General features: G+C 57.7%; 107 protein-coding genes, 5 tRNA genes and 1 pseudogene (2 of these 113 running past the window's edge). 30 read left to right on the plus strand and 83 right to left on the minus strand.

The genetic code is table 11. The features are described from left to right. Positions 1-37, minus strand: partial view of a glycosyltransferase family 9 protein gene (locus KF767_05850; protein MBX3017393.1) — the 5' portion only. Its footprint begins 1,118 nt before the window's first position; 37 of the gene's 1,155 nt are visible here — the first part of the coding sequence; it begins with the start codon at positions 35-37; the stop codon falls past the left edge of the window. Between the two features lie 52 nt (positions 38-89). Between KF767_05850 and KF767_05855 the strand changes: the two genes are divergently transcribed. From KF767_05855 to KF767_05880, 6 genes are all read left to right on the plus strand, one after another. After that, a complete protein-coding gene (locus KF767_05855) occupies positions 90-1,088 on the plus strand; it encodes a flippase-like domain-containing protein (GenBank protein ID MBX3017394.1) in 999 nt (332 codons plus the stop codon). Between the two features lie 85 nt (positions 1,089-1,173). Further along, on the plus strand, positions 1,174-2,118 hold the full coding sequence (locus KF767_05860) for a methylenetetrahydrofolate reductase (protein ID MBX3017395.1): 945 nt from the start codon (positions 1,174-1,176) through the stop codon (positions 2,116-2,118). Next, positions 2,115-5,750 (plus strand): methionine synthase, encoded by a 3,636-nt coding sequence (gene metH, locus KF767_05865; protein ID MBX3017396.1) that lies wholly within the window; start codon positions 2,115-2,117, stop codon positions 5,748-5,750. Before KF767_05860 ends, metH begins: the two co-directional genes overlap by 4 nt. A gap of 111 nt (positions 5,751-5,861) precedes the next feature. Continuing rightward, complete coding sequence (locus KF767_05870) at positions 5,862-6,386, plus strand: TIGR03546 family protein (protein ID MBX3017397.1); 525 nt, start codon at positions 5,862-5,864, stop codon at positions 6,384-6,386. Between the two features lie 64 nt (positions 6,387-6,450). Further along, positions 6,451-8,466, plus strand: a complete 2,016-nt coding sequence (locus tag KF767_05875) for a TIGR03545 family protein (GenBank protein ID MBX3017398.1) — start codon at positions 6,451-6,453, stop codon at positions 8,464-8,466. A gap of 5 nt (positions 8,467-8,471) precedes the next feature. Next, entirely contained in the window at positions 8,472-9,092 is a 621-nt protein-coding gene (locus KF767_05880; GenBank protein MBX3017399.1) for a response regulator transcription factor, read from the plus strand. On the opposite strand, the gene KF767_05885 is transcribed toward KF767_05880, so the two are convergent. After that, positions 9,039-10,778, minus strand: coding sequence for a hypothetical protein (locus tag KF767_05885; protein MBX3017400.1), 1,740 nt, complete (start codon positions 10,776-10,778; stop codon positions 9,039-9,041). The genes KF767_05880 and KF767_05885 overlap by 54 nt on opposite strands. A gap of 166 nt (positions 10,779-10,944) precedes the next feature. Here KF767_05885 and KF767_05890 point away from each other — a divergent pair, with 166 nt between their 5' ends. Both KF767_05890 and KF767_05895 read left to right on the plus strand, forming a co-directional pair. Next, positions 10,945-11,430 (plus strand): hypothetical protein, encoded by a 486-nt coding sequence (locus KF767_05890; GenBank protein MBX3017401.1) that lies wholly within the window; start codon positions 10,945-10,947, stop codon positions 11,428-11,430. Positions 11,431-11,516: 86 nt separating this feature from the next. Continuing rightward, a complete protein-coding gene (locus tag KF767_05895; protein ID MBX3017402.1) occupies positions 11,517-12,854 on the plus strand; it encodes a hypothetical protein in 1,338 nt (445 codons plus the stop codon). On the opposite strand, the gene KF767_05900 is transcribed toward KF767_05895, so the two are convergent. The 3 genes from KF767_05900 to KF767_05910 all read right to left on the minus strand — a co-directional run bounded on the left by KF767_05900 (position 12,855) and on the right by KF767_05910 (position 16,857). Continuing rightward, complete coding sequence (locus tag KF767_05900; protein ID MBX3017403.1) at positions 12,855-13,502, minus strand: hypothetical protein; 648 nt, start codon at positions 13,500-13,502, stop codon at positions 12,855-12,857. It lies immediately after the preceding gene. Positions 13,503-13,597: 95 nt separating this feature from the next. Next, the gene (locus tag KF767_05905) at positions 13,598-15,124 is read right to left on the minus strand and encodes a DUF1552 domain-containing protein (protein MBX3017404.1); all 1,527 of its coding nucleotides are present in this window, start codon (positions 15,122-15,124) and stop codon (positions 13,598-13,600) included. Continuing rightward, positions 15,121-16,857, minus strand: coding sequence for a DUF1588 domain-containing protein (locus KF767_05910; GenBank protein MBX3017405.1), 1,737 nt, complete (start codon positions 16,855-16,857; stop codon positions 15,121-15,123). Before KF767_05910 ends, KF767_05905 begins: the two co-directional genes overlap by 4 nt. Positions 16,858-17,110: 253 nt before the next feature. Between KF767_05910 and KF767_05915 the strand changes: the two genes are divergently transcribed. Then, complete coding sequence (locus KF767_05915) at positions 17,111-18,733, plus strand: L,D-transpeptidase family protein (protein MBX3017406.1); 1,623 nt, start codon at positions 17,111-17,113, stop codon at positions 18,731-18,733. Between the two features lie 204 nt (positions 18,734-18,937). On the opposite strand, the gene KF767_05920 is transcribed toward KF767_05915, so the two are convergent. The 39 genes and pseudogenes from KF767_05920 to rplK all read right to left on the minus strand — a co-directional run bounded on the left by KF767_05920 (position 18,938) and on the right by rplK (position 49,776). After that, positions 18,938-19,330: a hypothetical protein gene (locus tag KF767_05920; GenBank protein ID MBX3017407.1), complete on the minus strand. Its 393-nt coding sequence runs from the start codon at positions 19,328-19,330 to the stop codon at positions 18,938-18,940. Positions 19,331-19,409: 79 nt separating this feature from the next. Next, complete coding sequence (locus KF767_05925) at positions 19,410-19,979, minus strand: TlpA family protein disulfide reductase (protein MBX3017408.1); 570 nt, start codon at positions 19,977-19,979, stop codon at positions 19,410-19,412. A 120-nt stretch (positions 19,980-20,099) separates the two neighbouring features. Continuing rightward, complete coding sequence (gene rplQ, locus KF767_05930; protein MBX3017409.1) at positions 20,100-20,663, minus strand: 50S ribosomal protein L17; 564 nt, start codon at positions 20,661-20,663, stop codon at positions 20,100-20,102. A 19-nt stretch (positions 20,664-20,682) separates the two neighbouring features. Then, the gene (locus tag KF767_05935) at positions 20,683-21,708 is read right to left on the minus strand and encodes a DNA-directed RNA polymerase subunit alpha (protein MBX3017410.1); all 1,026 of its coding nucleotides are present in this window, start codon (positions 21,706-21,708) and stop codon (positions 20,683-20,685) included. A 195-nt stretch (positions 21,709-21,903) separates the two neighbouring features. Continuing rightward, complete coding sequence (rpsK, locus tag KF767_05940; protein MBX3017411.1) at positions 21,904-22,308, minus strand: 30S ribosomal protein S11; 405 nt, start codon at positions 22,306-22,308, stop codon at positions 21,904-21,906. Positions 22,309-22,324: 16 nt separating this feature from the next. Then, on the minus strand, positions 22,325-22,699 hold the full coding sequence (gene rpsM / locus KF767_05945) for a 30S ribosomal protein S13 (GenBank protein MBX3017412.1): 375 nt from the start codon (positions 22,697-22,699) through the stop codon (positions 22,325-22,327). A 3-nt stretch (positions 22,700-22,702) separates the two neighbouring features. Continuing rightward, positions 22,703-22,816 (minus strand): 50S ribosomal protein L36, encoded by a 114-nt coding sequence (gene rpmJ / locus KF767_05950; protein MBX3017413.1) that lies wholly within the window; start codon positions 22,814-22,816, stop codon positions 22,703-22,705. Between the two features lie 123 nt (positions 22,817-22,939). Continuing rightward, positions 22,940-23,578, minus strand: a complete 639-nt coding sequence (locus KF767_05955; GenBank protein ID MBX3017414.1) for an adenylate kinase — start codon at positions 23,576-23,578, stop codon at positions 22,940-22,942. Beyond that, positions 23,579-24,901 (minus strand): preprotein translocase subunit SecY, encoded by a 1,323-nt coding sequence (secY, locus tag KF767_05960; protein MBX3017415.1) that lies wholly within the window; start codon positions 24,899-24,901, stop codon positions 23,579-23,581. Continuing rightward, on the minus strand, positions 24,901-25,335 hold the full coding sequence (gene rplO, locus KF767_05965; GenBank protein MBX3017416.1) for a 50S ribosomal protein L15: 435 nt from the start codon (positions 25,333-25,335) through the stop codon (positions 24,901-24,903). The genes secY and rplO overlap by 1 nt, the downstream gene beginning before the upstream one ends. A gap of 2 nt (positions 25,336-25,337) precedes the next feature. Beyond that, a complete protein-coding gene (gene rpmD, locus KF767_05970; protein ID MBX3017417.1) occupies positions 25,338-25,523 on the minus strand; it encodes a 50S ribosomal protein L30 in 186 nt (61 codons plus the stop codon). An 11-nt stretch (positions 25,524-25,534) separates the two neighbouring features. After that, entirely contained in the window at positions 25,535-25,987 is a 453-nt protein-coding gene (gene rpsE, locus KF767_05975) for a 30S ribosomal protein S5 (GenBank protein MBX3017418.1), read from the minus strand. Between the two features lie 30 nt (positions 25,988-26,017). Further along, positions 26,018-26,383, minus strand: a complete 366-nt coding sequence (gene rplR, locus KF767_05980) for a 50S ribosomal protein L18 (GenBank protein ID MBX3017419.1) — start codon at positions 26,381-26,383, stop codon at positions 26,018-26,020. 35 nt (positions 26,384-26,418) lie between these two features. Then, positions 26,419-26,961, minus strand: coding sequence for a 50S ribosomal protein L6 (gene rplF / locus KF767_05985; GenBank protein ID MBX3017420.1), 543 nt, complete (start codon positions 26,959-26,961; stop codon positions 26,419-26,421). 6 nt (positions 26,962-26,967) lie between these two features. Further along, positions 26,968-27,357, minus strand: coding sequence for a 30S ribosomal protein S8 (gene rpsH / locus KF767_05990; protein MBX3017421.1), 390 nt, complete (start codon positions 27,355-27,357; stop codon positions 26,968-26,970). Between the two features lie 8 nt (positions 27,358-27,365). Continuing rightward, complete coding sequence (rpsN, locus tag KF767_05995; protein ID MBX3017422.1) at positions 27,366-27,671, minus strand: 30S ribosomal protein S14; 306 nt, start codon at positions 27,669-27,671, stop codon at positions 27,366-27,368. Positions 27,672-27,688: 17 nt separating this feature from the next. Then, the gene (gene rplE, locus KF767_06000; GenBank protein MBX3017423.1) at positions 27,689-28,228 is read right to left on the minus strand and encodes a 50S ribosomal protein L5; all 540 of its coding nucleotides are present in this window, start codon (positions 28,226-28,228) and stop codon (positions 27,689-27,691) included. Positions 28,229-28,238: 10 nt separating this feature from the next. Next, positions 28,239-28,607 carry a 50S ribosomal protein L14 gene (gene rplN / locus KF767_06005; protein ID MBX3017424.1) on the minus strand — a complete coding sequence of 123 codons (369 nt, stop codon included), beginning with the start codon at positions 28,605-28,607 and terminating at the stop codon, positions 28,239-28,241. Between the two features lie 8 nt (positions 28,608-28,615). Further along, positions 28,616-28,918 carry a 30S ribosomal protein S17 gene (rpsQ, locus tag KF767_06010; protein MBX3017425.1) on the minus strand — a complete coding sequence of 101 codons (303 nt, stop codon included), beginning with the start codon at positions 28,916-28,918 and terminating at the stop codon, positions 28,616-28,618. A 3-nt stretch (positions 28,919-28,921) separates the two neighbouring features. After that, entirely contained in the window at positions 28,922-29,110 is a 189-nt protein-coding gene (gene rpmC, locus KF767_06015; protein ID MBX3017426.1) for a 50S ribosomal protein L29, read from the minus strand. A 3-nt stretch (positions 29,111-29,113) separates the two neighbouring features. Further along, positions 29,114-29,521 carry a 50S ribosomal protein L16 gene (gene rplP / locus KF767_06020; protein MBX3017427.1) on the minus strand — a complete coding sequence of 136 codons (408 nt, stop codon included), beginning with the start codon at positions 29,519-29,521 and terminating at the stop codon, positions 29,114-29,116. After that, complete coding sequence (gene rpsC / locus KF767_06025) at positions 29,508-30,173, minus strand: 30S ribosomal protein S3 (GenBank protein MBX3017428.1); 666 nt, start codon at positions 30,171-30,173, stop codon at positions 29,508-29,510. The genes rplP and rpsC overlap by 14 nt, the downstream gene beginning before the upstream one ends. A gap of 2 nt (positions 30,174-30,175) precedes the next feature. Beyond that, entirely contained in the window at positions 30,176-30,508 is a 333-nt protein-coding gene (rplV, locus tag KF767_06030; GenBank protein MBX3017429.1) for a 50S ribosomal protein L22, read from the minus strand. Between the two features lie 8 nt (positions 30,509-30,516). Then, positions 30,517-30,807 (minus strand): 30S ribosomal protein S19, encoded by a 291-nt coding sequence (rpsS, locus tag KF767_06035; GenBank protein MBX3017430.1) that lies wholly within the window; start codon positions 30,805-30,807, stop codon positions 30,517-30,519. A gap of 7 nt (positions 30,808-30,814) precedes the next feature. Beyond that, positions 30,815-31,633: a 50S ribosomal protein L2 gene (gene rplB / locus KF767_06040; GenBank protein ID MBX3017431.1), complete on the minus strand. Its 819-nt coding sequence runs from the start codon at positions 31,631-31,633 to the stop codon at positions 30,815-30,817. Positions 31,634-31,636: 3 nt separating this feature from the next. Beyond that, positions 31,637-31,915 (minus strand): 50S ribosomal protein L23, encoded by a 279-nt coding sequence (gene rplW, locus KF767_06045; GenBank protein ID MBX3017432.1) that lies wholly within the window; start codon positions 31,913-31,915, stop codon positions 31,637-31,639. Between the two features lies 1 nt (position 31,916). Next, positions 31,917-32,537, minus strand: a complete 621-nt coding sequence (gene rplD / locus KF767_06050) for a 50S ribosomal protein L4 (GenBank protein MBX3017433.1) — start codon at positions 32,535-32,537, stop codon at positions 31,917-31,919. Then, positions 32,537-33,130: a 50S ribosomal protein L3 gene (gene rplC / locus KF767_06055; protein ID MBX3017434.1), complete on the minus strand. Its 594-nt coding sequence runs from the start codon at positions 33,128-33,130 to the stop codon at positions 32,537-32,539. The genes rplD and rplC overlap by 1 nt, the downstream gene beginning before the upstream one ends. Positions 33,131-33,239: 109 nt before the next feature. After that, complete coding sequence (gene rpsJ / locus KF767_06060) at positions 33,240-33,557, minus strand: 30S ribosomal protein S10 (protein MBX3017435.1); 318 nt, start codon at positions 33,555-33,557, stop codon at positions 33,240-33,242. A 538-nt stretch (positions 33,558-34,095) separates the two neighbouring features. Then, the gene (locus KF767_06065; protein MBX3017436.1) at positions 34,096-34,431 is read right to left on the minus strand and encodes a hypothetical protein; all 336 of its coding nucleotides are present in this window, start codon (positions 34,429-34,431) and stop codon (positions 34,096-34,098) included. 181 nt (positions 34,432-34,612) lie between these two features. Then, positions 34,613-36,730 carry an elongation factor G gene (fusA, locus tag KF767_06070; GenBank protein MBX3017437.1) on the minus strand — a complete coding sequence of 706 codons (2,118 nt, stop codon included), beginning with the start codon at positions 36,728-36,730 and terminating at the stop codon, positions 34,613-34,615. Between the two features lie 419 nt (positions 36,731-37,149). Then, entirely contained in the window at positions 37,150-37,623 is a 474-nt protein-coding gene (rpsG, locus tag KF767_06075; GenBank protein ID MBX3017438.1) for a 30S ribosomal protein S7, read from the minus strand. 96 nt (positions 37,624-37,719) lie between these two features. Further along, the gene (gene rpsL, locus KF767_06080) at positions 37,720-38,094 is read right to left on the minus strand and encodes a 30S ribosomal protein S12 (protein MBX3017439.1); all 375 of its coding nucleotides are present in this window, start codon (positions 38,092-38,094) and stop codon (positions 37,720-37,722) included. A 283-nt stretch (positions 38,095-38,377) separates the two neighbouring features. Continuing rightward, positions 38,378-42,502 carry a DNA-directed RNA polymerase subunit beta' gene (gene rpoC, locus KF767_06085; protein ID MBX3017440.1) on the minus strand — a complete coding sequence of 1,375 codons (4,125 nt, stop codon included), beginning with the start codon at positions 42,500-42,502 and terminating at the stop codon, positions 38,378-38,380. A gap of 313 nt (positions 42,503-42,815) precedes the next feature. After that, positions 42,816-46,931, minus strand: a pseudogene (gene rpoB / locus KF767_06090) (DNA-directed RNA polymerase subunit beta). A 409-nt stretch (positions 46,932-47,340) separates the two neighbouring features. Further along, a complete protein-coding gene (rplL, locus tag KF767_06095; GenBank protein ID MBX3017441.1) occupies positions 47,341-47,715 on the minus strand; it encodes a 50S ribosomal protein L7/L12 in 375 nt (124 codons plus the stop codon). 62 nt (positions 47,716-47,777) lie between these two features. Continuing rightward, entirely contained in the window at positions 47,778-48,290 is a 513-nt protein-coding gene (gene rplJ, locus KF767_06100) for a 50S ribosomal protein L10 (protein MBX3017442.1), read from the minus strand. A gap of 340 nt (positions 48,291-48,630) precedes the next feature. Beyond that, positions 48,631-49,338: a 50S ribosomal protein L1 gene (gene rplA / locus KF767_06105; protein ID MBX3017443.1), complete on the minus strand. Its 708-nt coding sequence runs from the start codon at positions 49,336-49,338 to the stop codon at positions 48,631-48,633. 12 nt (positions 49,339-49,350) lie between these two features. Next, positions 49,351-49,776: a 50S ribosomal protein L11 gene (rplK, locus tag KF767_06110; protein ID MBX3017444.1), complete on the minus strand. Its 426-nt coding sequence runs from the start codon at positions 49,774-49,776 to the stop codon at positions 49,351-49,353. A gap of 329 nt (positions 49,777-50,105) precedes the next feature. On the opposite strand from rplK, the gene KF767_06115 reads away from it, so the two are divergent. Both KF767_06115 and KF767_06120 read left to right on the plus strand, forming a co-directional pair. Continuing rightward, on the plus strand, positions 50,106-50,609 hold the full coding sequence (locus KF767_06115) for a hypothetical protein (protein MBX3017445.1): 504 nt from the start codon (positions 50,106-50,108) through the stop codon (positions 50,607-50,609). Between the two features lie 102 nt (positions 50,610-50,711). Continuing rightward, the gene (locus KF767_06120; GenBank protein ID MBX3017446.1) at positions 50,712-52,193 is read left to right on the plus strand and encodes a hypothetical protein; all 1,482 of its coding nucleotides are present in this window, start codon (positions 50,712-50,714) and stop codon (positions 52,191-52,193) included. 90 nt (positions 52,194-52,283) lie between these two features. On the opposite strand, the gene nusG is transcribed toward KF767_06120, so the two are convergent. From nusG to rlmB, 9 genes are all read right to left on the minus strand, one after another. Continuing rightward, positions 52,284-52,817 (minus strand): transcription termination/antitermination protein NusG, encoded by a 534-nt coding sequence (nusG, locus tag KF767_06125; GenBank protein ID MBX3017447.1) that lies wholly within the window; start codon positions 52,815-52,817, stop codon positions 52,284-52,286. Between the two features lie 46 nt (positions 52,818-52,863). After that, complete coding sequence (gene secE / locus KF767_06130) at positions 52,864-53,244, minus strand: preprotein translocase subunit SecE (GenBank protein MBX3017448.1); 381 nt, start codon at positions 53,242-53,244, stop codon at positions 52,864-52,866. A 65-nt stretch (positions 53,245-53,309) separates the two neighbouring features. Next, positions 53,310-53,385: transfer RNA gene (locus tag KF767_06135), tRNA-Trp, on the minus strand. A gap of 161 nt (positions 53,386-53,546) precedes the next feature. Beyond that, the gene (gene tuf, locus KF767_06140; protein MBX3017449.1) at positions 53,547-54,737 is read right to left on the minus strand and encodes an elongation factor Tu; all 1,191 of its coding nucleotides are present in this window, start codon (positions 54,735-54,737) and stop codon (positions 53,547-53,549) included. Between the two features lie 79 nt (positions 54,738-54,816). After that, a tRNA-Thr gene (locus KF767_06145) sits at positions 54,817-54,891 on the minus strand. Between the two features lie 30 nt (positions 54,892-54,921). Beyond that, positions 54,922-54,998: transfer RNA gene (locus tag KF767_06150), tRNA-Gly, on the minus strand. 81 nt (positions 54,999-55,079) lie between these two features. Further along, positions 55,080-55,165: transfer RNA gene (locus KF767_06155), tRNA-Tyr, on the minus strand. A 27-nt stretch (positions 55,166-55,192) separates the two neighbouring features. Continuing rightward, a tRNA-Thr gene (locus KF767_06160) sits at positions 55,193-55,268 on the minus strand. 194 nt (positions 55,269-55,462) lie between these two features. Further along, a complete protein-coding gene (gene rlmB, locus KF767_06165) occupies positions 55,463-56,392 on the minus strand; it encodes a 23S rRNA (guanosine(2251)-2'-O)-methyltransferase RlmB (protein MBX3017450.1) in 930 nt (309 codons plus the stop codon). A gap of 145 nt (positions 56,393-56,537) precedes the next feature. On the opposite strand from rlmB, the gene KF767_06170 reads away from it, so the two are divergent. Further along, positions 56,538-57,704 (plus strand): hypothetical protein, encoded by a 1,167-nt coding sequence (locus KF767_06170; GenBank protein MBX3017451.1) that lies wholly within the window; start codon positions 56,538-56,540, stop codon positions 57,702-57,704. A gap of 154 nt (positions 57,705-57,858) precedes the next feature. On the opposite strand, the gene KF767_06175 is transcribed toward KF767_06170, so the two are convergent. Further along, entirely contained in the window at positions 57,859-58,035 is a 177-nt protein-coding gene (locus KF767_06175) for a hypothetical protein (GenBank protein ID MBX3017452.1), read from the minus strand. Between the two features lie 154 nt (positions 58,036-58,189). Here KF767_06175 and KF767_06180 point away from each other — a divergent pair, with 154 nt between their 5' ends. Continuing rightward, on the plus strand, positions 58,190-58,861 hold the full coding sequence (locus KF767_06180) for a response regulator transcription factor (GenBank protein ID MBX3017453.1): 672 nt from the start codon (positions 58,190-58,192) through the stop codon (positions 58,859-58,861). After that, on the plus strand, positions 58,836-60,182 hold the full coding sequence (locus tag KF767_06185; protein ID MBX3017454.1) for a HAMP domain-containing histidine kinase: 1,347 nt from the start codon (positions 58,836-58,838) through the stop codon (positions 60,180-60,182). The genes KF767_06180 and KF767_06185 overlap by 26 nt, the downstream gene beginning before the upstream one ends. Here the strand turns inward: KF767_06185 and KF767_06190 are convergent. From KF767_06190 to KF767_06200, 3 genes are all read right to left on the minus strand, one after another. Then, the gene (locus tag KF767_06190) at positions 60,179-61,465 is read right to left on the minus strand and encodes an MFS transporter (protein MBX3017455.1); all 1,287 of its coding nucleotides are present in this window, start codon (positions 61,463-61,465) and stop codon (positions 60,179-60,181) included. The genes KF767_06185 and KF767_06190 overlap by 4 nt on opposite strands. Then, positions 61,462-62,130, minus strand: a complete 669-nt coding sequence (gene pyrF / locus KF767_06195; protein ID MBX3017456.1) for an orotidine-5'-phosphate decarboxylase — start codon at positions 62,128-62,130, stop codon at positions 61,462-61,464. Before pyrF ends, KF767_06190 begins: the two co-directional genes overlap by 4 nt. Positions 62,131-62,221: 91 nt before the next feature. Further along, positions 62,222-63,496: a DUF3943 domain-containing protein gene (locus KF767_06200; protein MBX3017457.1), complete on the minus strand. Its 1,275-nt coding sequence runs from the start codon at positions 63,494-63,496 to the stop codon at positions 62,222-62,224. Positions 63,497-63,666: 170 nt separating this feature from the next. On the opposite strand from KF767_06200, the gene KF767_06205 reads away from it, so the two are divergent. Beyond that, positions 63,667-64,731: a hypothetical protein gene (locus KF767_06205; protein MBX3017458.1), complete on the plus strand. Its 1,065-nt coding sequence runs from the start codon at positions 63,667-63,669 to the stop codon at positions 64,729-64,731. A gap of 18 nt (positions 64,732-64,749) precedes the next feature. Here KF767_06205 and KF767_06210 read toward each other — a convergent pair whose 3' ends face one another. The 10 genes from KF767_06210 to clpB all read right to left on the minus strand — a co-directional run bounded on the left by KF767_06210 (position 64,750) and on the right by clpB (position 78,461). Beyond that, positions 64,750-66,498 (minus strand): proline--tRNA ligase, encoded by a 1,749-nt coding sequence (locus tag KF767_06210; protein MBX3017459.1) that lies wholly within the window; start codon positions 66,496-66,498, stop codon positions 64,750-64,752. A gap of 9 nt (positions 66,499-66,507) precedes the next feature. Next, on the minus strand, positions 66,508-67,908 hold the full coding sequence (locus tag KF767_06215; GenBank protein MBX3017460.1) for a sigma-54-dependent Fis family transcriptional regulator: 1,401 nt from the start codon (positions 67,906-67,908) through the stop codon (positions 66,508-66,510). A gap of 135 nt (positions 67,909-68,043) precedes the next feature. After that, a complete protein-coding gene (locus KF767_06220; protein ID MBX3017461.1) occupies positions 68,044-70,314 on the minus strand; it encodes a PAS domain-containing protein in 2,271 nt (756 codons plus the stop codon). A gap of 67 nt (positions 70,315-70,381) precedes the next feature. Further along, positions 70,382-70,975 (minus strand): 6,7-dimethyl-8-ribityllumazine synthase, encoded by a 594-nt coding sequence (ribH, locus tag KF767_06225; GenBank protein MBX3017462.1) that lies wholly within the window; start codon positions 70,973-70,975, stop codon positions 70,382-70,384. Positions 70,976-70,986: 11 nt separating this feature from the next. Then, on the minus strand, positions 70,987-72,084 hold the full coding sequence (ribB, locus tag KF767_06230) for a 3,4-dihydroxy-2-butanone-4-phosphate synthase (protein ID MBX3017463.1): 1,098 nt from the start codon (positions 72,082-72,084) through the stop codon (positions 70,987-70,989). Beyond that, positions 72,081-72,692 (minus strand): riboflavin synthase, encoded by a 612-nt coding sequence (locus tag KF767_06235; protein MBX3017464.1) that lies wholly within the window; start codon positions 72,690-72,692, stop codon positions 72,081-72,083. The genes ribB and KF767_06235 overlap by 4 nt, the downstream gene beginning before the upstream one ends. A 50-nt stretch (positions 72,693-72,742) precedes the next feature. Beyond that, complete coding sequence (locus KF767_06240) at positions 72,743-73,867, minus strand: hypothetical protein (GenBank protein ID MBX3017465.1); 1,125 nt, start codon at positions 73,865-73,867, stop codon at positions 72,743-72,745. Positions 73,868-74,275: 408 nt separating this feature from the next. Beyond that, positions 74,276-74,689 carry a hypothetical protein gene (locus tag KF767_06245; GenBank protein ID MBX3017466.1) on the minus strand — a complete coding sequence of 138 codons (414 nt, stop codon included), beginning with the start codon at positions 74,687-74,689 and terminating at the stop codon, positions 74,276-74,278. Positions 74,690-74,767: 78 nt separating this feature from the next. After that, positions 74,768-75,736, minus strand: coding sequence for a D-glycerate dehydrogenase (locus KF767_06250; GenBank protein MBX3017467.1), 969 nt, complete (start codon positions 75,734-75,736; stop codon positions 74,768-74,770). Between the two features lie 154 nt (positions 75,737-75,890). Beyond that, complete coding sequence (gene clpB, locus KF767_06255; protein ID MBX3017468.1) at positions 75,891-78,461, minus strand: ATP-dependent chaperone ClpB; 2,571 nt, start codon at positions 78,459-78,461, stop codon at positions 75,891-75,893. Between the two features lie 201 nt (positions 78,462-78,662). On the opposite strand from clpB, the gene KF767_06260 reads away from it, so the two are divergent. After that, a complete protein-coding gene (locus KF767_06260; GenBank protein ID MBX3017469.1) occupies positions 78,663-79,841 on the plus strand; it encodes a murein L,D-transpeptidase catalytic domain family protein in 1,179 nt (392 codons plus the stop codon). Here the strand turns inward: KF767_06260 and KF767_06265 are convergent. Continuing rightward, a complete protein-coding gene (locus tag KF767_06265) occupies positions 79,838-80,272 on the minus strand; it encodes a DUF962 domain-containing protein (protein MBX3017470.1) in 435 nt (144 codons plus the stop codon). The genes KF767_06260 and KF767_06265 overlap by 4 nt on opposite strands. A gap of 78 nt (positions 80,273-80,350) precedes the next feature. On the opposite strand from KF767_06265, the gene KF767_06270 reads away from it, so the two are divergent. From KF767_06270 to KF767_06285, 4 genes are all read left to right on the plus strand, one after another. After that, entirely contained in the window at positions 80,351-80,602 is a 252-nt protein-coding gene (locus KF767_06270) for a hypothetical protein (protein MBX3017471.1), read from the plus strand. A 558-nt stretch (positions 80,603-81,160) separates the two neighbouring features. Next, positions 81,161-81,994 carry a flagellin FliC gene (locus KF767_06275; protein ID MBX3017472.1) on the plus strand — a complete coding sequence of 278 codons (834 nt, stop codon included), beginning with the start codon at positions 81,161-81,163 and terminating at the stop codon, positions 81,992-81,994. A 254-nt stretch (positions 81,995-82,248) separates the two neighbouring features. Further along, positions 82,249-83,049, plus strand: a complete 801-nt coding sequence (locus KF767_06280) for a hypothetical protein (GenBank protein ID MBX3017473.1) — start codon at positions 82,249-82,251, stop codon at positions 83,047-83,049. A gap of 190 nt (positions 83,050-83,239) precedes the next feature. Beyond that, positions 83,240-83,767, plus strand: a complete 528-nt coding sequence (locus KF767_06285; protein MBX3017474.1) for a hypothetical protein — start codon at positions 83,240-83,242, stop codon at positions 83,765-83,767. 188 nt (positions 83,768-83,955) lie between these two features. On the opposite strand, the gene KF767_06290 is transcribed toward KF767_06285, so the two are convergent. Then, positions 83,956-84,957, minus strand: a complete 1,002-nt coding sequence (locus KF767_06290) for a sigma-54-dependent Fis family transcriptional regulator (GenBank protein ID MBX3017475.1) — start codon at positions 84,955-84,957, stop codon at positions 83,956-83,958. 227 nt (positions 84,958-85,184) lie between these two features. Here KF767_06290 and KF767_06295 point away from each other — a divergent pair, with 227 nt between their 5' ends. The 3 genes from KF767_06295 to KF767_06305 all read left to right on the plus strand — a co-directional run bounded on the left by KF767_06295 (position 85,185) and on the right by KF767_06305 (position 89,541). Then, positions 85,185-86,078 (plus strand): tyrosine-type recombinase/integrase, encoded by an 894-nt coding sequence (locus KF767_06295; GenBank protein MBX3017476.1) that lies wholly within the window; start codon positions 85,185-85,187, stop codon positions 86,076-86,078. A 147-nt stretch (positions 86,079-86,225) separates the two neighbouring features. Then, a complete protein-coding gene (locus tag KF767_06300) occupies positions 86,226-87,368 on the plus strand; it encodes a FecR domain-containing protein (GenBank protein MBX3017477.1) in 1,143 nt (380 codons plus the stop codon). Positions 87,369-87,465: 97 nt separating this feature from the next. Then, a complete protein-coding gene (locus KF767_06305) occupies positions 87,466-89,541 on the plus strand; it encodes a hypothetical protein (protein ID MBX3017478.1) in 2,076 nt (691 codons plus the stop codon). On the opposite strand, the gene recO is transcribed toward KF767_06305, so the two are convergent. Beyond that, the gene (gene recO / locus KF767_06310) at positions 89,538-90,128 is read right to left on the minus strand and encodes a DNA repair protein RecO (protein ID MBX3017479.1); all 591 of its coding nucleotides are present in this window, start codon (positions 90,126-90,128) and stop codon (positions 89,538-89,540) included. The two genes, KF767_06305 and recO, sit on opposite strands and share 4 nt — an antisense overlap. Next, positions 90,125-91,111, minus strand: coding sequence for a hypothetical protein (locus KF767_06315; GenBank protein ID MBX3017480.1), 987 nt, complete (start codon positions 91,109-91,111; stop codon positions 90,125-90,127). The genes recO and KF767_06315 overlap by 4 nt, the downstream gene beginning before the upstream one ends. 191 nt (positions 91,112-91,302) lie before the next feature. Here KF767_06315 and KF767_06320 point away from each other — a divergent pair, with 191 nt between their 5' ends. Further along, on the plus strand, positions 91,303-92,898 hold the full coding sequence (locus KF767_06320; protein MBX3017481.1) for a transglycosylase SLT domain-containing protein: 1,596 nt from the start codon (positions 91,303-91,305) through the stop codon (positions 92,896-92,898). Continuing rightward, positions 92,895-93,302 (plus strand): hypothetical protein, encoded by a 408-nt coding sequence (locus KF767_06325; GenBank protein MBX3017482.1) that lies wholly within the window; start codon positions 92,895-92,897, stop codon positions 93,300-93,302. Before KF767_06320 ends, KF767_06325 begins: the two co-directional genes overlap by 4 nt. A 289-nt stretch (positions 93,303-93,591) precedes the next feature. Here the strand turns inward: KF767_06325 and KF767_06330 are convergent, their stop codons facing one another. Genes KF767_06330 through KF767_06355 form a run of 6 tightly spaced genes read right to left on the minus strand, consistent with a single transcriptional unit; the run spans position 93,592 to position 99,724 of the window. Beyond that, positions 93,592-94,116 carry an NADH-quinone oxidoreductase subunit I gene (locus KF767_06330; protein MBX3017483.1) on the minus strand — a complete coding sequence of 175 codons (525 nt, stop codon included), beginning with the start codon at positions 94,114-94,116 and terminating at the stop codon, positions 93,592-93,594. Beyond that, positions 94,113-95,693, minus strand: coding sequence for a (2Fe-2S)-binding protein (locus KF767_06335; GenBank protein ID MBX3017484.1), 1,581 nt, complete (start codon positions 95,691-95,693; stop codon positions 94,113-94,115). Before KF767_06335 ends, KF767_06330 begins: the two co-directional genes overlap by 4 nt. Next, positions 95,674-96,993: an NADH-quinone oxidoreductase subunit NuoF gene (gene nuoF / locus KF767_06340; protein ID MBX3017485.1), complete on the minus strand. Its 1,320-nt coding sequence runs from the start codon at positions 96,991-96,993 to the stop codon at positions 95,674-95,676. The genes KF767_06335 and nuoF overlap by 20 nt, the downstream gene beginning before the upstream one ends. Then, positions 96,990-97,463: an NADH-quinone oxidoreductase subunit NuoE gene (gene nuoE, locus KF767_06345; GenBank protein MBX3017486.1), complete on the minus strand. Its 474-nt coding sequence runs from the start codon at positions 97,461-97,463 to the stop codon at positions 96,990-96,992. Before nuoE ends, nuoF begins: the two co-directional genes overlap by 4 nt. A gap of 13 nt (positions 97,464-97,476) precedes the next feature. After that, positions 97,477-99,159 carry an NADH-quinone oxidoreductase subunit D gene (locus KF767_06350; protein MBX3017487.1) on the minus strand — a complete coding sequence of 561 codons (1,683 nt, stop codon included), beginning with the start codon at positions 99,157-99,159 and terminating at the stop codon, positions 97,477-97,479. Beyond that, complete coding sequence (locus KF767_06355; GenBank protein MBX3017488.1) at positions 99,152-99,724, minus strand: NADH-quinone oxidoreductase subunit B; 573 nt, start codon at positions 99,722-99,724, stop codon at positions 99,152-99,154. The genes KF767_06350 and KF767_06355 overlap by 8 nt, the downstream gene beginning before the upstream one ends. A gap of 403 nt (positions 99,725-100,127) precedes the next feature. Between KF767_06355 and KF767_06360 the strand changes: the two genes are divergently transcribed. From KF767_06360 to KF767_06370, 3 genes are all read left to right on the plus strand, one after another. Beyond that, positions 100,128-101,453 (plus strand): S8 family serine peptidase, encoded by a 1,326-nt coding sequence (locus KF767_06360; protein MBX3017489.1) that lies wholly within the window; start codon positions 100,128-100,130, stop codon positions 101,451-101,453. 151 nt (positions 101,454-101,604) lie between these two features. Continuing rightward, complete coding sequence (locus tag KF767_06365) at positions 101,605-103,392, plus strand: ABC transporter ATP-binding protein (protein MBX3017490.1); 1,788 nt, start codon at positions 101,605-101,607, stop codon at positions 103,390-103,392. Next, positions 103,389-105,170, plus strand: a complete 1,782-nt coding sequence (locus KF767_06370) for an ABC transporter ATP-binding protein (protein ID MBX3017491.1) — start codon at positions 103,389-103,391, stop codon at positions 105,168-105,170. Before KF767_06365 ends, KF767_06370 begins: the two co-directional genes overlap by 4 nt. 2 nt (positions 105,171-105,172) lie before the next feature. On the opposite strand, the gene KF767_06375 is transcribed toward KF767_06370, so the two are convergent. From KF767_06375 to KF767_06395, 5 genes are all read right to left on the minus strand, one after another. Further along, entirely contained in the window at positions 105,173-107,398 is a 2,226-nt protein-coding gene (locus tag KF767_06375; protein ID MBX3017492.1) for a S8 family peptidase, read from the minus strand. Positions 107,399-107,644: 246 nt separating this feature from the next. After that, entirely contained in the window at positions 107,645-108,628 is a 984-nt protein-coding gene (locus KF767_06380) for an ATP-binding protein (protein MBX3017493.1), read from the minus strand. Positions 108,629-108,777: 149 nt separating this feature from the next. Then, positions 108,778-109,755 carry a VWA domain-containing protein gene (locus KF767_06385; protein ID MBX3017494.1) on the minus strand — a complete coding sequence of 326 codons (978 nt, stop codon included), beginning with the start codon at positions 109,753-109,755 and terminating at the stop codon, positions 108,778-108,780. Between the two features lie 224 nt (positions 109,756-109,979). Next, positions 109,980-110,756 carry a DUF4339 domain-containing protein gene (locus tag KF767_06390; GenBank protein ID MBX3017495.1) on the minus strand — a complete coding sequence of 259 codons (777 nt, stop codon included), beginning with the start codon at positions 110,754-110,756 and terminating at the stop codon, positions 109,980-109,982. Positions 110,757-111,058: 302 nt separating this feature from the next. After that, positions 111,059-112,825 carry a hypothetical protein gene (locus KF767_06395; protein MBX3017496.1) on the minus strand — a complete coding sequence of 589 codons (1,767 nt, stop codon included), beginning with the start codon at positions 112,823-112,825 and terminating at the stop codon, positions 111,059-111,061. Positions 112,826-112,974: 149 nt separating this feature from the next. Here KF767_06395 and KF767_06400 point away from each other — a divergent pair, with 149 nt between their 5' ends. Next, positions 112,975-113,280 carry a terminase small subunit gene (locus KF767_06400; protein MBX3017497.1) on the plus strand — a complete coding sequence of 102 codons (306 nt, stop codon included), beginning with the start codon at positions 112,975-112,977 and terminating at the stop codon, positions 113,278-113,280. Positions 113,281-113,379: 99 nt separating this feature from the next. Here the strand turns inward: KF767_06400 and KF767_06405 are convergent, their stop codons facing one another. Continuing rightward, on the minus strand, positions 113,380-114,840 hold the full coding sequence (locus KF767_06405) for an MFS transporter (protein ID MBX3017498.1): 1,461 nt from the start codon (positions 114,838-114,840) through the stop codon (positions 113,380-113,382). Between the two features lie 172 nt (positions 114,841-115,012). On the opposite strand from KF767_06405, the gene KF767_06410 reads away from it, so the two are divergent. Further along, a protein-coding gene (locus KF767_06410) for an FUSC family protein (GenBank protein MBX3017499.1) crosses the window boundary here: on the plus strand, positions 115,013-115,343 show its 5' end (the start). It continues 710 nt past the right edge of the window; 331 of the gene's 1,041 nt are visible here — the first part of the coding sequence; it begins with the start codon at positions 115,013-115,015; the stop codon falls past the right edge of the window.

The raw sequence follows: 115,343 nt of genomic DNA on the forward strand, positions 1-115,343 counted from the left end.
GATCAAGTGTGCGCAGTAAGGGATTGCCGCGGTCCAAATTCTTCTCTTTCCTTTGACTTCAAAGCCGATTCCAAGCTTCATCTCATTCGATGCCCAGCCTCAAATCCAGCCTGATCACCGCGCTTAAACTCGCCTTCAGCTTCGGTCTGATCGCGTGGATGATCATGACTGATAAGCTGCCGCTCGCCGAATTGAAATCCCTTTTTGAGCCCGGGGTTTTGTTTTTTGGTTTGGCCTCCGTCGCCATGGCGCTCCTGATCGCCGCCGAACGCTGGCGCGCGCTTTTGCTCTCACAAGGCTTTCAAGTCGAACGCGCCGCCACTTACCGCATGACCCTCGTCGGCACCTTTTTCAGCTACTTCCTGCCCGGAGGCGTGGGCGGCGACGTCGTGAAAGCCTATTATGTCGTCAAAAACTTGGGTGAACGCCGCGCCCAAGCCGTGGGCACCGTGGTCTTCGACCGACTCATCGGTCTTTTCACGATGATCCTCTTCGCCCTGATCACGAGTCTCGTGGAGTATGAGATCTTGCTGCAGCATCCCGCGCTCAAGAGCTTCATCCTTCTTCTCGGAGGGCTCTTCGTCGCCTTCCTCGCCGTCTTCTGGCTCATGTGGTCACGCCGGACCTCTCAGCTGCGGGACGCCTGGTTGAAACGTCTCGAACGGATCAACTTCGTTCACCAAGCCCTCTTTCGTCTGAACCAATTTCAATTGCGCAAGATGGCCTTCGTCAGAATTGTGGCCCTCAGTCTGCTCTCGCAGAGCTTCAGCCTGTTGTTTTTTATCACCATCGCTCCCTTTATGGGCGAAAGCGCGATCCCGCTGAGCGTCTTTCTGTTCTGCGTCCCTTTGGGCTTTATGGCCACCGCCATTCCGATCTCGCCCGGAGGCATCGGCGTGGGGCAGGCGGCGTTCCTGTTCCTGTTTAACCTGGTCTTAGCGCGCGAAACCCAAATCGGCCCCCTCCTCATCACGGCCTACCAGCTCTTTACGCTGGCCTTCGGCCTGATCGGCGCGGGCCTCTACGTGATGCAAAAGACCTCGCCTCCCCCCGCCTCGCTCTTCCGCGAGGAGAGCTCCTCTCTTTGAGTTTTTACTCGACCTGAAGCCGTTGAAAACCGCCGCCCGGGCGGAAAGCGTTGCTGCCCTCCGCGAGTTCAGTTAAGTTCACCCGATGCACGTCATTGAACATATCCAGAAGGCGAACTCGCCGATCTTTAGTTTTGAAATCGTCCCCCCGCCCCGCGGAACTTCTTTGCGCTCCATCATCGACGTGGTCGAGACCCTGCGGCCGATGAATCCGCCGTGGATCGACGTGACCTCGCACTCGTCGCAGTCCTTCTTGCGCGAACGTCCCGATGGCGCCCTTGAGCGCAAGACCTTCCGTAAACGTCCCGGCACGCTCGGAATCTGCGGCATCATCCAGAACCGTTTCCAGATTGATACCGTCGCGCACGTTTTGTGCCTCGGGTTCACGCGCGAAGAAACCGAAGACGCGCTCATCGAGCTCAACTTCCTCGGCATCCACAACGTGATCGCGCTGCGCGGGGATCGCCCGAACTTCGACAAGATCATTCCCCGCGACCGCTCGACCAATGCCTACGCCCTGGATCTCGTTTCGCAGATCGAAGATCTGAAAAAGGGAAAGTACCTGGAAGACCTCGACGCGACCCAACCGCTCGACTACTGCGTCGGCGTCGCGGGCTATCCCGAAAAACATTTCGAGTGTCCCAGCCTGAAGGTCGACATCCAGAACCTGAAACGTAAAGTCGATGCGGGCGCGCAGTACATCGTGACCCAGATGTTCTTCGACAATAAAAAATTCTTCGCCTTCGTGGACCAGTGCCGCGAAGCGGGCATCACGGTACCGATCGTGCCGGGCCTGAAGATCCTGCGTTCGGCCGCGCAGCTGAAAACCCTGCCGAAGACCTTCCACATCGATCTGCCGGATGAGCTCGTCGACGAAGTCCTTTCGAACGAGAAGCACGCCGCCGAGATCGGTCAGCGCTGGGCCTTCAAACAGTCCGAAGAACTGTTGAACGCCGGCATCAAAACTTTGCACTATTACGTCTTGAACGATTCGAACCTGGTCGTGGACCTGGTGAAAAAACTGAAGTGAGTCCGATGAAGAAATCCGCGCTCCTGCTTGAACTTGAAAGCCGTCTGCAAACCGAGATCCTGTTCCTGGACGGAGCGATGGGCACGATGATCCAGCGCTACAACCTGACCGAGCAGGACTACCGCGGCGATCGTTATCCGAATTCGAAGATCGACCTTAAAGGCAACGCCGAGACGCTCAACTTCACGCGCCCCGAGATCATCAAAGAGATCCACACCCAGTATCTCGAGGCCGGCGCGGATATCATCGAGACCAACACCTTCAACGCGAACCGGATTTCGCAAAAAGACTTCGAGCTCGAAGACGAATCCTTCGCATTCAACCAACAGGCCGCGAAAATCGCCATCGAGGCCGCCAACGCCTTCATGGCGAAAAACCCGAACCGCAAATGTTATGTCGCGGGCTCCATCGGACCGACGAACCGCACGGCCTCCCTGTCGCCGGACGTGAATCGTCCCGGCTACCGCGCGGTCACCTTCGACGATTTGGTCGCCGCCTACAAAGAGCAGGTCGAAGGCCTCATCGCCGGTGGCTGCGAGCTCTTCCTGCCGGAAACGGCTTTCGATACGCTCAACATGAAGGCCTGCCTGTTCGCGATCCGTCAGGTCGAGATCGAACGCGGCGTGAAGTACCCGGTCATGATCTCGGTCACGATCACGGACGCCTCGGGAAGAACGCTGTCGGGACAGACCGTCGAAGCCTTCTGGAACTCGGTCCGTCACTTCGAGCCCATGAGCGTGGGACTCAACTGCGCCCTCGGCGCGCGCGAAATGCGCCCGTTCCTGGTCGAGCTCGCCCGGGTCGCCGACACCTACATCAGCTGCTATCCGAACGCGGGTCTGCCCAATCCCTTGAGCGCGACCGGTTACGACGAAACGCCCGTGATGACCGGCATGCAGCTGCGCTCGTTCAGCCAAGACAAGCTCGTCAACATCGTGGGCGGCTGCTGCGGCACGACCCCCGACCACATCCGCGAGGTCGTGAAGACCATCCGCGAAGGCGCGCCCCGCGCGGTGCCCGCGCCCCCGCCCCGCTTGCGGTTGTCGGGTCTGGAGCCTTTGAATCTCTCCAGCAACGTGAACGAGCGCCCGTTCGTCATGGTCGGCGAACGCACGAACGTCACCGGCTCGCCCCAATTCGCCAAGATGATCCGCGAAAACCGCCTGGGCGACGCGGTCGAAGTCGCGCGCCAACAGGTCGCCAACGGCGCGAACATCCTGGACGTCAACTTCGACGAGGGGATGCTCGACGGCGCGAAACTCATGACCGAGTTCTTGAATCTGCTCGGCGCCGAACCGGACATCACGAAAATCCCGTTCATGATCGACTCTTCCAAATGGGAGATTCTCGAAGCGGGCCTGAAGTGCGTGCAGGGCAAAGCCATCGTGAACTCGATCTCGCTGAAAGATGGCGAAGAAGAGTTCCTGAAGAAAGCCCGCACCATTCGTCAGTACGGCGCCGCCACGGTCGTCATGGCCTTTGACGAAAACGGTCAGGCCGCGACCAAAGAAGAAAAAGTCCGCATCTGCGAACGCGCCTACAAACTGCTACGCGAGAAAATCGACTTCCCGGCCGAAGACATCATCTTCGATCCGAACGTATTGACGGTCGCGACGGGCATGGAAGAGCACAACTCTTACGGCAAAGACTTCATCGACGCCGTCAAAGAGATCAAACAGAAATGCCCCGGCGCGCTCACCTCGGGCGGAATTTCGAATCTCAGCTTCTCGTTCCGCGGCCAAAACAAAGTCCGCGAAGCGATGCACTCCGTTTTCCTGTTCCACGCGATCAAAAACGGTCTGGACATGGGGATCGTGAACGCGGGCATGCTCGAAGTTTACGAAGAAATCGATCCCGTCCTTCGCGAAAAAGTCGAAGACGTGATTTTGAACCGCTCGCCCGAAGCGGCGGAAGCCCTCATCAAACTCGCGGAAAAACTGAAGTCCGAATCCGCCGGCGGCAAAGCGGCGGTCAAATCGGAGGAGTGGCGGAACGCCGACCTGCAATCGCGCGTGACCCATTCGCTGGTCCACGGCATCGACTCTTACATCGAACGCGACGTCGCCGAGGCGCTGACCAAAATGCCGCGGCCCCTGGACATCATCGAAGGCCCCCTCATGACCGGCATGAAAGTCGTCGGCGAGCTGTTCGGCGCCGGTAAGATGTTCCTGCCCCAGGTCGTGAAAAGCGCGCGCGTGATGAAACGTGCGGTGGCTTACCTGGAACCCATGATGGAAGCCGAAAAGGCCAAGTCGACCTCGAAATCCCAAGGCGTGATCGTCATGGCGACGGTCAAAGGCGATGTCCACGATATCGGTAAAAATATCGTGGGCGTGGTGCTCGCGTGCAACGGCTACCGCGTCGTCGATCTCGGCGTCATGGTCAACGTCGCGCAGATCATGAAAGCCATCGAAGTCCACCAAGCCGATATGATCGGCCTCAGCGGTCTGATCACGCCGTCGCTGGATGAGATGGCGTTCAACCTGTCCGAATTCGAAAAGGCGGGACTGAAGCTTCCCATCCTGATCGGTGGCGCGACGACCTCGAAAGTCCACACCTCGGTCAAACTCGATCCGAAGTATTCATTCCCCGTGGTGCACGTCCCCGACGCGTCCCAGGTCATCGAGCACTGCCAAAAGCTGCTCCTCTCGACCGAAAAAGAGAAGGTCTACACGGCCTACAAAGACGACGCACGCCTGATTCGCGAAGCCTTCGAAAAGAAAAAAGCGAACGAAGTGCCGCCGATGTCCATCGAAGAGGCGCGCCAATACAAACTCCAAACCGATTGGGCGAACGCCGACATCGCGGTTCCGGAACGCCTGGGCGTTTTCGAACTCTACCCCAAGGTCGAAGAGCTCACCGAGTACATCGACTGGAGCCCCTTCTTCTGGACCTGGGGTCTGAAGGGCGTTTTCCCCGCGATCCTCGAACATCCGAAGTACGGCGAAGAGGCCACCAAACTTTACCGCGACGCCACCGCGATGATCCAAAAGATCCGCGAAGGCCTCTGGATGAAACCCCGTTCGCTCGTGGGCCTTTACCCCGCGAACTCCAAAGACGAAGTCATCGAGGTCTACGCCGACGCGCAAAACCGGACCCAAGCGCTGGCCAGCTTCCCCATGCTCCGTCAACGTTCGCAGCAGGTCTTCAACGGTAAAACCGCCTATTGCCTCTCGGACTTCATCGCACCGGCGGACAGTGGACGCGTCGACTACCTCGGCATGTTCGCCGTCACTTCGGGCGCGGAAATCGAAGCCCGCGCGCGCAAATTCGAAGAAGCGAAGGACGACTACTCGTCCCTGATGGTCAAAGCCCTCGCCGACCGTTTCGCCGAAGCCAACGCCGAATGGACGCACAAAAAAGTGCGGGATCTGTTCGGTTACGGCATTCACGAGAACTTAAAACGCGAAGAGATGATCGCCGAGAAGTACCGGGGCATTCGTCCCGCCCCCGGCTATCCCGCCTGCCCCCGTCACGAAGACAAACGCACCTTCTGGAGCCTGATGCAGGTGAAAGAACGGGTCGGCATCGACTTGACCGAAAGCATGGCCATGACCCCGGCGAGCTCCGTCTCGGGATTCTATTTCCAGCACCCCGAGGCGCGCTACTTCACCGTTGGCCCTCAGGAGTAGAAGCTCCTCAAGAGTAAAAAATCGGGATGCGTTGACGCCCCTCAAAAGGGTCGCCTTTCGGCTTCGCATTTGGAACAATGGCTCTATCGAAATTCACGTTCGGGAGAGACCATGACCTTACTGCTCAAGCAGATCTTCGCGTTCTTCAAGCTCCTCAACTCCGACACCGGCACGAACCAGCTCGCCGCGGGGTTGGCGATGGGACTCGTCCTCGGCTTCTCGCCGATCCTATCGCTGCAAACCTTGATCGCTTTCGTGATCATCTTTTTCTTCCGCGTGCAGATCGGGGCGGCCTTCGTTGCGGCCTTCTTCTTCAAATTCACGGCCTTCCTGCTCGACCCGGTTTGCGATCAGCTGGGTCGCGCGGTCCTCGAGGCCGAGGGCCTGCGCCCCGTCTTCGTCAGCCTGTACAATATGCCGCTCGTGCCGCTGACCCGCTTCAATAACTCGATCGTCATGGGTTCGGGGGTTATCGCCTTCGTCCTCGCGATTCCGGCGTTCTTCATATTCAAAGCCTTGATCATCAAATACCGCGCGACCGTCGTTGCGCGCTTCCGCGAAACCAAGATCTGGAAAGCTTGGGCCGGCACCACGCTCTACAAGTGGTACTCGACCTACGACAACCTTTACGGCTGATCGAGATTCACGCCGAGACCTCCGCGCGGGCCCTTCCATTTTTCTATTTTAAGGAATTTTGAATATGACAACGAAACAAGACACTCCGAAAACTCCGAAGACGCCGAAGAAGAAAGGCCCCATCCGCTGGGAAGCCATCATCCCCTTCGCGATCGTCGTGGGCCTGACCTGGGCTTACTTCTTCTTCCTGTTCGACTCGCATTTGCGTTGGGCCATGGAAACCGGCGGCTACCAAGTCCTGGGCGCGGAGGTGAACGTCGGCAAAGTCGAAACCAGCTTCTGGAACGCGTCGCTGCGGATCCAAAACGTGCAGTGCACCGACCCCGAAAAACCGGCCTTCAACATGATCGAGGTCGGTGACATCCGCTTCGGTATGTTGTGGGACGCACTCCTTCGGGCGAAGGTGGTCGTGAACGAAATGGCCGTGGAAGGCATCAAGGTGGGAACGCCCCGCCGTCACCCCGGCCGCGTGAAGCCGCCGGAACCGGTGGACCCCAAGGCGCCCGGCGAACCCTCCGCCATGGAGAAAGAGGCCGACAAACTGAAGAAGCAAGCGATCCAGAAGGCTCAAGAAGAGTATTCGGAAAACGTCCTCGGCGATATCGCGGCCATGCTCTCGGGCACCTCCAGCCAAGACCAGCTGAAGAACATCGAAGGCACCTTGCTGTCGAAACAGCAGATGGCCGACTTTCAGAAAAACCTCGAGGAAAAGAACAAGGCCTGGCAAGAGCGTCTGAAGACCCTCCCTAAACCCGCCGAGGTTCAAGCGCTGCAGGACCGCTTGAACAAAGTCAAAACCAGCGACTTCAAAACGCCGCAAGAGCTCGCGGACAGCGTGAAGCAATTCGAAGAGATCTTCAAAGAGGCCGACGCCAAAGCGAAAAGCGTTCAGTCGGCCAGCAACGACATGAACGGCGACCTGAAGGCCTTCGAAACCGGCTTGCGCGACATCGAAGCGCAGATCAAAAAGGACGTTTCATCCCTCGAGGCCCGCTTCCGCCTGCCGAAGCTCGACGCGAAAGCGATCTCGCGCAGTCTGTTCAAACAGTACATGGATCCCTATCTCGCGAAGCTGAACCGCTTCCGCTCGGTGGTGCAGAAGTACGCGCCTCCGAATGTGATGAAAAAAGGCGAGAAAGAGCCCGAGGTCGCCATGCAACCGCGTCCCCGCACGAAGGGCGTCAGCTACGAGTTCGGCCGCCCCAACTCGTATCCGCTGTTCTGGGCGAAAAAGATCAGCGTCTCGTCGAAAGCCGGTAGCGAACCCGGTGCGGGCGACATCGCGGGCCTGATCACCGATCTGACGACCCACCAGGTGTTGATCGGCAAACCCACCGTCGCGAAGTTCACCGGAAACTTTCCCAACGACGGCATTCAAGACATCCTGGCGCAGCTCAGCCTGGACAACACCAAAGAAGCGAGCGTCGTCGCCTTCGACTTCAATGTCGGCGCCTATCCGATCAACGGCCGCGAGGTCGTGAACTCCCCCGACGTGAAACTCGCCTTCCAGAACGCGGCGGGCTCGATGAAGTCGCGCGGGACGCTGATCGGTTTGAAGGAACTGACCTTCAAACTGGAAAACAAGATGAACCAGGTGAAGTACGACGTCGCGGCGAAGAATGAAACCGTGCAAGAGATCCTGATGGGCGTCTTCAACGGCATTCCGACCGTGACCGTCGACGCCGACGTCGCGGGCACGCTTCCCGAAATGGCGGTCGAGGTGCAGTCGAACCTGGGTTACGAAATCCAGAAGGGTTTCGAAAAGCAGATTCAAGCCAAGATCAACGAAGCCAAAGCCAAGATCCAAGCCTACGTGAACGAACAGATCGGCGCGGAAAAGGCGAAAATCGACGCCGAGGTCGCGAAGCTGAAGAATCAAGGTGAAGCCGAAGTCAAAAAAGTCCAAACCCAACTTGAAGCGCAGAAAGCCCAAGCGCAGGCGAAGGTCGACCAAGCCAAGAAGGACTTCGAAAACCAAGCGCAAGCGGCCGCAAAAAAAGAAGAAGAAAAAGCCAAAGCCGGCGTGAAGAAAGAGGCCGAAAAGGCCGCCGAAGATCTGAAGAAAAAACTGGGCTGGTAGGCCTCATGTTGACGGACATCCTGGCCTGCGAAGACCACCCTTTTCTGCAGATCGGCCTGAAGGCCTCTTTGCTGGCCTCGATACCCGACCTGAAGTCGCTGCGTTTGGCCGGAAACGGCGCGGACGCACTCCGTTTGGCCCGGGAAAAACGTCCGGACCTGGTGATCGTGGATCTGGGACTTCCTGATATGTCCGGCCTCGATTTGATTCTACGTTTGAAAGAACTTTGGTCGGGAATTCGCATCCTGGTCGTCACGAGCTGCGACAATCCTTCGATACTGCGGCAAGCGAGGAAAATCGGGGTCGCCGGCATCCTTCAGAAATCTTCGCCCCCCGAACTCCTCGTTCACGCGCTGGAAATCGCGAAACTGAAGGACGGAGTTTTCCTGGATCCCGCCGTCCGGCGCCTCCTGCAAGAGCATGAAGATATCGAATTCACCGCGCGAGAGTTCGAAATCCTGCAGGAAATCATCCAGGGTCGCTCGAATCAGCAGATCGCGGACAAGCTGCACTGCGCGCTGACGACGGTGCGCTTTCATCGCGCCAACATTCTGCAGAAAGCCAACGTGCGATCAGGCGCGGAACTCGCGGCCTGGTTCACGCGGGGGCAAAGTCAACGTCACTGAAGTCCCCCGCCCCTCCTCCGAAGCGAACTCGAGACGTCCATGATGAAGGTCCACGAAACGCCGGGCGATTGAAAGCCCCAAGCCAAATCCGAGGGGCCGCGCGGTGGACCCGTCCAAGAGACCCGGCGACGGAGACCTGGCAAACTCGAGTTGTCTCGCGGACATGCCCGAGCCGAAGTCCCGGATGCGCACCTGGAGCGCGGTGATTCCATCAAGGTCCGTCACCTCTTCCAGGAAGATCTCGACGCTCTGTCCGGATGACGACGCGCGAATCGCGTTGGTCAAAAGGTTCCGCACGACGGACTCGATCATGACGCTGTCACCATCGATGATGAGCGGTTGACGGGTCAGCGCGAGGTGAATCCGGACTTCGTGGATGAGCGAAAGACTTTCGAGATTGTTCACCAGCTCCTTGAGAAGAACCACCATATCGAAGGAGCGGACGATGGGGCGGAACTGATTTTCCTGCGTACGGACCCAGGGCAGGATATTGGCGACCATGTCTTTCGAGGCGAAAAGCGAGTCCACGAGGATTCTGGTTTGCGGTTTGAGCTCGGGTCCGGCCTTCCGGTCGAGATGGCTTGAAAGATACGATTGCGCTTGCAGAAACCCCGAAAGATCGTGGGCGACCATCGAAAGCAGGCGCGCCTTGAATTCAAGGTTTTCGTTCAGGCGGTTCTCGATTTTCTTTTGGACGGTGATATTTCTCAGAAAGATGATCCGCCCGGAGGGCTCACCCGAAAACGTCGCCAGTACTTCAAGATCCGGGGTAAAGAAAAGTCTTTCGCCGCTTTTGTCCATCGTCTCGATTTCGTCGCGGGCGAGATCGACTCCGGGAAAGGCCTGGTGAAAAGGACGCCCCAAGGGCTCTTTCAGCGAAAAGAAAGAGACCGCGACCCTGTTCACGGCGCGAATTCGGTCGTTGGCGTCGACGACGATGACGGGGTCCGGAAATTCGTTGAAGACGCGGCTCATGGCCAGCGGAACGATATCAAGCAGCCCCAACTTCAAGGCGGCGACGATGATTCCGATCTGGCTGAATAGGAACGTTCCGCTCGCAAGCAGAAGCCAACGTAGCGGCGACCCCGAAAGAACGCAGTAAATGTCCACGCCCGCGGCAAGTAGGCTCGAGACGATCAGAAGGACGATCTGCGCGCGGCGGGCACCGCGCTCCTTGAAGAAAAAGAAGATTCCGCAGAGGAGCGAGGCGCCGACCATAAACATCGACCAGGCATAGTGGACGGGAAACCACGCGCCCGTCGAGTACTGAAGAACGGAAAAACCGCTGACGGTGATCGGCTGGAAGTCGCGGATGATGAAGTCCCGTCCCGCGGGGAATATCGTCAGTAGCACCGTGACGACTCCAGGCGCCACGATCACCCCGGAAAACCAACGGCTTTTCCCCCACTCCCAACACCCATAGAGGGAAAGAACGAACAAAAACCAGATCGAAGCCAAAGGCCCCAGCCCCAGAAACCTCATGCGTGAGAACAGGATCTGGGTTTCGAAATCGCGGCTGATATATGTGCCCAGAGTGCAGAAAGAAATCACGCAGAAGGAAGACACCAAGAGCAGCATCCAACGAACCGGAGTCAGCCCGCGCGACGAAAAAAAATAGTTCAGAACGACCATCGCCACGATGAAATTGAGGATGTTCAGGAACAAAAGGACGAACGGAAGGGCCATATGCACCGAGTATGGGGCTCCCACCCTTCGTAAGGCCAGCGCGGAAACGGATTTTTCCGCGGCCCCTACATCCGTAGGGGGCGCCGGAACTCCCGGGATGATTCAATTGGAATCAGGCTCCCTGAAGTGATCTGAGGAAAGCGGTGAATCCATGTCAATAAAGTCGATGTTGCTCGGCTCCATCCTGTCGGTTCTGATTGGCGTTTCCGCGTCGGGCGCGCCTCCGGCCGGTCAGCTTCGCTGGTCCGACTTCCAGATTGGCGGCATTTCCACATGGCAAGGATCGGGGCAAAGCGGCGGGGGGGTCGTCCGCATACTTCCGGCCTACGGTCTGAACGACGCTTGGATCGTCGGGGCGAGTTTGGACGCCGCCTATCTGAAGCTGGATACCGACGTCGGCTTCGCGGGGATCGGACTCATGGCCTATGTCAGAAAAGAGATCGCCGATTCCTGGAGCCTTCAACTGAATGCCGGTCTACAGACATGGACCTGCGACGGATGCGGGACCAAGCCCGTGCTCGGCCCCACGCTTTCACGCGAAGTTTCTTTCACGCGTTGGCCGTGGGTGCAAAGCCTGTGGCTGGCCTATCTTCCCGTCCTGCATGACGAAACGGCCCATGAGCTTCAGCTGGGGGCGGGACTTCATTTCTGATGATGGAAGATGCCGCGTCGATACGGAGGCCGCTGCGCACCGTGGCCTGGCTGACGCACGGCCGGCCGGAGACTCTCGCGCGTTCCGTGAAGAGCTTCGTCGATGGCTCGGGACCGGCGGCCGCCTCCTATCGCTACATCATTTCTGAATCGGGCCGTGGCGCGGGGATGCATCCCATGGACATCCCGTCGAGCCGCGTCCTCCGTATCGACGAGCTCTACCGGGAAAGATGGATCGCCCGACTGGAAGAGTCCTTAAGCGATCTTGGCTATCGTCCGGGGATCGCGAAGTTCGCACTGAGCTGCGCTCATCCGGAGGGTTCGGAAGGCAGCCACCGGAATGCGATCACCCTGCTTTCGCAAGGCGAGCCCTGCCTGTGCGCGGACGACGACGTGATCTTCGACATCAAGTCCCTTCCGGACTCGGCAACGACTGACTCCACGCCCACGGCCTATCCGTTTCACCCGTTCCGAGACTCCGCCCAATTGGATGAATTTGAACGGGATGCCGAATCCATCCCGGTTCAGGAATTCATGCGACTCCACGAAACGGCCTTGCAGGTCGCGACATTCTCGTCGCCGGGTCTCCGCGGCGATTCGGCCTATGGCGGCGCGAGATTCATTTTCACTTTTCCCGATTCCGCGCTCGAAGCTCATTGCCGCCGTGCCAACTTCGTCGCGACGGCGCTCTCCAGCCGGATCATGTGGCGCCAGGCCGCGCGAAATCATCTCGTGCCTTACGCGGCGATAGCGACATATCTGTTCGGCATGGACGGGCGATTGAATCTGGCGCCTTGCTTTCCCTTCCACCGCAATGTCGACGGCGCCTTCATCTACGCGACGAAGGCGTTGAATCCGGAAGCCCGGACGGCTCACTTGCAGACCAGCGTTCTGCACCGACCGCCCGTCGATCGCGGTCGGTATCCCAGTCTGGAGACGCTGGAGTTCCGCATCAACGATCTGCTGTGGTTGATCTGGAGCGAATGGCTGAGGGAGGTTCCGGCCGCGATGTCCTCCGCGGATCGCCACGAACTGGCGTCCCGCCACTTCCGCGAAATCGGCTCGCGGCCCCTGGAGGCCTTCGGCGAGTTCCTGCGGGGCCTAGCGGTTCGCAGTCTCTTGGAACGCGCGGCCCAGCTTGAAGCCCAGGTCCACCGCCTGCGGGAAAAATCCGGAATCGCGGGCCTTCCGGCGTGGACGGAGCTCGCGGCGAAAGAAGTCGCCCTGTGCCGCAAGATCGCCCTGGACGCGAACACCGGATCTGAATGGGCGAAGGCGCTACCGCTGGAAAGCCACGGACCGGATCGACGCGACGACGACCGCTTGCGGATCACCCGAGAATGGATTCTCAGTTACGGCTGGCTGCTCGCGGCCTGGCCCGTGATGCGCAAGACGACGCGCGACGAATTTCTGAAAGACTTCTAGTCACGAGCCCCCGAAGACACGAATGCTCGCATCGAAGGTCGGATTTGTCGGGTCATTCGTCTGGATCGAGATGTCGGCGGTTTCAACTCCCCAACTGCCGTTCACGGGAAGCCCGCCCAGTTGACACCACCCTCCGCCGGGGTGCACGAGTTCGACCTGAAACTCCGTCGAGGCTCCGGCCGCGACCGGCATCGTCGGCGACAGAGTCACGCCGAAACTGTAATCGCCCGCCACTCCGTTCACCGGTCCACCGGTATAGTCCGACGTTTTGCTCACCGAAACGACCGGCCCCACGCCCTGAAGTACGCCCGGTCCGTTGTTGAGGAGCCTGAAACTGAAACCACCGACGGGTTGCTCCATGCAGACTAGATCGTGAGTGCCTGACGGCAAAAGATCCTCCCACGTATTCGGAGGCCAATTTTTTTTGACCTGCAGGACCAACTCCGGCGCGGCTCCACCACCCGGAGCACCTGGCCCCTCCGAAGGCTTTGAGGCCGCGGTGGGCAACCCCTTCCCGCAGGAAATCAAGGCCCAGCAGCAGACCGACAGGCCCAGCGAGGATTGAAGATTGGCAAGATGTCTGTTGATCGCGGACTGACCGATAAGGCTCATGATCTTCCCCTTTTGCTCGAACTCGATCCAATGCATGCCCTGTCTTCGATGATCGGGAAGAAAAAGACTCCTGAACCCGTACATGGGTAGGGGCCAGGCCATTTTTTTTCAGCTCCACACCCCTTGGGCGCCTAGCCTTTCAGGAGGCCGGGTAGGATCGTGGTGCGCGAACGTCTCCAAGCGGTCGGTAAATTCCGCGACCGCGCGTAGTCCGCATAAGGGTCCCAGCCGGGCGAGTCCGAGCCCCAGCCATTGCCCACCTTCGGATAAGAATAGTCGCTCGCCTCAAGGCCCATGAGCTTCAGGATCGTCACCAGAAGCTGGGAATAGTTGCGTCCGGGATAGATCAGCTCTTGGCCCGATCCGCTCCCCAGGGGCTGCGCCTCGCGCGCAGAGTAGTCGATGTACTGGCCCGTATTGATCACGCTTCCGCCACCGATCAGCACCACGGGCATATCGAAGTAGCTGTGGGTATGCCCGTCGCCCATGGTGTTCCCGTAGAAAATCAGCGTATTGTCGATGTAGCGCTGCCCCGTGGTCCCTTCCTCGACGTTCAACTGATCGTAGAAGTAGCTCACGCAAGAGGCGAACCAGCGCTGGATTTGCAACATTCCCGCACCGGACATACTTTCGTGAGTCAAACTGTGGTAGCCGCCGCTCAATCCCAGCTTGTCGTAAACGCGATCGTCGGTCTGGCGATTCAGAGTGAAGGTGAACAGATTCGACATCCCGCACTTGAGCGCGATGGCCATCACGTCGATGCTCGCCTTGGCCAGGTTGTAATCCGGCGCTTCTTCGTTGAACTTCATGCCGGTCAAACTCGGGCCCGTGCAACTTAACGTCGCCATCGAGTCGTGAAGATCGCTGAGCTTCGAAAAGTGTTCGTCCAACTGACGGCGGTCCGCCGCCGACAGACGCGAGTTGCGTTTCAAACGGTCGTAGTCTTCTTTCACCAGATCCACGACCTTGCGTTTACGCTGACCCGCCTTGGGGTTATCGACGTCACCGAACAGGCTCTTGTGAAGATCCCAAACCCAGGGGTGCACGCCCCAGCTCGCGACTTCGTTCTTCGCGGAATCGTAGGTATAGCTCAGCGAAGAACCGTAATCGAGCGATGCCGTGACCAGGCGGCGCTTCGGGGCCGTCGGATAGATCTTCGCGTGATTCGCCATCATCACGTCGATGGTGGGACCGATCTGACTTTCAAAAACCTCGTAGCCAAGATTACCTCCCAGCATCGCGGTCAACTGATGGCCCTGTTTGTTCTCCCATAGTCCGTCGAGCCCGCGCAGGATGTTCATGTCCTCGCGGATTTTTCCCGAGAACGCATTCCGCCCCACGGGCGTGGCGCCGCTGAAACTGTAAGAGTTCTGAAACACGTTCGAGACCGACCCCGAAATCGAACTCAATGCCGAGCGACGAAAACCTTTGTCCGCCGCATTCACGATGGGCATCGAACTCGGAGACATCGTCGGGTACCAATCCGGTGACCAGCGCCCGTTGTCACCGCCGATCGAAACCAATCGCTTCAATTTTCCACTTTGCGTGGCCGCACGCGACTCCGCCGCGCTCATCAGCGAACCCAACATGGGAAGATACAAAATACTCCCCCCAAGGCCTTGCAGAAAATGACGGCGACTGAAGCGGTTATACTTCATAACTCTCCCGGCAACCGGTACAAGATCTCGCGGCGGGCATAGTAGCTTTTCATCATATCCAGAATGCTCCCGTCGGAACTCGCCAGCACTTTGGCCATCTCTTCGAACTCGCAACCTTGCGCCGACGTTTTCCCCAGGCCCGAGGTAAACTGATAGTAACGTTTCGCCATACATAGCGGCCCTTGATGACCGCTCACGATACGCTCCACCAGATCCTGGCTATCATTGAAATTCACGGGCGCACGATCGACGTAAGCCGAGCCCGAAGTCTGCACCCCGTGGGTGCGGCTTTGACCTTCACTCGAAACGACCTCCGTCGTCCGTTGGCCCCCAAGTCCCGAGTAAGACTCAAACGCGAATCCCAATGAGTTGATTTGCGAGTGGCATCCCATACAGGACGGGGCCCGGGTGATGTCCTCGGTCTGCTTGCGCGTGGAATCCAAAGGACTGAACGATCCCAGATTCGAAAACACGCTGTCCGGTGGCGCCATGAGTTCATCGCAAAGCATATCCGAGCGCAGGCGTGCCCCGCGCACGATCGGTCCCGTGCGTCCATCGGCCTTGACCATCAACATCCCCGCCCGGGTCATGAGTCCGCGACGCTCGGCGGGTCCCGCGACCGGAGTGCTTGAGCGAGTGACGCCGTAGACTTGAGCGAGTTCCGCCGAGTTCGGCACCAACAGATTCGAAGTCATCAGATCACGATAACTTCCCGAGGTCCCCCAGGTGATATGGCGAGTGTAGGCGCGAATCTCGGCAATCGCCGAATCGCGCAGCCGATCCGGATTCAAACCGCTCGTGCCCAACCCCACTTCGGAGACCTTGGGAATCTGCGAGGTTCTGAGCCACTGATCGTAAAAATCGCGCGTCGTTCGCTCCGCCTCGGGCATCGCGAAAAGACGCTCGATGATTTGACCGCGACTCTCTTCCTTCACCAATTCGCCGTTCGCGGCCGACGTCAGCAACCAATTCGGAGGCGGCCCGCCGATGATCCCGTACGCCAAGCGCGTGGCGATTTCGAAATCGTTCAACGCGTAGACCTGACCGGAGCCGTCGAAGGGGCCCTCGACTTTGTAAAGGAAATCCGGTGACTGCATCAGGTACTGAGCGACGAGCGAGATGGCTTCGTATTTGTCGGCGTTCAGCGAGTCCTTGTGAATCGCCAGCAAACGTTCGACTTCGTCCACGGTTGGCGGACGCCGGTACATCCGGTAAGCCAGCGCGCCGTAACTTTTGCGCAGGCAGACGTCTCCGGGGCGCGCCTCGGTCACGAAACAGTTTCCGCCAAGCATCGCCGTCAAGGCGCCGGCGTCCGGAAAATCCTTCAGCTTGGCGGCAAAGGCGTTCGCCACGGTTTCCGAGATCGCCCCGTAGGCTTCCACTTCGTTGAACTGCACCGAACGCGAGATGGTCGAATCGAAATCCAATCGCGTGTGCGCCAAGCTCAAACTTTCGCGGGGCAAACTCGCCAACGCGCCTTCGATCACGCTGGCACTCACGAAGCCGCCATAAAGATCCTTGAGGCTATGCGAGAATTCACGGGCCGTCAGACGCGCGTTCGCTTTGGACGTGAGATTGAGCCCACCCGTGCAAAGAGCGCCCAGGCTTTGGCTCAGACCGAGACTTTCCGCCGAAGGAACTTGAAAGCTGGGGGAGCAGTTGTTGAAGAGGACGGCGCACGCCACGCACCCGCTTGCCACAGACAAGAACTTGAAAGACGCGCTCAGCCCCATGCAGATATTGTCGACGCCTGCCCAAAAGTTCTCAATGGCAGGAGCCCTCCGAGAGCGATCTTGGGACGTTCCCGCGCGAGAGGCGTGAAGCTCGACTGAGAAGGTGTCTCAAAATCAAAGCCTTCCCATCTCAAAACTGGAGGCCCTGGAACTTCCTACCCTGCAGAAATTACAGGTTCTCCGCCTCTTTTGACATTCTGCGTCATATCGACTAAGACCAGCTTCCGAAATCAAACTCGGGAGAAAAATCACGATGAAGATCACACTGCCTTCGCAACGGACCCGGATCGCCTTTCTGATGTTGGCCGTCGGAGCTCTCGCGGCCAACGCCGCCAAAGCGCAGACCGCGCCTTCAAGCATCGCCGCTCCGGTGGCGGGTGAAACCGCGTCGACCGGCGCCGGCATCGTTACGCCGGCCCCGTTGGGTTGGGATGCGATGAACTCGCAAGATCTCGCCGTGATGGCGGACTTCGTGATTCGCACGAGCGAAGAACACGGCCTGTTCCTGACCGCGAACGAGCAACGTCAGATCGACCAGCTCCGGATGATGAGTCCCGAGTCGGCGCGCGCGACGCTGATCCCGATGTTCGTGTCGATGGCGCGCCAGCTGAACGGCGGCCGTCTGACGCCCACGGATGTGGGTAACGACATCCGCTTCAAACGTAAAATGATGAAAGAGGACGAGCTGCAAAAGCACGTCGTCGCCGCGCAAGGTTCGCGCGAAAAGCTGAACGCCGCGATCGCACCGCAAATCATCGAGTACAAGATGCTCGTGAAAATGATGGCGCGTCTGAAGCAACAGAAAGCGGAGCAAGTCGCCAATCCCCTGCCCGAGATTCCCGCGGTGAAAAAGCCGCTCAAACTCGGTAGCGTGGACGCGTCGATTCCCGCGATCAAAATGCGCCTGGCGGCCCTCGGTTTCCCCATCTCGTCGATGGACAACAAATTCGATCGCGACACCGAGATGGCCGTCGCCGATGTCCAACGTCAGATGAAATTTAAACCCGACCGGGTGATCTCGCCCAAGGGTTCGACGTTGCGTTACCTGTCGACGTCCGTCGATGCCCGCATTCAGCAGGTACGTGCGGATTTAGAAAAACTCCGTTGGTTGCCGCAAGATCCGGGGCGCAAGTACATCTTCGTCAATCTCGCGTTCTCGAGCCTGATCTTGATGGACTATAATCAATCAAACCCCGTCGTCATGAACTTCCGCACGATCAACGGACGTGTGGATCGCAAAACGCCATCGATGGCCGACAAAATCTTTCAGGTGATTTTGAATCCGTTTTGGACGGTTCCTCCGACCGTCTTCATCAAAGACAAAGTCGAAGCCATTAAACAGCTGAGCTATTGGGAAATTGATCACTACTTCGCGCAAAACCATTACACGGTCGTCAGCGAGAACTTCCGGACACAGTACAATCCGTCGTCGATTGATTGGCACAACATCTCGTCGAGCAAAGTCGGCTTCTACATTCGCCAGTTGCCGAATTACTACAACGCCCTGGGGGTCGTGAAGTTCTCGATGACGAATGGTGAAGCGATCTATCTGCACGACACGGGTGAGCGCGGACTGTTCGTCGAAGAAAACCGTCTGCGGAGTTCGGGCTGCGTTCGCGTGGAACAACCCATGGAACTCGCCGAGTATTTGTTGAAAGGCACGAAATGGGATCGTTGGGCGATTGAAAATCACGTCGCTCGTCCCGGCGATGTTATGAGTAAAGACACGCCGATCGACCTCAAGAACGCGTCGATGAACGTTTACATGCTTCCGGTCACCAGCCATTTGGGCTCCGATCAGATCATGCGCTTCAGCGACGATGTCTATGGCCACAATTCATCGATCCGCGTTCTGACCTCAAGCGGACTCTATTAATTCCGATATATATAAATTCCGTCCCGCAAAAGATTGGGCCGGATGATCATGGAGAGCCTCGGGCAATCACCCGGGGCTTTCTGCTTTTTGGGGTGCGCCCCGATTTCGGAATCGACGTTCGCGGGGCGCCGACTTCGGAAAATTGGTGAGGCGCGGTCAATCGGCGTCGTCCCCGCCCCATCACGGCAAACGTGTTGGCCCCGCTTAGCGGGCAAATGCCGACTGATAGTCGATTCGTTCAATCATAACAGTGATGAGCGAAATGGCCGTCAAATCCGACGAGCTGTAAGCGGCACCACCCCAGCGCCCCTTTACGCAGAACAAAGTGCCGCGACGTGCGCTCATCTGGATCCCTTTTCGGACGAAATTCTCGTAACGAACCGGAATTGCCAACAGACCCGCGTAAGCTTCATCCCAGGGTTCGAGTTCGCCGAATCTCACCCGCGATTCCACTTCCAGAATGGCTTCCGGCTGGCCCGAGAAGACGTCAATCTCACCCGCGCTCCCGTCGATCAATTTTCCACAGTAAGTTGCATCGTGTTCGGCAAAGGCCGCGACCGCCAGGAACACAGTCATTAAAAACGCACAGATTTTCATCGGGGACCTCTCTTGAAATGAGGCCCTTCTAGGCCTTATCAAGGGATAGGGACTGTTAAGTTTCCGTTCTTGAAAACGATCAAGGCTTTTTGGCGAGCAGATCCCGAACGTACTGCTTAGACTCGTCCGAATACCAGTTGATGGTGCCCACGATTTTCGTCACGAGTTTCCCATCGACGCCCGCCAGATAAGACTCAGGGAGGCGGTCTACCTGGTAAGCTTTCCCGATCTCGCGCGATTCGTCCCAGACCACATGGATCGCGGGATCGTTCCCGTCCGGGAACGACTTTAAGAAGGCATCGATGTCGGCACGGTTGGAATCCTGGCTCACGGCCAAAAGGACAACGTCCCCTTTAAATTCTTTCACCAGCTTGATCATCGAGGGGAATTCCTCGAGGCAAGGTGCGCACCAGGAGGCCCAGAAATTGACGATAACGATCTTCCCGTTCAGCGCCTTCATCGAGATCTGTTCGCCCGTCAGGGACGTCTTAGGGATGTCTGGCAGCCCCACATTCTCCATCTGTTCCATGAGCGACAGGCGCGCCTCTTCCGGGCTCTTCAGCGTGCGGTCCCGCCACAGAGCGAAGCCCCATAGAATCAGGGTTCCAACGATCAGGACAGCCAACAGGCCCTTCAGGTACTTAGTCATAAAAAAACCCCAGGTGTTCCTGGGGTTTTAGCAAGATTCACAAGCTTTGTTGAGCCCAAAGGGCTTAAGACCTGCAGATCCAAGCCTCTGATGCGCAGTGGGACCGCGCGGTTCAGAGCCTTACGCGCGGTTTTCAGCGCGAGACTTCGCTTGGATTTTGCGGACGTTCCGCTTCTTCGCGACTTTTGCAGCCGCGACGAGTTTTTTCGCCTTCGACTGAGCCTTCGCTTCCGAAACCTGAGCGTCAGACTTCTTCGCGGCCTTCTTCTTACCCTTCGCCTTGGTCTCAGTCGCCTCGGGCGCTACACCTTTTGCGGTTTTGTAATCGTAATCCACGAACTCGATGAAAGCCATTTCCGCCGTATCGCCCGGACGACGTCCGATTTTGATGATACGGGTATAGCCGCCAGCGCGATCTTTCATACGGGGAGCCACGTTCGAAAGGAGCGACTCAACGGTCGCTTCGTTCGGGTAACGGCTCAGCAGAAGACGGCGAGTCGCCAGTCCATCGCTCTTTTTACCGAGAGTGATCGCCTTTTCGACGTGGCGGCGAAGTTCTTTCGCCTTTTCCACGGTCGTCTTGATGCGACCATGCTCGACCAGCGAAGAGACCAGGCCTCTCCACAAAGCTTTGCGAGCGTTGAATTTACGACCAAAATATTTCGTACGTCTTCTGTGGTGCATAACCCAATTCCTTCAATTCTTACTGTTCACGCTTCTGAACGGGAGCATTCGGATCCCAGCCCGGAGGCGGCCATCCCTCGATTTTCATACCGAGGCCGAGTCCCATTTCAGACAGGATTTCTTTAATTTCATTCAGCGACTTACGGCCGAAGTTTTTCGTCTTCAGCATTTCCGCCTCGGAACGAACAACGAGCTCACCGATATAGCGGATATTGGCATTCTTCAAGCAGTTCGCCGAGCGAACCGAAAGTTCCAAGTCATCCACCGAGCGGAAGAGATTGTCGTTCAAGACCGGCGACTTGATATCCTTCGATTCTTCAACAGGCTCAAGGGATTCGTCGAAAGTCAGGAAGATTTGCAGTTGTTCTTTCAAGATCTTCGAAGACAACGAAACCGCTTCCTCGGGCTTCAGCGAACCATCGGTCCACAGCTCCAGAGTGAGGGCATCGTAATCGGTACGTTGACCGACGCGCGCATTCGAGACCGAGTAGTTCACTTTGCGAACGGGGCTGTAGAGCGCGTCCACGGGGATGAAACCCAGCGGATAAGTCGCGCTGCGAGTCTCTGCCGCGTCGTAACCGCGACCGAAGGTCACGATGATTTCGCAGTTGAAAGTCGCGTTCGCGCCCAGAGTCGCGATGTGCTGATCGGGATTCAGGATCGTCAGACGGTCCGACGACTGGATGTCCGCCGCAGTCACTTTACCGGGACCTTTTTTCGAGATCCGGAGAGTGTGAGGTTCAGCATCGAAGTGTTTGAAACGGATTTCTTTGAGGTTCAGGATGATATCCGAAACGTCCTCGAGAACGTCGGGGATCGTCGTGAACTCATGCAGAACGCCTTCGAATTTCACGGCCGAAACTGCCGAACCCATCATCGAGCTCAACAGAATACGGCGCAGGGAGTTCCCCAGAGTCACGCCATAGCCGCGCTCCAAGGGACGAATGACAAAACGAGCGTAGTCTTCCCGAAGGGTATCTTTATCGATTTCGAAACCCTTGGGCTTAATCATTTCGCGCCAAAATTTGTAATAATGCTCTTGCATAGTGCCTTCCCTTGGATGCGTTAAAAACCCCGAGTCGCACTCGACAAAAACAAAACCGCGCATCGGTTTTGCTTGTCGGGTCAACTTTGCTCGCTTGCCACGCCACAGAATATGGTGACAACAAACGAGTTGTCGAGTTCTCGCGTCCATGATGCTTCACGAACGCGATTATCGACGCAACTCATCAATCCCCGATTAGATCCGACGTTTCTTCGGAGGACGGCAACCGTTGTGCGGAACGGGTGTGATGTCCTTCAGGATATTGATACGCAGACCCGAAGCCGCGAGAGCGCGGACCGCAGGTTCACGACCCGCACCGGGTCCTTTAACGTAAACATCAACCGAGCGCATGCCGGCCTCTTGAGCCTTGCGTGCTGCATCTTCTGCCGCCATCTGCGCTGCGAACGGAGTTCCCTTACGGCTTCCTTTGAAGCCCAAGTGACCCGCCGACGACCAGCAAACGGTATCCCCGTTCGGATCGCTGATGGTGACGATGACGTTACCGAAGCCAGATTGGATTTTCACATGTCCAACCGGGACATTCTTCTTTACTTTTTTCTTCGTCGGCCCGCCGGCCTGTTTGTTCTTTTCGGTATTCAAGCAATCACCCTACGCCTTAAACGGCTTTTTTCTTGTTCGCGACAGTTTGACGAGGACCTTTGCGAGTCCGCGCGTTCGAACGAGTCCGTTGACCACGCACCGGCAAACCTTTGCGGTGACGAGTTCCACGGAAGCAGTTCAGATCCATCAGACGCTTGATCGACAAACCGATCTCACGACGAAGATCCCCTTCCACTTTCCAGTTTCCTTCGATGATCGAACGGATTTTCGCGATATGTTCATCCGACAGAGCGTCAGTGCGCATTTCCGAGGGAATACCTGCCTGTGCGCAGATTTGTTTCGAGCGCGGACGACCAATTCCGAAGATGTAGGTCAGCGCGATTTCGACTCGTTTGTTACGAGGTAAGTCGACACCAGCTAAACGAGCCATTTATTAACCCTGCCTCTGTTTGTGTTTAGAGTTTTCACAGATGACCCGGATCACGCCTTTGCGTTTGATCACCTTGCACTTGTTGCAGATCTTCTTTACAGAAGGACGCACTTTCATACCAAAGACCCCATTTTCAAAAACGGATATCCAGCCAAATTCGGAGCAGCGGAAGCTAACACCCGGAAAACCGCGTGTCCACCTCGTTTTGGGAGATTTTCCCAAGCCTTTTCTGCCCCGGATTTAACGCAAATTCCGGTTCAATTCCTCATATACGGCTTCAGCGTCCCGGTCCCCATCCATGTCCACCAACTTGCCCTGACTACGGTAATAGTCTTTGAGTGGTGCCGTGGTCTGGTCATAGGTGTTCAGGCGGTTCCCGATCACTTCAGCCTTGTCATCATTTCTCTGCACCACGGGGCCACCACACGCATCGCAAACACCCTCAGATTGGGGCGGCTTCGAAGCAACGTGGTACACCGTGCCACAATTTTTACAAACGCGGCGTCCAGTCAATCGCTCCAGAAGGACCTGACGAGGCACTTCCAGGGAGATCACCTGATCGACCGACAGTTTATTCTTTTCGAGCATGCCATCCAGGGCATTGGCTTGCGCCAGAGTGCGGGGGAAGCCGTCCAAAATAAACGCCTTTCCCGCGAGGGCCTTGAGGGCTTCTTCTACCATTCCGACGACAATGTCGTCCGGAACGAGCCCGCCAAGATCCATAAAGACCTGAGCCTTCTTGCCAAGGTCCGTCTGATTCTTAATGGCCGCCCGAAACAAATCGCCTGTGCTGATTTGGACGTACTTGTTTCTTTCGACCAGGAGGGAGGATTGAGTTCCCTTCCCGGCTCCCGGCGCACCAAACAGAATCAAATTCATTTAAAACTGAACCCTCCGGGACCGCATCTTCGCGCCCTTCAGGAACCCTTCGTATTTTTGAGTCAAAAGATGCGATTGGATCTGCTGGCTGGTATCGAGAGCGACCCCGACCAAGATCAGCAGGCTCGTTCCTCCGAAGAAGAACGGGACTTTGAGGAGCGCGGCGACCACCTGGGGCATCACGCAAAGAGTACTCAAATAGATCGCGCCACCGACGTTCACGCGATCCAGAACCTTCTGGATGTACTCGGCCGTCGACTTGCCGGCGCGAACGCCCGGGACGAATCCACCGTACTTCTTGAGGTTGTCCGCCACTTCATTCGGATTGAAGACGATTTCCGTATAGAAGAAGCAGAAGAACACGATCAGCGCGACGAACGCGATGTTGTACAGGACGCCCGTGGGGCTCAAATGGTCCTGCAGAGCCTTCAGCCAAGGAGCCGTCGAGAACTGGGCCATGGTGGCCGGGAACATCAACAGCGACGAAGCGAAGATCGGGGGAATCACACCCGAAAAGTTGATTTTGATCGGAAGATGGCTCGCGGGAACGTTCATCGCCTGCATGCCGGCGCCACGTTGCGAGTATTGAATCGGGATGCGGCGCTGAGCGACTTCCAAATAAACGACGCCCGCGATGATCGCGACCATGAAGGCGACCAAGCCCAGAGCGATCGCGCCCTGCATTTCACCGGTCGAAACCAGGGTCCAGAGCTGATGCGCGCCACGGGGAACCGAGGCCGCAATCCCCGTAAAGATGATCAGGCTGGCCCCGTTGCCGATCCCGCGCTCGGTGATCTGCTCACCCAGCCACATGATAAAGCAGGTTCCTGCCGTCAAAGTCAAAATCGTCATGACCTGGAAGGGCATGAAGCCACCCACGGTCGGGCTCAAAACGAGCGCCTTGCCGTCATGGCTGGAGTTCATCAGCCAGGTGCTAATTCCGTAACCCTGGATGATCGCCAGGACGACGGTCGCATAACGCGTGTACTGATTGATTTTACGACGGCCATGCTCGCCCTCTTTTTTCAGAGCTTCGAGCATGGGAATCGCGGAGGTCAAAAGCTGGAAAATGATCGACGCCGAGATGTACGGCATGATCCCCAAAGCGAACACAGAGAATTGCTCGAGTGCTCCACCCGTAAAGGTGTTGAACAACCCGAAAATACCCGAGCTCTGAGCCTGGAAGAAGCCCGTCACCGCATGACTGTCGACTCCGGGAGTCGGCACGTGCACGCCCACGCGATAAACCGCGAGCATGGTCAGGGTGAAGAGAATCCGTCTTGTCAGATCCGAGTTTTTCGCTGCGTCCGCTAAGTTTGCCACTATTCAATGACCTCGATTTTGCCACCGGCCTTTTCGATCAGTTCTTTGGCTTTTCCAGAGAACTTGTGAGCCTTCACGGTCAGGTTCTTTTTCAGATCTCCCTGAGCGAGAATTTTCACGGGCAACCGATGAATGATCCCGGCCTTCAAGAGTTCCTCAGGACCCACGGTTCCGTCCAGCTTATTCAGCTGAGCCAGATTCACGACGCTGTACTCAACGCGGAAAGGGTTCTTGAAACCGAACTTGGGCAGACGGCGGGACAGGGGGGTTTGACCACCCTCGAAGCCACGACGGACCTTACCGCCCGAACGAGCGATCTGACCTTTGTGACCTTTACCGGCAGTTTGTCCCAGACCTGATCCACGACCACGGCCGATACGCTTCTGATAATGTGTCGAGCCCGGCTTAGGGGCCAATTGAGAAAGAAGGCTCATGATTACCTCTGAACTTCCACATCGACGAGATGTTGGACTTTAAGGATTTGGCCGCGGTTCGCCGGGTTATCGGCCATCACGACGCTCTTACGGATGCCACGGAGACCCAGGGCCTTCATGGTCAGGCGCTGAGATTGTGTGCAACCGATCGTCGAGCGAACTTGTGTCACTTTAAATGTTTTCGCCATAACTCACCTACTTACGCGTTGGTATTGCGGTTCTGATTCACACGCAATTGCGCCAGACCGTCGAGGGTCGCGCGAACCGCGTTGTGAGGGTTACGAGTGCCGATGCACTTCGTCAAAATATCTCTGACGCCGACCGATTCCAGGACCGCGCGGACCGCACCACCGGCGATCACACCTGTTCCGGGAGCCGCAGGCTTCATCAGCACTTTCGCGGCGCCGAAGGTTCCGATCACTTCGTGCGGGATGGTGCCCGAGGTCAGTTCCATCGTTGCCGCCGATTTTTTGGCCGCACGGCTGGCTTTGCCGATCGCTTCGGGAACTTCGCCGGCTTTACCGGTTCCGAATCCCACTTCGCCCGTTCCGTTGCCCACAACCACGAGAGCTGCGAACGAGAAACGACGACCGCCCTTCACGACTTTCGTGACACGGTTGATCGCGACGACTCTTTCTTCCAATTCACCCATCGGTTTTTCCACTGAGTATTCCCTTCGAAATTAAAATTTGAGTCCGCCGGCGCGAGCACCGTCTGCCAACGCTTTCACACGACCGTGATAGACGAAGCCGTTCCGGTCGAAGACGACCGATTCGATCTTCTTCGCGATCGCGAGCTTCGCGATCTCTTGTCCGATCGCTTCCGCCAGCGCCTTACCCGACTTGCCGTCGAGCTTCAGCGAAGACGTGGTCACCAGAGTTTTGCCCGCAGCATCGTCGATGATCGACGCGTACATGTGAGCGTTGCTCCGGTAGACGCACAAACGAGGACGTTCTGCGGTTCCCGCAACGATCTTGCGGATCCGGATTTTTTTCGTCAGACGCGAGACCGTCCGTGCGCTTGTTTTTTTACGAAACTTCAGTTTCACAAATCACCTCAATCAGTAATTAAAGAGTCCGCCGATTACTTGCCGGCCGACTTACCCGCCTTACGACGGATCTTTTCGTCCGCATAACGAACGCCTTTACCCAAGTAGGGCTCCGGCGGACGGAAGCTGCGGATCTTCGCTGCGACTTGACCGACCAGCTCGCGGCTTGCGCCGGTCACGCTGATGTTGGTCTGCTTATCAACCTTGATCTCGATTCCTTCGGGAATTTCGAACACGATCGGGTGCGAGAAACCCAGCGACATTTCGAGTTTTTTACCCGAAACGCTCGCACGGTAACCGACGCCATGGAGTTCGAGGCCGCGGTTGAAGCCTTTCGACAGTCCGGTGACCGCGTTCTGAATCAGAGCGCGATACATACCGTGCAGCGACTTCGCTTCTTTCGAGTCTCCTTTGCGAGTCAGAACGACTTTTTTGCCGTCAAGAGCCGCGCTCACTTCGGGACGCATTTTGATGGTCAAAGAGCTCTTCGCTCCTTTGACGACCACTTCGTTACCCGGAGTGACGTTCACTTGGATTTTATCGTCAAAATGGACGGGTGCTTTTCCAATACGCGACATGGTGACCTACCAAACCCTGCAAAGCAGTTCGCCGCCGACGTTCTTTGTCTGAGCTTCCGCGCCCGCCATCAGACCACTGCTGGTGCTGAGGATCGCGATACCCAAACCCGAACGAACTACGGGAATATCGGTGGAGCTGACGTACACGCGACGACCGGGACGCGAAACGCGTGTGATCGAGTTGATCGCGTGTTGGCCTGCTTCGTTGTATTTCAAATAAACGCGCATCACACCTTGCTTCGAGTCTTTCGCGACTTTGAAGCTACGGATGAAACCCTGTTGCGCCAGGATCTCAGCCAGGTTTTGGCGGAACTTCGAAGCCGGGATATCGACTTTCTCGTGTTTCGCGATACCAGCGTTACGAATGCGTGTCAGAAACTCAGATACTGTATCCATCTTTTACCTCACCAGCTGGCTTTCGTGACGCCCGGAAGTTTTCCATCCAAAGCGAGTTTACGGAACGCCAAACGCGACAGACCAAATTTGCGGTAGTTCCCACGGGGACGACCGCTCAGTTCGCAACGAGTGCGGACCTGAGTCGACGAAGTCCAACGGGGCAGAGCTTGAAGCTTACGGCGAGCGGTTTCGCGCTCTTCATCCGACAGCTTCATGTTGACCGACGTCGCGCGCAGCTCATCACGATGCTTGCGGTACTTTTCGGAAGCCAATTTCTTGAAGTTGTTTTTTTCAATAGCAGCTTTACGTGCCACAGTTCACCTTCCTAAAGTTATTTCCTGAAAGGCATACCGAGAGCTTCAAGAAGCGCTCTGCCATCCACGTCGTTTTCCGCTGTCGTGCAGATCGTGATATTCATTCCACGAACTTTCTCGACGCGGTCATAGTTGATCTCAGGAAACACGATCTGTTCCTTCAGACCCATGTTGTAGTTGCCACGGCCATCGAAGCCTTTTGTCGGCAGACCACGGAAGTCACGAACGCGAGGCAAAGCCAGCGCATTCAGACGATCCAGGAAGGCCCACATTTTCTCGCGACGCAAAGTCACGCGCACACCCAAGGGGATGCCGGCGCGCAATTTGAAGTTCGAGATCGCTTTCTTCGCCTTGGTGATCACGGCTTTTTGGCCGGTGATCGCGGTGATTTCGTCAACGACGGTGTTCAACACTTTCGCGTTGGTCACGGCATCGCTGGTCGTCACGCTGAGAATGATTTTCTCAAGGCGAGGAACTTCCATCGAGTTTTTCTTCCCGAGCTGTTTTTGCAGCGAGGGAGCGATTTCTTTATTGTATTTGTCTTGCAAGCGGTTCATCCGGCTCTCCTCACAACACTTCAGGCGCCAGCGACACGATCTTCACGAAAGATTTTCCGCGAAGTTCACGAGCGACGGGTCCGAAAATACGTGTTCCGATCGGTTCTTTATTGGCGTTGATCAGAACCGCCGAGTTATCATCAAAACGAATGTAAGAGCCGTCCGCGCGCTTCAGTTTGTGGACGGTGCGGACGACGACGGCTTTCGCCACGTCTCCCTTTTTCACCTTCGCGTTCGGCAGCGCTTCTTTGATCGAAACGACGATGATATCGCCGATCGATGCATAACGACGCTTCGAACCGCCGAGGACTTTGATACACATGACTTCACGTGCACCCGAGTTGTCTGCGACATTGAGTCGAGTTTGCATTTGGATCATGTGTTACCTCAGACCTTTGCCGCTTCGACGACTTCCACCAAAGCAAAACGCTTGGTTTTGCTGAGGGGGCGGGTTTCACGAATGCGGACGGTGTCGCCCACTTTCGCGGTGTTTTTCTCATCGTGGGCTTTGAAGACCGAAGTGCGCTTCATGTACTTGCCGTACTTCGCGTGACGGACCATGCGGTAGCTGATCACCGAGATGGTTTTATCCATCTTGTCGCTAACGACTTGTCCGACCACTTCGATCTTGCGACCGCGTGAGTTGGTTTCTTCTTTAGTGGTTGCGGTTGCTTTTGCTTTTGCAGCCATCGCTTAGTCCTTCTGACTCGCCAGAGCGGTTTCGACACGAGCCAGATCGCGACGGATGAAGCGAATCTGCACGGGGTTCGAAAGTTGACCCAGGGTGTTTTTCATCTTGGCTTGGAAGTACTCGGCCTTGAGGGCATCGCGCTTCTTCGTCAGCTCCAGACGACTCTGATTTTTAATATCGGCGAATTTCATATCCTACTCCCGTACCAGGAAACGAGTCTTGAACGGCAGCTTGTGAGCCGCGCGCAGGAAAGCTTCTTGCGCGACTTCTTTCGGCACACCGTTCATTTCAAAAATGATCCGACCCGGAAGAATACGTGCCACCCACAATTCGGGGTTCCCTTTACCGCTACCCATACGAGTCTCGGCAGGTTTCTTCGTGACCGGAGTGTCGGGGAAAACGCGGCACCAGATTTTTCCACCCCGCTTGATCGAACGCGAGATCGCGATACGCGCGGCCTCGAGCTGACGAGCGGTCATGCGGTGCTCTTCCGTCGCTTGAAGACCGAAATCACCGAAATCCAGGTTCGAACCGCGGTTCGCGAAACCAGTCGCGCGACCGACGAATTGTTTACGACGTTTTACACGCTTAGGACTTAACACGGCCAGCCTCCTCGACTTCGCGAGCTGACAAGATGTCACCTTTATAGATCCACACCTTCAGGCCGATAATGCCGTAAGCTGTAGATGCTTCTGCCGTTCCGTAGTCGATATCCGCGCGCAGAGTGTGAAGAGGGACGCTCTTCTCATTGTACCACTCGCTACGTGCGATCTCGGCACCGTCAAGACGGCCACCCACTTTAATTTTGATCCCGCGGACTCCGCCTTTCATTGCGGCCGCGATCGCTTTCTTCATCGCACGACGCCACGAGATCCGCTTCTCGAGCTGGAGTGCGATGTTTTCCGCAACCAACTGAGCATCGATATCGGGCTTACGCACTTCTTGAATGCTCAAGAAGACTTCGTTCGGAGTCAGCTTTTGGACTTCGGCTTTGAGTGAATCAATGCCGGTTCCTTTTTTACCAATCACGATCCCGGGGCGAGCCGTCGAGATGATGATTTTCACTTTGTTCGCCGCGCGTTCCATTTCGATCTTCGCAACGCCCGCGTGTTTCAGTTTCGCCTTCAGGTAGCCGCGCAACTTGATGTCTTCATGCAAGTTGCTGAAGTACGACTTCCCTTTCGCGTACCAACGGGAATCCCAGGTACGAATGACACCGACACGGAATCCAACTGGATTAACCTTCTGACCCATTCTTACCTCTCATCCAATACGACGTTGATGTGGCTCATGCGCTTACGAACACCGGTCGCGCGACCTTGCGCGCGGGGGCGGAAACGCTTGAGAACGGGACCCTCGTCGACCGTGATGGTTTTGACGTAGAGTTTGTCCAGATCGATGGTCTTTTTGTAATCCGCATTCGCCAGGGCCGACTCGATCAGCTTTTTGATCATGTACGCCGACTTCTTGTTCAAGAAGGTCAGTTCTTTGATCGCCGTGTCGACACTTTGTCCACGAACCAGATCAGCCACCAAACGGCATTTCTGGGCGCCAACTCGTGCGTAGCTCAGCTTCGCTTTGACTTCCATTCAAGTCCTCACTTCTTCGCAGCTGCGGGTGCAGCCGCTTTCTTCTCGGCGTGTCCGTTGAATGTCCGCGTGGGAGCGAACTCACCGAATTTGTGACCGATCATATTCTCGGTGACATAGACGGGAACGAATTTACGACCATTGTGAACCGCGAAGGTCAGTGCCACCATTTCGGGAAGAACTGTCGAACGACGCGACCATGTTTTAATGACTTTTTTATCGCCTTTGGCGTGGGCGTTATCGACCTTCTTCTGAAGATGAGTGTCGACGAACGGACCCTTTTTTACTGAACGAGCCACAACCGACCTACTTTCTACGCTTCACGATGGTTGAATCAGTCCGCTTATTATGACGAGTCTTGTAACCTTTCGAAGGTTGACCCCAAGGTGTGACCGGGTGGTGACCCTTACCCACACCCTCACCACCACCCAAGGGGTGATCGACAGGGTTCATCGCCATACCACGAACCGAGGGACGTACACCGCGCCAACGTGCGCGACCAGCCTTGCCCAGTTTGATATTTTCGTTATCCAAGTTGCCGACTTGACCGACCGAAGCGCGGCAAACCGACAAGATTTTCTTCACTTCACCCGAGGGCAGACGAACTTGGCAGTACTGGCCTTCTTTCGAAACCAGAATCGCTGCCGAACCCGCACCGCGTGCGATCTGCGCACCTTTACCGGGACGCATTTCGAGGTTGTGAATTGTTGTCCCCACGGGAATCGCGCTCAAGGGCAACGAGTTGCCCGGCTTGATATCCGCTTTGTCCGACGACACAACCGTGTCACCGACGTTCAGACCCACCGGCGCCAAGATGTACGCTTTCGCGCCATCGACGTAGCTGATCAGAGCGATACGCGAAGTGCGGTTGGGATCGTACTCGATCGCCACCACTTTCGCGGGAACTTCAAGTTTCAGACGAGTAAAGTCGACCAGGCGGTAACGGCGCTTATGGCCGCCACCTTGGTGACGTACGGTGATCTGACCGTGGTTGTTACGAGCCGCTTTTTTCGAAAGGGGCGCGGTCAGCGACTTTTCGGGCTTGGTCTTTGTGACTTCCGCGAAATCGAAACCTGTTGCGCCACGGCTTCCGTGTGAACGTACTGAATAATTCTTGATACCCATGGATTATGCTCCCTCAAACAGAGCGATTTTTTCGCCCGGCTGGAGTTTCACGAAAGCTTTCTTCCAGTGCGGAGCCTTGGTGCGAGCAAACTTGTTTGCTTTCGCAGCGCCACGGCAACGAACTGTGCGGACCGAGTCCACTTTCACTTCAAAAACTTCTTCCACCGCTTTTTTGATCTCGGGTTTCGAAGCCGACAAATCGACTTCGAACACATAGACGCCAGCCGCATTCAGGATGGCGTTTTTTTCCGTGATCAGAGGGCGCTTCACTGTCATTTGCATGTTATCCCTCCGCCTGCAGGCGCTTCGAGAGCTCCGCCACCGACGATTTGGTGAGGACTGCAGCGTCGTATTTCAGCAGGTCGAAAACGTTCACGCCATCGATCGCCAAGAACTTGTACTTGGCCAGATTGCGTGCCGCGCGCGAAGCCTGCTCGTTACCAGCGTCAACCAAGACCGACTTTTCCAAGCCGAAAGCCTTCAGTTGTTTCGCCAGAGCGTTGGTTTTGCCATCGCTTTTCATATCATCCACGATGAACAGCTTGCCGGCTTGATTCAGCTGCGACAGCGCCATACGGAGAGCGAGTTTACGAACCTTCTTCGGCAGTGCCCACGAATAGTCGCGGGGAACGGGTCCGAAGAGCTTCGCTCCTCCGGGCATCAGGGGCGAACGGGTCGAACCCTGACGGGCGTTACCGGTTCCCTTTTGCTTGAAGGGCTTCTTACCGCCACCGCTCACCAGCGAGCGAGTCTTCACCATGTGCGTTCCTTGGCGGCGCGAAGCCAATTGCCAACGAACCACTTCGTGCAGGATCTCTACGCGAGGAGTGATGCCGAAGATCGTGGGATCGAGATCGATCGAACCAACCTTCTCTTTTTTCCAGTTATAAACAGTCGTGCTCATTACTCAGCTCCCTTCAGGAGGCGAACGAGCGAGTTGCGTGCGCCGGGAACCGGGCCCTTGACCAGAACGACGCCGTCGTCCGCCAAGACTTTCACAACTTCAACGTTCTTCACGGTGATGGTTTCATCACCCCAGTGACCGGGGAATTTCTTGCCCGGCATGACCCGTCCGGGCCAAGTCCGGTTACCGCTCGATCCAGGACGACGGTGGAATTTCGATCCGTGAGTGGCCGGGCCACCCGCGAAGTTCCAACGACGAACCGAACCTTGGAAGCCGCGACCTTTCGAAGTGCCGGTCAAAGAGACCGAGTCACCCGCAGCCAAAGAGTCGATGCCGACTTTCTGACCGACGGTCACGCCATCAACGGCTTGACGAATTTCGCGAACGAGCGAAGCGGAACCCTCGAAGCCAGCGGCTTTCAAGTGTCCGGCCATCGCGCCCGACGAATTTTTAGCTTTCTTAGGACGGCAAGCGATCTGAACGGCGGTGTAGCCATCCGAGTCCTGCGTCTTCACCTGGGAGACAACCCAGGGTTCATATCTCAAGATCGTGACGGGAATCGCCTCACCGTTTTCGGTGTAGATGGTCGACATTCCCTCTTTGAAGGCAAACAAGCCCTTCAATTTGGCGTCTTGAGAGCCAGCTGTCGCTGTTTGTGCATCATGAGTCGTTTCTTCGCTCACTGTTCACTCCTCTCGCGGCCTATACGGCCGACAGTTTAATTTCAACGTCCACGCCAGCCGACAGGTCCAACTTCATCAGTTGGTCGATCGTCTGTTGAGTGGGTTCCAAAATATCCAACATGCGCTTGTGAGTCCGGATCTCGAACTGCTCGCGCGACTTCTTATCAACGTGGGGCGAACGCAGAACCGTGTAACGGTTAATGCGTGTGGGAAGCGGAATCGGACCCGCAACACGCGCGCCTGTGCGACGTGCGGTCTCAACGATTTCTTTCGTCGATTGATCCAGAAGTTTATGGTCAAAAGCTTTCAGGCGAATGCGAATTTTCTGACTTTGCATATTCCGCTCTTTCTCAGTTTTCTAAACACTCAAAAACACGAACAAACATATTCGTCTCGAGAGAATTCCTGCGTTTCAGTTCTCGGCTTAGCAAGCCCAACGAAAATCCCGTACTCATTCCCGAGCACGTTAAGAACTGACGGCCACGAATCTTTTTTAGATCTCGTTACGAGGTGCCGAATATGCCCGAGCCCGGAATCCCATGTCAAAAGAAAATCCAGAATTTCATTGCGCTCTCGGGATCTTCCCGCTCCACCCTCAAAACGAAACTGTGAGGGGGTGGCGCCCTCTCCGCTCCTTCGGAGAGCTGCCACTCCGTGACATTGTTTAAGAGGCAGGCAGTCGCTCTGGAGGCGCGGGAACTGGAATCCGGCGGAGGCTCCGGTGGGGAGCGGCTTGGCGCGATCACAAAGACCGCGAGCCCGGAGTTGAAGGAATTTCAGGTGGCGCGAGAGGCCCGGCACCGCAGAGACGCGAAAAAGCCCTTTCCCTCGCACGGCACGAGGGAAAGGGCCTGTATTTGGGAGAACCAGACCGCCTAATAACCGCCGGTGATCATGACCCAGCCGCCGGTCGAAGCCTTCGTCCAGAGCTCCGATGAGCTCGGCGTCACGTAAGCGCTGATCAGCAGCTGCCCGTTCACCGAAAACTCCGCACCGACCTGGGTGCTCGTCTTACAGTACGTCATGTACTCTCGCGCCCGCTGCAAGCAGCGATGGGGATTCACCGCCGAATCCTGATAGGAATCCGCGAAGCTCGTGCCCGAGTTGATCCTCATCGGTCGGCACTGACTGAGTTTGATGGTGCAATCCGCCGAGGCCGTCACGGCAGAGAGGACCACGAAGAGCGCTAAAACGGTTTTCAACAAGTTCATTTGAACCCCCTGTTTTGGTTGCGAACATCGATCTGGGTTCATTGTGACCGGCTTCAGACTCCGGAGAGACTGACATATCCGCGCAGAAAACGATCCTTCACTTCGCCGTGTTTCATCATGAAACGAAAAAGCCGGGCGCTGGGCCCGGCCGATACGAAAATGGAGTTCGCGGAACGAGTCGCTAGAATCGGCCGAGTCGCCCCAGGATCTCTTCGCGCTTTTTCGTGGGCACCGCTTGGTACTCCAGGAAATCCATCGCGAAAGAGGCACGCCCCTGCGACAACGAGCGCAGATCCGTCGCGTAACCGAAAAGCCCTTCGAGCGGCACCTCGGCCTGGATGACCTGGGTTCCCTGACTTTTCACGTTGATCGAGTTCACGCGACCGCGACGCGAATTCACATCGCCGACGACGCCGCCGACAAAACTGTCCGGCGAAGTGACCTCGACCTTGAAGATCGGCTCGAGCAACTGAACTTGCGTCTTCTTCACGGCATCCCGGAGCGCCAGCGAAGCCGCCGCCTTGAACGCCATTTCCGACGCCGACTTTTCGTCGCGCATCGTGGCCGAAAGCAGGGTGATCTTCATGTCGATCATCGGATACGAAGCCAAAGGTCCGACCTCGGCCGTTTCGCGCGCGCCCGACTCGATCGCCTTCGTGATCGCCAGCGGCAGCGGAGGCGTCGCCTTCGGAATCAGGTTCACCAGCTGGATGCCCGCGCCCCGCTCAAGCCCCTCGACCTTCACGCGCACCGCCGCGAACTGCTCTTCGCCGGCGATCAGACGTTCGTAAACGTGCTCGGCGTCCGCCGATCCCTGAATCGCCTCGCGGTACGAGACCTGGGGTTTACCGACGTTCGCTTGGACTTTGTGTTCACGCAGCAGACGGTCCACCAGAATCTCGAGGTGAAGCTCGCCCATGCCCGAGAGCAAAGTTTGCCCCGTCTCGGGATCCATGCGCAGACGCGCCGAGGGATCTTCCTTCACCAGCTTTTCGAGCCCCGCCATCATTTTATCTTGATCGGCGGAGCTTTTCGCCTCGACCGCGACCGAAATCACGGGCTCGGGCGGGACGATGGACTCCAGGACGACGTTCTTTTTCGATTCGCAAAGGGTGTCGCCCGTTCCCGTGAACTTCAAGCCGACGATCGCGCCGATATCCCCGGCCTTCAGCTCGGTGATTTCTTGGCGCGAGTTCGCGTGCATGCGGACGATCTTCTGCACGCGCTCTTTTTTCTCGGTCCGGGGGTTATAAACCTGATCGCCGACTTTCATCGTGCCCGAGTACACGCGCACGTAAGTCAGCGAGCCCGCGAACGGATCGGTCGCGATCTTGAACGCCAGGCCCACCGCCGGGTCGTCGAAGTTCGTTTTGCAGACGATCTCTTTTTCGGGTTTTTCCGGATCGTGACCGACGACATCCGGTACGTCCAGGGGCGAGGGCAGATAGTCGATGACCGCATCGAGCAAGGGCTGCACGCCTTTGTTTTTGAAGGCCGCCCCGCAAAGAACCGGGAACACCTTCATGGCGAGCACGCCTTTGCGAAGGGCCCCCTTCAGCTCTTCGGGCGTTACGTCTTTGCCCTCAATGAGCTTTTCCATGATGGCATCGTCGAAATCGCCGATACGCTCGATGGTCTTCGCGCGGGTCAGCGCGACCTCTTCCGCCATGTCGGCAGGAATGGGGCCGCGGGTGAACTTCTCGCCTTTGTCTTTGTCGGATGATTCCCAAATCAAGGCTTCGTTCGCGATCAGATCCACCAGACCGACAAAAGCATCCTCGGAGCCGATCGGCATTTGGATCGGCAGGGGCTCGGCGTTGAGTTTGTCTTTGATCGTGCCCACCGACATCCAGAAATCGGCGCCGACCCGGTCCATCTTGTTGATGAAGCAGATCCGCGGCACTTTGTGTTTGTCGCCCTGACGCCAGACGGTTTCCGACTGGGGCTCGACGCCGTTCACGCCGTCAAAAACGGCGACGGCGCCATCGAGCACGCGCAGCGAACGCTCGACTTCGATCGTGAAGTCCACGTGCCCGGGAGTATCGATGACGTTGATCCGGTGCTCACGCCATTGGAGAGTCGTCGCGGCCGCGGTGATCGTGATCCCGCGCTCCTGCTCTTGCTCCATCCAGTCCATGGTGGCCGCGCCATCATGCACTTCCCCAATTTTGTGGGATTTGCCGGAGTAATAAAGAATACGCTCGGTCGTCGTGGTCTTACCGGCATCAATATGCGCCATGATCCCGATATTCCGGGTCCAACGCAGCTCTTCAACAGTTTGCGGATCAGCAGCAGACATAGCCTGCGAATGTAAGCGCCAGAACCTAAAATGTCGAGACGGAAAGCCCCTCTTCTCCCAGCCCCCACACCAAAAGATCGGCACAAGCGGCCCCAATCCCAGCCTTGATTTTCCTTCACCCTCACCCGAGAGGATGAGCCTTCGGATTTCCCGTCAGTTTGCTTTTTCTTCTTTTGGCGGGACCTCCGCCACGCCAGGATGGCGTATTCATTGGCGGCGAGGCCTGGAGGGCCGTGTCCCGCCAAAAGAAGAGAAAGGAAAGTGATGGGAAATCCGAAGGCCACCCGGAGCCCCTCCCCACGAGGGCGAAGGAAAACCAAGCGCCCCAAACGACAACGGCCCCTTCACGTCAATCCCCAGAGAACCCGGGAGCTGACGAGAAGAGGCCGGTGCCTGTTCTCGGATTTCTAGAAATCCAATTACCAGTTGTAGTGCGAGAAAGCCTTGTTCGCTTCCGCCATACGGTGAACATCTTCGCGCTTTTTGATCGCGTTACCGCGATTGTTGTAAGCGTCGAGGATTTCGCCGGCCAGGCGCTTCGAGAAGTCTTTTTCGCCACGAGCACGCGAGTACTCGATCAGCCAACGCATCGACAGCGCCAGACGGCGCGAGGGACGAACGTCAACGGGAACTTGGTAAGTCGCACCACCAACGCGGCGGCTGCGGACTTCCAGCGAGGGCTTACAGTTCTCAAGAGCTTTCTTGAGGACCGCAACGGGCTCTTCGCCAGCCACTTTGTCTTTCAGTTCATCCAATGCTCCGTAGAACATCTTCTGAGCGATCGCCTTGCGACCTTGCAGCATCATCTTGTTGATGAATTTCGCGATCACGATGTCTTTGTAGACGGGATCTGGAATGACTTCGCGTTTAAATGTCTTTTTACGACGTGACATGATCAATCTCCAAAAGTTTGTCCGGTGTCTAACCCGGATCAAGTCTGTTCGGCCGCCTCTCAATTTGAGCGGCCGAAACCTGAGTTAGATAACGAATTACTTCTTCGGGCGTTTCGCGCCGTACTTCGAACGTGCGCGCAAGCGACCGTTCACACCTTGCAGGTCGAGGACGCCGCGGACGATGTGGTAACGCACACCGGGCAGATCCTTCACACGACCACCACGGATCAAGACCACGCTGTGCTCTTGAAGGTTGTGACCGATGCCGGGGATGTACGAGATGACCTCGTATCCGTTCGACAAACGAACTTTCGCCACCTTACGGAGGGCCGAGTTCGGCTTCTTGGGAGTTGTCGTGTAAACACGAGTGCAAACTCCACGACGCTGCGGGCACTTCATCAGCGCCGGAGACTTCGTATCGTTCTTCTGGACTGTCCGCTCTTTGCGGATCAGCTGGTTGATCGTAGGCATTTCTGCTCCTGTAGCTCTCTGTTGGGACGCGCTTTCGCGGGCCCTCTGTCTTTCGACACGCTTCACTTCAACCGACTCTGGATCTTCCGGTACCGATCCGAGCTTTGTCCGGTTGAAATTACTCAACGAGTTTATTCCGGAAAACTAAGGCCCGGACAATAGCCAGCGGGGTTGGGGGCGTCAAGACGTGAGAACGAAAAAAGCCAAGGTTCCCCTTGGCTTTTCCGCTCTGGAGCCGCCCTTCCGGACAGCCCCAGATCTCTTATAAACGAACTGGCAATCGTTACGGCTGCGTCGTCGCCCCGAATCCGGGGAGCGAAGTGCCGAGCGACAGATCCTGCTCGTCCTGGGTGGTGACTTTCCAACGCTTGTACGAGGTCAGACCTGTACCGGCGGGGATCAGACGACCCATGATGATGTTCTCTTTCAGACCGCGCAAAGCATCCGTACGGCTGTTGATGGCCGCTTCGGTGAGGACTTTGGTGGTTTCCTGGAATGAGGCCGCCGAGATCCAGCTGTCGGTCGACAGCGAGACCTTGGTGATCCCCAGCAGGAGCGGATCGATGGTTGCGGGTTGTCCGCCTTCCGCGATCACGCGCTCGTTTTCGACAGCCAAGTTGTATTTCTCAACCTGTTCGCCCGCCAAGAAACGAGTGTCACCCGAGTCACGAACCGCCACTTTACGGAGCATCTGACGAACGATGACTTCGATGTGCTTATCGTTAATTCCGACCCCTTGCAGACGGTAAACTTCTTGGATCTCGTTGGTGAGGTAGCTCGACAGAGCCTTCTCGCCCAGAACGGCCAAGACGTCGTGAGGATTCGTGGGTCCATCCATCAGTGCTTCACCGGCACGAACGTATTCACCTTCACGAACCGCGACGTGTTTCCCTTTGGGGATCAGGTATTCGCGCTGTTCGCCGACTTCGGGAGTCACGATCAAACGCTGTTTACCTTTCACGTCTTTACCGAAGGTCACGTAACCATCGATCTCGGAGATGATGGCCGCTTCTTTCGGCTTACGGGCTTCGAAGAGTTCCGCGACACGGGGCAGACCGCCCGTGATATCGCGTGTTTTCGAAGTTTCGCGGTGGAGTTTCGCGATCGCGTCGCCGGCGTGGATTTCTTGGCCATCGGTGACGAGCAGTTGCGCGCCCACGGGGATCAAGTAACGAGCCGGGATTTCACGACCGGGCAGAGTCAGGACTTTGCCGTTCGCATCGACCAGCATGATGGCGGGTTTGACGTCCGACGAACGGCTCTCCGTGATGACCTTGGTCGCGAAACCGGTCACGGGATCGAGCTGCTCGGTCATCGTCGAACCTTCTTCGATGTCCTGGAACTGAACACGTGCCGAAACTTCCGAAATGATCGGGTTCGAGTAGGGATCCCACTCGGCGATCACGGAGCCTTTCGTCACTTTCTGTCCTTCTTTGAAGTTCAAGACCGCACCGTAGGGGATCTTGTACTTTTCGCGCTCACGGCCCGATTCATCGACGATGATCGCGTCACCGTTACGATTCATGACCGTCAGCTTGCCGCCTTTATTCGCGACCGCGTGGACGTTATCCAGTTTCAATGTTCCGTCGTAACGAGCCGTGTGTGCCGATTGCTCGACCGCACGCGAAGCCGCACCACCCAAGTGGAACGTACGCATGGTCAGCTGAGTCCCGGGCTCACCGATCGACTGCGCCGCGATGATACCGACCGTTTCACCCAAGTTCACGGTCGCACCGCGAGCCAGGTCACGTCCGTAACACTTCACGCAGACGCCGCGACGAGTTTTACAAGTCAGTGCCGAGCGGATCCAAACTTTCTCGACGCCCGCGGCTTCGATGTTTTTCACGTCGGTCTCGGTCATCTCTTGGCCCGCGGGAACGACAACGCGTCCCGAAGTCAGCTCAACCGCATCTCTCAAGGCGGTACGACCCAGAATGCGATCGCCGATCCCTTGAATGATTTCGCCGCCCTCGTAAACGGGAGCGATTTCCAAACCATCCTCAACACCGCAATCTTGTTCCGACACGATCACGTCCTGAGCGACGTCGACCAGACGACGGGTCAAATAACCCGAGTTCGCGGTTTTCAGAGCGGTATCGGCCAGACCTTTACGCGCACCGTGAGTCGAGATGAAGTACTGAATGACGGTCAGACCTTCGCGGAAGTTCGCGGTGATCGGAGTCTCGATGATTTCGCCGGACGGCTTCGCCATCAGACCACGCATCGCACCCAGCTGACGAAGCTGAGCCGCCGAACCCCGGGCTCCGGAGTCCGCCATGATGTAGATCGGGTTGAAGCTCGGTCCGATCGACTCTTTGCCGTCGATCACGAACTTTTGCTTCTCGATCTTGCCCATCATCTCTTTCGTCACTTTATCTGCGGTTTGTGCCCAGATATCGACGACCTTGTTGTAGCGCTCACCGTCGGTGATCAAACCTTCGTCGTACTGCTGTTGGATTTCCGAGACTTGTTTCTCGGCGTCCGCCAGCATGTTTTTCTTCTGCTCGGGGATGACCATGTCGTCGATACAGATCGAAAGACCTGCGGTCGTCGAGTAACGGAAACCGTACTCCATGATTTTGTCGGCCAAGAGGCAAGTTGCTTTCGCGCCGGCCAAACGGAAGGTTTTATCGATCAGAGTCGCGATCTGTTTCTTGGTCATGACCGTGTTCACTTCTTCGAAGGGAACTTCCGGCGGAACGATTTCGCTCAGGATCGAGCGACCGACCGACGTTTCACGGATCTTACCGTTGATGCGGACTTTACAAGCCGCTTGCAGATCGACGAGTCCGTTTTCGTAAGCGTAGTTCGCTTCTTGAACGGAGGCGAACGAACGACCCGTTCCCTTCGCGCCGGGACGAACGCGCGTGAGCCAGTAAAGACCCAGAACGATATCCTGCGAGGGGTTGATGATCGGCTTCCCGTTGGCGGGCGACAGGATGTTGTTGGTCGACATCATCAGGACGCGAGCTTCAACCTGTGCTTCGATCGAGAGCGGAACGTGAACGGCCATCTGGTCACCGTCGAAGTCGGCGTTGAACGCCGTACACACGAGCGGGTGCAGTTGGATCGCTTTACCTTCGTGCAGAACGGGCTCGAACGCTTGGATACCAAGGCGGTGAAGCGTCGGCGCGCGGTTCAACATGACGGGGTGTTCTTTAACGACGTCGGCGAGGATATCCCAGACCTCAACGGTCTCTTGATCCACCAAACGTTTCGCTTGTTTGATCGTGGTCGCAAGTCCTTGCTCTTCGAGTTTGTTGTAAACGAAGGGCTTGAACAGCTCGAGAGCCATTTTCTTGGGAAGACCGCACTGGTGCAGTTTCAGAGTCGGACCGACAACGATAACCGAACGACCGGAATAGTCGACCCGTTTACCGAGAAGGTTCTGACGGAAACGACCTTGTTTACCCTTCAGCATATCCGAGAGTGAACGCAAGGGGCGCTTGTTCGGACCGGTGAAGGTCTTACCGCGGCGACCGTTGTCCAAGAGAGCATCGACTGCTTCCTGAAGCATGCGCTTCTCGTTACGGATGATGATGTCGGGAGCGTTCAGCTCTTGCAGACGCTTCAAACGGTTGTTCCGGTTGATCACGCGACGGTACAGATCGTTCAGATCCGACGTGGCGAAACGACCGCCATCGAGCGGAACGAGAGGACGCAGATCCGGAGGAAGAACCGGCAGCGCTTCCAGCATCATCCACTCGGTCTTGTTGATCGAGTTTTTGAAAGCTTCGACGACGCGCAGACGCTTCGACAGTTTCTTGAGTCCCGCTTCCGACTTCGTCTCTTTCATCTCGACGCGAAGTTTGCGCGAGAGGTACTCGGGATCGATTTTACGGAGCATTTCACGAACCGACTCACCGCCCATACCGGCTTTGAAGTTCGGACCGAATTCGTTCAGGGCCGCTTGGTAAGCTTCCTCGGTGAGGATCTGACCTTCTTGCAGCGACGTTTCCATCGGATCGATGACGACGTAGGCTTCACAGTACAGAACCTTCTCGACTTCTTTCAGCGAGAGATTCAGCAAGTTACCGATACGGCTGGGCAGCGAACGCAGGAACCAAATGTGCGCCACGGGAGTCGCGAGCTCGATGTGGCCCAGGCGCTCACGGCGGACTTTGGATTGAGTGACTTCAACGCCGCACTTCTCGCAGATGACTCCGCGATACTTCATACGTTTGTACTTACCGCACAAGCATTCGTAATCTTTGATGGGTCCAAAGATCTTCGCGCAGAACAGACCGTCCCGCTCGGGCTTGAAAGTCCGGTAGTTGATGGTTTCAGGTTTCTTCACTTCACCGAACGACCAATCACGGATCATTTCGGGCGAAGCGAGCGAGATCCGTACGGCGTCAAACGACAACGGATCCTTCGGTTTATCAAAAAAGTTCAACAAGTCTTTCAAGGTTACTCCTCTTGTTGTTTAAAAACGTTCCAAAAACTTCGCGGGGGCACGGGGCTCTTTCGAGCCCCTGTCAGATCAGCTAGTGAGCCTGATCCGTCGGAGGAGCGTCGTCGCTGTCACCAGCAGGTCCGCCCTCGTCTCCGCCACCGTCGCCTTCATCATCGCCCTCGTCATCCGAAGCATCGTCCGCTTCGTCCGCCGCCGACTCCGCCTCGACCGCGACATCGCGATCGGGACGAACGGTGCGTGCCGTGGGTCCTTCCGAAAGCATCATCGAGGGTTCACCTTCATCGATCATGTCGCCGTCATCCGTGAGGATGTCCGATTCCATGAGTTCAATGTTCAGTGCCAGAGACTGAAGCTCTTTCACCAAGACGTTGAACGATTCCGGCAATCCGGGTTCGAGGATGTTTTCACCCTTCACGATGCTCTCGTACATCCGAGTCCGGCCCGCGACGTCATCCGACTTCACGGTCAAGAACTCTTGCAGCGAGTATGCGGCACCGTAGGCCTCGATCGCCCAGACTTCCATCTCCCCGAGACGCTGACCACCGAACTGAGCTTTACCACCCAGAGGCTGTTGCGAAACGAGCGAGTACGGCCCAATCGACCGCGCGTGGATCTTCTCTTCGACCAAGTGGTGAAGCTTCAGCATGTACATGATTCCGACCGTGACGGGGTTCTTGAAGGGTTCTCCAGAACGTCCATCGAACAGAATCATCTGACCCGTGGTGGGCATGTTCGCGCGCTCGAGCAGCTCTTTCACGTCGGTCTCACGAGCACCGTCGAACACGGGAGTTCCGACGTGGACCCCGCGTTTCATGGTGTCGATCATGCGTTTGATCGACGCATCGTCTGCGCCTTCAATTTTCTTCGAGATCTCGTCATCCGAGAACACATGCTTCATCTGTTCACGGGCTTGCGCGCCGTTGAACTTCTCAAGCTGTTCTGCGAGCTGAACGCCCAAGTTGCGTGCGGCCCAACCCAAGTGGACTTCGAGGATCTGACCGATGTTCATCCGCGAAGGGACGCCCAAGGGGTTCAGAACCATGTCCACGGGAGTACCGTCCGCCAGGTAAGGCATGTCTTCCACGGGGAGGACTTTCGAGACGACCCCTTTGTTTCCGTGACGACCGGCGAACTTATCGCCGACTTGCATCTTACGCTTAATGGCAACGTAGACTTTGACCATCTTGATCACGCCGGGAGGAAGTTCATCCCCCTTACGCAGACGATCGATCTTGTCGTTGAAGACCATTTTCACGGCTTCCAACTGGTTACGTGCGCCATCCAAGATACGGGTCACTTGGAATTCGAGTTCTTGATCCAAGGGGATGTAGGTCAACAGTTCGAAAGGAATCGACTCGAGGTCGTCCGAAGTGATGTCCTGACCCTTGTTCAAGAGTTTCTGGCTACCGTCCTCGTTCAACAGGACGCCCGTGGTCTTCTTACCGACCAGGATGTCCTTCAGTTTTTCGAGGGCGTTGTTTTTGATCACGTTCTGCTCAACCGAGAGATCTTTCTCGAGTTTGCGTTTCTTCTCTTCGATGATCGACGCCAAACGTTCATCGCGGTCTGCGCCTTCGCGGCTGTAGACTTGAGCGTCGATGACCGTTCCGTAGACGCCCGAGGGCACGCGGAGCGAAGTATCGCGAACGTCGCCGGCTTTTTCACCGAAGATCGCGCGGAGCAGTTTTTCTTCAGGCGACAACTGAGTCTCGCCCTTGGGAGTGACTTTACCGACCAGGATCGAGCCGGGACGAACTTCCGCACCGATGCGGATGATCCCCGAGCCGTCGAGATCTTTCAGCGCTTCTTCACCGACGTTGGCGATATCGCGAGTGATCTCTTCCTTACCCAGCTTGGTATCACGAGCGACGCACTCGAACTCTTCGATGTGGATCGAAGTGTAGACGTCGTCTTTGATCAGGCGTTCCGAAATCAGGATGGAATCCTCGAAGTTGAAACCCTGCCAAGGAGTGAAGGCGACCATGATATTCTGTCCGAGAGCCAATTCACCGAGTTCCGTCGACGGACCGTCCGCGATGATGTCGCCCTTACGGACGCGGTCACCGGCGAAGACGATCGGCTTCTGGTTGAAGCTCGTGTTCTGGTTCGTACGTTGGTACTTGGTCAGGTTGTAGATATCGACGTTCGCGCCGAGCTCTCCACCTTTTGCCAAACGGCGAACCACGATCCGTGCGGCGTCGACTTCTTCGACGATCCCGTCGTTCGTCGCCACCACCGAAGTTCCCGAGTCGCGGGCCACCAAGTGCTCAACGCCAGTTCCGACCAGCGGTGCGCGCGAGCGCAAGAGCGGAACGGCCTGACGTTGCATGTTCGATCCCATGAGGGCGCGGTTGGCATCATCGTGCTCGAGGAACGGAATCAAAGACGCCGCGATCGAGACGAGCTGCGAAGGCGACACGTCCATGAGAGTGATTTTTTCTTTTTCCGTCACTTCGTATTCACCATCGGCACGGCAAACCGTGTTGTCTGCGGTGATCTCGGTCACGTAGCCACCATCGCGAGTCGCGGGAGCAATGACTTGCCCTGCTTCTTCCAGTGCCGACATGTACGAGATCTCTTTCGAGACTTTACCTTCGGTCACTTTGCGGTACGGAGTCTCGATGAAACCGTAGTGGTTAATACGTGCGTAAGTCGCGAGCGAGGCGATCAGACCGATGTTCGGTCCTTCCGGCGTCTCGATCGGGCAGATACGACCGTAGTGCGTGGGGTGGACGTCACGAACTTCGAAGCCGGCGCGATCACGAGTCAAACCGCCCGGGCCGAGGGCCGACAGACGACGTTTGTGCGTGATTTCCGACAGCGGGTTCGTCTGATCCATGAACTGCGAGAGCTGCGAAGCGCCGAAGAATTCTTTGACGACGGCGTTGACGGGTTTCGCGTTCACGAGATCGTGAGGCATCATCGTTTCCACATCTTGCAGGCTCATACGTTCGCGGATCGCGCGCTCCATACGGACCAGACCGATGCGGTATTGGTTTTCCAGAAGTTCACCGACCGAACGGACACGACGGTTACCGAGGTGATCGATATCGTCGACGACGCCGCGACCGTTTTTCAGGTCGATCAGGTGCTTCACGGTGCTCAAGACATCTTTGTGGGTCAGAGTGCGGTGCTCGGGCGGGCACTCTTCCATCGAGATGTTGAACTTGTGGTTGATCTTGATCCGGCCGACTTCCGAGAGATCATACGTCTCGGGATCGAAGAACAAACGCTCGAAGAAGGTGGTGGCCGCTTCCATGGTGGGCGGCTCGCCAGGGCGCAAGTGCTGATAGATCTTCAGGAGCGCTTCGTCTTTCTGCTGAACTTTATCGACCAGCAGAGTGTTGCGCAGGAACGGACCGACGGTCAGACCGTCAAAGAAGATCAGGTTCAGCTGCTCGATACCCGCTTCCATCGCCTTGAGGATGGTGTTTTTATCGAGCTCTTGGTTCGAGTCCGCGATGATTTCACCGGTCGACTCGTCGATCAAAGGCTTCGCGAGCACTTTTCCATCGAGATCTTCGGGATTCACTTCGATCTCTTTCAGATCGAGCGACTGGACTTTTTTAACGACCGCGCGAGTGATACGGCGACCCGCTTTGACGAGGACTTCGCCCGACTTGGGATCGAGGATGTCGACCAGCGCACGCTGTCCCGACATACGTTCGATGTCGAGCTGACGGTAGAGTTTCGAGCCGCGAACCTGCACGGTGTCGATGTCGTAGAAGTACTCGAGCAGCTGATCGACGTTGTAGCCGAGAGCTTTGAGCAGGATGGTCACCGGGAACTTACGGCGACGATCGATACGGACGTGGATCAGATCTTTTTGGTCAAATTCGAAATCGAGCCACGAACCGCGGTACGGAATGACACGCGCGTTGTAGATCAGTTTTCCCGAAGTCGCGTTCTTACCCGAATCGTGATCGAAGAACACACCCGGCGAACGGTGAAGCTGCGACACAACGACGCGCTCGGTTCCGTTGATGATGAACGAACCGTTCTGGGTCATCAGCGGGATCTCGCCGAGGTAAACTTCCTGTTCTTTCACGTCGCGGATCGAGCGGGCTTCCGTCTCTTCATCCACGTCGAAGACGATCAGGCGCAAAGTCACCTTGATCGGCGCCGCGAAGGTCATGCCGCGCTGACGGCACTCATCCACGTCGTACTTCGCCGGCTCGAGCGTGTACGACACGAATTCGAGCGAAGCGGTGTTATTGAAGTCCGAAATCGGGAACACCGATTTGAAAACGGACTGCAGTCCCACATCCTGGCGGCGGTCGGCATCGACCCCACGCTGCAGGAAACCTTCGTACGAGCTCTTCTGGAGTTCGATCAGGTTGGGGATATTGATGACTTGTTTGTTCTTCGCAAAACTTTTGCGAATACGGATGTTCGACGCCGTTACGGGAGTCAGGCTCATTCAATCTCCTAAAAATTTACCGCCGTTTTTCGCTCTCAGAACGCAAAAAAGCGCGACTCGTTTCCGAATCCCGCTTTCAATTTGCCAACTTCAAACAAAAAAATGCCGCATCTAATTCCTAGCTTGGTCCCGAGCTGTACGGGCTCGTGACGTTGCTTACACATCGATTGCACGCGAACTCTTTGAGAGGAGGAAGTTCGCTGAAACCCCACAATACTTCTTGAGAAAAATCGGCTCGCCAAATCGCGCTGAGCTTTCCCAAAAATTATCTTTCACGTTCACTGGCCAATTTTTTGCATTCCGAGACGCAATTGCCCAATATATCGAGATTTTCCTAAATGTTGAGCACAAAACCAAAAAAGAAACGGAGCCCCATTTGGGACTCCGCTCCATAAACCCGAAGGTTCGATTACTTGATTTCGACTTTCGCGCCTGCAGCTTCGAGAGTCTTCTTCATTTTTTCAGCTTCGTCCTTAGTCACGCCTTCTTTCACAGTCTTGGGCGCGCCTTCGACCAGAGCTTTCGCTTCTGCCAGGCCCAGGCCTGTCAGTGCGCGAACTTCTTTGATCGCGTTGATTTTGTTCGCGCCGGCATCTTTCAGGATGACGTCGAACGCTGTTTTCTCTTCAGCGGGAGCAGCCGCTCCGCCGCCAGCCGCAGCAACCGCAACGGGTGCAGCAGCCGAAACGCCCCACTTCTCTTCGAGAAGTTTCACGAGTTCAGCGATTTCCAGGACAGTTTTCTTCGAGAGTTCTTCAACCAATTGGTCGTTTGTCAGAGACATTTTAAATTCCTCCAAAAATGGATTAAAAAATTACGTTAAATTCAACAGTTTCAATATTCAGACTACTCTTTACGAGCTGCCAGAACGCGGACGAGACTTGCCGGCGCCTCTTTAAGAGTGCGAGCGAGTTTCGTACCCGGAGCTTGAAGAACTCCCAGGAACTGAGCGCGAAGGACTTCTTTCGACGGAAGAGTCGCCAGAAAATTGATCTTTGCAGAATCCATTTTCTGTCCGTCCATCACACCGGTTTTCAACTGCAGCAATTCCACGTCTTTCGCGAAAGTTGCCAGAGTTTTTGCCAGTGCCGAAGCATCTTCGTACGCGAACACAACAGCGTTTGTCCCTTTGAACGAACCCGACAGGGCTTGCTCAATTTCGGGAAAACCCTTGAGTGCACGCTTCGCCAGAGTGTTCCGGAACACTTTCATCTCGCCCTTCACCGGGTGAAGCTTTTTGCGCAGGTTTGTCACCTGCTCAACCTTCATCCCTTTGAAATCGACGAGGAAAGCGGCCTTGGCTTTGCTGAATTTCTCAACAAACACCTGAATCTCTTGCTCTTTTTCTGTACGTAGCATGTGGCCATCCTCCTTTCTTGAACGCCGGGCTCAAAACCCGTGCGAACAGTATTTCAATCAGCTGCGGTGAGACTGGCGTTATGCCAGCTGAGTGGGAGGGAAACCTCACACCTGCTTGTCTCGGTGGGCCTCCCCCGCGATTCCGGGGGAACTTAAAGACGGAGTCTGCGCTCCGAATACCTACTGTCTATGACCGCAAGCGGTTCTTAACTTGTCTGTGCGCCTGCCACCAAATGCCCAAACCCTTCGTTGCTCCTCGTCGACGTACCCCAAAGGGTACGCCTTCCTCGTCGCGCCTCGGTCTTGGTCATTTTGTGACCGGCTTTTTCTTCTCTGCGGACTACTCTTCGCTTTCCGCGCCCGAGACCGCGTTCACGTCCATCTTCACGCCGACACCCATGGTGCTCGACACGGTGATGGAACGCAGATACGTCCCTTTGGAAGTTTGGGGCTTCGCTTTCATGACGGAACCCATGAAGGCCATAAAGTTCTCTTTCAATTTCGCATCACCCATCGACTTCTTACCGATCATGGCGTGCACGATACCGGCTTTATCCACGCGGTAATCGAGCTTCCCTTTTTTCTCGGCCGTCACCGCATCACCGACGTTCATGGTGACGGTGCCCACTTTCGGGTTCGGCATCAAGCCCCGCGGCCCCAGAACCTTCGCGACTTTCGAAACGGTCGCCATCATGTCCGGAGTTGCGATCGCTTTGTCGAAATCGAGCCAGCCCTCGTTGATTTTCGCGACGAGATCGTCGCCACCAACGTAGTCCGCACCCGCATTTTTCGCTTCAGCCTCTTTCGGACCTTTTGCGAAAACGACGACGCGTACGTTCTTACCCAGACCGTTCGGCAGCGCGATCGCGCCACGGACTTGCTGGTCACCTTGCTTGGGATCGACACCCAGACGAACGGCGACGTCGATCGATTCATCGAACTTCGCGGTCGCTGCCGCCATCACCGTGGTGAAAGCCGTGTCGACGTTATATTTTTTCTGAGAATCAAAACCCTTGCGGGCATTTTTCAGACGTTTTCCTTCAGCCATAGATCACCAGTCCTAATCTGCCAGCTCGAGGCCCATGCTCTTCGCAGTGCCCGCAACTTGAGACATCGCAGATTCAACTTTGATACAGTTGAGATCCGGAAGTTTTGTTTCAGCGATTTTCTTGATGTCCGCCGATTTCACCTTACCGACCTTGTCCTTCTGGGGCATTTTCGAACCGGATTCCAGTTTCAATGCCTTCTTGAGCAGACTCGACACGGGAGGCGTCTTGGTGATGAATGTGAACGAACGATCCTGATAAACAGTGATGATGATCGGGATGATCGAATCACCCAACGCCTGCGTGCGGGCGTTGAACTGCTTACAGAATTCCATGATGTTCACACCATGCTGACCAAGTGCCGGTCCCACGGGAGGAGCCGGATTGGCTTTCCCTGCCGGAATCTGCAGTTTGATCATGCCTGTTACCTTTTTTGCCATAGCACTTCTCTCCTGCAAATGAGGTCGGCCCCAATGGCCAACCACCCACTAATCCATTTTTAAAAAACGGTCTTATGAACTCCCACCTCAGAGGGGGCTTGGCAAGGATTGAGCAAAGGAAGAGGTCAGCTTTTACAAAAATTAACGCATATGCGGCATAGGGCTTGCTCTCCTTCTCCAGCGAATGAGCACAAACACCTTGCCGCAAAGGACGCCCCGGCGCCTGGCAATCTTCCCGACAAAGGCGCCCAATCGCGCTCCCTCGCCGGGAAGAGCCCCCATTTCCCCTTAAACTTGATTTAAACAATCCCCCCAAAAAAGGACACCCCATGAGACCCCCCCAACTTCGGAACCTGATCCTGATCGCCGCCCTCCAAGGACTTTTCACGACCGCCGCTTTTGCCCAAATTCAGGGCCTGCGCATCTCGTGCAACGAAAGCATCGACTACATCGAGCAAGAAGACTCCATGGACTACAAAGTCGTCACCCAGGGTCAACTCTTGGAAATTAAGGAAAAGGACGGAGTCTACCGCCTGAAAACCGGAACCGTCGAAGCCGGCGGACTTCAAGATGCCCTGTTTGGCGGCTCTTTGTCGGACTGCCAGGTCAACGCCGCCAATGCCGAATCCAACCCCCCGCAGTACTTCTTGATGACCGCAAACTGTAAGGGCGACGACCGCGCCAAAGACGGCCCCTTGACCGAAATCTCGATCGCCCGCGCGGCATCGGGCTTTGAAGTGAAAACGAAGACGACCGTCAACGTCTTCGGCGAAATCAGCGTCAAAGAAAAAACCGATCAGTTCCAGCACTGCTCCGTCGGATTCAACGACTAAACCGCGGAAGGGATTCGAACTCCGATGCCGACACTGGTGAGGCTCCTCCTCATTCTCAGCCTTCTGACGGCTTCCGTCATGGCCCGGGCCCAGGAGGGCCCCGTGTCGGCGCGCGCATTGGTCGAGGGACTGCCCGCCAACCAGCAGGCCCTGATCCGCCAGGTCGAACACGAAACCGCCCTTCTGATCGAGCCCCTCGCCTTGGAACTTCTGCGCGGCAGCTCGCGCCTGGAAGTGTCGGCTTTCGTGGACCTTCTCGGTGGCGAGCGCGACGTGCGCGATCAGTACCGGCTGCTGGAGCGGTTGACCGACTCGCGCGGCACCCACGTGAAACTTATCAGCGCACTTCTGGAGCTACACGAACGCGACCCCCGACGCTTCGACCGACTGAAAACCGCCGTCGCCCGGCTGGATGCCGAGATCGAAAGCCTTCGCCCTCTGCGCCCGCCCTTCGGAAGCCGCATGGCCATGGGCCTTTTGTACTCGGCCTCGCTCATCACCTATACCTACGGTTACTTCGGCACCTGGGCCGATCCCGCAAACCCAGCGAGCGTCGCCTACTGGGCGCTCAAGGCGAAGCAGGTCGCCTGGGCCGGCCTGCTTTACGTCGGACTGCAGGTAGGCGGCGAACTCCTGGTCCTGAAGAAGACGTGGCCCTCTTACCGGACCGCACTCCGCAACCATCGCCACTCCCTCGTGATGCTGGATCATTTGAAAGTATGGATCCAGGACGTCGAGCGCGACGCCGAGCTGCGTTCGCTACGCGAAAGCCTGCGCTATGCGGCCTCGGATCGCCCCGTGCGCGATCTCGTGAAACTGCTGCCGGAGCTCATGGCCGAGGCCGAACGCCACACCGAAACCTACCTTCGTGAACCCGACCGCCTTACGGAATTGCGTGCTTTCGGCGCGCAAACCCAGACGCTGGAAATTCTGCGCGAGTTCGCACGAACCCTCTCGGAACACGAGAAGGCGGCACTCCAAGCGGCCTTCCGCCATCCGCGAGTGAAACATGAGTTACCATGGACGCTCATTCCGAAGATGCAAAGTCTCGAGGCCGAGCTGAACGAACGTTTCGAACGAAGCCTCCCCGCCAGCGAGGCGAATGCTCGCGCCAGGATGGCCACCCTCGCTCGCCTGCAAGGCGACGCTCTCGAAAGCCGCTCTCTCTCTGGACATATGGTGCGCGAGGCCGCCGTCGGTAACTTCACACTGACCGTCAGTCTTGCCATCGCGGCGGTCGCCGTCGGCGTGGGGAACTCCGCGCTCGCGATCGACGGCCACCTGCTCCAGACGGGAATCGACTGGGTCCGCGCTCACCCCCAGAGCCTGCTCTGGGCTGCGGCGCTGGGCACGATCCCGTCATTCTACGCGCCCCTCCACCGCGTCTACCGTACCCTCGCGGAACGCTGGCGCGCGGCCCGCACGCCGCTCTGGGAGCGCCCCGAGTTCAGCGCCACCGAAGCCGAATTCGAGATCCTACGCCGCCACCTGGTGAGCCAAGAGCGCGACGCCATCCCCAAGATTCTGGGTGCCGCGCGTGCGCGAGCCGGAGCAAAGAGCTGCCGCTCCGTCCACGGCGACTGAGGACATAAAAAAACCGGCCTCTCAGGACCGGTTTTATGAAAATCAAAATGAATGAAGGAGAGAGCTTAGGCTTCTGGCCTTCTGGAAAGCTTAAGCTTTCTCGACCTGCACGAAATCAAGCTCGACGGGAGTGGGGCGTCCGAAGATCGAAACGAGGACCTTCACTTTGCCTTTCTCTTCGTTGATCTCTTCAATTGTGCCCGCGAAATTCGAGAACGGACCGTCGACGACCGTGACGTTTTCACCGTGGGTGAACTTCACTTTCGAGCGAGGCTTCTCTGCGCCGGTGGTCATCTGTTGAGTGACGCGACGGACTTCGCTCTCGGGAACTTCCGGAGGACGGGTCTTGGTCCCACCCACAAAGCCTGTCACCTTCGCGCTATTGCGCACCAAGTGCCAAGTTTCATCGGTCAGGGCCATGTTCACGAAGATGTAACCGGGGAAGAACTTTTTGGCTTTGGTCTGCTTCTGACCTTTCACCAACTGAACGACGTTTTCCGCCGGAATCAGGATTTCGCCGAAGTGTTCTTCTTGTTTCAGCGAACGGATGCGCTCTTCAATCGCCGACTTGGCCGTGTTCTCACAGCCGGTCTGAACGTTGATGATGTACCATTTTTTATCCATGGCAAACCTACTTACTGCGCTCAATCTGGAGCGCCGACTTGTCCAATTACTGAAGAATGATGTTGTTCAGAACGTAACCCGAGACAAAATCGAAACTCGAAATCACCAGGCTCGAAACGACCACCATGATGCAAACCACGATGGTCATCGCGGTCACATCTTTACGCGAAGGCCATACGACCTTGCGCAGTTCGGAGACGACTTCATCGCCCCACTGGAGCATCTTGGGGCTGAACTGCAGGAACAGGAACAAGCCGAAACCCGCAGCCACCGGCAGACCGTGACGGAACCAGTCTTGGCCCGCCAGATTCGCCATCCAGCCGAAGATTCCCGAAAGAGCCGTGATCAGAAGCGACAGCGTGAGGCCAAAAATAGCGCCTGCCGTTGCGAATGCGACCGTCAAAATCTTCTGGTTTGTTTTGTCCATGATCCGTCCTTTTCAGAGCCAGATGCCATCATCTATAAATTGGGACCAGACAACAAGAGGGATATTGGCAGGGCCGCACGGATTCGAACCGTGAACCTAAGGATTTGGAGTCCTTCGCTCTACCGTTGGAGCTACGACCCTGTTGTCCCCCGCTCACCAACGCTCCTTGCGGCGCGTCGGAATGTCTGGGCTTTGAATTTGAATCGAGTCCTCAAAAACCGAGGGGGACGACTCTTACGAGGTCCCCCTACAGTCAAGAGTTTCGAACCGGTGAAGGCCGAATCGAAACCCTGTCTTGAAGATTACTCAGTGATCGCGACGACGACGCCTGCACCGACGGTACGGCCACCTTCGCGGATCGCGAAGCGAAGCTCTTTTTCCATCGCGATGGGCGCAATCAGCTCAACGTCAACTTCCACGCGGTCACCGGGCATGACCATTTCAGTTCCCGCCTTCAGAGTCACTACGCCAGTGACGTCAGTGGTACGGAAGTAGAACTGAGGACGGTATCCGTTGAAGAAGGGAGTGTGACGTCCGCCTTCTTCTTTGGTGAGGATGTACGCTTCAGCTTTGAACTTCTTGTGCGGCTTGATGGTGCCGGGTTTCGCGAGGACTTGTCCGCGCTCAACGTCTTCTTTTTTGGTACCACGGAGAAGGACGCCGCAGTTATCGCCCGCTTGACCTTCATCCAACAGCTTACGGAACATTTCGATTCCAGTGACTGTGGTTTTAGTCGTGGGACGGATACCGACGATTTCAACTTCTTCGTTGACCTTAATAACGCCACGCTCAACACGGCCAGTGACGACAGTACCACGACCCGAGATCGAGAACACGTCCTCGACGGGCATCAGGAAAGTCTTGTCGATCGCACGGACGGGCTCGGGGATGTAAGTATCGCAAGCTTCCATCAGTTTCATGACCGAGGGAGCACCGACTTCCGAAGTGTCGCCTTCCAGAGCTTTCAGAGCCGAACCTTTAACGATCGGGATCTTGTCGCCGGGGAATTCGTACTTCGAGAGCAGTTCGCGAACTTCGAGTTCGACGAGCTCAAGGAGTTCTTTGTCATCGACCATGTCGCACTTGTTCATGAAAACAACCAGTGCGGGAACGCCGACCTGACGAGCGAGCAGGATGTGCTCACGAGTCTGGGGCATCGGACCATCCGCAGCCGAGACGACGAGGATCGCGCCATCCATCTGAGCTGCACCAGTGATCATGTTTTTCACGTAGTCGGCGTGCCCGGGGCAGTCGACGTGTGCGTAGTGACGGTTGTCAGTTTCGTACTCGACGTGAGTTGTCGAGATCGTGATCCCACGCTCTTTTTCTTCGGGCGACTTATCGATTTGATCGTAGTTCATCGCCTGAGCTTTACCGGCTTTCGCCAGAACGTTGGTGATTGCTGCAGTGAGAGTGGTCTTACCATGGTCGACGTGACCGATGGTTCCGATGTTCACGTGCGGCTTCGAGCGGTTAAACTTCTCTTTTGCCATTGCTGTCTTCCTCCTGAGTAGGATCCAAATCCTGTTTATTTACCTAACTTAAAAACTTCGAGCGCGATGACCAAAAAACTGGAGCCCGTGATCGGAGCCGAACCGACGACCTCACCCTTACCAAGGGTGTGCTCTACCACTGAGCTACACGGGCATACCCTCGGATCGCCGGAAAAGTTCAACTTGGAGCGGGTGACCGGTCTCGAACCGGCAACCCTCAGCTTGGAAGGCTGATACTCTAGCCAATTGAGCTACACCCGCCCATTTCAAACTTTTCCTAAACTCTTGTGACTGAAGGCCTGCGCGAGAGTGGCGGCGCAGGGGATTCAGTTCCTGAATCTATGGTGGAGAGAGAAGGATTCGAACCTTCGTAGGCGTGAGCCAGCGGATTTACAGTCCGCCCCCTTTAGCCACTCGGGCACCTCTCCGCATCGATCCTTCACTCACAAAAGTTCTGGAGCTGGTTATGGGACTCGAACCCGCAACCTGCTGATTACAAATCAGCTGCTCTACCAATTGAGCTAAACCAGCTTTGTTCGGCGATACGACGGACTGTTCTATGGAGAATTTCAAACGGAGTCAAAGATTTGCGATGGGGAGGCCGATTCACGCCTGGGACAGCGCGCCGCGCCCGGGGCTTCAGCAAAGTGGGGGGCGTTTCGCTCAATTCCAAAGCAGGCGCGGCTTCGCGCGCCGAGGCCTCCCACCCCTCTTTTCACGTTTGCCTATTTTTGAGGCTGGGCCGAAGCCTGAACTTTAGCCTGGCGGTAACCTTCGGACAGGATCATCGCGGTGGCGACCGAAACATTGTAGCTCGCCGACGCTTCGACTTGCGGAATACGGATCAGCTCATCGCACGCGCGCTCGGTGGAGGAGCGCAGGCCTTTGTCTTCCGCGCCCATCACCCACACGACCTTCGCGGGAATATCGAGTTCGTAAATTTCGCTCTTCGCTTCGTGCGAAAGACCGAAAATCCAGTAGCCCGCTTCTTTCAGTTGCGCGAACACCGAAGAGAAATTGTTGTCGCGTAAAACGGGAACGTGCTCGGCGCCGCCCGCGGCCACTTTGTGCGCGACCGGAGTCAGCCCCACCGCACGGTCTTCCGGAATGAGAACCGCGTTCACACCCATCAACCAACTCGTGCGCAAAACCGCGCCGAGATTGTGCGGATCCTCGACGCCGTCCAAGGCGACGATCGTCGCCGATTCGAGCTTCAGCAGATCTTCGATTTCGACGGAAGGTTGATCCTTCGCGATGAGGAGCGCGCCTTGATGACTTCCCAAACGATCCATCGCGACCGCGGTCCGCGTCTCGAGCCGCAGACGTTTCGCGCGCGCGAGCTCTTCGATCTCGCGCAAGGTTTCGTTGTCCCGCCAATTGTCGATCAGGATCAAAGTTTCGAGCGACGCGACCTTGGCCGCGAAGGCCTCGCGGATCGCGTGATCCCCCATGATCAAACGCCCGCCCTTCGGCACATTGATGAAATCGCCGCGGGACGAGCCCGCCTTCGGCGCCGGACCGCGCGGCCCACCCGACGGAGCGGGGCGACCGCCCGACGGAGCCGAGCGACCACCAGACTGAGGCGAACGGCCTCCCGATTGCGGACGACGAGATTTCGAAGAGGAACGAGAGGGGGGACCGGATTGTCTGCGCATGATTTCTACGGGTGTAAACGGAGAGGCCGGGCTTGTCTATGCGCCGCGTTTCCAGCCTCCCATTTTGATACAACTTACAGCGAAGCCGAATATTTCTGAGGCCTTGGCGGCTTTGATTTCCTATGATGGAGGAAAGGGGAACCCGATGAACCGCACACGCCGATACCGCGATCTTTTCCTGATGGGCCTCGTGGTCCTTCTGGGTTTCCAGAACTGCTCGCCGTCGTTCCAAGAGCCCGACAATACCGATCCCCGCCTGGGCACCCTCGGCGACGAAGATCCGCAACCCGAACCCACGCCCCGTCCGGCGACGGCGCAATTCCGCGCGGGCGATCCCGTCAGCCGCAACGCCCTCGGCCACCTTTATACTTTCGAGCTGCGCGCCCTGTTGGACTTCGCCGCGTACGAAGCCTATTCGGGCGAAAAAGCCATCGCGCTGGCGCCCAACGGACTCGCGGCCGTGCGTTTCTCGACGGCGGCCAGCGCCGCCGAAGTGGAGCGCGCCGCGATCGAGGCGTGCAACGCCATCGCGGGGCAGGCCTGCGCGCTGTTGATGAGCGGTGACACGTTCAAAGTCGACGCCGATAAAATCTCGGCCGATGCGCAGATGCTTTTGAAATCCGGAAACGCGGCGCTGGTCGCGACCGATACCCCCTTTCTGCTCGATGCCCAGCGCGTGCTCGTGCAAAATTACCTGCTGACGAGTTCGACCAGCCATGCGTTCAAGGCCCTGGCCCTTTCCCCTTCGGGCGAAGCCTATTCAACCTACGGACACTCGCAAAGCGAAGCGAACCGGCGCGCGCTGCAGATCTGCGAATACAACGCGGCGATCACGCCGTGCTTGATCTTTGCCGAGGGGAATCAGCGTGTTTTCAATCTGGCCAACTGGGATCGCGCGCAGCGCCTGCGCCTTTTCCCCGCCGTGCTCACGCAGGCGGAAGTGCCCTTCATTTTCGACGAGGACCGCCCGGGTCTGGATCCGTTCTTCGCGGATCTCGCGAATCAAAAAATCGTCGCGCTCGGGATCGCGCAGTCCGGCTCTTACGGCGCCGCCCAGAACGGGGTGAAGGCCGAAGCGGAGCGCGTGGCGGTCGAGCGCTGCTCCTCGGGCTCGAGTGAAGCGTGCTTTTTGTATTCGAGCGTGAATTCGGTTGAGCTCCGCTGGGATCGTCTGCCGACCAAAAGCGTTCTGCGCGCCGTCGTCTGCGCGGTGCCGCGCGCGAGCTGCGCCGCCCACAAAGAGCGCGGCTGCGCGGCCGCCACCCGCTGGATCGCGAACGGCGGAACACTCACCCGACAAAGCTGCAATTGAGGACACGCCCTAAGGAAAATAAAAAAGGGCGACGATCGTGCTAAGGACAAGATCGCCGCCCCAGAGAACTCGTCCACCAGTGAAGGTGGTCATCAAGTGGTCGCCCCATCCAACCCGACGGAGCGACCGTCTCACCACCGCAAGGAACTCCCGATCACTTGCGATAATTCTTAATGCACTTTTTCAGTTTCTTACCGGAGAGAGACGGGTCCTTTTGCAGACAGGCTTGTTTCGCCTCGCTGTTGCCCTTCCCTTTTCCTTTTGCCGATGCCACATCCGCATTGATCGCGAAAACGAACACCAACGCCATCACACTCAAAACAACTTTCACGACGACCTCCATGTCACCCGTGAGGGTTCTAGTTCAGCATAGGTGGGGCCCATCTTGAATAAATGGGTTCTGGATCAAAAATTTTTGATTTCGGAATGACCGCCTGCATAAAGGGGTCGGTGTTCGAGTCAACGCAGGTTATGTTCTGAAACCGATGAAAGTTCTTTTGATCGAAGACGATCTCAAACTCGCGGAACACTTGGTGCGCAATCTGCGTGAGCAGGCGCTGATGGTTGAGCATGTCGCCGACATGAACTCGCTGCAAGCGCAAATTGACGCGAACGCGCGTTACGATCTGGTGATTCTGGATCGCCTGATCGGTCAGAAAGATACCAAGCAAGACCTCCCCCGTTTGCGGGCGAAGTGGCCGGACGCGCCGGTGCTTGTGCTGTCGGCGATCTCCACGCCGCAAGAGCGCAGCGACGTTCTGAATCTGGGGGCCGACGACTACCTCGGCAAACCTTTCTCGACCCAAGAACTGATCGCGCGCCTGAACGTTTTGTCGCGGCGACGCGCGCAAGCCCCGAATCCGTTTTTGCGCGTGGGCGACCTGGTGGTCGATACCGTCCAGCGGTCGTTGACGGTCCTTGGTCGTACCGAAAACTTACCCGCGAAAGAGTTTTTGCTTCTGCGGATCCTTTGCAAAGAGCCGGGCCGCGTCTGGAGCCGCGACGAACTGCTCGACTACATTTGGGGCTCGAGCGTTCATCTCGACACCAATGTGGTGGAAGCGACGGTCGCGAACGTCCGACGTAAACTCGAAGCCCTGGGAGCCCAGGCTAAAATCAAGAATATGCGCAATGCGGGCTATTGGATTCAGGAATAGGCTTTTCCTCACCATCCTGCTGGTCTTGAGTTTGGTGACGACGGCGTCTTTGGTGCTGCACTCGAAATTCCTGCAACGCGAACGTTTGGCGCTGATCGACCAGCAGGTGCGCGAAACGGCGGCCTCACTCCTCGATTCCGAGCTCGCGGAAAAACGCGTCGACTTCAAAGAGGCCGAAGCCATCATCTCGGAAGAGCTGGGCGACAGCCGCATCGGGAAGTTCTTCATCATCCGCGACGCGAAAGGCGAAACCGTTTTTTCCTCGAACACCGCGAACGTGCTGTCCATCGCGCGTGTGCCGAATTCGCAAACCTGGGTCACGATCCGCACGAACGGCAAATACATCCGCGCGTTGAACTTGAAACTGCCGCGCATCCCGAACCGCTCGCTGCAGGTGGGCTTGGTGATGGACGAGGAGCTCGCCTCGCCAAGCTACTGGTCATGGTCCTCGCTCGTCTTTTTCACGGTCATCCTGGTCATGGGACTGGCGGCGACTTGGTTTTCGAGTTCGTTTCTTTTGCGTCCCGTCTCGCGTTTGGAAGAGTTTTTGACGGGCATCACCCAGCAGCGGAAATTTCCGCTCCCGGCGCTTCCCGACTCGGTCGCGGCGGCCCCGCGCACGGACTCCTTCGATGAATTCGAGCGCATGCTCGCGGCGCTGAACGCCTTGATCCGTCAGCTGAACAAGAACTATCAGTTCTCGCGTTTGTGGGCGTACCAGATGGCCCACGAGCTGAAGACGCCGCTCGCGATCCTAGGTTTTGAAGCCGAAAAACTCGCGAAGAAAGCCGACGTCCGCGCCGTTCAAGAAGAGGCCGGTCGCATCTCGGGCATCGTGAACTCGTTCTTGAACTGGGCCGAGCTCGAGAACTCGCCGCAAAAGGCGACCTTGTACATCAACCCTCTCGCGAAGGTCGCGAAGTCAGTGGCCACGCGGCTGTCCGAGATCGGCACGTCCTCCATTCAGGTCGACATTCCCGAAGAGATCGAGATCGCCGCGGACCCGCAGCACCTCGAGCAGCTCTTCGCGAATCTTTTGCGGAACGCCTCTCGCTACTCGACGCCGGGAACGGCGATTCACGTCAGCGGAGACAAAAATCACTTCCTGATCGCCGATCAAGGCCCCGGGATTCCGACCGAGGTGTTGAATCGTCTGGGCGAGCCGTTCAATCGCGGCAACAACCCGCACGAAGGCCACGGCTTGGGGCTCGCGTGGGTGAACTCGATCTGTCACCAGTACGGCTGGAAACTCAAAATCCACAACCGTCCCGACGGCGCGGACGTCTGCGTGCAGTTCCCGCCCGTGGAGTCCCACGATTAGAATTTGGCGAACTTCGCGCGCGCTACGGGTGTCCGCAGATAAAGCCCGATCGACAAGCCCACCACCGACGCCACCGCCACGTAGTACGCGGGCGCCATCGGCCCCACGTGCGAAGCCGCGTAGCTGATCAGCGGCGGCGTCAAGGCGCCGAAGATCGCGTAGGACACGTTGTAGCTGAAACTCAAACCGGAGAAGCGGACCCGCGGCGGGAATGCCGCGATCATCACCGAGGGCACGACGCCCGCGACGCCGACGCAAAAGCCGGCCACGCACGAAAGCGCCATGAAGTTCGTCGCCCCCGCCGCCAGATCGGCGTACAGCGCCAGGCTCGTGATCAGCAGCGCGCCGGCCCCGACCGCAAGCGCCCGCGCCGCGCCCCAGGCGTCGACGAGCGCGCCGCCGGCCAAGCAGCCGAAGCACAGAAACAGACTCGCCAGCGCGTTCGCCTGGAACGCGCGCTCGGCCGCAATGCCGAAGCCGCCCTGCACGAGCGTGGGGGTCATCAGGATGATCACCAAAATCCCCGCCGTCAGCAGCCACGTCACGAGCATCGACAACACGACCGACCCGCGGTGCTTCGCGAAGACTTCCTTCAAGGGCACACCTTGATGAACGGCCTTCTCGGCACGGAGCGCCTCGAAGACCGGCGTTTCGCTGAGCCATTTGCGCAGCCACACCGCCAGAAAGCCGAAGACGCCCCCGAGGAGGAACGGAATCCGCCAACCGTAGCTGAGCAGATCCTCGGGCGCCATGCGGGTGTGCAGAGCCGTGGCCAGGAGCGAACCCATCAAGATCCCGGCGGTCAGCCCCGAGGTCAGACTCGCGCACGCGATCCCCACGCGACCGCGCGGCACGTGCTCGGCCACGAAGACCCACGCGGCGGGAACCTCGCCCCCGATGGCGATCCCCTGCACGATGCGCAGGGTGAGCAGCAGCACCGGTGCGAGCGCGCCGATCTGCGCGTAGGTCGGCAAAAGCCCCATCAAGAGCGTCGGGAGCGCCATCAGAAAGACGCTGAACGCGAACATCTTTTTGCGTCCATCCTTGTCTCCGAAGTGCGCCATGATCACGCCGCCCAGAGGACGCGCGAGATAACCCGCGGCGAAGATCCCGTAGACCTGCAGCTGCGCGAGCCAGTCGGCCATACCCTCGGGAAAGAAGAGGTGACTGAGCGTCTTGGTGAAAAAAACGAAGATCACGAAATCGAAAAACTCGAGCGCCCCGCCCAGCGCGGAAAGCCCCAAGGTGCGGAAGTCCTTCGCGCCCAGACGACCTTGTCTCATGCGCGATTCGCCGCGTACTTCAGCGCGGCCGCGCGCGGGTCCGCCGCCTTCACGATGGGGCGCCCGACGACGAACGCGGACGCGCCGGACTTCAGCACGTCTTCCGGTGACATGATCCGGGTCTGATCGTCGGCGGCTTCTTCCGGCAGACGCACGCCCGGCGTGACCAGGTAAAGTCCCTGACCTTGGAGCGCCGACAACTCAAGGGGCGAACACACCAAGCCGCTGAGGCCCGCCCGCTTCACTTCCTTCGCGAGCTGGGTCACTTGATCGAGGATCGGGGCTTTGCGGTAGATCTCGCTGAAGTCCTTTTCCGACCAGCTGGTCAGAATCGTGACCGCCAGAATCTTGAAGGGCCGCTCGCGGTTCAGCTCGGCTTCGACTTCGGCCAGTCGCTTCAGCGCGGTCGCCCCCGCCATGGCGTGGATCGTCGCGAAAGTCGCGCCCGCGGCGAAGCTCGCGCGGATCGCGGCTTCCATGGTCGAAGGGATGTCGAAGAACTTGCAGTCGACGAAGACCGGGGCCTTCGCGGCCATCCGGCGCACGAAGCCCTCGCCGTAACGATGGATCAAACGCGGCCCGAGCTTCAGGCAGCCCGCCACGCCCTGAAGGGCATCGGCTAGGCGCTCGGCCTCGACGTCGCTATCGACATCGAGGGCGACCATCAAAGGAGAGTTCAGCTGGGGATCGGGCACGTGGACCTCCGAAGGTAGGACCCTATCTTTAGCGCGCGCCCGGCCAACTATCAATGAGCGATCAGTGAGCGCTCAACGCGCCCCGGGGGCAGTGGCCCAGGCTTCGCTGCACCATGTACAGCTCACGATCGAGAACGGAGGAGTCCGGAAGGCGGGCCGCCGCCAGCATCGCGATCATCGCGGCCTCTTGGCGGAAGCCCAAGGTCCGCCCGTTCGCCTGCACCAGCACCCCGTGCGGCTCGGTGCAGTCCCGGGTCGGCAGGTGGTGAACGTAGCTGCGGGTCAGGCCGACGAGCGCGCGGGTGACCTCGGTTTCATTGTTACCGATATACGCGCGCTGGCGCTCGATCTCGACGAATTGATCCACCAGGTAGTGCCCCGCCTCGAGCGCTTGCAGCACCTTCCGGCGCGCGCCCAGGCGGCCGATCCATTCAGGCTTCTCCAGCTCGATGCGGGCCGCGAACTGCGCGGCCGCGCAGAATTTTCCGCGCGCGAACAGACGCTGGTATTCCCCGTCGGCCTCACCCGCAGTTCGCGGCAGATCCCGTTGCCCGCGCTCGGCCGCCTCGTTCAAATCGCAGCGATCCGTCAGGTATTTCGGCCCGTTTTGCCAGCGCCAGATCGCCCGCAGTCCCGCGCCGTAGCCGTACTCGCCCTGCGCGTTCCGTTGCACGATCGGGGACACGCTCAAGGTGACTCCCGACGCTTTGATCGCGCGCAACAGCGAGGTGAAGGGATCCAAGAAGACCTTAGTGGACCGGCCCAAACGTTTGGAGCCGAAGATACGATCGTCGTTCGCCTCGATGGCGAGAATCGCCTGGTAGGCGGCCTCGCCCATCAGGCTGCCGATGATCGGCGTGCTGAAAAGATCCTGCAACGAGGGTTTCTCGAAGAAGGCCTCGATGCCGTACTCCCACCAGAAGGTCGACATCGCGACCGAAAACATGAAGGACTGAAGCGGCGAGCGGCCGCAGGTGCGCGACATATTGTAGTAAGCCATGCCGCTGTAAGGGTGACCGATGTAGTTCACCGCCCAGTGATCCCCGTCCATGACGAGCTGTTTGGTGTGGCGGCGGTAGTTTTCCCAAAGAGAGGAATCCTTCAGCTTCTTCGGCCAGTTGGTCACGTCCTCGGGGAGCGTACTGAACGCGCCGTAAGCGGTGCCGATGGCCGCGGTCGAAAGGATGGCGACCTGCTCGAGCGGATGACAGACTTCATCGGAACGCAGCTCGGGCCGCGGCTTGATTGTCCAGTCCACCCCACGCCAGGCGGCGCTCGAGGCCTGAGCTTGCGAAACGCACACCGAGGCCAGCAGGAACAAGAAGGCGCTTTTCAAATGGAACCCCCCGAGATTTGGTTAAGATCGTGAACCCCTACCGGACAGCAAAACTCCGGCCACCGGCGAGGGCCAAGGAATACGGTCTCGCGCCCTGGGGACTTGAATTTTTTTTGGGTTGTCGCAAAGTTTGGCGCGGGGTCGACCCGTCGGTGGTAAAACGCGCGTCTATGTCGAAACATCTCTCGCTTCTGGGTCTTCTTGTTCTGTCCTCGATCGCCGCGTCCGCTGACCCCATGACCGTCCACGGTCAATCGGTCGAGGTCACCGTCGAGTCCTACCGTCCCGCGCCGACCGGCATGACCGCCCACGCGGTTCATCTGAAAGAGTCCCGCGTTTTCGAATTCGGAAATGGACTGAAGATCGAACTCAAAGGCCGCGTCCTGTTGCACGACAACGGCAATATCTGGATGGCGCAAGGTTCAAGCAACAAGGCCCCCGTCAGCCTGGAGATCCAGGGCCGTGCCGTCAGCCTGAACTGCTCGGAGCGTCCCGTGGTGAACGGCATGACTCCCGCGATGCGGATCGTGCAGTTCCACCCCAATGGCGCTTACCGCCTGGGTTGCGACGTTTTCGGTCACGCGCAAGTTTCCAGCGAAATCGCCGATCTCGAAATCGCGAACGGATCGTCCATCGACATGACGGCCGAAGGCGACTTGGCCTACGCGGCGAAGATCAACACCGGCCGGATCCACTACCGCGGCCAAGAGCTGGAGCTGAACCCCTCGTCGGAAGTGTCGTTCCATAACCGCGCGCAGCCGGCGTTCTTTACCTTGAAACCCGGCGCGATTTTGAAATCCGTTTTGCCCTCGGGCGAAGAGATCCTGGTGCACGGTGGAGCGATGAACGCTTCGATCACCCTCGACGTCCAAGGCCGCCTGGAAAAGGGCGTCCTGGCGCAGGACTATGTCGTGCCCCGTCTGGGCTACCGTTTGGCGAAGAACTCGGGCGTGATCTACGCCGTGAACACCATGGATAAAGAGTCGCCGCCCTATTTGTCGTCGGTGCTGCTGAGCGAACCCGTCGAGATCAAAATCGCGGGCCTGGCGGTCAAGGTGAACGCCATCGAACTGAGTTTGTTTGAGATGGTGAAAAGTGTGACGACGGCCGAGCCGTTCGACTTCCGCCCGCCCGAAAATCCCGCGGAAGTCCTGTCGCTCCCCGCGGGCGCCAAGATCACGATGGCGAACAGCCGCCGGATCCTGAAAATCGAAGTCCCCCGCGCGCGCCAGTAACGCTCGCGGGAGTTCCCGTTACTTCTTGGGCTGAAGGCCTTCGAGGATCTGCTTCACGGTGTCCGCGACCTGCGCGGGCGCCACTTTGACGACCGCTTTGGTTTTGCGGTTCACGATCTCGATCTCGTTGTTATCCAGACCTTTTTTGCCGACGACGATCCGCACGGGCATCCCGAGCAGATCCGCGTCTTTGAACTTCACGCCCGGACGCTCTTCGCGATCGTCGACCAGAACGTCGATGCCCTGACCTTCAAGCTGCTTCTCGACCTCGGTGACCGCGCCCGCGATTTTCGGGTCGGCCGGATCCAGCGAGCAGATATGCACCGCGAACGGCGCAATCGACACGGGCCAAATGATGCCGTCCTTGTCGTGACTTTGCTCGATGGCGGCTTGCACCGTGCGGGTCACGCCGATGCCGTAGCAACCCATTTCGAGGGGCTGCGCCTTGCCATCTTTGTCCAGATAGGACGCGTTCATCTTCAGCGAATACTTCGTCCCGAGATAAAAAACGTGCCCCACTTCGATCCCGCGGTATGCGCGCAGCAGGCCTTGGCCTTTGGGATCGCGGTCCCCGGCGCGCGCCATACGCACGTCGACCTGAGCGGTGGGCTTGAAGTCGCGGCCGATGTTGACGTTCTTCAGGTGGAAGCCGTCTTCATTCGCGCCGACGATGATGTTTTTGAGTCCCGCCACGCCGTTGTCCATATAGACGGGAATCTTCAGCCCCACGGGACCGCAGCTTCCGGGCAAGGCGCCGCTGGCTTCGCGGACCTCGTCGTCGGTCAGCATGCGCGGGGGGTTCGTCATCTTCAGGACGTTTTTGAGTTTGATGGGGTTCAGCTCATCGGACCCGCGCAAAAGCACGGCGACGGGCTTCAGCGCCTTGTCGCGCGGATCGAGACCTTCGTTCATCGAGACGAACAGGATCTTCACGAGGTCGCGCTCCGCGACGCCGGTGAACTTCGAAAGTTCCGCGATGGTTTTCTGATTCGGGGTCGCGAACTTCTCGAGCGGTGCTTCCGCGGCGCTCGAGACATGCGGTTCGGCATCGATGGCCGGGCAGACCTCGATGTTCGCCGCAAAGTCGCTGGAATCCGAAACCAGGAGCGCATCCTCGCCCGCTTCGGCGAGCAGCTGGAATTCGTGGGTCTGCGAGCCGCCGATGTTCCCGGCATCCGCTTGGACGATCCGGTAATCGAGCCCCAGACGGTCGAAGATCGCCTGGTACGCGCCGTACATCATGTCGTAGGCTTTCAGCGCGCCCGCCTGATCGGGATCGAAGGTGTAGGCGTCCTTCATGATGAACTCACGACCGCGCATCAGGCCGAAGCGCGGACGGATCTCGTCGCGGTACTTGGTCTGCACCTGGTAGATGTTCCGGGGCAGGTCACGGTAGGACTTGATGTCGTGACGGACGTAATCGGTCACGGCCTCTTCATGCGTCGCCGCGAGACAGAAACCGTGCTGATTGCGGTTCTTGAACTTCAGCAGACCGTCGCCCATCTCGGACCAGCGACCGGTCTCTTCCCAAAGGGCCTGGGGATGCACCATGGGCATCAGGATCTCGGTGGCGCCGCGTTTGTTGAGCTCTTCGCGGATGATGTTCTCGAACTTGCGGATCGCCCGCAGTCCGAGGTTTCCGTAGGTGTAAAGACCGGGACCGAGCTTTTTGATCAAGCCTCCGCGCACCATCAGCTGGTGGCTGGGAATTTCGGCGTCCGCCGGAGCTTCTTTAAGGGTGTAAATGTGGGCTTGGTTCCATCTCATGGTGCGGTCCTACTGCTTGGGTGCGGTTTCGAAGGCTTCGTCGTCTTTGTGGACGTCGATGCCGTAAGCTTTGATTTTACGATGCAAGTACGAACGCTCCAGGCCGATCGTCTCGGCGGTGCGCGAGATGTTGCCGTTGTTCTCGTTGATCTTGCGGACGAGGTATTCTTTCTCGAATTGGGCGCGGGCGTCGCGGAAGTTCAGCTGATCGCCGATCTGCAGATCGCCGCCGACATTCAGACCGGCGAAACGCAGATCGTGCACGTCGATGAAATCGCCGGGCGTCAGGATGTAGACGCGCTCGATGAAGTTTTTCAGTTCGCGCACGTTACCCGGCCAAGGGTACTTGCCCATCTCTTCGATCGCCTGGGGCGAGAACTGCTTGTGATTGAAACCGCCGGTCTTCGCCACCTGGTCCGAGAAATGTTTCGAGAGCGCCGCGATGTCCTCGGGGTGATCGGCCAGGCCCGGAACCTTCAGCGCGACGACGTTCAGGCGGTGGTACAGATCCTCGCGGAAACGTCCGGCCTGCACTTCGACCTCGAGGTCTTTTTCGGTCGCCGCGATCACGCGGACGTCGACGTTGATGAACTCGCCGCCACCCAGACGCTGGAACTTACGTTCCTGCAGAACGCGCAAAAGACGCTCTTGCGCCTTGGGCGTCAGATCCGAAACGTCGTCCAGGAAGAGCGTTCCCCCTTGCGCCATCTCGAATTTGCCTTTTTGCGTTTTCTCGGCGCCGGCGAAGGCGCCCTTTTCAAAACCGAACAGCTCGGCTTCGACCAGGTCTTCCGCCAGGTTCGAGCAGATGACTTCGACGAAGGGACGCGAAGCGCGCGGACTCAGGTAGTGGATGTTCTGCGCGATGAGCTCTTTGCCCGAGCCGTTTTCCCCGAAGAGCAGCACCCAGCTTTGGGTGGGCGCCACGCGCGCGATCATCTGCTTCAGCGTCACCATGGAGGGCGACTCGCCGATGATGGCGATGTTGCGACGGAGTTTCGTGAGGAGCGCTTCTTTCTCGGCTTTCTCGCTTTGGTATTGGACGAGGTTCGAGATGATGATCAGGATCTTGTCCATGGAGAGGGGCTTCTCGATGAAGTCCCAGGCGCCGAGTTTCGTCGCGCGCACCGCGGTCTCGATGGTCCCGTGGCCCGAGATCATGACGAAATCGAGGTTCGGAAACTGCTCGCGCGCGATTTTCAAAACTTCCAAACCGTCGAGGCTTCCGGGCATCCAGATGTCCAGGAACACCAGATCCGGACGATGATCGCGCATGGCGCGCAGACCGCTTTCGCCGTCGTGGGCGGTGACCACTTGGTAGCCTTCATCCTTCAGCGTGGCGGCCAAAACCTCACGGATGGGACTTTCGTCGTCGACGATCAAAATGCGGGTGTTTTTCGGTTCTGTCATAGGGGAGGATTCTGGCGAAATTCGCCCGGAAAGTCCATCAGTTGCGGCAAGGGCGTCTAAAGGTCAGGGACGAGGCGCGAGGAGGAGGCGTACCCCCCGCGGTACGTCGACGACGAGCAACGAAGGCCCTGGCCTTCAGACGCCCTTGCCACCGACCTTCCAGGCTTCGGTTTGCGGGACCGGGAGCTCGATGATCATGCGGGTGCCCTTGGGCTCATTCGCCAGCGCGCGGATAAAACCGCTATGGTCCTCGACAATACGTTTCACGATGGGGAGCCCCAAGCCCGTCCCGCCCTCTTTCGTGCTGAAATAGGGTTCAAACATCCGGGAGCGCTGTGGTGCAGGAATCCCACACCCCGTGTCCGCCACGGTGAGTCTTAGGATGCGGAGTTCGGGATCGAACTTGGTCTCGATGCGGATTTTCTTCACGGGCTCTGAACTGACGGCCGCCACCGCGTTGTCGATGAGGTTCACGAGCACGCGCCGGATCTGGTCCGGATCCAGACGGAAAACGGGCAGCTCGGGCTCGCGGTCGAACTCGAACGTCACGCCCGCGTGGGCGCTGGTGAAAAGCGGGAGGGTCTCTTCGATGAGCTGATTCAGGTTCACCGGCACGGGCCGCGCCTGCGGCAGGCGCGCGAACTGGGTGAACTCGTTCACCAGATTTTTCAGATCATCGGTTTGGCGCACGATCATCGTCGTGCACTCTTTGAACGCGGGGTCCGTGATCTGCTCGCCGAATTTGCGTTGCAGACGTTCGGCGGAAAGTTTGATCGGCGTGAGCGGGTTCTTGATCTCGTGCGCGATACGTTTCGCGACCTCGGACCACGCGGCCGCGCGCTGCGCGCTTTGGATCGGCGACATATCGTCGAAGACGAGGACCTTCCCGATCTCGTCGTCGTTGTCGCTTTTCAAAATCGACAGGGTCATCAGAAGCGGGATGCTTTCGCCGTTCACGTTGACCGAAAGCTCCTTCTGGATGGTTTCAGTCCGGTGCTCCTGCATGGTCTTCAGCAGATCCGCGAACAGTCGGAAATACTCGAGCGTCAGGAGCTCCCGCACCGAGCGGCCGATGTATTTGGCCGGCTCGAGCTTCAACAGCTCGCCCGCGCGTTTGTTGAAGGTCGTGATGATCCCGGTCTTGTCCACCGAGATGACGCCCGCGCTGACCGAGCCGAGCACGACCTCGATGTAGGCGGTGTGCTCGTCGAGCTCCAGCAGCGTCGTGCGCAGGCTTTGGTTGGCCGCGCGGACCTCTTGCTCGGACTTCGAAAGGTTCTGGGTCATCTGGTTGAAGCTTTCGACGAGGCTCGCGATCTCTTCCGAGCCGGTGCGCACCTCGACGGGGGTGTAGTCCCCGCCCGCGATGCGTTTCGTCGCGCGCCCCAGCTGCACGAGGGGGATCGAGAGCTGCTTCGCCAAGTGGAACCCGAACCACGTCGCCGCCAGCAGGACCACGAGGGTCATCAAGAAGAGGATGATCAGGTACATCGACTTCAGCGGGTACTCGAGAGGGTTCACGTCGCGGAACTCTTCGTAGGCCGACGAGATGTCGTTCATCTTCGAGGTCAGGCTGAGCGGCACGAAGCTCGAGACGATCACGGCGCCGCGGTTCTGCCCCTCTTCCACGGGGACGATGACCCGCACGAGGTTCCCGTCGCCGAACTGGTGGATGGTGCTGCCGTCGACCTGCGACTTGATCCCTTTTTGCAGAAACTCGAGCGAGGCCTTGGGGATCATCGGGATCGTCTCGTCGTCCGAGATCGCGATCTCGCGCTGACCGAAGAGGTTCGGATAGTACTCGACCGCGTCCAGCGCGTAGAGCTTCTGCAGTCCCGTCAGGCGGCGCTTGATGCCCGCGCGGTCCATCCGTTTGATGTCGTCGGCGATCTGGTGGGCGAAGTGGTAATTCCGTTTCTTCGCGTTGAAGTAGTAGGCGTTCGTCACCTCGAGCGAGCTTTTCAGGACCCCGCCCATCTTGGCCGAGAACCACTTATCGAAGCTCGAGTTGATGTAATAAACCGAAGTGACGAAGATCAGGAGCGTCGGCACCACGCTGAAGGCCACGAAGGCCGCGATCAGCTTCGCTTTCAGCGAAGAGCCGAAGATCTTCCCTCGCCGCTCGACGAAGACCTTCACGACGTTGCGGAAGATCAGGAAGAGAAGCAGCAGCAGCAGGATGATGTTGAAGTTGACCAGGCCGAAGAAAAAGATCGAGTGGACGAACGGCAACTGGTGGCTGATCTGGAACAGGCGGATTTCGAACCACGTCAGCCCGAAAAACAGCGCGGCCAAAAAGAAAATCACCAGCACTTCGCGGCGGCGCTTTCTGATCTCGTCGGTCCAGTTCGCGGCCGTCTCGGGCCCGGGACCCGATTCAATTTCGGGATCGTTCAACTTCGACATGTGGTGAGTAGATTAGCACCGGCAGGCCCGACGCAACAACGCCGGGACATCATCGTAACGCCGATGGTTATTCGCCGCGAGTGAGGATCTTCGCTTTGGCGGAGCCGGGGACGAGCTGGGCCTCTTTGCGGCGTCCCGCCTCGGCGGGGCTTTTCGCCTTCGCGATCTCGCGGGTGAGTTCGATCATCTCGAGGACGGCCTCGGCGGCCTCTTCACCCTTGTGGCCATGTTTGCCGCCCACGCGGTCTTCGGCCTGCGCCCAGTTCTCGACCGTGAGCACGCCGAAACCGACGGGACGGCCGAAATCCAGGATGAGCCGGGTCAGGGCGCGCTCGACGCTTTGGTTCACGTATTCGAAGTGGGGTGTTTCTCCGCGGATCACGCAGCCGAGGGCGATCACGCCCTGGCAGCCCTTGTCGAAGAGCGCCTGCACCGCCAGCGGGATTTCGATGGCGCCGGGAACGTCGACCGACCACATTTCGTAGTTGGCGCCACTGGCCTTTGGATCCGCGAGGCGTCTCTCATTACGGGTCTCGATCACGCGCTCGGCGCCGTCACGGAGTTTGCCCGTGATCTCGGTGTTGAAGCGCGCGGTGACGACGCCCACGCGGATGAGCGGGGCTTTTTTCTTTTTCGGAGCGGCCTTCTTCTTTTTCGCCATGAGGTGATTCCTTAATTGAGAGCGAGCGTATCGACGATTTCGAGATCGAAAGCCTTCAGACCCACACGCTTTTCCACGGTGTTGGTCAGCAGGCGGATCTGGTGCGCCCCGATCGCGCGCAAGATCTGCGCGCCGATTCCGTAGTCGCGTTCGTCCATGGGGGGAACCGAACGTTCGCCAACCCACGTCTGGATCTCGGCGGCCAAACCCTCGGCGCGGTTTTTACCGCGCAGAAGGACCAGGCAGCCGCGACCTTCCTTATCGATGGCGTTGAGGCCCGCTTCGAGCGCGGTGCCCCCGTGACCGATGAGCTGCATCAGGTCCCGCGTGTAAGAATCGAGCTGCACGCGCACGAGCGTGGGCTCGTTGGGGACGATCTCGCCTTTTTGCAGAACGAGGTGTTCGCAGCCGTCGAGTTTCGATTTGAAAACGCGCGCGCGGTAACCGCGCCAGGGGATCTCGGTGGTCAGGATCTCTTCCACGAGCAGCTCGCGACGCAGACGGAACTCGATCAGGTCGACGATGGTGCCGATTTTCAGTTTGTGTTTTTCCGCGAAGCTCATCAGATCCGGAACGCGAGCCATGGTGCCGTCGTCGTTCATCACTTCGCAGATGACCGCCGCCGGCTGGAGTCCCGCCAGGACCGACAGATCCACCGACCCCTCGGTGTGACCGGCGCGCTTCAGGACGCCGCCCTTCTGCGCGCGGATGGGGAAGATGTGCCCGGGCATGTGCAGATCCGAAGGTTTCGCGTTCGGGTTCGAAGCGACGCGCACGGTATGCGCGCGGTCCGCCGCCGAGATCCCGGTCGTCACGCCGAAGGACGCCTCGATCGAAACGGTGAAGGCCGTCTTGTTGGGCGAGTCGTTGAACTCTTCGTTGACCATCTGGGGGATCTTCAAACGTTCGATCTGCTCACTCGCGAGCGCCAGGCAGATGAGGCCCCGCGCTTCGCGCGCCATGAAGTTGATCGCCTCGGTGGTCACGAAGTCGGCGGCCAGGATCAGGTCGCCCTCGTTCTCGCGGTCTTCGTCGTCGACGAGGATCACGATCTTACCTTGGCGAATGTCTTCGATCAGTTCTTCGGGCGTGTTGAATTTGACGCTCATTTGTTTTCCTCGCGGCTCTCGAGCGCGGACATCAGGCCCTTGGCCATCCAGTCCATCTCGATATTCAAGAGCTCGCCCGTTTTGAATTGGGTCAGGTTCGTGCGTTTCATCGTTTCGGGGATCAAGCAGACTTCGACCTCGCCCGCGGGCGTGATCTCGTTCACGGTCAGCGACACGCCTTGAATCGTCAGGCTGCCCTTTTTCCAGATCGCGGGTTTGTAGTTCTCGCGAACCTTCACGCGCAGGATCCACGAATCGCCCTGAGCCGCCGAGTAGGTCACCGGCGCCAGGAAGTCGACATGACCGCTGACGAGGTGACCGTGGATGCGATCGCCGAACTTCAGCGAGCGCTCGAGGTTCACGGGTTTGTCCTGGAGTTTTTTGGGTTGGCTGATCTCGAGGACCTTCAGCGTTTCCGCGCCGAGGGCGAAAGTCATCTGCTCGGGATTGAAAGTCTCGACGGTCAGGCAGACGCCGTTCACCGCGATGGAGTCTCCGGTTTTGATGTCGTCGAATTCGGGTGGACGCTCGACCACGATGCGAAGCGATTGTTCGCCCGGCTCGAGGCTCAGGATGCGGCGGGTGGACTCAATGATCCCTGAAAACATAGGCCCCCGATCTCTCATTTATCGGGGGCTTTGGCAAGGGCTTGAAGGCCTTAGGGATTGCGCGCCTGGGTGGTGGATTTGCCGGTCTTGTCCTTGGGCGGTTCGTAGGCTTTGTGCATGTAAATCCGGGCTCCGGGCTTGATCACCTGATCGCGTGAGTAGGGATAGTTTTCAGGGTCGTTGTCGATCACCGTCGCGATCGACATGGTATCGCCGACCGAGGTGATCTTGGCGTAGGCGACGGCCTCGGAGTTCACGGTGGACCCCATCAGCGCCGAGCCACAGACAGCCCCTTGCCAACGGTATTTGACGTTATGGACCTTCACGACGTCGCCGACCATCAGACCCGCGTCGGTCGCGTTGCCCGCGTTGATGTAGATCGACTTGTCGCAGTTGCGCATGACCATCGCGTACCAAGGGTGCGCGGCATCCCACTGCTGCTTCAGATCTTTCAAAGAGGCGATCATCCCCTCTTCGACGACCTGACGCAGGGGTGAGTTGTAGTAGTACTTCGGTCCCAACGAGAAGCCCGAGAAGCTCAGCTGCGCGGCCACGTTGAACTCGTTACCGTAGGACTGCTGGCTCGTCGCCGCGATGTTGTGGTTGGTGATGAGCGGGTCCATGACCTTCAAGGTCATCGCGAGCTCGTAGGATTTGAAATCGAACGACAGTCCGGGCAAAAACGCGATCTGCGACAGCGACAGGCTCAAGCCCCCCGCTTGTTTGAGGCGGAAATCGAGGATGTTCCCGCTGACCACGCCCTGGGGCAGATCGATCAGGCACGCCGCGCGCTCCGAGATGATCGACTTCGACGCCAGACCGTTGGCGATCAGCTCCGTCTCTTCGGGATCGATACACTGATTGAATTGCGCGGCTTCCGAATCGCTCAAGCCATCGGGGCTGTAGGTTTTCAGCGGATCGATGGTCGACGTCGAAAAGCTCTGCGACTTGCGCAGGACATCGTACATCTGCGCGTTGGCAACGTACTCGAAGTCGAAGCTGCCCTGCCCGCTCGGCAGGATGATCGTGGGCGCCGCGATTTTGCCCATGTTCACGCGGCGGCGCAGGGAACGACCTTCGGTCTGCTCGCAGCCCTCGTTCCCCATAATCATGGCGGCGCAAGAGAAGATCAGACTCGCTTTCAGAATGCTTTTGATCGTGCCCACAGCTTTCATTCTTCCTCCGACGAACCCGACATGGGTTCTTAGCGAACCAAACTTTTGGCTCTTAACGAACAGCGGTCTAGCCCCTAGACCTTTGTCCGCATCACTCCCTTCGGAGCGCCTTCACTTTCATTTGAGGATGATTCCAGACGTCGGTCCAGTTCGGTGGAAGTCCGCGCGGGGACTGGGAATTCATGAACCGCGCGCCAAGATGAGGCGCGCTAAGTGGGCGGAATCAATCATTTCGGAAAAAATCCGCCGATTTACTTTTTCTCCGCGCTGGCTGCGGCTTTGACAGGATTCGGAGAACTCGCACCCGCAAGCTTTATGTTGCGGGCGGAAACTCCGACGGAGTGTCGATCTTCTTTTAGTACGCGGTTGTTGGCGCGTCCTTAGTACGCGACTGATATTCGCGCGTTCTTAGTACGCGACTTCGCAAACGATGGCGGCGGGTTTGCCGTCGCCGATCTGGAAGGTGGCCGGGTGAACGCGTGAACGGCTCCCCCACTCTTTGCCACCCGAGAGGCGCGCCGACTGGGTCGTGTCGATCACGAGCTGCATCTTGTCGTTGCCGAGGCCAGGAACGTCGGCGACGTACTTCGCGCCGTCCTTGCGGATCTCGAACTGACGATCGAGGTCGGGCTCGTAGTTGCCGCCGTTTCCGTAGTAGCTGTCGGTGTACTTCACCTTCATGCGGTCGTACTCGCTCCACACCGTCGTGTAGAACTTGATGCTTTTGCCGCTCACGGCGACGCAGCGGAATTGAACGTTGGCGCGGGCGTGGCTTGTCGCCGCGACCAGAAGCAGTGCGATCAGGGTCAAAACGGATTTCATGGGTGTCCCTCCAAGGATGGCTTCGTCCTAGGAAAGGAGCCCTGGGTGCGGCAAGTGAGGCTTCCGTTGGCGTGAACTTTATTTAGGGCGGACCTCGGAACGTGCGGGTTTTCCGGTCAGGACGTCGTGAATGTTAGCGATAGCGAGAAGTCCCATGGCGTCCCGGGTCTCGCGCGTCGAGCTTCCCGTATGCGGGGTCGCCATGATGCGGGGATGCTTCAGGAGTCGCGGATCGGGGTTCGGCTCGTTCTTGTAGACGTCGAGCCCCGCCGCGAAGAGGTGCCCACGCTCCAGCGCTTGCAGAAGCGCGTTCTCATCGACGAGCGAACCGCGCGCGACGTTCACGAAAACCGCGTTTTGCGGCAACAAGCCGAAGCGGTGCGCGTTCATGATGTCGTCGGTCTCTTTTCCGCCCGGCGCGTGCAGCGACAGGATCTCGCAGTGCGGGAGCATCTCTTCGAAGTTTTTGAAGTAGGTCGCGCCTTTTTCCTCCGCAGGCGGAAGTCGGCGACGGTTCGAGTACAGAATCTTCATTCCGAAGCCCCGGGCACGGTCCGCGACCGCTTGGCCGATGCGCCCCATGCCAAGGATGCCGAGCGTGCGGCCACTCACTTCGCGTCCGAGCATCTCGTTTTGCCCCAGCGCCCGGCCCCAGCCGTCGTCGAGCAACTCACGCTGTTCCGGTTGACGGCGAAGTGCCCCGAGCATCAACAACATCGCCAGATCCGCCGTCGCTCTGGTGAGCACGTCCGGCGTATTTGTGACGACAAACCCCTTGGCGCGCGCGGCCTGCACATCGATGTGGTCAAAGCCCACACTACAAGTCGCCAGCACCTTAAGTTTCGCAGGAAGCTTCGCCATCGCGGCGGCATCGAACTTGTTCTGAAACCCGATCAGCAGCGCGTCCGCTTTCTTCGCGTTCGCCATCTCGATCAGCGCATCCCGGTCGATGGCCTCGGTCCCGGTTCCGCAAGTCTCAAATTTCGCACGCGCCTGTTCCAGCGTGGCATCGGTCGCGGCAAAAGAAATGAGGACGACGGGCTTCATGCGGCTTAGGGTACCATCTACCCTGCGTAGCAAGGTAGATGGTACCCTACCGATTCCGCGGGGTACCACGTACCGCACGCGGTACGTGGTACCTTTCGGCGCCCCGGGGATTCGCGCGGCGCGTTTCAAGAAGTGAGCGGCTAGGCGCCCCCGGCTACCTTTTGATCTTCAGTTCGCCGGTCACGTCGGCGTCGATCGTGATTTTGTCGCCGTTTTTGATCGTGCCCGAGATGAGCTCCTTCGACAGCGGGTTCAGCAGATCTTGCTGGATCACGCGTTTCAGCGGGCGGGCGCCGTACATGGGATCGTAGCCCTTTTTGGCGAGCAGGGCGACCGCGGCCGGCGTGAAGTCGGCCTGGATGCGGCGAGCCTTCAGGCGGTTTTCCACCGCTTTGAGCTGCACCTTCACGATGCCGCCGATTTGTTCTTCGCCGAGTGACTTGAACAGGATCGTTTCGTCGATGCGGTTCAGGAACTCGGGGCGGAAGCTTTGGCGCAAGGTCTCCATGACCGCTTTGCGTTTTTCCTCTTCGCTCAGGGACGGATCGATCAGCGCCATGGCGCCCAAGTTCGAGGTCAGGATCAGCACGCAGTTTTTAAAGTCCACCGTGCGGCCTTGCCCGTCCGTCAAACGTCCTTCATCCAAAACTTGGAGCAGGATATTGAAAACGTCGGGATGGGCCTTCTCGATTTCGTCGAGCAGCACCACCGAGTAGGGTTTGCGGCGAACCGCTTCGGTCAGCTGACCGCCCTCTTCGTAGCCCACGTATCCGGGAGGCGCCCCGACCAGGCGCGAGACCGCGTGCTTCTCCATGTACTCGGACATATCGATGCGCACGACCGCCTGCTCGTCGTCGAACAGAAACTCGGCGAGGGCTTTCACGGTTTCGGTTTTACCGACACCCGTGGGGCCCAGGAACAGGAAGGTGCCGATGGGACGGTTCGGATCCGAGATCTCGGCGCGGGCGCGGCGGATGGCATCCGCCACGATGGTCAGCGCGTGGTCTTGCCCGACGACCCGTTCGGCCATCTTCTTTTCCATGGTGAGGAGCTTTTGCGTTTCGGCTTCCATGAGTTTCGAGACGGGAACGCCCGTCCACTTCGCGACGACTTCGGCGATGTCTTCGGGGCCGACTTCCTCTTTCAGCATGCGCTCGCCCTTCGCCGACTCCTTCAGGCGATTTTCGTGCTCTTGCAGCTTGCGCTCGATCTCGGGAAGTTTGCCGTATTTGAGTTCCGCGGCTTTTCCCAGATCGCCGTTGCGTTCGGCTTTCTGGATGTCGTTCTTGACGGTCTCGTGTTCTTCTTTGAGTTTTTTGATCGTGTCGATGCCGCCGCGCTCGAAATTCCACTGCTCACGGAGCAGCTGGTTTTTCGCCGCGAGGTCCTTGATCTCGACTTCGACTTTCGGCAGACGCTCGCGCGAGGCCTCGTCGGATTCCCGGCGCAGGGCCTCTTTCTCGATCCGCAGCTGCATGAGCTTGCGTTCGATCTCGTCGATTTCTTCCGGCACGGAGCCGATCTCGGTCGACATCTTGCTGGCGGCTTCGTCGATCAAGTCGATGGCTTTGTCCGGCAGGAAGCGCGACGTGATGTAGCGATGCGAAAGCTTCGCCGCCGCGACGAGCGCCGAGTCCATGATGCGCACGCCGTGGTGGACTTCGTACTTTTCCTTGAGTCCGCGCAGGATCGTGATCGCCTCGTCCACCGTGGGCTCGTCCACGAGCACGGTCTGGAAGCGACGTTCGAGCGCCGGGTCCTTTTCGATGTACTTGCGGTATTCGTCGAGCGTGGTCGCGCCGATACAACGCAACTCGCCCCGCGCGAGCGCCGGTTTCAAGAGCTGACCCGCGTCCATGGCGCCTTCGGATTTTCCCGCGCCGACCAGGGTGTGGATCTCGTCGATGAACAGGATGATCTCGCCCGCGCTTTCCGAGACCTCTTTGATGACGGCTTTCAGGCGGTCTTCGAATTCCCCGCGGTACTTCGCGCCCGCGACCAGGGCGCCCATGTCCAGGGACATGAGCTTTTTGCCGTGAAGCGACTCGGGCACGTCCTTTTTGATGATCCGCAAGGCGAGGCCCTCGGCGATCGCGGTTTTACCGACGCCGGGTTCACCGATGAGCACGGGATTGTTTTTCGTCCGGCGCGACAGCACCTGGATCACGCGACGGATCTCTTCGTCGCGGCCGACGACGGGGTCGAGTTTCCCCTCGGCCGCGAGCGCGGTCAGGTCACGTCCGTACTTGGTCAGAATTTCGTACTTGTTTTCGGGGTCTTCGTCCGTCACGTGGGTCTGCTTTCCTCTCATCTCGGTGAGCGCCGTTTTGAGTTCGCCGAACTTCAGTCCATGTTTCTTCAAAAGCGCCGACGTATCCGGATCCGCGCCGTCCAGAATCGCCATCACGAAGTGTTCGGTCGAGATATAGGTATCGCCCATGTTCTTCGACTCGGCTTCGGCGGATTGAAAAACGCGCACGAGGCGATTACCGGCGTAGGGCTTCGAACCCCCGCCCGACACGCGCGGCATTTTATCGACGCGGGTTTTCAGCTCTTGCAGGAGCGCGGGCATTTTCACGTTCAGTTTTTCAAACAAGCGCGGAACGATGCCGTCCGGTTGCTCGACCAAGGCGAGCAAAAGGTGCTCGGGCTCGACCGTGGGGTTCGTGTTTTTCTCGGCCAGGCCGACCGCGGCCTGCATCGCCTCTTGGCTTTTGCGGGTCATTTTTTCGATGTCTTGGGCCATGGTTTCTCCTGAAAGAAGGGGAAGCCCCTTCCGTACAAAACATGGGTTCCCCTTGTGATTTCGTCAAGTTGCTTTCCCAAACATCGTCCGTCCAAAGGAGATTTTCACCGTTTCATCGCGAGACACCGCGAAAATCGTCGTGTTAGCCTGATCGAACCGGGTGGGGACCTTGGAGGTTGGATGCGCTTCTTGTTCCTCAGCCTGCTTTTGATCCCGTTTACCTCATGGGCCGAAACCTGCCCCCAGATCCGGATGAAACCCGGCGAAAATCCCCGACTCTACCAGCATCTTTCCGTTCCTAAAAACTGCACCGCCGAGTCGGTCTTCACCTGCCCGAACGGCGACATCATCCGCACGCAGTACGCGAGCGCGGACCGCCTGCAGATCGGCGCGCGTTGCTTCGTCAAAGGCGATCCCGAGTACGCGCGGCTTCGCCCCAGCGGACGTGAAACCCTCACGCCCACGGAGCAATCACGACAACAGACGAACGGCTCACTCGGCCAAGCCACGCCCGCGAACGGAGGGCAAGAGACGCCCCGTCGCCGTGGCGCCAACGATCTGAATGCCGCCGAGATCGCGAACCTAAAAAAGAAAGCGATCGCCGCCGGCGTTCCGGAGGTCATCTTCGATCGCGCGCTCAAAAATTTCCTCGAGATGAAGCGCCAAGGAAAGACCGACCGCCACTGCTTCATGGCCGCCGACATGACGACCCCGGGCGGTCACGGAAAACTTTGGCAAATCTGCGCCCTGCCCGTCACGAAAATCACCGAAATGCCCACGAACTACGGCAGCGGTCTCGGCGACAACTGCAAGGATCACGTCTACCGGAACACGTCGAGCGAGTGCGCGATCTACTTCGGCAATCGCCCGGGCTACTGCCTGACCGCGGGCGGGAACTACGTCACCCAGAACGTCACCCGTCAGCGCGGAACCGAGCGCCCCTTCGTGGAGCTGCTGGGGTTGGACGCGGGCGAAAACGACAACGCCGGCCCCCGCGGCGTCGGCATTCACCAGACGACCTTTAGCAACGGCCGCAGTTACATCGGGCAAACCGATCGGTCCCGCTATTCGAACGGCTGCATCACCATCCCCGCGAGCGGCGTCACGGTCGACCCGCTTTCGCTCAGCGCGCAGTCGGAGGAAGGCGCGATGGCGCTTTATGTTTACCCCTCCAAACAGGACGTTCTGGACATGCGCAACAAAGGAACGGCGGCCTACTGGCATCAAGGCTGCGCCAAACAAGAGCGGCGCCCCGCCTGGATCGGCGCGGACGCAAACGACGCCCCCACGCAAGAGGAAGAGTCGCAGCGGGAACTCGCGGATTGGCTGAATATGAAGCCGACGGACGCCCGGCGCTAAACGCGGCGGCCGAAGAACACCCAAAGCGGGCCGATGAGCAGGAACTGCAGGTCTTGGAAGAACGAGGGTTTCCGGCCCTCGATCTTGTGACCGATGAATTGACCGATCCACGCGACCACGAAAACGCCAAGCGAGATCTGCCAGAGCGGAGCTTCGTTCGCGATCAAGAGCTGGTAGCTGAACAGGCAAAGCGAAACCACGATCAACATAAGGCCGAAAGCTTTGGCTCCCAGCCGCGCGTAGAACACGAGTCCCGCCAGGATGATCGTGTAACCCACCGCGTGCGCCACGACGTACGGAAGCCCGAAGAAGAAGCCGAGCAGACTCCAGAAGATCGCGGGCACGCAGACCTTATGGATCAAGACGTTGCGGCGATTGCGGTGACTGACTCCGTATTCATCCAGCCAATTTTGTAAAGTGCGTGTAGCCATCGGTCCAAGTGTAAGGGGAAAGCCCCCCGTGGCCAAGTCTTCCTTGCCCCCGCCCCGGAACGAAGCTAAATCAGCCCCATGCAACCCAAAAAAGGCCCGCGGCATACGCCGAAGCGCCTCAATAAATCCATCAAGAAGGACCCCGTCCACCCCGGCGATTACATGAAGTTCAAACTTCCGTACGCCTGCGAGGACTGCACGCACTTCGATCACGTCACCGAACTCTGCACGATCGGTTACCAGACCTCGCACCACCGCCGGGCCGAGCAGCTCCGCGAGTATACGCTCTCGGGTCGCATGGCCCTTTGTCGCTTCCAAGAGATCGACTGAATTCTGACACTCACCTTCGTCCTGTCTCGATCTGAAAATTGACGCCGCGACTTCGGTCGGCGGAGCGGACCTCGGTCGAGAAAAGTCGACTTACCCGCGACCTTCGCCCGTCTGAAAACGCCCACTCACGTTAAATCCGGGACCTTCATCCCTCCTTCTTTTCTGACGCTCGCGAGTCCAAAAACCGCGCGGGTCCTTCATTTCCGGTCTCTCGTCCTGTCAAGGTTCCGACTCAAATCCCGAATCGTAGGGGGCAACGCAATGACGCGTTTGAAGAACCCTTAAGGATTGAGGGTTCGTCGGAAGCAAGAGCTTCCACTTATCCAAAGAAGGAGGATTCAAGGAAGAACATCGGTCGACATGGATTTCGATCGAACTGCCGAAGCCTGTCTGAGCGCTTCTACAGTAAAGAATCGGCCGGGACGCCGCCCTCAACGACGAGGGGTTCTGCGAACATGGATTGTTCACTCATCGTTTCTACTTTTTTAATTTTTTAAATTTTTGTGTTTTTTAATTTTTTAGAATCTCAATTTTTTGAGACTCATGGAGGACTTTTAAATGGGAATGCGTGTAACTACGAATCTGTCTGCGATCAATGCGCAACGTAACCTGCAAGGAAGCCAGCGCGCGATCGGTAAGAGCATGGCGCAATTGGCGTCGGGAAGCCGGATCAACATCGCGGCGGACGATGCCGCGGGTCTCGCGATCTCCGAGCGCTTGAAGGCCGGTATCCGTTCGGCTCGCCAAGCGAACCGTAACGCGAACGACGGGATCTCGATGGTTCAAACCGCGGAAGGCGGACTGAACGAAATCGGTAACATCGTTACTCGTCTGCGTGAACTGGGCATCCAAGCCGCTTCGGACACCGTTGGTACCACCGAGCGCGGATTCTTGGATAAGGAAGTTCAGCAGCTGAAGTCTGAGATCCAACGTATCGCGACTTCGACCAAATGGGGTTCGACCAACCTGCTTGACGGTCAGACGCCTTACTTTGATTTCCAAGTCGGTATCTACAACAACCCCGAAGAAGATCGTATTCAGTTCGACTCTTCGGCGAACAACGCACAGTTGGACGCTTTGGGTTTGGCGGGCCTGGACTACACCACGAAGGAAGGTGCTCAAGAGGCACTGACTCGTTTGGATGACGCTCAGAACTCGGTCAACGGCTACCGCGCAAATCTGGGTGCCCTGCAGAACCGTCTGCAATCGACCACAGATAACTTGGGCGTGTTGGAAGAGAACATGTCGGCGGCGAACTCGCGTATCCGTGACACGGATGTGGCGATGGCGTCTTCGGAGATGACTCGTAACAACATCCTGCTCCAGGCGGGAACTTCGACTCTGGCGCAAGCCAACCAAGTCAACCAACTGGCGTTGAAACTGATCGGCTGATAAAAATCCGCGGACTTAAAACGTCAGCGGCCCTGCTCGTCAACATGACCCCGTCCGGTTTTCCGGGCGGGGTCTTCTATTTGGGAGGCGAGGTTCGGCGAAAGTGTCGAACGCGTGACCGATGGTCCCCCTCCACCGCGAAAGTCGCGGCGAAGTGTCGAACTGTTGCCGAAGAAAAGTCAGTGATATCTGGAGTTTGCCTTTAGACCTTGGTCCTTGCGGCCGAAAGGACAGGTGTACCCCGGGAGGTCACGATGAACCATATCCTCAATCTGAAATCCGCCGCGGTCGCGGCTTTGACCGGACTCTCTTTGATCGCCGGTGCCGGTTGCTCGCAAGGCTTGACCGCGAATGACCTCGGTCAAGAGATCGCCGGGAACAACAACCAACAGGACAACGGCGGCGATGGCGGTGGGAACGGCGGCGGCGGGAACTCGAATCCCGTTCGTAGCTGGGACGACATCCGCCAGAAGACCGATGGTGCGGTCGACGGCTGGAAGTACGATGGCCAAGTCGTCGTTCAAATCGATGCCGAGAATCAGGCCCTGGTCCTGGTGATGCCCCTCCCCCCGATCTTCCTGATGCCGGTCGCCTCGATGCCCATCCCGGAACTTCCCGGCGCGGCGATCTTCCCGCTGACTCAGCCGGACGGCACCTCGTCGATGGCCGTGCGCATCCCGCTCAAGTACATCGTCAAGGGCTCTTCGCTTTCGAATTACAACACCCTGCCCAACGGCGATCCGCTCCCCTTCATGCCCGTGGGTGAAAACCGGGGCTTCGCGATCTCGTTCCCCCAGAACATGAAGTACCGCCTGCACCTCTATATCAGCGCCAATGCCGCCGCGGTCTTCGTCGAGACCCCCGACTTCAAACTGCCCGAGCAGTGGGTCATCCTTCCGTCTTTGGGTTTCCCGGTCAAAAACCAGGACAAGACTCAGGTCGTTGGCTACTTTGCGGTCGTCGCCAATCGCGGAACGCATAACAGTGGCGTCTATGTCGCAAGCCGCATCCCCCGTGAAGTCGCGATCCTGATCGACGAACTCATCCGCTACTAAGGGTAGGACCAGGGCGTCACGCTTCGTTTTCGTTGAAGCAAATGTTCAGATTCTCCTATGGCGGTGACCGGAAATCCGGCACCGCAGGCCGTTCCCAGATAATTATTGATGACCCATAAAATTGGTCTTAAGCTCATTCGAGTTTAGACCGATTTTTTGGTCCAGTTTGTGACTTAAGGGGAACAACACCATGGCAAAAGCAAAGAAGAAAAAAGCATCCAAGCCGGCCAAAAAAACGGCGCCCAAAAAGAAAACCGCAGCCAAAAAAGCAGCTCCCAAAAAAGCCGCTAAAGCGAAAGCGAAGAAGGCCGCTCCGAAGAAAAAGGCCGCGACTAAAAAAGCCGCTCCCAAAAAGACGGTCAAAAAAGCCGCGAAAAAAGCAGCTCCGAAAAAGGCCGCGCCGAAAGCGAAGGCTTCGCCCGCTCCCAAAAAAGAGGACAACAAGAAAAAAGCAATGGCCGCCGCGATGGCTCCCGCTGCTGAGCCCTTGATGGACGAGCTCGACGAATTCGGTGACGAAGCCGGCGGCCTCGAAGACATGGAGTCGGATGACGACATGGAAGAAGGCGAAGAAGGTGCCGCTCCCAAAGCCGAAGGCTGGGAAGAAGGCGACGACGCCGAAGAGGACAACTTCGAAAAGTTGGACGACGCGGACGACGACGATGATGACGATTCCGACGACGACGACCTCGACGACGGAGACGAAGGCTACTTCTAAGTAGCCGAGAGTCGACCAGACTCACGGAGACGAAGGCTACTTCTGAGTCGCCGAGAGTCGAGTGACTCGGCACAGTTTGCGAATCCGTCGACCGCGAAGCGGTGACGTGCTTCAAGGACGTGCCTCAAAAAAAAGGGACCCGACGGGTCCCTTTTTTTATTCCCAGAAGTTGAACCCGCGCGGAAGGCTTACGCCTTCGGACGCGAGTGAACTGCGAAACGCTCGAACTCACCGTACTCGTGGAGTTTGTTATAGAGCGTCTTGATCGTGATCCCAAGAGCTTGTGCCGCCTGAGTCTTGTTCCCATCGAAGTGAACAAGGGCCTTCAGGATGTAACGCTTCTCGAGTTCCGCCAAAGTGATTTGGGGATCGTACTCACCGGTTTCGTCCTTGTTCTCGGGAGTGCGCACGTTATCGGGAAGGTCGTTGAACATGATCGTGTGGCCATCCGCCAGGATCTGCAGACGTTCGCAAACGTTCTGAAGCTCACGGATGTTACCGGGCCACTCGTAGTTCACCATCGACTGCATCGCTTCCGCGTCCATCTGACGACCGCGGTTCAAAAGACCCGCATTGCCACCGTTCGACAGGAAGTAGTTGATGAGCGCCGGGATGTCTTCTTTACGACGACGGAGCGGCGGCACTTCGAGGATGATGGTGTTGATCCGATAGAAGAGGTCCTCACGGAAGTTACCGATTTGGACTTCTTTGGCGAGGTCGCGGTTCGTCGCGCAGATCACGCGAACGTCCACTTTCACGGGATCCTTGCCGCCGACGCGGAAGATCTCGCCCTCTTGCAGGAAGCGCAGAAGTTTCGACTGAATTGCGGGAGCGAGCTCACCGATTTCGTCGAGGAACAGAGTTCCGCCGTTCGCGGCTTCCGCGAGTCCCATTTTCTTTTGGTAAGCGCCGGTGAACGAACCTTTTTCGTGTCCGAAAAGTTCGCTTTCCAGAAGCGTGTCACGGAGCGCGCCGCAGTTGATGGCGACGAAAGCACGGCCGCGACGTTGGCTGCGGTCATGGATCGCGCGGGCGATCAGCTCTTTACCGGTTCCGGATTCACCGAGAACCAGGACGTTCGCCGTGGACGGAGCCACGCGATCGACCATCTTCATGAGACCATTCATGATCTCGGATTGATAGACGATGGTCTTTGTCTCTAAAATTTTAGCTGTGGGGGTTTGCCACATGATCTGCTTCGAGTTCTGCGAAGCGGGAAGAATCGGAGCGTGGTTATCGTTCGACATGGGAGTCACCTTTCCTACAAACGTTCAACTCTTGGGGTGGCTGCCGACATCTCAGTCACTCGTTCGCGACTTCGACACACAGCAGCAACGCGGTGCAATGTAACTGGACCATGGAATTATCACAAGAACTTTTTTCCAAGCTTCGAATTTTCTGCAGAGGGAGAGCTTTCATGAGTGACGAAAAGCGTCTCCAGCCTCTTTCGTCGTTAGTTGATAAGTTCTTGAAATATCAAGAGAATATCAAATCCGCATCACCTCATACGTTGAAGGCCTATGGCCGAGATTTGTCACAATCGATCGAAAGAATGAACTCGTTACAAGAGCTGCGCGATCGCATCGGCGAAGTGCAGCTGCGCTGGAAGCATCTCGCACCGGCCAGTCGCAACCGCAAAGCCGCCACGCTGAAGTCGTTCTTCTCTTATCTGTTCGACGAAAAGCTGATCAACGAGGACTGGTCCCGGCGCGTGGTCAGCCCCAAGGTGCCGCGCAAACTTCCGCACTTCATCTCGGTCGATGAGGCCTTGGTGCTGCTTCAATATATAGAGAAAGATCAGCGGCCCGAGGCCCTGGAAACCGAAGTCCTCTTCCTTCTGATGTACGGAGGCGGCCTGCGGGTCAGCGAAGCCTGCGGCCTGCGCGTGAAGGACATCGACTTCCGCGGGCGCGTGCTGCGCATCTTGGGTAAAGGACGCAAAGAACGCCTGGTCGCCCTCCCCTCGCGCGCGGTTGAGGCCTTGATCAAGAAGACGCGTGAAGAGGCCCTGGCCCCCGACGACTTCATTTGGGGAGCCGACGCGATGGATCCGCGCAACGCCTACGAGAAGATCCGTCGCCTCGCGCGCGAAGCGGGCCTATTACGACCGCTGCATCCCCACGCCCTTCGCCACTCGTTCGCCACGCATCTGCTCTCGGGCGGCGCGAACCTGCGTACGTTGCAAGAGCTGTTGGGGCACGCGAGTCTGGTCGCGACCCAGAAGTACACCCAGGTCTCGATGGACGATTTGGCCCGCACCCTCGAGGCACGCCATCCTTTGAGTTCTCCGAATAAAAAACGCCCGGCTTGATCGGTTCTTGAGGATCCCGTGTCGACTTGAAACAGGACCCGCTTCGGGGGACCGTCTCAAGAGCGAACTCGACGTCAAGTTCAGGTCCGCGAACTCCGAAAAAGAGAGAGCCGTCCGCCACTTGCGCGAAGGGCAGAGGAGACTTCGATGAACAAGTTCACCACGATGTTCGTAGCGAGCGCCGGAGCGTTGATCGCCCTTTCCATGATGGGCGGCGACTACTCTTACGCGCAACCCGAAGTCTACGGAACCATGATGGTCGTCAAAGGCGACATCAAAGTGAACTCCACGAAATCCGGCAAGGTCGAGACCGCGAAAGTGGGCTTCAAAGTCTACGCGGGCGACGCGATCCAATCGGGCGCGGATTCGCGTGCGAAGATCATCATGTCGGATAAGAACGTCATCAACGTTTCGCCGGATTCGAAAGTCACCATCGCGAAGTACGAAAACAACCCCGCTAAAGACAGCCGCAACGTCGAACTGAAAGTCGACTATGGTAAAGTCCGCGCGAGCGTCGAGCAGCAGTACGACGGTGAAAAGAACAAGTTCAACGTACGTACCCCCACCGCCGTCGCCGGCGTTCGCGGAACCGACTTCATCGCGGGCTATAACCCGACCACACGCAAAACGACCGTCATGACCTTCAAGGGTCTGGTGGCCGTGGGGGTCGCCGGCGCGAACGGCTCGATCACGAAAGCGGTCTTCGTCCGTCCCGGACAAAGCGCCGACGTGGATGAGACGCAAAAAGTCCAAACGCCGCAAACCGTTCCGCAAAATCAGCTGAATGATGCGAATCAAGAATCTTCGGCGGACACCGCGAAAGGCGGCGTGACTGAGGCGGCCCCCGCAGCGACCGCCGCGGCCCCGGCGAAAGACCAGGAGCCGAAGAAGGACGAAGCGAAAGCCGACGGCCCTGCGCCCGGACCCGCAAATGCAGATCAGGCGGCGAAAGCGGAACCCGCGAAAGAATCTGCACCCGCCACGCCCCCCGCTTCGACATCGAGTTCTACACCGAACCCGACAACGAGTCCCGGAGAGGGAAGCACTTCCCCCGCACGCACGACCGCTTCGGTTCCTCCGGTTTCGATGATCAGTTCGCGTGATCTTGATACAAGCATCTCGCGCGAGATCAAAGTCGCGCCCGAACTTCCTAAGGTGCCCACGACTTACAAACCGCCGACCGCCGCGCCCGTCGTCGCGCCGACACCGAACCCTTTCGTGGACAATGCGATCCGCAACCAAAAGTCCAGGGTCCGCGTCGAGATCTGCCTGCCCGGTACCGGCTGTTAACGACGACTAGTCCTCCACGGGGGTTGGCTTGCCCCCTTCGTGCGTGCTCCCTATACTGTTGAAAGATTTCATTCTTTCCGTATTTGGGGAGCTCCACATGAAGCCATCCATCGCTTTCGCGTCCATCGCATTCGCCCTGTCCTGCGCCCACGCGCAAGAGGATGCCCGCAAAGTTCGCGTGGACGTGCGCAAACCGCTCCGCCTGGATTACCACTCCGACGCTTGGAACAAAGACAAAAGCAAAGTCGAAACCTCCACGCTGCTGATCCGCGACGCCAAGACCGGTCGGACCGCGCAAGTGGAAGTCACCGAAACGGGTCGCGACACGGGACTTTTCCTGGGCTATTACCAACTCAACTTCGTCAGCGGACAAAACCAAGACCCCGAGATGTCCCCCGAAGTTTACGTGGTTCCCCCGTCGATCGCGTCAGGCGCGGCGGGAATGAAGGTCGTGAACCAAATGATTCGCGACGGGCAGCTGCTGCGCAAACCCTACTTCCTGCGCTTGGAAAACCGCTCGATGCAGGCGATCTCGGTTTACGATACGAAAGATCAAGCGCTCGAGGCCTACCAAGGTTACCTGAAAACGGGAACGGGCCGCCAGATCGTCGACCGCGCCGCCATGGCCGCCGCGCAGGCCGCCCGTCTTTCCGAACAAAGCCGCGCCCGCCAGGAAGCCGAACTGAAAGCCGAAAACGAACGTAAGGCGATGGAGCAAGCCGAAGCCGCCCGCATCGCGGAAGCCCGTCAAAAGGCCTCCGAGATGGACGCGAACGCGAAGGCCCTGCGCCAGAAGCGCGCGGTCGATGCCGCGACCCTAGCCATGGAGCTCTACAAGAAAGACGAGTTCGCCGGCGCCGAAAAGAAATTCCAAGAGGCCGTGAACGAAGATCCCGAAAATCAAACGTATTACTTCCAGTACGGCGTCACGCTTTTCAAACTGGAAAAGTACGATCGTTCGCTCGTGATCTTGGACTTGGTGAAAGGCGGCGAGGTCAATCCCGCCGAAGTGAACTATTACCGCGGATTGAATCACCTCAAGCTGCAAGAGTACAACAACGCGTACAAATCGTTCTTGGACGTGAAAAACGCGAACGATCCCCAGCTCAGTCCCGCGGCCGGCTTCTTCGCGGGCGTGATCGACTACCAAAACGAAAACTACGATTCCGCCCGAGGTCTCTTCGAGTACGTGCTGGATCACTCCAAAGACCCGCAACTCGACAAACAATCCGAAGCTTACCTGGAACAAATCGCGAACATCCGCCAATTCCAAGAGATGCAGAAGACCAAGTTCTTCATCAACGCCCAGCTCGGACTGATTTACGATTCGAACATCTTGTCCATCAGCGCGGCGAACGCCCCGACGGATCTGAACGGCTTCCGCTGGATGTACGGCGGCTCGGTCGAATATCGCCCCATCTATTCGCAGCGCCATGAACTGTCCGCGCAGCTGTCCGTGAACGACATGTATTCGCAGGACAAGCAGTTCCAATCGAAGACCGAGTTCCAGAACACGGACGCTTTGCAGGCGATCTTCGGCCTTCCTTACCGCTGGAAAGCGGATGCCTTCGGGAAAGGCTACCAACTGAGCCTGACCCCGAGTTACGAGAACGTTCAGATGAATGCCGACGGCGAAGGCACGCGCGAGACGATCCTGAACTCGACGGTCCTTGATGTCGACCAAACCTTCATCATGAACGAGGATTGGTTTTCGACCTACAATCTGGAGTTCCGCCGCGACAACTCGCAGATCGCGTCGACTGACGAGGAAAATCAATCGGCGACCAAAATGTCGCTCTCGTCATCGCAGGCTTGGTTCTTCGACGCCAAGAAAACTAAAGCGCTCATCTGGGACTTGGGTTACTCGAAGAACAATGCCGAAGGCGAGAATCAACGTTATAACCGCATCGATACCGCCCTCACCTATCTGCACCCGATCAACGACACCTGGAGCGGCACGACCCGCCTGGGCTACTACAACTCGAACTACAACGAGCATACTTCGGGTCGGACCGACAACAACCTCGGCGTGACCCTGGCCGCCCGCCGCGGTCTCGAGAAGCTGCTGTTCGTGAACGTCGCGTTCACTTACCAAAAGAACAACTCGATCGAGGCTTACACCTACGATAAGTACACGCTCATGACGTTCCTGAGCTGGGATCAGAATTTCTAAAGTGAAGCCGACTGCACGTAGCGTTTGATTTGTTCGCTCAGCCAGCTGCGCTTCGGCGTCGGCACTTGGGGAAAGGCCGACTCTCCCGCCAACGTCGCGATGGGTTGCTCGAGAAAAGGCGCCATCCATTCGTCGAATTCCAGGACTCCGTGAAGCTTCAGGAATTTCAAACCGAACTGCGCTTCCACGCGCGCCAAGTTCGCGCCATCGGCCAAGGTTTTAAGCGAATTGCCGAGTAAATTGAAAATCTCGGGGAAGACGTCGCCGGGATTCGAGCGGTCGATCACGTCCAGGCAGCGTAGCGCGAGGTTCAACCGATCGTAGTCCGAACGCAAGCCCTCGAAACCCTCGAGCAGGCGCGCGTCCTCTAAGGAATGAAGCGCGTCTTCCCGCACGGCCATTTTAACCTGACACTCGAGATAGTGAGTGGGTTCGAGCAGACCGCCCCCGAAGCGTTTGCGGCTTTTCAGCGCTCCGCGCGCCAGGCAGTGCAAACGCGCGCCGTTGGGCTCAAGCCCGTGGATGATCAAGTCGGCTTCCGCCCACTTCATCCGCTTGAGCACGATCATTTTCACGCTCTTGTTCATGGATTCAGCTCGAAAACCGTGGCGTCCATGGCCTCGCGCAATTTGTCCTCGAACAGCGGGTGTCGGACCAGGTCGGGACTCAGTAGCAGAAGCCCGCGCACTTCATCGGCGGAAGGCATCGGCTGCCACCACTGCGTGAACGCCGGCAAGACCGGATGCTCACAACCCGTCACCGATTCCGAATCGAGGGGCAATTGCAAAGCGCGCTTCAGAAGTTCGGCCACGGCCGCGCCGTTGCGGTCGGGATGCCAAACGGCCACGCGATCGTAAAGACGGCGCGCCATTCCCCATTCGCGAAAACCGAACTTCGAGATCATCAAACGTTCCGCGTCTTCCACCGCCGCGCGGTCCTCGCGCCGGGGCAGGCTCAGAATCTTCTCGACCTGCGCGCGCTCGTTCGCGCCCCAGATCATCCGGTGCGCGAACAGCGGCGGCGTGCGCACGCGCGCACCCAAACGCGCCCACGCATACTCTTCGCTCAGGCTTTGGATACGCACGCCGTAGGGTGAAACATCGCGGGGTCGGAAAAAGTGCGCGCTGTGGCTGACCGCCATCGACAAAATCCGTTTCGCGCCGAGCGCGACGTCCAAAAGTTCGCGGCCGAAGTCCGCGCCGGTGACGGGATGATCTTCCGCCCACATCACGAAATTGGTTTCACGCGGAAGCGACTCGGCCCAAGTTTGCCAATCGGCCGCGGGCGCTCCCGGCGCGGGCAGCTGCGATGCGGGAATCACCTGCACCTGAAAACCCATCTTGTAAATTTGCGGCAGCACCGCTTCGAAAGCCCAGGTCTCGCCTTCGATGATCGCCACTTGCGGTTTGTGCGAAAAAAAGAGCGCCGTCCCCAAAACCATCTCGCACACCGCATGCTCCAGACCGCGGTACATCCGACCGTGCTCGTCGGCCTTCATCGGAAACTCCGAGCGAAATCCCTCGTTCCAATCTTCCCAAGTGTGCGTGCGCAAAAGATCGATCTTCATCACTTTGCATTTCACCGGAAACACGCGGGCGAGTCATGTCTCGAATTGAGGCGTCAATCCTTTGCGGCCCCCCGGACGAAAAGGGGCCCTCGTGGGTCCGCCTCTCATTCGTCCCTCGTTGAGACGCATTTTCCCAAGTCATATCAAGGGATTGTCCGAGGGAAACTGGCGGTCGACTTGCACTCTCTGACGGCATGGGGTTCCCGTCGTCAACAACTCAACTTTGCCGGATCACGATGCTCTTGGCCGCGCTGGGCTTCCCCCTGCTCACACTCGCGAACTATCAGGGCACTCAGGCCCGTGGCCCCGTCGCGACCCGCACGCAAGCCCCGGCACGCACCACGAGCGCCGCCCTCACACCGAGCGTGGCGATGGCCAACGCCGGTCACATTCGTCCCGCTTCGAAGCGCGCGCTGCGCGTGGATGATCCCGGCGTCACCGGCGGCCTGAGCGTGCAGCCCTCGATCGCGGTCGACGGCGTTCCTTCGTCCACCGTCACCACGCCGAGCGGCACCGCGACCACGACATCACTGCCTTCCGGTGTCCGCGGTTTGAGCGCATCCGTTCCCACGGGCTCGCCGGTCGTGATGCCCCCGCCCGCACCGAACACCCAAGATCCCAATCTGCTGCCGATGATGTTGCAGGTTGCGGGCGCACTGATCAAAGGCATGCCGTCAGACTCGACCGGAAAAAATCACGACACCAACGCCGAGCTGCGCGCCACCGCCGAACGCGCCGGTGCGCTCAACGCCCGCGTGAACCAAGTCACCTCGGGTGTTCAGGGCGTGCCCCCGGCGACCTGTACCTCTTGTTTGACCAGCACCACCCAGGATCCCCGCTTCGAACGCTGCTCGAATCAGAATGGCTACTTCGAGGACGTTCTCGCCGGCGGGAACTTACCGGCGATGCAGGCCTTGAAAGACGCGACACCCTCGAATGCCACCGTCACCTGCATGGCCGAACGGATGCGCACCTCGGGTGGACGCTTCAACTATTGCTCGCAAGGAAGTGGCGGTTACGGCCAACGCGTGAACCGCCCCTGCGCTTCCGAACGTATGGTCCGCGCGGTCGCTTCGGCTTTCGAGCTGACCTCGGAGTGCCTGGCGGGCTACGTGGATCCCGGAACCGAAAATAACGCCGAGGCGAAAGCCTCTTTGCGCCGTGCCCTCTTTCAGTTGATCAATCACGAGTCGGGTTTCGTCCCGAACTCGGTCTCGTCAACGGAAGCCGGCGGCATGGGACAGCTGACCCAAGGCGCGATCCAACACATCAATCGCGAAGAGTTCGGCACGATCCAGGCACGCATCAAATCCAGCTCCAATCCCGCCTGCCAGCAGCTCGCGAAATCGGAATACCGTCCGATGCAGGGCTCGACGGCCAACGGCTGCGAACGCCTGGCATTGCAGAACGGAAATCCGCAGCTGAATCTGATGTACTCGATGGCGCATATGAAACTGATCTACGACCAAGTCGCGGGACAACTGGACCGCGCGGGCGTGAGCGGCGCGGCCCGCACGACGCTCCTTCACCAACTTCTGGTGTGGGGACACAACGTGGGTTCGGGCGGCATGGGCGAAATCCTGCGCATCTCATTGAGCCGTCACGGAGCGAGCTTACGCGCGGGCAATGTCGGCGCGTTCCTGCAAGCCATGCAGCAAGACACCGCCAGCTGGCACCGCGCGAAGGGCCAACGCGATCCCGCCGAGCCCACCCGCTTCCTGGCCAAAACCCAAAACGACCTGGCATCGCTCGAACGCCGCGTGAACGGCAGCTGCGGGGTGATCAAATGAAATCACTGATCCTGATTCTACTGACGGTTTTTTTCAGCATGCAGGCTTTCGCCAGCGGCGGTCGCATGACCACGGCCCAAGTGCGCGCCACCGTGCAGGACGCCCGGGAGCGTTTGAAAAATCAAAATGACCCCCAAGCCCGCAAAGCCGAACTCGAACGCCTGCAAACCCGCTTGCAGCAAGAGTTCAACAAAGGTTCGGCGAGTTTTGACGCCACCTTCGTTTACGTGAACAAGGTCCTCTTGGATCTGGAAAACATCCTGTACAACGACTGCAAAAAATCACGGGACCTGATCGTCAATCAAACCCTGGGCGCCGATCCGAATCTACGCCAGCGCGACGCCATCCAACGCGAAATGAGCGAAGGTCTGGCTTTGCACACGTCTTACTGCTCCGGCCGCTAGGTCCCTCGCACTCCCCAAAAATAAAAACGAACTGGCCCCTTTGCGTGCGCGTTCGAAATCCATGGAGTTTCCGAAAGGCTTTTCCTTTCGGTCAGTTGGGGCCTCCGCAGCGCCTGGATGGCGTAAGACCCTGCGGCGAGGCCAGGAGGGCCGCGCCCCAAGTGAGCGAAAGGAAAAGCCTTTCGGAAGCGCTCCGGGAGTTTGGATGCGCACGCAAAGGGGCCAGTTTCAAATAAAAACGCGGACCCTTGGGCCCGCGTTTTTCGTTTCTTTGCTGAAGCGTGGAGTTCTAGATTCCCGCCTTGTGTCTTTCTTCGTCGTCGACGACCGAAAGGATGCCGCCTTTGAGCTGGGGACGGTAGGCGAGTTTCTCGATCCCGTAATTGAACTGACCGCCCGAAAGCGACGGGGTCTGCCACTCGGGGCCCATCCGGATCGCGTCGACAGGGCAGGCCTCTTCACAGAAGCCGCAGAAGACGCAACGAAGGATGTCGATCTCGTACTTGATCGGGAATTTCTCGACCGTGGGATCGGTGTGTTCCGACGCCACGATGGTGATGCATTCCGCGGGGCAGTTCGTCGCGCACAACATACACGCCGTGCAACGGAGCGAACCGTCCTTCTTCACCGTCAGGACGTGGTTCCCTTTGAAGCGCGCCGAATACTCGTGCTTCTCTTCCGGATAGTTGATGGCCGGCATGCCTTTTTTGTTGATCAAGTTCTTGATCAAGTGTTTGCCGGTGATGGCGAGCCCGCCCAGAATCCCGGGCAGGTACCACTTCTGAAGTTCACCCGAACGTTCAACAACACTCACAGCGACCCCCGACGGAAGACGAATTCGTTTTTCTTACGCGTTTCCACGGTCACGCGGTCCTGAGGCTTCTGGACTTCCACGAAAGTCGAAGGCTCGGCGCGGAAGATCAGGTTCTGACCGGTCAGCAGCTGGGCCGCGTCCGTCAGGCTGAGGGCTTCGTTCACGATGGTGGTGACCTTTTTGATCTTCTGGGCCAGGCCCTTGAAGTTCACGAAGGTGCCGTCCTTTTCCAAGTACGACTTCATGGGAATCTGCCACACATTGCCCGAGCTCAGTTTTTCGACGAACTCGTTCTTCGTGCTTTGCATCCAGATCAGGTTTTCCGCCTGGCTCAAGAGCTTCACTTTTTCTTCGATGTCCGGGAAGACGAAGAAGTTTTCGGGACCGGCGACGACGACGGTTTTGATCTTCTTCGACTTCAGGCCTTCCACCAGGTCATTCCAACCCGCGGTGATCCCGTGCTGCGCGAGCACGGACAACAGGCCCTTGGTGTTCGGGTTCTTGTCCCCGCGTTTCAGCAATCCATCGAAAGCTTCGAAACTTTCGGGATTGTTGATCCAATGGAAGATGTTTTTCGTACCGACATTCGAGACGAAGTTCGCGATGATGGTTTCGTACTCTTCCGAGGTGTACTGGCCCGTCAAGACCAGCGCCACGGACGAGCCCCCCGCCTTCACGACCGCGCCGGCTTCTTTCGCCGCCGCGCCGGGAGCGAGCTCTTCCCAACCGTTTTTGCCCAGACGACGGCCCTTCAGCCAACGCGCATCGCGGTTCACGAACTTGTAGAAGTCGCGACCGGAATCGCTCATCCAGTGACCGTTCACGTCGGGATTGTAGATCGGCTTCGCGCGGAAGAATCCTTCTTTGTTGAAGTACACGCGAACGTTACAGCCCGTCGAGCAGCCGGTGCAGACCGTGGGCGCATCTTTGAGATACCAAACCCGTTGGCGGAACCGGAAGTCTTTCGCGGTCAGCGCGCCGACCGGGCAGATGTCCACCGTATTCAGTGAGTACGCATTGTCGAGTTCGACGCCGTCGTGGGTGCCGATCTCGGCGTGGTCCCCGCGATTGAAGATCCCCAGCTCGTTCGTCTTCGTGACTTCTTCGGTGAAGCGCACGCAACGCGAACACAGGATGCAACGCTCGGAATCCAGAACCACGGTGGGTCCCAGATCGACGACCTTGTGTTTTTTGACTTTCTTTTCGGCCATCTCGGGATTGTATTTCCCGAATTCCATATACTGGTCTTGCAGACCGCACTCACCGGCTTGGTCGCAGATCGGGCAATCCAAGGGGTGATTGATCAAATGGAAATCCAAACCCCACTTCGCGGCGTCTTTCACCTTTTCCGAAGTGTTGTTCACTTTCATGCCTTCAGTGACCACGGTATTGCACGCGATCTGCAGGCGGGGATTTCCTTCGATCTCGACCATACACAAGCGGCACACGCCCGCGACCGACAAACCGGGGTGCCAGCAGTAGTGAGCAATGGATTGCTCATTGTTTTTCATGGCCTCGATGATCGTCGTTCCTTCTTTGACTTCGAGCTCGACGCCATTAATGGTGCATTTCGGCATACGCCACCCCTTTAACTTTCGAACGACCTTCGCGCACATAGTACTCGAATTCGTCGCGGAACTTGCTCACGAAGCTGATGACCGGCAAAGCCGCCGCATCCGAAAGCGCGCAGATCGTGCGCCCCTTCATGTTGTCGGCCACTTTCACCAGAAGATCGATGTCTTGCAGACGGCCGCGGCCCGACAGGATCGAATGGACGATCTTGTCCAACCAGCCCGTGCCTTCACGGCAGGGCGTGCACTGACCGCAAGATTCGTGATGATAGAAATGAGTCAAATTCGCCAGCGCCTCGACCATGCAGGTCGTATCGTCCAGCACGATGACCGCGCCCGAACCGAGCATCGAACCCATCTGCGCCAGACATTCGTAGTCGAGCGTCGCGCGGTTCGCTTCTTCCGCGGTCAAAACCGGCGAAGAGCTTCCGCCGGGAATCACGGCTTTCAGCTGACGACCGGGGCGAAGGCCGCCCGCCATCGAGATCAAATCTTTGAGCGGATACGCGAGGGGCACTTCGAAGTTCCCGCCGTGCACGACCGCGCCGCTGATCGAGAAGAGCTTCGTGCCCGCCGACTTTTCGGTGCCGAATTTGCGGTAAGCCGCCGCGCCGTCACGGATGATCGGGATGACCGCCGCGAGCGTCTCAACGTTATTCACGATGGTGGGTTTGCGCAGATAACCCTGCACCGCCGGGAAGGGCGGTTTCAGCTTCGGCTGGCCTTTCAGGCCTTCGAGCGACGAGATCATCCCGGTCTCTTCACCGCAGATGTAAGCGCCCGCCCCCGAATAAACGTCCATCTCGTGGTCGAAACCCGAGCCCAGGATGTTTTTGCCGAGGTAACCGGCCTTCTTCGCTTCTTCGATCGCGGCGAGCAAGATGCGGATCGAGACGTAGTACTCGCCACGGACGTAGATGTAGGACTTTTTCGAGCCGATCGCGAAGGCCGACATGATCATGCCTTCGATCAACTGGTGCGGAGCGCGCTCCATCATCAGACGATCTTTGAACGTGCCGGGTTCGCCTTCATCCGCGTTGCAGAGAAGATAGCGGGGCTCATTGTTTTTCGGCAGGAAGCTCCACTTGGTGCCGGTCGGGAAACCCGCGCCACCACGGCCGCGCAAGCCCGAAGCCTTCACTTCGTCGATGATCTGCTGGGGCTGCATTTTGAGGGCTTTTTCCAGCGTCTTGTAACCGCCGTTTTTCTTGTAGCCCTCAAGACCGCGGAACTCGTCCAGGTGGTAGAACTCCGATAGCAGTTTCGACTGACCCGGAACGTGGGTGCAATTGATGCTTCCGCTCATTTCAAGCTCCTCAAAAGATTCATCGCGGATTCGGGCGTGAGGTTCTCGTGGTACTCGTCGTTGACCATCATCATGGGCGCGGTTCCGCAACTGCCCAGACACTCCGCGCGCGAAATCGAGAATTTCCCGTCGGCGGTGACCTCGTTCATTTTCACTTTCAGTTCTTTGCACATGTGGTTCACCAGATCCTGCGCGCCATTCACATGGCAGCTCAGCGTCTGGCAAACTTGCACATGGTACTTACCGACGCTCTTCTGATTGAACATCGTGTAGAACGTGAACACTTCGTTGATGCGCGATTCGGGAAGACCCAGCACTTTCGACAGCGTACGGATCACATCCTGGCTGATCCAGCCGTTGTTTTCTTTCTGCGCGATGTACAAGGACGGGATGATCGCCGACTCGACGGTCTCGTAGCGGGTCATCTCTTTCTTCACTTTTTGCAGGCCTTCGGCCGAGAGTTCAAACATCGTGGGCTCCTGCTTAACGGTCGAGTTCGCCGGCGATAAGGTTCATCGAAGCGATGGTCGCGATCGCGTCCGCGATCATGCCACCCTTCACCACGGTGGGGAAAGACGAGTAGATCGGGAAGCAAGGGGGACGCACCTTCAAACGGTAGGGATTTCCGCTGCCGTCCGAAACCAAATAGAAACCGAGCTCGCCGTTCGCCGCTTCGGTCGCATCGTAAGTGTCGCCAATCGGAGGACGGAGACCCTTGATGATGAGCATGAAGTGGTTCATCAGACCTTCGATGTTTCCGTAAACGTCTTTCTTCTCGGGCAGCACGATCCCTTTGTCGCGGATCGTGTAATCACCCGAAGGAACGTTTTTGCAGATCTGCTCGATGATCCGGATCGACTGGCGCATCTCTTCCACGCGAACCAGGTAGCGATCATAGATGTCGCCGCTGGTGCCGACGGGAATGTCGAAGTCGAGCTGGTCGTAGCCGTAGTAAGGTTGCAGCTTACGCAAATCCATCCCCACGCCCGAAGCGCGCAGCAAGGGACCGGTATAGCCCCAAGCCAAAGCGTCCTGCGCGGTCACCGGCAAAACGCCGCGGGTCCGCTTGATGAAGATCTTGTTGTCCAGCGCCAGCGCCGAGAATTCGTCCAGCTCCGCGCGCATGTCCTTACAGAAATCCAGAACCAGATCGAACCAACCGTCGGGAGCGTCCTGCGCCATGCCGCCCACGCGGGTCATAGAGACGGTCAAACGGGCGCCGCAAAGTTTTTCGAAAAGATCGTACACACGCTCACGGTAAGTGAACATATGGAAGAAGCCCGTCAACGCACCCAAATCCAGCGCGCCGGTTCCCACCGAAATATGGTGGTCGATGATCCGCGAAAGCTCGGCCAGGATGATCCGCAGCGCCTGCGCGCGCGGCGGGATCGTCACGCCCAGGATTTTCTCGACGGTCTTGCAGTAACCGATGTTGTTCATCGGCGCCGAACAGTAGTTCAGACGGTCGGTGTACGGGATGACTTGGTTGTAGGGATGGGTTTCCGCCATCTTTTCGAAACAGCGGTGCAGGTAGCCGATCTCGACGCCGGCGCGCGCGATCGTCTCGCCGTCCATTTCAGCCATGACCCGCAAAGTTCCGTGCATCGCCGGATGGGAGGGTCCGATGTTCAGCGGCTGGAAATTGTCATTGAGCACATCGCCGCGCTCATCGCCGACGTTGTCGAAGTGAATCGGCAAGGTCGATGTGCAGTGCTGCTGACGATCCGCTTCGTAGTCTTTGCGCAAAGGGTGACCCACGAATTGATGGTGGGTCAGAATCCGGCGCAGGTTCGGGTGGCCTTTGAAAACGATCCCGAACATGTCGTAAGCTTCGCGCTCGAACCAATCGGCACCGCGGAAGATGCCGATCAAAGTATCGATGGACTCGCCTTCCGCCAGACGCACCTTCAAACGCACGCGACGGGCGTTTTTGGTGTTCAGCAGGTGGTAGACGACGTCGAAACGTTTCGCACGGTTCGGATAGTCGACACCGCAAAGATCGACGAAGAAGTCGAAGTGGCCTTGCTCTTTCAAAAAGCGAATGACGGCGATGATGTTGTCCGCGGGGACGACGATCGCGTCGTCACCGAACTGCTGCGCGAACTCGAACGCGTCGATGTTGAACGACGACGCGAGTTCTTTCTTGAGCGTTTCCAAATTACTCATAGTCCGGAGCCTTCCATTGGTCTTTCCACGGGCGAGGCGTGTGATCTTTGATCATTTTCTGGAGCGTCATGATGCCATCGAGAACCGCTTCGGGAGTCGGAGGGCAACCGGGGACGTAAACGTCGACGGGAATGACTTTATCGGCGCCTTGCAGGACGTGATACGCACGGTAGAAACCGCCCGACGAAGCGCACGCGCCCATCGAGATCACGTACTTCGGCTCGAGCATTTGACGGTAAATGCGCACGAGGATCGGCGCCATTTTTTCGGTGATGGTGCCCGCGACGATCAGCAGATCGCTCTGACGGGGCGAGAAGCGCACGACTTCCGCGCCGAAACGCGCGAGATCGTACTTCGGTCCCATCACGCTCATGAGTTCGATTCCGCAGCACGCGGTTCCGAACGGCAAAGGCCACATGGAGTTCCGACGTCCCCACGCCACAACGGCATCGAGACGAGTCGTCATCGCGAACGAGCGCGACGGATCGTGAGCGTCTTGCGTGCCAGTCGCGATTTGAATCGACGACGGAGCAGACGCGTTGATTTGGGTGTCCTGTTCAGACATTTGAAACACCTCGCAATATTCTCAATAGATTTGCATCTTTCCCTTCATTTTGTCGCAGATTCAGCAAGTGAAGTCATGAACTTTCAAGGGGTTGGTAGAGGTTCGGAGTTGCAGAGTTTCGCTTCGAAAACTAGCATCCGATTTTGGGCGTGCGAATGATTCGGGCGCTTGCCGTGACGGACTCTCCTTCCGAGTGAAATCGGAGGAGGAATCCGGCCTTCGGCCCAACTAAGGAGGGGAAATGACAACTCACAGCATGAGAGCGATTCTCATTTTTGCGGTCACCGGACTGCTCGGACTCAGCGCTCTCGGACAAAACACCAAACGCGAGACCGCGCGAACCGATGTGCGAACATTGGTGAAGTTCAAAGGCAAAGCCGAAATCTCGAAAACCTATGGCTGGATGACCACGAAATCCGGCTGGGACGTTTCGCAAATCACCGACCAATGGGTCCTGGTGAAAGGCGCCGATGTGGCGGCCGTCCAAAATCGCCTCATGTCCATGATGTCGACCGAAAGTGAAATCGAATTCACCCAACCCGACTACCCGATCCGCCTGATGCACGACTGGCGCATCCAAGATCCCCTCCGCCGCGCCGCAATTCAGCGCAGCGCTAAAGCCCTCGCCCGCTTCCAAAAGACCATGCCCGCCGACAACCCCGAGTTCCCCACCGATCTGACGACCGGCACGGGCGCGGACCCGGATTTCGCGAAACAGTGGGGCATGCACAATGCCGAAGTCGCCGAGGCTTGGCGCAAGAATAAAGACGCGCGGGGCGTGATCGTCGCGGTCATCGACACCGGCGTCGACTACACCCACGAAGACCTGCGTCCGAATCTTTGGATCAACAAAAAAGAGATCCCCGGCAACGGCATCGATGACGATGGCAACGGCTACATCGACGACGTTCTGGGTTGGGATTTCGCCGCGAACGACAACAAACCCTTCGACCTCGCCATGGAGCCCTTGAAGGTCATCACCACGGGCGGAAACCCCGGTCACGGCACCCACTGCGCGGGCAACGTCGGCGCACGCGGCGACAACGGCCTGGGCATCGCGGGCGTCGCGCCCCACGTCCAGATCATGAGTCTGCGTTTCATCTCGGAAAAAGGCGCCGGCTACACTTCGGGCGCGATCGGTGCGATCAAGTACGCGGTCGACAACGGCGCGAAGGTGCTTTCGAACTCGTGGGGTTCCGAGGGTGAAGACCCGAACGCCGGTGAAGAGAACAAAGCACTGCGTGATGCGGTCGCTTACGCCGAACAGCACGGCGCGATCTTCGTCGCGGCGGCCGGCAACGGACACCGCGGTCGCGGTTACGACAACGACAACGATCCGCTCCCCGCTTATCCCGCAAGTTATCCCCACGCGAACATCATCACCGTCACCGCCATGGACGTGAACGACCGCCTGGGTTCGTTCGCGAACTGGGGCAACGTCTCGGTGGACATCGGCGCTCCCGGCCTGAATGTCTATTCGACGATGGTGGGCAACGTGTACTCCGACAAAGTCGTCGATCTGGCTTCGATCTCCGTCGACTGGGACGGCACTTCGATGGCGGCCCCGCACGTCGCGGGAGCGGCGGCTCTGTACTGGGGCGCAAATCCGACGAAGACGTGGCAAGAGGTCAAGGACGCGATCCTGAAGTCGGCGACTCCCGTCCCCGCTTTGAAAGGCAAAATCCTGACCGGCGGCAAGCTCAACGTGAACGAGATGATGAAGCACTAAAAGTCCTCCACATCGAATTTGCTTAAAAGAACGGCGGGGCTTCCCCGCCGTTTTCTTTTTCGCGCGATGCCTTCCAGCATCAACCGTCGATCGCGCAGCGGTGACGTGAATGAGGTCGACTTCCCGCCCCGATGGGCCTAAACCTCGCGGGATGACTGACCCCGGACTCCTGAAGAACCCGCTTTGGTACTACATTAAAAAATTCCGCAAGAGCTTCGGTCTGGGGATGTTCTTCCTCGTCATCACGAATATCCTCGACGGAATTTATCCGCTGTTCCTGGCGATGATCATCGACCGTGTGGCCGCCCATCTGGGTTTCACGTCGCTTTGGGGTCCGCTCGCCGCCTTTTTCGCCACCATGGCGGGCCTGGCGGTGTCGCGCTATTTGTGGCGCGTGCACTTCGGCAACTACCACACCCACGCGGCCGAGGATCTGCGCAATCACCTGATGGCGCATCTGTTGAAACTGACCCCACGCTTTTACCAGAAAAATCAGCTCGGCGAGCTGATGAGCCTGATCGTCAACGACGTGCAGAGCTTCCGTCAGTCCATCGGTTCGGCGATTTTGATTTTGGTCGACGGCGCGGTGATCATCGTCGTCATCCTGCCGTTGATGATCATGATGAGTTGGGAGTGGACTTGGAAGACCTTGATCTTCCTGCCGCTGGTCCCCTTCATGATCAAATCCCTGATGAACGCGATCTACCGCAAATCCAAAGAAGTGCAGGACAATCTGTCCGTGCTGTCGGGCTACGCCCAAGAGACCGTGACCGGCGTGCGCGTCCTGAAGGGCTTCGCGGTGGAAAACGAACGTTCACGCGACTACGCGAAGCTCTCGCGCACCTATCAGAACTCGAACGTCGAGCTGGCCCTCATCGATTCCTTGTGGTCCCCCGTCATGTATTTCGGCGTCGCCTCGGGCACGGTGATTTTGCTTTTCATCGGACTGGACGACGTGATGAACGGCGCGGTCACGCTGGGCACACTGGTCGCGTTCCAACGTTATATCTCAAAGATGATTTGGCCCGTGACCGCGTTGGGTCTGGGGCTTTCCCAATACAAAAAAGGGATGGCGGCCTTTGATCGCATCAAAGCCGTGCTCCTTGAAAAGCCCGACGTCGAATTCCGTGGCGGTTCGGACACCATGGAGTTCTCGGGACTGACGGTGCGGGATTTGAACTTCACTTATCCGGGAAGCGCCGAACCCGCGCTGAGGAACGTGAACCTCCAACTGCAACCCGGCGAGAAGATCGGGATCACCGGGCCCGTGGGTTCGGGGAAATCGACGCTGCTGCATCTGCTGCTGGGATTCTATCATCTGCCGCCGGGCCAGATCACGGTGAACGACCGCGATCTGTTCGATTGGGATGAAGAGAAGCTGCGGGCGCTCTTCACCCTGATTCCCCAGGACGTTTTTCTGTTTTCGGATACGGTGCGCGCGAACATTCGCTACGCCCTACCCGAAAACCATCCGCCGCAAGCGGCCGGCGAAATCGACTTGGCCGAGCATATCCTGGACCGCGTGCAGATCCTGGACGAGATGCGCGCCCTGCCCGGCGGGCTTGAGGCCACCTTGGGCGAACGCGGGATCAATCTTTCCGGCGGCCAGAAGCAGCGCCTGGCGCTCGCGCGTGGGCTCGTGCGGCCGACCTCGCTGATTTTGATGGACGACGTCCTGAGCGCCGTGGACTTCAAAACCGAAGAGAAAATTTTGAACGAACTCGCGCGCATGAAGACCTCGTGTTTGATCGTCTCGCACCGGATCGCGGCGCTGAAGCATTGCGATCGCATTTTGGTCTTGAACGGCGGTCGCGTCGAAGCGCTGGGTCGTTTCGATGACGTGCTCGCGCAAAGCCCCTTCTTCAAGGAGCTCTATGAAATTCAGGGCGGGCCGCTACCGAACGAAGACGGAGCCCCGACGAAAGGAGGCCCGCGATGAAGGCCTTCGTCGAAGAAGATAAGGTCCAATCCAGCCTGTCCGTCTGGCAGATGATCGGCCGGCTGTGGCCCTACACTCGGCGCTTCCCGTGGCTGTTCACGGTCACGATCGTTTCGATCCTGGGGCTGGCGACCGCGTCGCGGGTTTTGCCTTGGCTGTTCGGCCAGGCGATCGACGAAGGGATCTTGAAGAACAACGCCGAAATCGTTACCCGCATCGCGCTCATTTACCTGGGCGTCGAGGTCATTCGCTGCGCCTTTGATTTCTCGTACCTCTACTTCTTCCAGAAACTCGGGCAGAAGGTCCTGACCGACATCCGGCAGGATCTGAACGACCGCGTGCAGTCGCTGCCCATCGACTTCTTCAACAAAAACCCCATTGGTCGCATCGTCACGCGTTTGACGAACGATACGGCGACGCTGTCCGAAGTCTTTTCAAACGGCGTGATCCAGATCATCACCGAGGGCGTCATTTTTATCTCGGTCGTCGTGGCGATGTCGCTCATCTCGTGGAAACTCACGCTCGTGACGATGATCACGGCGCCGTTTTTCCTGTTCTTGGCCTTCCGTTTGGCGGGACGGCTGCGGGTCATCCTGCGTGAGTCGAAGAAGCGGCTTTCGGTGCTGTCCAGTTACGCGTCGGAGCAACTCTCTGGTATCCGCGTCGTGCAGATCTACAATCGTCGCCCGCAAAGCTTTCAGCGCTTCCGCGATCAATCCGCGCGTTACCGCGATGCTTTGCTGAACTCGATCAAACACTACGCGCTTTTGCAGCCGCTGATGAACATCTTCAACGGCGTGACCTTGACCCTGGCCCTGTCCTACGGAGGTTACCTCACGCTGGAAGAGGCGATCCCCATCGGCTCCATGGTCGCCTTCTTGATGCACGCCCAGGATCTGATCGCGCCCTTGCGCGAGATCCTTGAAAAGTTCCAGCAGTTCCAGAATTCGCTGACCTCGGCCGAACGGGTTTTCCATACGCTCGACGAAAAACCCGAACGTATGGAGTCGGTCGTCCACCCCTTGAAGATTCAGGGTTCACTGGAGTTTCGCGAGCTGAACTTCCGTTACAGCGAGGGGCTTCCCTGGGTTTTGAAGAACTTCAATCACCAGGTCCCCGCCGGACGCAAGGTCGCGCTGGTCGGTCGCACGGGCAGCGGGAAGTCCACCCTCGTGGCGCTGTTGCAGCGCTTTTACGACGCTCCCCTCGGCACCGTTTTCATCGACGGCCGCGCCATCGAGGATTTCGATCTGCGCTCGCTGCGCCGTCGCATCGGCGTGGTCCAACAGGACCCCTTCATCTTCCGCGGCACGATCGAAGAGAATTTGCGTCTGGGACAAGCCGAGTTCCCGCGCGAGCGCCTGCAAGCGGCGCTGGACCGCATCGGTTACGGCGCCTTTCTGCGCGCCACCGGTCGCGGCCTGGAAAGCTTCGTCGAAGAGCGCGGCGCGAACCTGTCCTCGGGCGAGCGACAGCTTCTGAGCTTCGCGCGCATTCTGGTCTTCGAGCCCGATGTTTTGATCTTGGACGAAGCCACCGCGCACATCGACTCGCAGTCCGAGCAGCTGATCCAACAGGCCACCGAAGAGGTCACCGCCGGACGCACCAGCCTGATCGTGGCCCATCGTTTGTCCACGATCGAAAAGTGCGACGAGATTTTGGTGCTGGATCACGGCGAGCTGAAAGAGCGCGGCACGCATACCGAGCTCATGGCGCGCGGCGGACTGTACCACGCCGTCGCCACAGCGGGGCTGCAGTCCACGAGCGGCAAGGCGTAAACTCACACGCGGACTTGAGTCTGAACGTAGTTTTCAACTGGAGTATACAAGTCGACATCTGTAGATGGCGTACTCAAAGTAATCACCAAACTATACCTAGCAAACTTCGTAGTGTGGCCTTCCCGATGCCTCTCTCGCCACCATCCCATTACGGGATAGACGGCAATCTGTGCTTTTTCTGCCAGCTCCGCTGCTGATCCGCTCCAGACGTCGGAATGAAGTGACCCACGTGACCGACCTGCCTCTCCAAAGTACCAGTCTTCAGAATCACCTCCTGTGGCTCTCGTGGGATCTTGGGCAGATCTCTGGGCTTTGTTGAGCCTTTTCGAAAATTCCTCTTCAGACTCCAGAGAATTTTTTACGTCAAATCTTAGGCCATGCGACTGATAATTGAACTTAAACTTCCAACCTCTCCTGCTCGGATTTGGTTCGATGAAATATGATAGCGTCACGCGCATATCAACCGGCGTATCTCCCAATTCTCTCAAGACTTCCGAGGGCCACGGAATTGAATGAAAATTAATGTCTTTCATGTGATCACCTTCGAACGGGCGAAGCTGACTTTGCGCAATCAAGGTTAGTACATTGTTGGAGCTCCAACGAGCTCTCGCAAGGTTCGGAACCCCGTAACCACAAGTCCTCAATAGCTGCTGTCTTCCCCTCTTGAGCCGCAAATCGAAATATGATTTCATCTCATCTGTCCATTCTGCAGAATGTACCATTAGCGCTCTGACAGTCTCGGGCCAATATTCGGGGTAATCAGAAAAGATTCTAGCTGCAAAATTCGCTGCTTTCGCTGCTGCGGCACTGGTATCAGCCATCCACGTAAAACTGCGACCACCAATCGTCCTACAAACCGTTAATGGTAATAGGCTACCCGGATAGTCCACAACGGAACCGTCTTCGTTTATTGCAGCATTGCCGCCCTCGAAGAGAATATCTGGCTTATTTGGCCATTTCCCCGCCTCCCAAGTAAGTGAAGTCGTACAAGACGGACCAAGACCACCCAGTGGTGCAAGGGGCTGCCATCCGACAAACCCACCCTCCGAAATTCCAACTTTTTCGGTATACGAGCCAACCGTGAGCGCATTCCAGGACTGAGCAGGGTCCTGCACGCCATCCGTGAAATTGGAATCCGGGTAATGTACATGATTCGTCGGATTGGCATTACCACTCGCGACGACAAATAAATTCCGTTGTCCTTGAATGGTTATTCCAGCACAGGCATTGTCCAACGAAGCTGACCAAGAAGAGGGTTGTCCTCTATCCCTACTTTCGCCCGTGGTCAGTGCCATACAGTAAATGCGATTCTTGTAAGGACTTGATACCGTTGCCGTTGCTGCCGCATCTTCAGTGATACTACCGTACAATTCAGGATCGTTCTCACCTTGAGGAGGCAGGATTTTAACTGACTCAAGATCACAAGGAGCGATGAGCCTCTCGGTGGATTGCAGTGCTTCCTCTAAGTCCCCATAGATGATCAACCCAGCCATTTGAGTTCCATGCCCATGGTGGTCGCTAGTCCGCCAAGAATCCTTGTATGCAAACAAACTGCGCTCTGGAAGATGCCTCGAGAGCAGCGAGTGTGATCTGTCTACCCCAGTATCTAGGATGCAAACTACCGGGCGATGAGCTTCTTCAACCAAATCTGTTATGCCATTGAGAGCCGCACACCAAGCAGCTTGTTCTGAGCCCGCCATTCTCAAAAAATCTGAAGTGATTTCCTTGGCACGTCTCAATTCCGCGACGCAGCTTAATCTTTCGATTGCCACCGAAAACTGATTTGCACTCGCATGAGCCAAAACCACTTCGCGATCTAGAAAGAGAAGTCGCTTATTCCCTATTCGAACTCCATTTTGAGTCGAAAAATCCGAGAACTGCCTGAATGAACCTGCTTCTCTTTTCAACCAGACTTCCCACCAAATTACTTCCTGTGGATCGGGAAACACATCAGTATCCGTCCACAGTGACCTAACTACACCGAGACGCAAATTCTCAATACTAGTGACCAGCGCTGAATTTTTCGGATTTCCATTGGCTGTTTCTTTAGTCTTATAGTCGTTAATTTTCTCGATGAACTTTCCGAGCTTATCATCTTGAACAAAGACGGATGCAATTACACGCTCTCCATCATCCTCAGCCGCGATCTTTACGGATAGGACTTCAATGCCCTCTGAAGGCAAGTTCAAGCTTTCGAGCTTTAGATCGTAACCAGGCTTTCCTTCCACCTCTATGTAGACTCCGTCAGGTGCTGGTGCGCCTATTGGAATAGAGCGTTGTCGCCTTGCAAGTTCGGCCTCAACTTGTCTAACTTGGCTTAGGAGATGATCTGCATGCGTTAGACGATCACGCTCTGGATAAGATGGACGTGGTGCCCCCTTTGGGGATACGTAACTATCGGCGCGAATGGTATTTGGAAGTAATAGATGCTTGAGATTCGTCCTAGGATTCGACAACGCCCACCTCTAGTAAGGTTATCTCCTAGAGGTTGCTCTCTCTTCAAGGCACTTAACAACTAGGTCCGTGTTAAGAGATACTAATTCGTCATCCAACACAACCAGCTTAATTGCGTCTTCACACGCTCTGACGAGATCCGCGAAGCTAAGGCCAGAAATTGAGCTTGCAAGCGTCTCGTAGTTAACGTTCGTTGTGTCGAACATACTAAATTTGCTTTTGAAAATTTCAATGGCCGAATCGTGTTTAGGAAGCTGGTATTCGATAACATCATCAAATCGTCTGAATAACGCCTTATCCAGAAGCTGAGCATTGTTTGTTGCGGCAACAATCAAACTATCGGAACTACTTTGCTCGAGAAATTGGAGAAATGAGTTCAGTACGCGACGTATTTCGCCCACGTCATTTGTACTAGTGCGATGAGATCCAATAGCATCGAATTCATCGAAAAAGTAAACTCCGCGCACTCGAGCAATATTCTCGAAAATCAGTCTTAATTTCGATGCCGTCTCTCCCATGTACTTCGTAATTAGTCCATCGAGCAGGATCGTGTACAAAGGAAGATGGAGTTCACCAGCCAAAGCAGAAGCCGTAAGCGTCTTGCCTGTGCCAGGAGGACCGTGGAGTAGTATCTTTCTTCTAGGTGTTAAGCCGAATCGCTCTAACTTCAGTTTCTGTCTTTGCTCCAGCACTACGCGACACAAACGAACTTGGGTTTCCTCAGGCAATATCACTGAGGAAAGTTGCTCTTGGGGATGGGCTACTGAAAGGAGACCAGCGAGTTCCCCCCTAGGCTGGGTAATGCTCAGAGTGTTTGATCTCGTATTTTCGCGACCAGTCTCTTCTTTCGCCTCGTCGATAATTGAGCGAAGATCTTCAGCCAACTTTGAGTGACCTTGCCTGGCTGCTTGCGCAGCCATCTGCATTGCAACGGAATAAAATCTGGAGTCATCACGCTCAGCATGACTTCTAATGAGTGCCTTAATTTGGTCTGCGCTGGCCATAATTTTCTGCTCTCATTTTAAGCTTACTGTTAAATATGCCAAACGCAATAAACCATGTCGATTCCAATGTGGTCAAATCCAGTTAAGCATTCGTGCAGTCCGACGAACTAGACCGCATGCCCGGAGCCGGTGCCTAAGCGCTGCCTAGTCTACATCGCTTCCGCGGGCTTGAAGTCGATCAGGATTTCGGCGTCGGCGGAGGGAACCGCGGTGCCGTTGAAGCGGATGAAGTTGCCCTCGGCGAAGTAGCTCCAACCGTTTTTGTCATCTTGAGCGAGTTTGACGCCGTTCACGAAGACCGTCAGGGTTTCGAGCACGGGTTTGCGGTCCAGCGGGAAGTCGGTCATGACTTCCACGATCCGGGCGCGAATGTTGTTCACCGCTTGATCGAGGCTCGTCTTACAGATCGATTCGTTGCGACCGCCCGAAGCGCGGACCAGATCCATATAGCGGAGCCCCGCCTCTTTGAAGTCGGCGGTGGTGCGGCAGTCGGCGTCGATCGAGACGACCCCGATGAAGTTCGCGATCCAGCTCGGCTGGTTGTTCTTATACATCGGCTTCAGCTTATTCAGGAAGTTCACGTAGCTCGCGGTCGAACCCGTCGAATAGTCATCTTCGTTCGTCAGGAAGATCAGGACGAGGAGCGCATCTTCGCGGAAGAAATCTTTGTGCGCACCGTTCAGATTCGACGACGAGAGCACGCTCTGGATGCTTTCCAGCCCCCGCTCCAAATCCGAACCGGTCTGGCCGACCTTCACGCGATTCGAAAGGACGGTTTTCAAGTCGGGTGTCCGCGGGGTCACGAAATTCGGCGAGCCGATCAGATCGCCGCCCGTCCCTCCGCTGCGCATATCCGAGGTCGTGATGCCGATGTGGTAATCGAGTTTCAAAGCGTCGAGCTTGTCGATCATCGCGGGAACCTGCTGCGCGAACTTGTTTTGGTACTGAAGCATGCTCGATGAATTGTCCATCATGAAGAGGACGTCGACTTTGTTGTTGTAGGTCACGATCTGACCGAAGGCGCGTTGCTCTTGCGGCAGATCGAAGTTCTGCGCCGAACACGCCATCAGCGCTGAGCCCAGCAGCACCAATCCCGCAAGACGTACATACGAAGTCGAAGTTTTCATGGTTCACTCCCCGGAGGCCCGCCACAGACGCACGCCTCCACTTGATTCATCGGCGTAACCCCCGCCGAACTGCATGATTTCCCACGAGTTTGTTTGCGCGGAAGTGTCGAAGTGGTGCCATCCGCCCCGCGCGATGCCCGAAAAGCAAGAGGCCACCCGAAGGCGGCCTCTTGTTTCGGTCTTTGAATTTCGGTGCGGCTTACGCCGCCGATTCCTGGCGCAGCCTAAGCCGCGACTTTCTCGGTGTAGTCCTTGATTGCCGCTTGGACGGTGCGGTTGATCGAGGTGAATTTCACGCCGTACGAGGGGCCGCCGCTTTTCGTTGTCTTCGACACGACCGTGCAGATCGCGTTGAAGGGCGGAACGCCGTCACCCGGCTTGAAGTGCAGGAACAGAGTTTGTCCCGGCTGCAGATCGGGGTTGTCGATCTTCAGACCCGCGCCCCCGGCGCTGATCTCGATCGTTTCGCCCTTCCACACCTTTTTGTTATTGTGCACGATGATCGAAGCGCCGTAGTTCGCACGCGCATGACGACGGCGGAAGAAAACCTCCTGCACGTCGGCTTGGCCCGACTCTTTCAAACCGCGGATTTTCTCGGGTTTGAACTCTTCGACTTCGGCCACGCGGGCCCAAGCGGTCATCGAAGGATTCCAAACGTAGTCGAATTCATAAAGGTTCTTCTCTTGAAGCATGCGCACGAGCTCGACGTAAGAGAAGGGACCGTAGCGGTTTTCGGCTTTCAGCACGAACCACTCTTTGTCGCCGGGCTGCGTGGACCCCTGAGGCGGAGGTGTCGAGGGCGATGCCGTTTCCTTCACGGGCGGCACTTCAGTTTGGTAGTGCGCCTTGAATTCGGCGTGATCCATGATGAAAATCCAGTCTTCTTTGGCTTCATCATAAATATAGTCGCTCCAACCCAACGCGTGAGTTTTGAGCTGCTTCATGATTTCATCGGTCGGCCACGGACCCATCTGCTGACCTTCATGCGACACGTAGTACATCGTCCACTCCTCGAAAATTAAGACCTGACCCCATCTCTATCGGAGAAGCTGGACCAGACTTAAATCCCCAAGGCCGGAAGTCTTGAGATCTTCTTGGGGTTTCCGGAAAGTGACGAAGTCGTGGACGACGGGCCCACACGCCTTTGCGGACGACGCCCATTCCTTCGACGAAAAACCGCCATGTCTCAGAAGTAGCCGCTCACTTTCTGAAACGCGGCTCGTCCAAAAAGCAAACGGCAGGGTTTAACCCTGCCGTCGCATCGCGTTTCAAGAAGTAACCGGCTAGGCGCCCCCGGCTACCTTTAGCGGACCGAAGTCAGGAAAGCGCGGATATTGACGGGAGCCTGCGAAGTCACGCCGACACCGGCCGAGATCGCGGCGCCGTTTTGCATTTCGCTCAAAGACCAGCCCATTTTCTTTTCGTAAGGACGCTCCAGCGAGTTACGAATCGATTGTTGAGCCTTGTACCAAGCGTCTTTCGTCGCCGACTGCTGGCACGAAGCCAGTTCCGAAGAGGAAGTCGCGCCCATACGCTGCTCGATGCAGTGGTAGGGATCGAAAGACATCGCGTACAGACGCTCGACGAAACCTTGGAAGTCCATCGAAACACCGCGACCATCCGACTTCGTGTACGAGAGCTGGCACGCCGCCGAGCTTTCGTTGTACGCGCGGAGCATATCGCCGACGAGGTCGTTACCGCTGTACACGACTTTCGCGTCACGTTTCTGGTACAGGTCGTACATCCGCTTCACGTCGCTGTAGAATTCCGCGATGGCGGTCTTCAAACGCGCGTCGCGCGAGGGTGTCGAGTAGTCTTCCCACTCGCCCGAAGTTCCGTAGATGTTGCCGGGCAGACGCTCGTTCGGCATCGACTTGCGGTCGATTCCTTTGGTGACGGCTTCTTTCACCGACAAGATACGGTCTTCCATCATCAAGCAGAGCGTATTCATCGAAGCTTTGATCTCTTCGACGGGGTGGTACTTCACGGCACCCAGGCTCATGCGGGCGCGGACGACGTCCACGTAGCGCGAAGAGGGCAAGATCCCGTCCGAAGTGCTCCATTTCGCCGTCGAGAAACCACCTTTGTTCGGTTGGTCGCCGACGAACTGCTCGAGCGAGTAACCGGGAGCCTCTTTGTTCGAAGCCGCGACCGTTTTACCGTTCACGATCTTCAGCGGACGCCAGTTTTTGAAGCCGCCGCCTTGAACGATCAAAGTCGCGCGGAAGGCGCTGTTGTACTCAACGCGAGTCACCGAGTTGTCGGGGTGGGAATCAAGCAAGATGATCTTGCCGTTCTTCTCGACCTTCGCGACCGTCGCGATGTGACCGTTCGGATCATACAAGACGGTTCCGGGACGGATATTTTTGCGGTTGATCGCCACGTGGTAGAAGTCCGAGTACATTCCACCATCGACATCCAAACGCGAATCCACGCGGAAGACCGCCGAGTAAACGCTCTGGACGGTCGATTTGATGAACTGATAACCGTTGGTGCCCGAAGTCACCGACCAACGCTTCGAAATGTAAGTGCCTTTCGGAGCGTACTTGATCTCGGACTCGCGATCGCTCGAGTCACGTTTGCTTGCGACCAGTGCCGATTGGAACGGAAGTCCGTTGTGGAAGGCGAAATACGAACGGAGCAGATAGGGGAAACGTCCGCAGTCCGCGTACCAAACCATGCCCGATGGATCCTTGTCGCGGTACCAGTTGCCTTTACCGGCCATACAATTGGGGACGGACTTACAGCCCGACTCATAGATGCTTTCCACGAATTGCGAGAACTTGAGTTCATCCGCCTCGGTCCAAGCGCTCTTCACGATCTTCCAGGGCACTCCGCCCTTCGTGAAGGCTTGCACGGTTTGTCCCGATTGGACTTGGCCGTTCAGACCGTTCATACCCTGCTGGCGTTGCTGCTGAGGCTGTTGGCGCACTTGGGGTTGTTGAACTTCCTGGCGATTGCCGCGGAACAGGAAATCCAGAAGGCCTTGCGCCTGCGAGGTCGCGGGGATCGCCATCATCATTCCGACGACGGCCGCAGTCATCTTCGACTTACGAATTCTGGGCTGCATGAGATTCCTCTCTCTGTTGTGTTTAAAAGTGTCCGGACCGCGTAGTTCAAAACCCGCGCCAGACAAAGCCCCGCCTGTATTGGAAATGGCGCTACGGGTGGCCCGTCGAACTCGTGGACACAGGTGCCGCGCTTGGGCCACACTGGGGCATGCGTATCCGCCAAATGGGCTTCTCGTCGCGACTCAAAGCACACCGGAATCTACTGACCCTAGAGACCCTCAAATTTATCGTGGAATATCTCGAGGACGGGAACGCCCGCCAAGCCGCGATCCGCGCGGGAATCCCCGAAACCTACGCCGCCCGTCAGGGCGCGTGGCTCAAGAAACTCCCGCTGGTCAAATCCATCTTGGAGAACGATATCGACGACCGCGACCGGGCCGAACTCCGCCGCCACCTGCGCGACATCCAAAACCGCATGAACGACTGCGCCCGCATCCTGGGACTCGAAAGGTAGAAGCTACCTTTTGGTTTCGCAGTTGCTAAAGAGGTGCGAAATCACGGGGGATAACGCACCTGCGAGACTGGCCGTCCGCCACCAAAGGGAAGAAGGTACCTATTTGACCTTAATCTTCTCGACTTCGGCGAGGTACTTCTTTGTGCCTTCGGGAAGTTCGCGCCAGAGCTTGATCGCGAAGAACAGGCCCAGCAGCGTGAACGGCATCAGGAACGCCGGCCAGTAGTGCCAGGTGTCGTGCATGATGATCGCGCCCAGGACGAACTCCTGGAACGAGGAGCCCATCTTCGAGAAGCCGTCGGCCACGCCCGTGGCGGTGGCGGCGCCTTTGCGGCCTCCGAAATCGGCGGTCGCGGTGCCCGACATGATCGAGTGAACCCCGATCACGGCCATCATGATCATGATCGCACTGACACCGACGACCATCGGGTTGTGACCGATGGTCAGCAGCATCGCCAGCGCGGCGACGAACATCACGGCCTGCATGATGCCGGCAACCGGCGCACGGCGCGAGTGGAAGTACTTATCCGAGACCCAGCCCGCGATGAACGCGCCGACGATCCCGGTGACCATCGCCCACAGTCCCCAGTTCTGCATGATGTTGTCCACACCCATGCCGGTGTCTTTGGCGAACAGACGGTACCACTTCATGACCCCGTCACGCAGGACGCCCGACGTGAACTCGATCACCCCGATCATGAGCAGAACCCGGTTCGTCATGACGGCCTTGATGACCTTCCACCAAGTGTTCAGATCGGCTTCGCTTTGGCCGTGGGAGGCATCGTGGGTTTCCAGTTTCCCGAAGCCCGCATCATCCGGCGAGTCCTTGATGAGGATCATGTCGATCAGCGCCCAGATGATCAAAAGCCCCGCCGGGATGAAGAACAAAAGCCAGAACGAAGGCACGCTCGTCGAAGGCGAGACGAACAGGAACTGCATCCATTCGCGGAACAAGCCCGCATCGGGATCCGCGTTCAGCTTCACCGCACGGACGATGGCTTCAGTCCAGTCGAAGGCGAAGTAAACCCCGAGCGAAATCAAGGTTCCGAAGATCGCGCCGAACGTCCCGCGCTCACGCACGTGGAACCAGAACGACTTCACCTTGATCGTCGAGATCGCCCCGAAGCTCTGGAAGAACATATTCAACGAGTAGAAAGCCGCCAGCACGGGAACGATCGGGAGCGCCGTGGGATCGTGCAGATAGATGTAGAGCGCCCAACCCATACAGATATTGAAGATCGCGGCACCGAGCGCCGCCATGATCATCCCCTTCTTGCCGCCGATGCGATCGACGAAGGGTCCCGTGGTGAAAAGAGCCATGGCGTAAACCAAGAATCCCCAGCCCGAAATCTGCGCCTTCTCGGCTTTCGTGATGACTTCGGCCGTGGCGAGCGCATCCAGATTGTAGCGCGCCAGATAGATGAAGGCGTAAGTCATGCCGAGAGGGAACCAGCTCAGGAACCGGCGCCAGACGAACTTCTTCGAGTGCTTCATGGGATTGCGGTAGAAATAAAGAGAGATCACATAGGTCAGCGCGAAGCTGACGATGAAAAGCTGCATCCCGAAACCCCCGTTGATTGAGAGGGTAAAGGGGTATCGAGCGGGGTGAAATGAGTCAACGAACTCGGACCGCCGAAGCGAATTGAGCGAGAAGCCCCGCAGAACGCCCGATTTTTGGGCTAAAATAAGGCCTGTTGGACGCCCACGCGGAGGCGCGTTAAAGTGGCAACGTATGGATGAGCGTTGGAGATCCCACGGCCGCGCACTACTGAAGTCGAATCCCGCCCCCGTCCCCTGGGCCCGCATGGCGATCTGTGCGTGCGCGACCACCGCGCCCCTTCTCGTCGGCTGGTGGCAAAGCCATCTCGACGCCGCGATCTTCGCCGCCTTGATCGGCTACTTCGTTTCGCTGAACGACCATCTGGGCACGCTTCTGCACCGGCTCCTTATCGCGGCCCTGACCTTTTTCATGATCACGCTGGGTTTCACCGCGGGCGCGCTTCTGCACGGAAACCTCGCGGGCTATCTGCTGGCGGTCGTAGTTCCCATTTATCTGTTAGGTC

The sequence above is a fragment of the Pseudobdellovibrionaceae bacterium genome, assembly GCA_019637875.1.
GTDB lineage: Bacteria > Bdellovibrionota > Bdellovibrionia > Bdellovibrionales > Bdellovibrionaceae > JAHBUW01.

What these genes read in the sequence shown, in the direction of transcription:
- ribB (MBX3017463.1), bottom strand. Translation starts at nt 72,084, where the DNA reads ATGAGCGTCAAATTCAACACGCCCGAAGAACTGATCGAAGACATTCGC.
- KF767_06405 (MBX3017498.1), bottom strand. Translation starts at nt 114,840, where the DNA reads ATGCAGCTTTTCATCGTCAGCTTCGCGCTGACCTATGTGATCTCTCTT.
- rlmB (MBX3017450.1), bottom strand. Translation starts at nt 56,392, where the DNA reads ATGCGCAGACAATCCGGTCCCCCCTCTCGTTCCTCTTCGAAATCTCGT.
- rpsM (MBX3017412.1), bottom strand. Translation starts at nt 22,699, where the DNA reads ATGGCTCGTTTAGCTGGTGTCGACTTACCTCGTAACAAACGAGTCGAA.
- KF767_06280 (MBX3017473.1), top strand. Translation starts at nt 82,249, where the DNA reads ATGAACCATATCCTCAATCTGAAATCCGCCGCGGTCGCGGCTTTGACC.
- rplD (MBX3017433.1), bottom strand. Translation starts at nt 32,537, where the DNA reads ATGAGCACGACTGTTTATAACTGGAAAAAAGAGAAGGTTGGTTCGATC.
- rpsQ (MBX3017425.1), bottom strand. Translation starts at nt 28,918, where the DNA reads ATGGCTGCAAAAGCAAAAGCAACCGCAACCACTAAAGAAGAAACCAAC.
- ribH (MBX3017462.1), bottom strand. Translation starts at nt 70,975, where the DNA reads ATGGCGAAAAAGAAGAAGGCCGCTCCGAAAAAGAAAAAAGCCCCGCTC.
- KF767_06240 (MBX3017465.1), bottom strand. Translation starts at nt 73,867, where the DNA reads ATGAAAGCTGTGGGCACGATCAAAAGCATTCTGAAAGCGAGTCTGATC.
- KF767_06355 (MBX3017488.1), bottom strand. Translation starts at nt 99,724, where the DNA reads ATGTCTGAACAGGACACCCAAATCAACGCGTCTGCTCCGTCGTCGATT.
- rplN (MBX3017424.1), bottom strand. Translation starts at nt 28,607, where the DNA reads ATGATCCAAATGCAAACTCGACTCAATGTCGCAGACAACTCGGGTGCA.
- nuoE (MBX3017486.1), bottom strand. Translation starts at nt 97,463, where the DNA reads ATGTTTGAACTCTCGGCCGAAGGCCTGCAAAAAGTGAAGAAAGAGATG.
- KF767_06235 (MBX3017464.1), bottom strand. Translation starts at nt 72,692, where the DNA reads ATGTTTTCAGGGATCATTGAGTCCACCCGCCGCATCCTGAGCCTCGAG.
- KF767_06325 (MBX3017482.1), top strand. Translation starts at nt 92,895, where the DNA reads ATGAAATCACTGATCCTGATTCTACTGACGGTTTTTTTCAGCATGCAG.
- KF767_06190 (MBX3017455.1), bottom strand. Translation starts at nt 61,465, where the DNA reads ATGAGACAAGGTCGTCTGGGCGCGAAGGACTTCCGCACCTTGGGGCTT.
- KF767_06180 (MBX3017453.1), top strand. Translation starts at nt 58,190, where the DNA reads ATGAAAGTTCTTTTGATCGAAGACGATCTCAAACTCGCGGAACACTTG.
- rplK (MBX3017444.1), bottom strand. Translation starts at nt 49,776, where the DNA reads ATGGCAAAAAAGGTAACAGGCATGATCAAACTGCAGATTCCGGCAGGG.
- KF767_06265 (MBX3017470.1), bottom strand. Translation starts at nt 80,272, where the DNA reads ATGGCTACACGCACTTTACAAAATTGGCTGGATGAATACGGAGTCAGT.
- secE (MBX3017448.1), bottom strand. Translation starts at nt 53,244, where the DNA reads ATGGACAAAACAAACCAGAAGATTTTGACGGTCGCATTCGCAACGGCA.
- rpsE (MBX3017418.1), bottom strand. Translation starts at nt 25,987, where the DNA reads ATGGGTGAATTGGAAGAAAGAGTCGTCGCGATCAACCGTGTCACGAAA.
- rpsC (MBX3017428.1), bottom strand. Translation starts at nt 30,173, where the DNA reads ATGGGTCAGAAGGTTAATCCAGTTGGATTCCGTGTCGGTGTCATTCGT.
- rplA (MBX3017443.1), bottom strand. Translation starts at nt 49,338, where the DNA reads ATGGCTGAAGGAAAACGTCTGAAAAATGCCCGCAAGGGTTTTGATTCT.
- rpsH (MBX3017421.1), bottom strand. Translation starts at nt 27,357, where the DNA reads ATGGATACAGTATCTGAGTTTCTGACACGCATTCGTAACGCTGGTATC.
- KF767_06185 (MBX3017454.1), top strand. Translation starts at nt 58,836, where the DNA reads ATGCGGGCTATTGGATTCAGGAATAGGCTTTTCCTCACCATCCTGCTG.
- pyrF (MBX3017456.1), bottom strand. Translation starts at nt 62,130, where the DNA reads ATGGTCGCCCTCGATGTCGATAGCGACGTCGAGGCCGAGCGCCTAGCC.
- KF767_06205 (MBX3017458.1), top strand. Translation starts at nt 63,667, where the DNA reads ATGTCGAAACATCTCTCGCTTCTGGGTCTTCTTGTTCTGTCCTCGATC.
- rplQ (MBX3017409.1), bottom strand. Translation starts at nt 20,663, where the DNA reads ATGCACCACAGAAGACGTACGAAATATTTTGGTCGTAAATTCAACGCT.
- rplF (MBX3017420.1), bottom strand. Translation starts at nt 26,961, where the DNA reads ATGTCGCGTATTGGAAAAGCACCCGTCCATTTTGACGATAAAATCCAA.
- KF767_06220 (MBX3017461.1), bottom strand. Translation starts at nt 70,314, where the DNA reads ATGTCGAAGTTGAACGATCCCGAAATTGAATCGGGTCCCGGGCCCGAG.
- fusA (MBX3017437.1), bottom strand. Translation starts at nt 36,730, where the DNA reads ATGTCTGCTGCTGATCCGCAAACTGTTGAAGAGCTGCGTTGGACCCGG.
- KF767_06395 (MBX3017496.1), bottom strand. Translation starts at nt 112,825, where the DNA reads ATGCAGCCCAGAATTCGTAAGTCGAAGATGACTGCGGCCGTCGTCGGA.
- rplO (MBX3017416.1), bottom strand. Translation starts at nt 25,335, where the DNA reads ATGAGCCTTCTTTCTCAATTGGCCCCTAAGCCGGGCTCGACACATTAT.
- KF767_06385 (MBX3017494.1), bottom strand. Translation starts at nt 109,755, where the DNA reads ATGAAAACTTCGACTTCGTATGTACGTCTTGCGGGATTGGTGCTGCTG.
- rplW (MBX3017432.1), bottom strand. Translation starts at nt 31,915, where the DNA reads ATGCAAATGACAGTGAAGCGCCCTCTGATCACGGAAAAAAACGCCATC.
- KF767_06295 (MBX3017476.1), top strand. Translation starts at nt 85,185, where the DNA reads ATGAGTGACGAAAAGCGTCTCCAGCCTCTTTCGTCGTTAGTTGATAAG.
- KF767_06390 (MBX3017495.1), bottom strand. Translation starts at nt 110,756, where the DNA reads ATGTACTACGTGTCGCATGAAGGTCAGCAGATGGGTCCGTGGCCGACC.
- rplJ (MBX3017442.1), bottom strand. Translation starts at nt 48,290, where the DNA reads ATGCTACGTACAGAAAAAGAGCAAGAGATTCAGGTGTTTGTTGAGAAA.
- KF767_06275 (MBX3017472.1), top strand. Translation starts at nt 81,161, where the DNA reads ATGGGAATGCGTGTAACTACGAATCTGTCTGCGATCAATGCGCAACGT.
- KF767_06260 (MBX3017469.1), top strand. Translation starts at nt 78,663, where the DNA reads ATGCGCTTCTTGTTCCTCAGCCTGCTTTTGATCCCGTTTACCTCATGG.
- rplL (MBX3017441.1), bottom strand. Translation starts at nt 47,715, where the DNA reads ATGTCTCTGACAAACGACCAATTGGTTGAAGAACTCTCGAAGAAAACT.
- KF767_06360 (MBX3017489.1), top strand. Translation starts at nt 100,128, where the DNA reads ATGACCACGAAATCCGGCTGGGACGTTTCGCAAATCACCGACCAATGG.
- KF767_06250 (MBX3017467.1), bottom strand. Translation starts at nt 75,736, where the DNA reads ATGAAGCCCGTCGTCCTCATTTCTTTTGCCGCGACCGATGCCACGCTG.
- KF767_05855 (MBX3017394.1), top strand. Translation starts at nt 90, where the DNA reads ATGCCCAGCCTCAAATCCAGCCTGATCACCGCGCTTAAACTCGCCTTC.
- clpB (MBX3017468.1), bottom strand. Translation starts at nt 78,461, where the DNA reads ATGACCCGCAAAAGCCAAGAGGCGATGCAGGCCGCGGTCGGCCTGGCC.
- KF767_06245 (MBX3017466.1), bottom strand. Translation starts at nt 74,689, where the DNA reads ATGAAATCCGTTTTGACCCTGATCGCACTGCTTCTGGTCGCGGCGACA.
- KF767_06270 (MBX3017471.1), top strand. Translation starts at nt 80,351, where the DNA reads ATGCAACCCAAAAAAGGCCCGCGGCATACGCCGAAGCGCCTCAATAAA.
- nusG (MBX3017447.1), bottom strand. Translation starts at nt 52,817, where the DNA reads ATGGATAAAAAATGGTACATCATCAACGTTCAGACCGGCTGTGAGAAC.
- KF767_06305 (MBX3017478.1), top strand. Translation starts at nt 87,466, where the DNA reads ATGAAGCCATCCATCGCTTTCGCGTCCATCGCATTCGCCCTGTCCTGC.
- rpmJ (MBX3017413.1), bottom strand. Translation starts at nt 22,816, where the DNA reads ATGAAAGTGCGTCCTTCTGTAAAGAAGATCTGCAACAAGTGCAAGGTG.
- KF767_06285 (MBX3017474.1), top strand. Translation starts at nt 83,240, where the DNA reads ATGGCAAAAGCAAAGAAGAAAAAAGCATCCAAGCCGGCCAAAAAAACG.
- rpmD (MBX3017417.1), bottom strand. Translation starts at nt 25,523, where the DNA reads ATGGCGAAAACATTTAAAGTGACACAAGTTCGCTCGACGATCGGTTGC.
- KF767_05915 (MBX3017406.1), top strand. Translation starts at nt 17,111, where the DNA reads ATGAAGATCACACTGCCTTCGCAACGGACCCGGATCGCCTTTCTGATG.
- rpsG (MBX3017438.1), bottom strand. Translation starts at nt 37,623, where the DNA reads ATGTCACGTCGTAAAAAGACATTTAAACGCGAAGTCATTCCAGATCCC.
- KF767_06350 (MBX3017487.1), bottom strand. Translation starts at nt 99,159, where the DNA reads ATGAGTAATTTGGAAACGCTCAAGAAAGAACTCGCGTCGTCGTTCAAC.
- KF767_05860 (MBX3017395.1), top strand. Translation starts at nt 1,174, where the DNA reads ATGCACGTCATTGAACATATCCAGAAGGCGAACTCGCCGATCTTTAGT.
- tuf (MBX3017449.1), bottom strand. Translation starts at nt 54,737, where the DNA reads ATGGCAAAAGAGAAGTTTAACCGCTCGAAGCCGCACGTGAACATCGGA.
- KF767_05875 (MBX3017398.1), top strand. Translation starts at nt 6,451, where the DNA reads ATGACAACGAAACAAGACACTCCGAAAACTCCGAAGACGCCGAAGAAG.
- rpsJ (MBX3017435.1), bottom strand. Translation starts at nt 33,557, where the DNA reads ATGCAAAGTCAGAAAATTCGCATTCGCCTGAAAGCTTTTGACCATAAA.
- rplE (MBX3017423.1), bottom strand. Translation starts at nt 28,228, where the DNA reads ATGAACCGCTTGCAAGACAAATACAATAAAGAAATCGCTCCCTCGCTG.
- KF767_06215 (MBX3017460.1), bottom strand. Translation starts at nt 67,908, where the DNA reads ATGACAGAACCGAAAAACACCCGCATTTTGATCGTCGACGACGAAAGT.
- KF767_05905 (MBX3017404.1), bottom strand. Translation starts at nt 15,124, where the DNA reads ATGAAGTATAACCGCTTCAGTCGCCGTCATTTTCTGCAAGGCCTTGGG.
- KF767_05910 (MBX3017405.1), bottom strand. Translation starts at nt 16,857, where the DNA reads ATGGGGCTGAGCGCGTCTTTCAAGTTCTTGTCTGTGGCAAGCGGGTGC.
- KF767_05955 (MBX3017414.1), bottom strand. Translation starts at nt 23,578, where the DNA reads ATGAATTTGATTCTGTTTGGTGCGCCGGGAGCCGGGAAGGGAACTCAA.
- rpmC (MBX3017426.1), bottom strand. Translation starts at nt 29,110, where the DNA reads ATGAAATTCGCCGATATTAAAAATCAGAGTCGTCTGGAGCTGACGAAG.
- KF767_06400 (MBX3017497.1), top strand. Translation starts at nt 112,975, where the DNA reads ATGCGTATCCGCCAAATGGGCTTCTCGTCGCGACTCAAAGCACACCGG.
- KF767_06300 (MBX3017477.1), top strand. Translation starts at nt 86,226, where the DNA reads ATGAACAAGTTCACCACGATGTTCGTAGCGAGCGCCGGAGCGTTGATC.
- KF767_05870 (MBX3017397.1), top strand. Translation starts at nt 5,862, where the DNA reads ATGACCTTACTGCTCAAGCAGATCTTCGCGTTCTTCAAGCTCCTCAAC.
- KF767_05935 (MBX3017410.1), bottom strand. Translation starts at nt 21,708, where the DNA reads ATGCAAGAGCATTATTACAAATTTTGGCGCGAAATGATTAAGCCCAAG.
- rpsL (MBX3017439.1), bottom strand. Translation starts at nt 38,094, where the DNA reads ATGCCTACGATCAACCAGCTGATCCGCAAAGAGCGGACAGTCCAGAAG.
- KF767_06365 (MBX3017490.1), top strand. Translation starts at nt 101,605, where the DNA reads ATGACTGACCCCGGACTCCTGAAGAACCCGCTTTGGTACTACATTAAA.
- KF767_06335 (MBX3017484.1), bottom strand. Translation starts at nt 95,693, where the DNA reads ATGCCGAAATGCACCATTAATGGCGTCGAGCTCGAAGTCAAAGAAGGA.
- KF767_06290 (MBX3017475.1), bottom strand. Translation starts at nt 84,957, where the DNA reads ATGTGGCAAACCCCCACAGCTAAAATTTTAGAGACAAAGACCATCGTC.
- KF767_06380 (MBX3017493.1), bottom strand. Translation starts at nt 108,628, where the DNA reads ATGGCCAGCGCAGACCAAATTAAGGCACTCATTAGAAGTCATGCTGAG.
- rplC (MBX3017434.1), bottom strand. Translation starts at nt 33,130, where the DNA reads ATGTCGACCATCTACACCGAAAACGGTGAGGCGATTCCCGTCACGATC.
- KF767_05880 (MBX3017399.1), top strand. Translation starts at nt 8,472, where the DNA reads ATGTTGACGGACATCCTGGCCTGCGAAGACCACCCTTTTCTGCAGATC.
- KF767_05885 (MBX3017400.1), bottom strand. Translation starts at nt 10,778, where the DNA reads ATGGCCCTTCCGTTCGTCCTTTTGTTCCTGAACATCCTCAATTTCATC.
- KF767_05900 (MBX3017403.1), bottom strand. Translation starts at nt 13,502, where the DNA reads ATGCATTGGATCGAGTTCGAGCAAAAGGGGAAGATCATGAGCCTTATC.
- KF767_06065 (MBX3017436.1), bottom strand. Translation starts at nt 34,431, where the DNA reads ATGAACTTGTTGAAAACCGTTTTAGCGCTCTTCGTGGTCCTCTCTGCC.
- KF767_06370 (MBX3017491.1), top strand. Translation starts at nt 103,389, where the DNA reads ATGAAGGCCTTCGTCGAAGAAGATAAGGTCCAATCCAGCCTGTCCGTC.
- KF767_05920 (MBX3017407.1), bottom strand. Translation starts at nt 19,330, where the DNA reads ATGAAAATCTGTGCGTTTTTAATGACTGTGTTCCTGGCGGTCGCGGCC.
- KF767_06115 (MBX3017445.1), top strand. Translation starts at nt 50,106, where the DNA reads ATGAGACCCCCCCAACTTCGGAACCTGATCCTGATCGCCGCCCTCCAA.
- rplB (MBX3017431.1), bottom strand. Translation starts at nt 31,633, where the DNA reads ATGGGTATCAAGAATTATTCAGTACGTTCACACGGAAGCCGTGGCGCA.
- rplV (MBX3017429.1), bottom strand. Translation starts at nt 30,508, where the DNA reads ATGGAAGTCAAAGCGAAGCTGAGCTACGCACGAGTTGGCGCCCAGAAA.
- recO (MBX3017479.1), bottom strand. Translation starts at nt 90,128, where the DNA reads ATGAACAAGAGCGTGAAAATGATCGTGCTCAAGCGGATGAAGTGGGCG.
- KF767_06210 (MBX3017459.1), bottom strand. Translation starts at nt 66,498, where the DNA reads ATGAGATGGAACCAAGCCCACATTTACACCCTTAAAGAAGCTCCGGCG.
- KF767_05925 (MBX3017408.1), bottom strand. Translation starts at nt 19,979, where the DNA reads ATGACTAAGTACCTGAAGGGCCTGTTGGCTGTCCTGATCGTTGGAACC.
- KF767_05890 (MBX3017401.1), top strand. Translation starts at nt 10,945, where the DNA reads ATGTTGCTCGGCTCCATCCTGTCGGTTCTGATTGGCGTTTCCGCGTCG.
- KF767_06320 (MBX3017481.1), top strand. Translation starts at nt 91,303, where the DNA reads ATGGGGTTCCCGTCGTCAACAACTCAACTTTGCCGGATCACGATGCTC.
- KF767_06170 (MBX3017451.1), top strand. Translation starts at nt 56,538, where the DNA reads ATGAACCGCACACGCCGATACCGCGATCTTTTCCTGATGGGCCTCGTG.
- nuoF (MBX3017485.1), bottom strand. Translation starts at nt 96,993, where the DNA reads ATGAGCGGAAGCATCAATTGCACCCACGTTCCGGGTCAGTCGAAACTG.